General features: G+C 67.6%; 104 protein-coding genes and 1 pseudogene (2 of these 105 running past the window's edge). 68 read left to right on the top strand and 37 right to left on the bottom strand.

Features of this window, described 5'->3' with window-relative positions:
• The 3 genes from KK131_RS09325 to KK131_RS09315 form a co-directional block, all read right to left on the bottom strand.
• Nucleotides 1–113 carry the start of a hypothetical protein gene (locus KK131_RS09325; protein WP_250887436.1) on the bottom strand. 190 nt of this gene lie to the left of the window's left edge, so the window shows 113 of its 303 coding nt (coding positions 1–113); its start codon is at nt 111–113; its stop codon lies beyond the left edge, outside the window.
• Nucleotides 114–262: 149 nt separating this feature from the next.
• Nucleotides 263–1,501: an MFS transporter gene (locus KK131_RS09320; RefSeq protein ID WP_214556702.1), complete on the bottom strand. Its 1,239-nt coding sequence runs from the start codon at nt 1,499–1,501 to the stop codon at nt 263–265.
• Between the two features lie 67 nt (nt 1,502–1,568).
• Nucleotides 1,569–2,339, bottom strand: a complete 771-nt coding sequence (locus KK131_RS09315; protein ID WP_214556372.1) for an exodeoxyribonuclease III — start codon at nt 2,337–2,339, stop codon at nt 1,569–1,571.
• Nucleotides 2,340–2,408: 69 nt separating this feature from the next.
• On the opposite strand from KK131_RS09315, the gene KK131_RS09310 reads away from it, so the two are divergent.
• The 3 genes from KK131_RS09310 to KK131_RS09300 all read left to right on the top strand — a co-directional run bounded on the left by KK131_RS09310 (nt 2,409) and on the right by KK131_RS09300 (nt 4,333).
• On the top strand, nt 2,409–2,903 hold the full coding sequence (locus KK131_RS09310; protein WP_214556371.1) for a GNAT family N-acetyltransferase: 495 nt from the start codon (nt 2,409–2,411) through the stop codon (nt 2,901–2,903).
• Between the two features lie 24 nt (nt 2,904–2,927).
• Nucleotides 2,928–3,575: an orotate phosphoribosyltransferase gene (pyrE, locus tag KK131_RS09305; RefSeq protein ID WP_214556701.1), complete on the top strand. Its 648-nt coding sequence runs from the start codon at nt 2,928–2,930 to the stop codon at nt 3,573–3,575.
• Between the two features lie 116 nt (nt 3,576–3,691).
• A complete protein-coding gene (locus KK131_RS09300) occupies nt 3,692–4,333 on the top strand; it encodes a DUF4124 domain-containing protein (protein WP_214556370.1) in 642 nt (213 codons plus the stop codon).
• Between the two features lie 72 nt (nt 4,334–4,405).
• Here the strand turns inward: KK131_RS09300 and KK131_RS17665 are convergent, their stop codons facing one another.
• Genes KK131_RS17665 through coaBC form a run of 3 tightly spaced genes read right to left on the bottom strand, consistent with a single transcriptional unit; the run spans nt 4,406 to nt 8,438 of the window.
• The gene (locus tag KK131_RS17665) at nt 4,406–6,718 is read right to left on the bottom strand and encodes a phosphomannomutase/phosphoglucomutase (protein WP_250887430.1); all 2,313 of its coding nucleotides are present in this window, start codon (nt 6,716–6,718) and stop codon (nt 4,406–4,408) included.
• 59 nt (nt 6,719–6,777) lie between these two features.
• The gene (gene dut / locus KK131_RS09290) at nt 6,778–7,236 is read right to left on the bottom strand and encodes a dUTP diphosphatase (protein WP_214556369.1); all 459 of its coding nucleotides are present in this window, start codon (nt 7,234–7,236) and stop codon (nt 6,778–6,780) included.
• Nucleotides 7,233–8,438: a bifunctional phosphopantothenoylcysteine decarboxylase/phosphopantothenate--cysteine ligase CoaBC gene (coaBC, locus tag KK131_RS09285; protein WP_214556368.1), complete on the bottom strand. Its 1,206-nt coding sequence runs from the start codon at nt 8,436–8,438 to the stop codon at nt 7,233–7,235. The genes dut and coaBC overlap by 4 nt, the downstream gene beginning before the upstream one ends.
• A 96-nt stretch (nt 8,439–8,534) precedes the next feature.
• Here coaBC and radC point away from each other — a divergent pair, with 96 nt between their 5' ends.
• The 4 genes from radC (at nt 8,535) to KK131_RS09265 (ending at nt 12,903) form a co-directional block, all read left to right on the top strand.
• Nucleotides 8,535–9,206, top strand: a complete 672-nt coding sequence (radC, locus tag KK131_RS09280) for a DNA repair protein RadC (RefSeq protein ID WP_214556367.1) — start codon at nt 8,535–8,537, stop codon at nt 9,204–9,206.
• Between the two features lie 508 nt (nt 9,207–9,714).
• A complete protein-coding gene (argS, locus tag KK131_RS09275) occupies nt 9,715–11,403 on the top strand; it encodes an arginine--tRNA ligase (protein WP_214556366.1) in 1,689 nt (562 codons plus the stop codon).
• Complete coding sequence (locus KK131_RS09270; protein ID WP_214556365.1) at nt 11,403–12,113, top strand: SPOR domain-containing protein; 711 nt, start codon at nt 11,403–11,405, stop codon at nt 12,111–12,113. Before argS ends, KK131_RS09270 begins: the two co-directional genes overlap by 1 nt.
• Nucleotides 12,114–12,147: 34 nt before the next feature.
• Entirely contained in the window at nt 12,148–12,903 is a 756-nt protein-coding gene (locus KK131_RS09265) for an SDR family NAD(P)-dependent oxidoreductase (RefSeq protein WP_214556364.1), read from the top strand.
• 6 nt (nt 12,904–12,909) lie between these two features.
• Here KK131_RS09265 and KK131_RS09260 read toward each other — a convergent pair whose 3' ends face one another.
• The 3 genes from KK131_RS09260 to speA form a co-directional block, all read right to left on the bottom strand.
• On the bottom strand, nt 12,910–14,091 hold the full coding sequence (locus tag KK131_RS09260) for a patatin-like phospholipase family protein (protein WP_214556363.1): 1,182 nt from the start codon (nt 14,089–14,091) through the stop codon (nt 12,910–12,912).
• Nucleotides 14,088–14,888, bottom strand: a complete 801-nt coding sequence (locus KK131_RS09255; RefSeq protein WP_214556362.1) for a 3-hydroxybutyrate dehydrogenase — start codon at nt 14,886–14,888, stop codon at nt 14,088–14,090. Before KK131_RS09255 ends, KK131_RS09260 begins: the two co-directional genes overlap by 4 nt.
• Before the next feature lie 160 nt (nt 14,889–15,048).
• Complete coding sequence (gene speA, locus KK131_RS09250; RefSeq protein WP_214556361.1) at nt 15,049–16,938, bottom strand: biosynthetic arginine decarboxylase; 1,890 nt, start codon at nt 16,936–16,938, stop codon at nt 15,049–15,051.
• A gap of 284 nt (nt 16,939–17,222) precedes the next feature.
• Between speA and speE the strand changes: the two genes are divergently transcribed.
• Nucleotides 17,223–18,092 (top strand): polyamine aminopropyltransferase, encoded by an 870-nt coding sequence (gene speE / locus KK131_RS09245; RefSeq protein ID WP_214556360.1) that lies wholly within the window; start codon nt 17,223–17,225, stop codon nt 18,090–18,092.
• Between the two features lie 84 nt (nt 18,093–18,176).
• Here speE and KK131_RS09240 read toward each other — a convergent pair whose 3' ends face one another.
• Nucleotides 18,177–18,371, bottom strand: coding sequence for an antitermination protein NusB (locus KK131_RS09240; RefSeq protein ID WP_214556359.1), 195 nt, complete (start codon nt 18,369–18,371; stop codon nt 18,177–18,179).
• 159 nt (nt 18,372–18,530) lie between these two features.
• Between KK131_RS09240 and KK131_RS09235 the strand changes: the two genes are divergently transcribed.
• The 4 genes from KK131_RS09235 (at nt 18,531) to KK131_RS09220 (ending at nt 22,824) form a co-directional block, all read left to right on the top strand.
• Entirely contained in the window at nt 18,531–19,562 is a 1,032-nt protein-coding gene (locus KK131_RS09235) for a hypothetical protein (RefSeq protein ID WP_214556358.1), read from the top strand.
• A 113-nt stretch (nt 19,563–19,675) separates the two neighbouring features.
• Nucleotides 19,676–20,308: a ParA family protein gene (locus tag KK131_RS09230; RefSeq protein ID WP_214556357.1), complete on the top strand. Its 633-nt coding sequence runs from the start codon at nt 19,676–19,678 to the stop codon at nt 20,306–20,308.
• Nucleotides 20,309–20,366: 58 nt separating this feature from the next.
• Nucleotides 20,367–20,840, top strand: a complete 474-nt coding sequence (locus KK131_RS09225; protein WP_214556356.1) for a histidine phosphatase family protein — start codon at nt 20,367–20,369, stop codon at nt 20,838–20,840.
• 109 nt (nt 20,841–20,949) lie between these two features.
• On the top strand, nt 20,950–22,824 hold the full coding sequence (locus KK131_RS09220; RefSeq protein ID WP_214556355.1) for a phospholipase D family protein: 1,875 nt from the start codon (nt 20,950–20,952) through the stop codon (nt 22,822–22,824).
• 815 nt (nt 22,825–23,639) lie between these two features.
• Here the strand turns inward: KK131_RS09220 and KK131_RS09215 are convergent.
• Both KK131_RS09215 and KK131_RS09210 read right to left on the bottom strand, forming a co-directional pair.
• Nucleotides 23,640–24,194, bottom strand: a complete 555-nt coding sequence (locus tag KK131_RS09215) for an energy transducer TonB (RefSeq protein WP_214556354.1) — start codon at nt 24,192–24,194, stop codon at nt 23,640–23,642.
• A 52-nt stretch (nt 24,195–24,246) separates the two neighbouring features.
• Nucleotides 24,247–25,530, bottom strand: coding sequence for an acetyl-CoA C-acetyltransferase (locus tag KK131_RS09210; RefSeq protein ID WP_214556353.1), 1,284 nt, complete (start codon nt 25,528–25,530; stop codon nt 24,247–24,249).
• 114 nt (nt 25,531–25,644) lie between these two features.
• Between KK131_RS09210 and KK131_RS09205 the strand changes: the two genes are divergently transcribed.
• On the top strand, nt 25,645–26,787 hold the full coding sequence (locus KK131_RS09205; protein WP_214556352.1) for a hypothetical protein: 1,143 nt from the start codon (nt 25,645–25,647) through the stop codon (nt 26,785–26,787).
• A 98-nt stretch (nt 26,788–26,885) separates the two neighbouring features.
• Nucleotides 26,886–29,360 (top strand): GGDEF and EAL domain-containing protein, encoded by a 2,475-nt coding sequence (locus KK131_RS09200; protein WP_214556351.1) that lies wholly within the window; start codon nt 26,886–26,888, stop codon nt 29,358–29,360.
• A 24-nt stretch (nt 29,361–29,384) separates the two neighbouring features.
• Here KK131_RS09200 and KK131_RS09195 read toward each other — a convergent pair whose 3' ends face one another.
• Nucleotides 29,385–29,849, bottom strand: coding sequence for a GNAT family N-acetyltransferase (locus KK131_RS09195; RefSeq protein ID WP_214556350.1), 465 nt, complete (start codon nt 29,847–29,849; stop codon nt 29,385–29,387).
• A 177-nt stretch (nt 29,850–30,026) separates the two neighbouring features.
• On the opposite strand from KK131_RS09195, the gene KK131_RS09190 reads away from it, so the two are divergent.
• A complete protein-coding gene (locus KK131_RS09190) occupies nt 30,027–38,669 on the top strand; it encodes a glucoamylase family protein (protein ID WP_214556349.1) in 8,643 nt (2,880 codons plus the stop codon).
• Nucleotides 38,670–38,696: 27 nt separating this feature from the next.
• On the opposite strand, the pseudogene KK131_RS09185 reads toward KK131_RS09190, so the two are convergent.
• Nucleotides 38,697–39,546 (bottom strand): annotated as a pseudogene (locus KK131_RS09185) (integron integrase).
• A 174-nt stretch (nt 39,547–39,720) separates the two neighbouring features.
• Between KK131_RS09185 and KK131_RS09180 the strand changes: the two are divergent.
• The 24 genes from KK131_RS09180 (at nt 39,721) to KK131_RS09065 (ending at nt 63,371) form a co-directional block, all read left to right on the top strand.
• The gene (locus tag KK131_RS09180) at nt 39,721–40,185 is read left to right on the top strand and encodes a GNAT family N-acetyltransferase (protein ID WP_214556348.1); all 465 of its coding nucleotides are present in this window, start codon (nt 39,721–39,723) and stop codon (nt 40,183–40,185) included.
• A gap of 62 nt (nt 40,186–40,247) precedes the next feature.
• Nucleotides 40,248–40,493, top strand: a complete 246-nt coding sequence (locus KK131_RS09175; protein WP_214556347.1) for a hypothetical protein — start codon at nt 40,248–40,250, stop codon at nt 40,491–40,493.
• A gap of 54 nt (nt 40,494–40,547) precedes the next feature.
• Entirely contained in the window at nt 40,548–40,961 is a 414-nt protein-coding gene (locus tag KK131_RS09170) for a hypothetical protein (protein ID WP_214556346.1), read from the top strand.
• A gap of 1,090 nt (nt 40,962–42,051) precedes the next feature.
• Nucleotides 42,052–42,438, top strand: a complete 387-nt coding sequence (locus tag KK131_RS09160) for a hypothetical protein (protein ID WP_214556344.1) — start codon at nt 42,052–42,054, stop codon at nt 42,436–42,438.
• Nucleotides 42,439–42,511: 73 nt separating this feature from the next.
• Nucleotides 42,512–43,165: a hypothetical protein gene (locus KK131_RS09155; RefSeq protein ID WP_214556343.1), complete on the top strand. Its 654-nt coding sequence runs from the start codon at nt 42,512–42,514 to the stop codon at nt 43,163–43,165.
• Nucleotides 43,166–43,220: 55 nt separating this feature from the next.
• Nucleotides 43,221–43,511, top strand: a complete 291-nt coding sequence (locus KK131_RS09150; protein ID WP_214556342.1) for a hypothetical protein — start codon at nt 43,221–43,223, stop codon at nt 43,509–43,511.
• Nucleotides 43,512–43,835: 324 nt separating this feature from the next.
• The gene (locus KK131_RS09145; RefSeq protein ID WP_214556341.1) at nt 43,836–44,117 is read left to right on the top strand and encodes a hypothetical protein; all 282 of its coding nucleotides are present in this window, start codon (nt 43,836–43,838) and stop codon (nt 44,115–44,117) included.
• A 452-nt stretch (nt 44,118–44,569) separates the two neighbouring features.
• Entirely contained in the window at nt 44,570–44,902 is a 333-nt protein-coding gene (locus KK131_RS09140) for a hypothetical protein (RefSeq protein ID WP_214556340.1), read from the top strand.
• Between the two features lie 75 nt (nt 44,903–44,977).
• Nucleotides 44,978–45,418 (top strand): pyrimidine dimer DNA glycosylase/endonuclease V, encoded by a 441-nt coding sequence (locus KK131_RS17660; RefSeq protein ID WP_250887432.1) that lies wholly within the window; start codon nt 44,978–44,980, stop codon nt 45,416–45,418.
• 73 nt (nt 45,419–45,491) lie between these two features.
• Complete coding sequence (locus KK131_RS09135; protein ID WP_214556339.1) at nt 45,492–45,884, top strand: GFA family protein; 393 nt, start codon at nt 45,492–45,494, stop codon at nt 45,882–45,884.
• An 80-nt stretch (nt 45,885–45,964) separates the two neighbouring features.
• A complete protein-coding gene (locus KK131_RS09130; protein WP_214556338.1) occupies nt 45,965–46,336 on the top strand; it encodes a VOC family protein in 372 nt (123 codons plus the stop codon).
• Between the two features lie 9 nt (nt 46,337–46,345).
• The gene (locus KK131_RS09125; RefSeq protein ID WP_214556337.1) at nt 46,346–46,852 is read left to right on the top strand and encodes a DUF120 domain-containing protein; all 507 of its coding nucleotides are present in this window, start codon (nt 46,346–46,348) and stop codon (nt 46,850–46,852) included.
• A gap of 119 nt (nt 46,853–46,971) precedes the next feature.
• Complete coding sequence (locus tag KK131_RS09120) at nt 46,972–47,274, top strand: antibiotic biosynthesis monooxygenase (protein ID WP_214556336.1); 303 nt, start codon at nt 46,972–46,974, stop codon at nt 47,272–47,274.
• A 65-nt stretch (nt 47,275–47,339) separates the two neighbouring features.
• The gene (locus KK131_RS09115; RefSeq protein ID WP_214556335.1) at nt 47,340–47,789 is read left to right on the top strand and encodes an aldehyde-activating protein; all 450 of its coding nucleotides are present in this window, start codon (nt 47,340–47,342) and stop codon (nt 47,787–47,789) included.
• Between the two features lie 938 nt (nt 47,790–48,727).
• Nucleotides 48,728–50,134, top strand: a complete 1,407-nt coding sequence (gene zwf, locus KK131_RS09105; protein WP_214556333.1) for a glucose-6-phosphate dehydrogenase — start codon at nt 48,728–48,730, stop codon at nt 50,132–50,134.
• A complete protein-coding gene (locus KK131_RS09100; RefSeq protein ID WP_214556332.1) occupies nt 50,128–50,844 on the top strand; it encodes an HAD family hydrolase in 717 nt (238 codons plus the stop codon). Before zwf ends, KK131_RS09100 begins: the two co-directional genes overlap by 7 nt.
• Nucleotides 50,845–50,886: 42 nt before the next feature.
• Nucleotides 50,887–51,990 carry a transaldolase gene (tal, locus tag KK131_RS09095; protein WP_214556331.1) on the top strand — a complete coding sequence of 368 codons (1,104 nt, stop codon included), beginning with the start codon at nt 50,887–50,889 and terminating at the stop codon, nt 51,988–51,990.
• A complete protein-coding gene (gene pgi, locus KK131_RS09090; RefSeq protein WP_214556330.1) occupies nt 51,987–53,636 on the top strand; it encodes a glucose-6-phosphate isomerase in 1,650 nt (549 codons plus the stop codon). The genes tal and pgi overlap by 4 nt, the downstream gene beginning before the upstream one ends.
• A complete protein-coding gene (gene pgm / locus KK131_RS09085) occupies nt 53,633–55,279 on the top strand; it encodes a phosphoglucomutase (alpha-D-glucose-1,6-bisphosphate-dependent) (RefSeq protein ID WP_214556329.1) in 1,647 nt (548 codons plus the stop codon). The genes pgi and pgm overlap by 4 nt, the downstream gene beginning before the upstream one ends.
• A 31-nt stretch (nt 55,280–55,310) precedes the next feature.
• The gene (gene tkt, locus KK131_RS09080; protein WP_214556328.1) at nt 55,311–57,362 is read left to right on the top strand and encodes a transketolase; all 2,052 of its coding nucleotides are present in this window, start codon (nt 55,311–55,313) and stop codon (nt 57,360–57,362) included.
• A 55-nt stretch (nt 57,363–57,417) separates the two neighbouring features.
• The gene (locus tag KK131_RS17735; RefSeq protein WP_284731452.1) at nt 57,418–57,546 is read left to right on the top strand and encodes a hypothetical protein; all 129 of its coding nucleotides are present in this window, start codon (nt 57,418–57,420) and stop codon (nt 57,544–57,546) included.
• A gap of 54 nt (nt 57,547–57,600) precedes the next feature.
• Nucleotides 57,601–59,133: an efflux transporter outer membrane subunit gene (locus tag KK131_RS09075; RefSeq protein WP_250887433.1), complete on the top strand. Its 1,533-nt coding sequence runs from the start codon at nt 57,601–57,603 to the stop codon at nt 59,131–59,133.
• 11 nt (nt 59,134–59,144) lie between these two features.
• Nucleotides 59,145–60,287 carry an efflux RND transporter periplasmic adaptor subunit gene (locus KK131_RS09070; protein WP_214556327.1) on the top strand — a complete coding sequence of 381 codons (1,143 nt, stop codon included), beginning with the start codon at nt 59,145–59,147 and terminating at the stop codon, nt 60,285–60,287.
• Nucleotides 60,288–60,296: 9 nt separating this feature from the next.
• Nucleotides 60,297–63,371, top strand: coding sequence for an efflux RND transporter permease subunit (locus tag KK131_RS09065; protein ID WP_214556326.1), 3,075 nt, complete (start codon nt 60,297–60,299; stop codon nt 63,369–63,371).
• A 55-nt stretch (nt 63,372–63,426) separates the two neighbouring features.
• Here KK131_RS09065 and KK131_RS09060 read toward each other — a convergent pair whose 3' ends face one another.
• The gene (locus KK131_RS09060; RefSeq protein WP_214556325.1) at nt 63,427–64,182 is read right to left on the bottom strand and encodes a Bax inhibitor-1/YccA family protein; all 756 of its coding nucleotides are present in this window, start codon (nt 64,180–64,182) and stop codon (nt 63,427–63,429) included.
• Nucleotides 64,183–64,305: 123 nt separating this feature from the next.
• On the opposite strand from KK131_RS09060, the gene hemC reads away from it, so the two are divergent.
• Nucleotides 64,306–65,223 carry a hydroxymethylbilane synthase gene (gene hemC / locus KK131_RS09055; RefSeq protein WP_214556324.1) on the top strand — a complete coding sequence of 306 codons (918 nt, stop codon included), beginning with the start codon at nt 64,306–64,308 and terminating at the stop codon, nt 65,221–65,223.
• Between the two features lie 73 nt (nt 65,224–65,296).
• Here the strand turns inward: hemC and KK131_RS09050 are convergent, their stop codons facing one another.
• Nucleotides 65,297–66,106, bottom strand: coding sequence for a DUF481 domain-containing protein (locus KK131_RS09050; protein ID WP_214556323.1), 810 nt, complete (start codon nt 66,104–66,106; stop codon nt 65,297–65,299).
• A 100-nt stretch (nt 66,107–66,206) separates the two neighbouring features.
• Nucleotides 66,207–67,109 carry a hypothetical protein gene (locus tag KK131_RS09045; protein WP_250887434.1) on the bottom strand — a complete coding sequence of 301 codons (903 nt, stop codon included), beginning with the start codon at nt 67,107–67,109 and terminating at the stop codon, nt 66,207–66,209.
• Nucleotides 67,110–67,214: 105 nt separating this feature from the next.
• On the opposite strand from KK131_RS09045, the gene KK131_RS09040 reads away from it, so the two are divergent.
• Nucleotides 67,215–68,198 (top strand): YafY family protein, encoded by a 984-nt coding sequence (locus KK131_RS09040; RefSeq protein WP_214556322.1) that lies wholly within the window; start codon nt 67,215–67,217, stop codon nt 68,196–68,198.
• A 3-nt stretch (nt 68,199–68,201) separates the two neighbouring features.
• Nucleotides 68,202–69,143, top strand: coding sequence for a patatin-like phospholipase family protein (locus KK131_RS09035; RefSeq protein WP_214556321.1), 942 nt, complete (start codon nt 68,202–68,204; stop codon nt 69,141–69,143).
• A gap of 19 nt (nt 69,144–69,162) precedes the next feature.
• Here KK131_RS09035 and KK131_RS09030 read toward each other — a convergent pair whose 3' ends face one another.
• The 5 genes from KK131_RS09030 to ugpC form a co-directional block, all read right to left on the bottom strand.
• Complete coding sequence (locus KK131_RS09030) at nt 69,163–69,531, bottom strand: DUF488 domain-containing protein (protein WP_214556320.1); 369 nt, start codon at nt 69,529–69,531, stop codon at nt 69,163–69,165.
• Between the two features lie 64 nt (nt 69,532–69,595).
• Nucleotides 69,596–70,312, bottom strand: coding sequence for a glycosyltransferase family 2 protein (locus tag KK131_RS09025; protein ID WP_214556319.1), 717 nt, complete (start codon nt 70,310–70,312; stop codon nt 69,596–69,598).
• Between the two features lie 133 nt (nt 70,313–70,445).
• On the bottom strand, nt 70,446–71,315 hold the full coding sequence (locus KK131_RS09020; protein WP_214556318.1) for a ParB/RepB/Spo0J family partition protein: 870 nt from the start codon (nt 71,313–71,315) through the stop codon (nt 70,446–70,448).
• A 3-nt stretch (nt 71,316–71,318) separates the two neighbouring features.
• Nucleotides 71,319–72,191: a ParA family protein gene (locus KK131_RS09015; RefSeq protein WP_214556317.1), complete on the bottom strand. Its 873-nt coding sequence runs from the start codon at nt 72,189–72,191 to the stop codon at nt 71,319–71,321.
• 68 nt (nt 72,192–72,259) lie between these two features.
• Entirely contained in the window at nt 72,260–73,351 is a 1,092-nt protein-coding gene (ugpC, locus tag KK131_RS09010) for a sn-glycerol-3-phosphate ABC transporter ATP-binding protein UgpC (RefSeq protein WP_214556316.1), read from the bottom strand.
• 129 nt (nt 73,352–73,480) lie between these two features.
• Between ugpC and KK131_RS09005 the strand changes: the two genes are divergently transcribed.
• From KK131_RS09005 to KK131_RS08985, 5 genes are all read left to right on the top strand, one after another.
• The gene (locus KK131_RS09005; RefSeq protein ID WP_214556315.1) at nt 73,481–74,836 is read left to right on the top strand and encodes a GH1 family beta-glucosidase; all 1,356 of its coding nucleotides are present in this window, start codon (nt 73,481–73,483) and stop codon (nt 74,834–74,836) included.
• A gap of 234 nt (nt 74,837–75,070) precedes the next feature.
• Nucleotides 75,071–75,445, top strand: a complete 375-nt coding sequence (locus KK131_RS09000) for a BlaI/MecI/CopY family transcriptional regulator (protein WP_214556314.1) — start codon at nt 75,071–75,073, stop codon at nt 75,443–75,445.
• Nucleotides 75,445–77,040: a M56 family metallopeptidase gene (locus KK131_RS08995; protein ID WP_214556313.1), complete on the top strand. Its 1,596-nt coding sequence runs from the start codon at nt 75,445–75,447 to the stop codon at nt 77,038–77,040. The genes KK131_RS09000 and KK131_RS08995 overlap by 1 nt, the downstream gene beginning before the upstream one ends.
• A 208-nt stretch (nt 77,041–77,248) precedes the next feature.
• Nucleotides 77,249–78,286: a serine hydrolase domain-containing protein gene (locus KK131_RS08990; RefSeq protein ID WP_214556312.1), complete on the top strand. Its 1,038-nt coding sequence runs from the start codon at nt 77,249–77,251 to the stop codon at nt 78,284–78,286.
• A gap of 55 nt (nt 78,287–78,341) precedes the next feature.
• Complete coding sequence (locus KK131_RS08985; RefSeq protein ID WP_214556311.1) at nt 78,342–79,448, top strand: hypothetical protein; 1,107 nt, start codon at nt 78,342–78,344, stop codon at nt 79,446–79,448.
• A gap of 125 nt (nt 79,449–79,573) precedes the next feature.
• On the opposite strand, the gene rsmG is transcribed toward KK131_RS08985, so the two are convergent.
• Together rsmG and KK131_RS08975 are read right to left on the bottom strand one after the other, a co-directional pair.
• Nucleotides 79,574–80,203, bottom strand: coding sequence for a 16S rRNA (guanine(527)-N(7))-methyltransferase RsmG (rsmG, locus tag KK131_RS08980; protein ID WP_214556310.1), 630 nt, complete (start codon nt 80,201–80,203; stop codon nt 79,574–79,576).
• A 145-nt stretch (nt 80,204–80,348) separates the two neighbouring features.
• The gene (locus tag KK131_RS08975) at nt 80,349–80,801 is read right to left on the bottom strand and encodes an SPFH domain-containing protein (protein ID WP_214556309.1); all 453 of its coding nucleotides are present in this window, start codon (nt 80,799–80,801) and stop codon (nt 80,349–80,351) included.
• Nucleotides 80,802–81,201: 400 nt separating this feature from the next.
• Between KK131_RS08975 and KK131_RS08970 the strand changes: the two genes are divergently transcribed.
• From KK131_RS08970 to KK131_RS08940, 7 genes are all read left to right on the top strand, one after another.
• Nucleotides 81,202–82,275, top strand: a complete 1,074-nt coding sequence (locus KK131_RS08970; protein WP_214556308.1) for a LacI family DNA-binding transcriptional regulator — start codon at nt 81,202–81,204, stop codon at nt 82,273–82,275.
• A complete protein-coding gene (locus KK131_RS08965; RefSeq protein WP_214556307.1) occupies nt 82,272–85,283 on the top strand; it encodes a TonB-dependent receptor in 3,012 nt (1,003 codons plus the stop codon). Before KK131_RS08970 ends, KK131_RS08965 begins: the two co-directional genes overlap by 4 nt.
• Before the next feature lie 101 nt (nt 85,284–85,384).
• Entirely contained in the window at nt 85,385–86,905 is a 1,521-nt protein-coding gene (locus tag KK131_RS08960; RefSeq protein WP_214556306.1) for a tryptophan halogenase family protein, read from the top strand.
• Between the two features lie 73 nt (nt 86,906–86,978).
• Nucleotides 86,979–88,439, top strand: a complete 1,461-nt coding sequence (locus KK131_RS08955; RefSeq protein WP_214556305.1) for a glucoamylase family protein — start codon at nt 86,979–86,981, stop codon at nt 88,437–88,439.
• On the top strand, nt 88,436–89,752 hold the full coding sequence (locus KK131_RS08950) for a sugar ABC transporter substrate-binding protein (protein WP_214556304.1): 1,317 nt from the start codon (nt 88,436–88,438) through the stop codon (nt 89,750–89,752). Before KK131_RS08955 ends, KK131_RS08950 begins: the two co-directional genes overlap by 4 nt.
• A complete protein-coding gene (locus tag KK131_RS08945) occupies nt 89,749–90,642 on the top strand; it encodes a sugar ABC transporter permease (protein ID WP_214556303.1) in 894 nt (297 codons plus the stop codon). The genes KK131_RS08950 and KK131_RS08945 overlap by 4 nt, the downstream gene beginning before the upstream one ends.
• A complete protein-coding gene (locus KK131_RS08940) occupies nt 90,639–91,460 on the top strand; it encodes a carbohydrate ABC transporter permease (protein ID WP_214556302.1) in 822 nt (273 codons plus the stop codon). The genes KK131_RS08945 and KK131_RS08940 overlap by 4 nt, the downstream gene beginning before the upstream one ends.
• Before the next feature lie 13 nt (nt 91,461–91,473).
• On the opposite strand, the gene KK131_RS08935 is transcribed toward KK131_RS08940, so the two are convergent.
• The 3 genes from KK131_RS08935 to xth form a co-directional block, all read right to left on the bottom strand.
• The gene (locus tag KK131_RS08935) at nt 91,474–92,307 is read right to left on the bottom strand and encodes a pirin family protein (RefSeq protein ID WP_214556301.1); all 834 of its coding nucleotides are present in this window, start codon (nt 92,305–92,307) and stop codon (nt 91,474–91,476) included.
• A gap of 111 nt (nt 92,308–92,418) precedes the next feature.
• Complete coding sequence (locus KK131_RS08930) at nt 92,419–93,096, bottom strand: YecA family protein (protein ID WP_214556300.1); 678 nt, start codon at nt 93,094–93,096, stop codon at nt 92,419–92,421.
• Nucleotides 93,097–93,100: 4 nt separating this feature from the next.
• A complete protein-coding gene (gene xth / locus KK131_RS08925) occupies nt 93,101–93,880 on the bottom strand; it encodes an exodeoxyribonuclease III (protein WP_214556299.1) in 780 nt (259 codons plus the stop codon).
• A 323-nt stretch (nt 93,881–94,203) separates the two neighbouring features.
• Between xth and KK131_RS08920 the strand changes: the two genes are divergently transcribed.
• Nucleotides 94,204–94,413: a cold-shock protein gene (locus tag KK131_RS08920; protein WP_007809889.1), complete on the top strand. Its 210-nt coding sequence runs from the start codon at nt 94,204–94,206 to the stop codon at nt 94,411–94,413.
• 103 nt (nt 94,414–94,516) lie between these two features.
• Here KK131_RS08920 and KK131_RS08915 read toward each other — a convergent pair whose 3' ends face one another.
• Entirely contained in the window at nt 94,517–96,559 is a 2,043-nt protein-coding gene (locus KK131_RS08915) for a M3 family metallopeptidase (RefSeq protein WP_214556298.1), read from the bottom strand.
• A gap of 94 nt (nt 96,560–96,653) precedes the next feature.
• On the opposite strand from KK131_RS08915, the gene KK131_RS08910 reads away from it, so the two are divergent.
• Both KK131_RS08910 and KK131_RS08905 read left to right on the top strand, forming a co-directional pair.
• Complete coding sequence (locus KK131_RS08910; protein WP_214556297.1) at nt 96,654–97,187, top strand: gamma carbonic anhydrase family protein; 534 nt, start codon at nt 96,654–96,656, stop codon at nt 97,185–97,187.
• Entirely contained in the window at nt 97,187–97,516 is a 330-nt protein-coding gene (locus KK131_RS08905) for a low molecular weight protein tyrosine phosphatase family protein (protein ID WP_214556296.1), read from the top strand. Before KK131_RS08910 ends, KK131_RS08905 begins: the two co-directional genes overlap by 1 nt.
• 13 nt (nt 97,517–97,529) lie before the next feature.
• Here KK131_RS08905 and KK131_RS08900 read toward each other — a convergent pair whose 3' ends face one another.
• From KK131_RS08900 to aroE, 3 genes are all read right to left on the bottom strand, one after another.
• Nucleotides 97,530–98,081 (bottom strand): energy transducer TonB, encoded by a 552-nt coding sequence (locus KK131_RS08900; protein ID WP_214556295.1) that lies wholly within the window; start codon nt 98,079–98,081, stop codon nt 97,530–97,532.
• A gap of 112 nt (nt 98,082–98,193) precedes the next feature.
• Nucleotides 98,194–98,460, bottom strand: coding sequence for a YkgJ family cysteine cluster protein (locus KK131_RS08895; protein WP_214556294.1), 267 nt, complete (start codon nt 98,458–98,460; stop codon nt 98,194–98,196).
• Entirely contained in the window at nt 98,457–99,287 is an 831-nt protein-coding gene (gene aroE, locus KK131_RS08890) for a shikimate dehydrogenase (RefSeq protein WP_214556293.1), read from the bottom strand. The genes KK131_RS08895 and aroE overlap by 4 nt, the downstream gene beginning before the upstream one ends.
• Before the next feature lie 108 nt (nt 99,288–99,395).
• On the opposite strand from aroE, the gene KK131_RS08885 reads away from it, so the two are divergent.
• Nucleotides 99,396–99,653 (top strand): hypothetical protein, encoded by a 258-nt coding sequence (locus tag KK131_RS08885; RefSeq protein ID WP_214556292.1) that lies wholly within the window; start codon nt 99,396–99,398, stop codon nt 99,651–99,653.
• Nucleotides 99,654–99,683: 30 nt separating this feature from the next.
• Here KK131_RS08885 and KK131_RS08880 read toward each other — a convergent pair whose 3' ends face one another.
• Nucleotides 99,684–101,171: a RimK family protein gene (locus KK131_RS08880; RefSeq protein WP_214556291.1), complete on the bottom strand. Its 1,488-nt coding sequence runs from the start codon at nt 101,169–101,171 to the stop codon at nt 99,684–99,686.
• Between the two features lie 256 nt (nt 101,172–101,427).
• Here KK131_RS08880 and KK131_RS08875 point away from each other — a divergent pair, with 256 nt between their 5' ends.
• Entirely contained in the window at nt 101,428–101,895 is a 468-nt protein-coding gene (locus tag KK131_RS08875; protein WP_250887441.1) for a GNAT family N-acetyltransferase, read from the top strand.
• A 12-nt stretch (nt 101,896–101,907) separates the two neighbouring features.
• On the opposite strand, the gene KK131_RS08870 is transcribed toward KK131_RS08875, so the two are convergent.
• Entirely contained in the window at nt 101,908–102,597 is a 690-nt protein-coding gene (locus tag KK131_RS08870; RefSeq protein WP_214556697.1) for a hypothetical protein, read from the bottom strand.
• Between the two features lie 111 nt (nt 102,598–102,708).
• Between KK131_RS08870 and KK131_RS08865 the strand changes: the two genes are divergently transcribed.
• The 8 genes from KK131_RS08865 to rbsK all read left to right on the top strand — a co-directional run bounded on the left by KK131_RS08865 (nt 102,709) and on the right by rbsK (nt 109,223).
• Nucleotides 102,709–102,885 (top strand): lipoprotein, encoded by a 177-nt coding sequence (locus KK131_RS08865; protein WP_214556289.1) that lies wholly within the window; start codon nt 102,709–102,711, stop codon nt 102,883–102,885.
• An 8-nt stretch (nt 102,886–102,893) separates the two neighbouring features.
• Nucleotides 102,894–103,742 (top strand): diaminopimelate epimerase, encoded by an 849-nt coding sequence (gene dapF / locus KK131_RS08860; protein ID WP_214556288.1) that lies wholly within the window; start codon nt 102,894–102,896, stop codon nt 103,740–103,742.
• A 94-nt stretch (nt 103,743–103,836) separates the two neighbouring features.
• Nucleotides 103,837–104,529, top strand: a complete 693-nt coding sequence (locus tag KK131_RS08855; protein WP_214556287.1) for a DUF484 family protein — start codon at nt 103,837–103,839, stop codon at nt 104,527–104,529.
• A gap of 7 nt (nt 104,530–104,536) precedes the next feature.
• Nucleotides 104,537–105,424 carry a tyrosine recombinase XerC gene (gene xerC / locus KK131_RS08850; protein ID WP_214556286.1) on the top strand — a complete coding sequence of 296 codons (888 nt, stop codon included), beginning with the start codon at nt 104,537–104,539 and terminating at the stop codon, nt 105,422–105,424.
• A gap of 114 nt (nt 105,425–105,538) precedes the next feature.
• Nucleotides 105,539–106,075 carry an ATP-dependent protease subunit HslV gene (hslV, locus tag KK131_RS08845; RefSeq protein ID WP_015449209.1) on the top strand — a complete coding sequence of 179 codons (537 nt, stop codon included), beginning with the start codon at nt 105,539–105,541 and terminating at the stop codon, nt 106,073–106,075.
• 118 nt (nt 106,076–106,193) lie between these two features.
• Nucleotides 106,194–107,528: an ATP-dependent protease ATPase subunit HslU gene (hslU, locus tag KK131_RS08840; RefSeq protein WP_214556285.1), complete on the top strand. Its 1,335-nt coding sequence runs from the start codon at nt 106,194–106,196 to the stop codon at nt 107,526–107,528.
• Nucleotides 107,529–107,564: 36 nt separating this feature from the next.
• The gene (locus KK131_RS08835) at nt 107,565–108,185 is read left to right on the top strand and encodes a hypothetical protein (RefSeq protein WP_214556284.1); all 621 of its coding nucleotides are present in this window, start codon (nt 107,565–107,567) and stop codon (nt 108,183–108,185) included.
• Nucleotides 108,186–108,326: 141 nt separating this feature from the next.
• A complete protein-coding gene (gene rbsK, locus KK131_RS08830; RefSeq protein ID WP_214556283.1) occupies nt 108,327–109,223 on the top strand; it encodes a ribokinase in 897 nt (298 codons plus the stop codon).
• On the opposite strand, the gene mnmE is transcribed toward rbsK, so the two are convergent.
• The 4 genes from mnmE to rpmH form a co-directional block, all read right to left on the bottom strand.
• Nucleotides 109,224–110,567 carry a tRNA uridine-5-carboxymethylaminomethyl(34) synthesis GTPase MnmE gene (mnmE, locus tag KK131_RS08825; protein ID WP_214556282.1) on the bottom strand — a complete coding sequence of 448 codons (1,344 nt, stop codon included), beginning with the start codon at nt 110,565–110,567 and terminating at the stop codon, nt 109,224–109,226. It lies immediately after the preceding gene.
• Between the two features lie 189 nt (nt 110,568–110,756).
• Complete coding sequence (gene yidC, locus KK131_RS08820) at nt 110,757–112,496, bottom strand: membrane protein insertase YidC (protein ID WP_214556281.1); 1,740 nt, start codon at nt 112,494–112,496, stop codon at nt 110,757–110,759.
• A gap of 64 nt (nt 112,497–112,560) precedes the next feature.
• Entirely contained in the window at nt 112,561–112,965 is a 405-nt protein-coding gene (rnpA, locus tag KK131_RS08815) for a ribonuclease P protein component (RefSeq protein ID WP_214556280.1), read from the bottom strand.
• A 29-nt stretch (nt 112,966–112,994) separates the two neighbouring features.
• Entirely contained in the window at nt 112,995–113,129 is a 135-nt protein-coding gene (gene rpmH / locus KK131_RS08810; RefSeq protein ID WP_008211413.1) for a 50S ribosomal protein L34, read from the bottom strand.
• A 192-nt stretch (nt 113,130–113,321) separates the two neighbouring features.
• On the opposite strand from rpmH, the gene dnaA reads away from it, so the two are divergent.
• On the top strand, nt 113,322–114,313 hold the 5' portion of the coding sequence (gene dnaA / locus KK131_RS08805) for a chromosomal replication initiator protein DnaA (protein WP_214556279.1). 343 nt of this gene lie beyond the right edge of the window; only the first 992 of its 1,335 coding nucleotides appear in the window; its start codon is at nt 113,322–113,324; its stop codon lies off the right edge, out of view.

The following is a 114,313-nucleotide window of genomic DNA, read 5'->3' as shown; positions in this document are numbered from 1 at the left end:
CCCAGGCCATTGCGCAAGGCGTGCAGCATCACGTCGTTGATCGAGCACTGGCGTTCCCTGGCCAGCGCCCGGATGCGCTCGGTGAGCAGACTGTCGACGTGCTGCAAGATCATGTCCGGCACAAGCGTCACTCCCTGTTGCACGTGCCCCCTGTCGTGCCGGATGCTTGCACAGCCATGACGAAGCCAGGCGTCGCGACGACGATTCCGTGGATGACTTGGCAGTTTTACTGTGAGCGCCGCCACGCTGCCCGGCTGGGCGCCTACGCAGCCGCTTCCGCCGCCACGCGTGCGCGTTCGACGCCGCGGAAGTAGCGCCACAGACAGGCGAACAGCAGCATCGACGGCAGCACCGCCAGCACCGTGATGACGAAGTAGCCGCCGTAGCCGGTGGCCGTGGCGATGCCGCCGGCGAAAAAGCCGAGCAGCTTGCCGGGCAGGTTGACCAGCGAGCTCAGCAGCGCGTACTGCGTCGCGGTGTGCTGGCGGTTGACCAGCGAGGACAGGAACGCCACCGTCGGCGGCCCCAGCATGCCCAGGGTCAGGTTTTCGCCGGAGATCACCAGGGTCAGCACCAGCAGGTTGCCGGGGTGGGCGATCAGCAACAGGTACAGCAGGTTGCTGCAGCCGCACAGCACGATGGTGACGCCGAGCGGACGCCACGCGCCCCAGCGCGCCACCGCGGCGCCGCCGATGAACACGCCGACGATGCCGATCCAGATGCCGTAGATCTTGGTGATGGTGCCGATCTCGGTCTTGGAGAAACCCATGTCGCGATAGAACGGGCTCATGATGCCGCCGATCGTGGCCTGCTCGGGCATCTTGAACAGCAGCAGGAACAGCAGCGTCACGCCGGCCAGCGCCCAGCCGTAGCGACGGAAGAAATCGGCGAACGGATCGATCACGCTCTCGCGCATCGCGTCGCGCCAGCGCGCAGCCCGTACCCGCAGCACGTCCGGCTCGCGCGCCATCAGCGTGGTCGCCAGCGGCACCGCCATCGCGATCGCCATCAACGCGTAGACCAGCCGCCACGGCAGGTGGTCGGCCAGGATCAGCGCCACCGCGCCGGCCAGCAGCAGCCCGATCCGGTAGCCCAGCGAGTAGGTGGCGACCAGCGCGCCCTGCGCCTCGATCGGCGCGATCTCGATGCGGTAGGCATCCACCGCGATGTCCTGGGTCGCGCCAAAGAACGCCACCGCCAGCGTGGCCGCCACGAACGGAGCCAGCTGCGCCGGCGTCAGCACCGCCATCGCCAGCAACCCGACCGTCACGCCCAGCTGCGCAAACAGCAGCCAGCCGCGGCGCTGGCCGAGCCGGGCGAAGCCGGGGATTCGCCAATGGTCGAGCAGCGGCGCCCACACGAACTTGAACGCGTAGGTCATGCCGGCGCTGGCGATCATCGTGATGTCTTTCAGCTCGATGCCGTTTTCCTTCAGCCAGTACGCCAGCGTGCCGGCCACCAGCAGGAACGGCAGGCCGGAGGAAAAGCCGAACAGGAACATCGTCCACGCCGCCGGCTGGGCGAACGCCCGCCATACCGACGGCTTCGCCGGCTTACGTGGCAGCGGCTCAGTCGGCATAGTCGACTGTGTACGGCGCGTGGTCGGAGAAGCGTTCGTCGCGGTAGATCGAGCAGGACTTGAGACGCTGGCGCAAGGACGGCGTGATGACCTGGTAGTCGATGCGCCAACCCACGTTGTTCGCGCGCGCCTGGCCGCGGTTCGACCACCAGGTGTATTCGACGGCGTCCGGCTTGATCGCGCGGAAGCTGTCGACCCAGCCGCGCTCGTGGAACAGCAGGTCCAGCCACGCGCGCTCTTCCGGCAGGCAGCCGGAGTTCTTCTGGTTGGACGACCAGTTCTTGATGTCGTTCCTCGTGTGCACGATGTTCCAGTCGCCGCAGATCACGTAGTCCCGGCCGCTTTTCAGCCACGCATCGAAGATCGGCGTGATCCACTCCATCGCCTTGAACTTGAACTGCTGGCGCTCGTCGCCGGAGGAGCCGGACGGGAAATACAGCGAGACCACGCTGAGATTGCCGAAGCGCGCCTCGATGTAGCGGCCTTCGTTGTCGAACTCGTCCCAGCCCAGTTCGGTCAGCACCTGGTCCGGCTCGCGCCTGGCGTAGATCGCCACGCCGCTGTAGCCCTTCTTGCTGCTGGCGTCGCGGTAGAAGCAGTGGTGGCCGTCGGGTCGGAACATCGCGTCGGTCAGCTGGCCTTCCTGCGCCTTGGTTTCCTGCAGGCAGATCACGTCGGCGTCCTGCTTGCGCAGCCAGTCGAACACGCCCTTGGTGGCGGCCGAGCGGATGCCGTTGGCGTTGAGGCTGATGATGCGCATGGACTCTCCCGATCTCGTGATGGGTGATCATAACAACCACGGCACCCCGCCACCGCCATGGAAGCGAACATGCCAGCCACTGCCGCCATCCGCGTCGTCCCGGTCGACGACGCACTGCGCCCGAAGCTGCTGGGCCTGCACGTACTGCCGGTCCAGCGCGGCTGGGTCGGCGCGATCGCCGACCTGCTGGCCGACGTGGCGCTGTGCCCCGACAGCGAAGCGATGGCGATCCTGCGTGGCGACACGCCGGTCGGCTACTACTGCGTCGAAGCCACGCCGCGCGGTGTGACGGGGCGCGACCTCGAACCGCCGTCGCTGGGCCTGCGCGGGTTCTTCATCGATGCCGCCTGGCAAGGCCGCGGCCTGGGTCAACTGGCGTTGCAGGCCATGTTCGCCGACCTCGCCCGGCGTCGCCCGTGGGCGCGCCAACTGGTGCTGATGGTCGACCGCAGCAACCACGCGGCCCTGCGGCTGTACCAGCGCGCCGGCTTCGACGACAGCGGCGAGCTGTACCATGGCGGGCGTTCCGGCCCGCAGCGCCTGCTGCGGCGGCCACTGCCCTGACTCCACCGCTTGCGAGACGTACCCGTGCACGATTACCAGCGCGACTTCATCGAACTCACACTGCAACGCGAAGTACTGCGCTTCGGCGATTTCACCCTGAAATCCGGCCGCCACAGCCCGTACTTCTTCAACATGGGGCGGATCGACTCCGGCGCCGCGCTGGCCCAACTCGGCCGCGCCTATGCCGCCGCCGTGATGAACGCCGGCATCGCCGTCGACATGCTGTTCGGCCCCGCCTACAAGGGCATCGCGCTGGCCGCCGCCACCGCGATCGCGCTGGCCGACGGCCACGGCCGCGACCTGCCGTGGGCCTACAACCGCAAGGAGGCGAAGGATCACGGCGAGGGCGGCGTGCTGGTCGGCGCCCCGCTCAAGGGCCGCGTGCTGATCGTCGACGACGTGATGACCGCCGGCACCGCGGTGCGCGAATCGCTGGCGCTGATCCGCGCGCACGGCGCCACGCCTGCCGGCGTGCTGATCGCGCTGGACCGGCAGGAGCGCGGCCAGGGCGAACGCTCCGCCGCACAGGAAGTGGCCGCCGACTATGGCATCCCGGTGATCGCGATCACCGGCCTCGACGACGTGCTGGCATATGCCGGCGAGCGCCCGCAGCTGGCCGCCGAGCATGCCCGCCTGCTGGCTTACCGCGAGCGCTACGGGGTTCAGCGTTGAGAGCCTGTTCGGCCGATAGACTCAGGCGAACCCGGTCACACTGGCGGCCGCTGCCGTCGGCGCGGAACTAGGCAGCGCGATAACGCTGGCTATACTGGGCAACGAGAGAGGAATCCATGCGCAAACCATTGCTCGTCATTGCTGCTGTCGTACTGGTCGCGAGCCTGTCGGCGCGCGCCCAGAACACCGGCAACATCCGTTACAAGTGGTACGACGGGCAAGGCCTGATGCACTTCAGTGACAGCCTCACCGCCGAAGCGATGAAGTACGGCTACGACCTGGTCAACGACCGTGGCCTGGTGGTGCAACACGTACCGCGCCAGCTGACCGCCGCAGAACGCGCCGCGGCCAACAAGCTGGCCGCCGAACAGGCGGCCAAACAGCGCGCCGCGCAGGAGCGCGCAAACGCCGACACGCAGATGCTGGCGGCCTATCCGGACGAGGAGTCCTACCAGATCTCGCTGCAGCAGGCGCTGGACACCATCGACCAGCAGATCCACACCACCCAGATCAACCTGCGCAGCCAGGAAAAGGCCCTGACCGACCTGCTCGGCCGCGCGGCCGACCTCGAGAACGCCAAGAGCCCGGTGCCGAAATTCCTGGCCGACAGCATCGCGCAGCAGCGCAACGTGGTCGCCACCCTGCGCAACACGCTGCGCCGCCAGCAGACCTTGCACGCACAGACCGTGCAACAGCAGGTCGGGCAGTTGGCGCACTATCGCGAACTCAAGGCGGCGCAGGAGCAGCCGGCGGAGTAGGGCAGTTCTGCGGCGATGTGAACCCCGCCATCCGCCGGAATGAGCCTCGACATCCTGTCCAGGCCCGCGATGTCAGAAGGGCAGCTTCAGCCCGGGATCCACTGCCAGCAGCTGCTGGCGGAAGACCTGCTGGATCCGCTTCAGCGCGACCGGGCTGTCCGCCTCGAAACGCAGCACCAGCACCGGCGTGGTGTTCGACGCGCGCACCAGTCCCCAGCCGTCCGGCCAGTCCGCGCGCATGCCGTCGATGGTGACCAGGGTGGCGTCCTCGAAATTGGCCTGCTGGCGCAGCTTGTCCATGAAGCGGTAGTGCTCGCCCTCGGCCAGCTCGACCTTCAGTTCCGGCGTGGAGACGCTCTTCGGCAACGTCGCGAAGATCTCCTCCGGGCGGCGCCCCTGCAGGTCGCCGGCGAGGATCTCCAGCAGCCGCGCGGCGGCGTAGACGCCGTCGTCGAAGCCGTACCAGCGCTCCTTGAAGAAGAAGTGCCCGCTCATCTCGCCGGCCAGTTCGGCGCCGGTCTCGCGCATCTTCGCCTTGATCAGCGAATGCCCGGTGCGCCACATCAGCGGACTGCCGCCGGCATCCAGGATCTGCCCCTTCAGGTGGCTGGTGCACTTCACGTCGTAGATGATCGTGGCGCCGGGCTGGCGCGACAGCACGTCGCGCGCGAACAGCATCAGCAGGCGGTCGGGATAGATGATCTCGCCGCCCTTGGTGACCACGCCGAGGCGGTCGCCATCGCCGTCGAACGCCATGCCCAGGTCGGCCCCGGTCTGTCTCACCGCGAGGATCAGGTCTTCTAGGTTGGCCGGATCGGACGGGTCCGGATGGTGGTTCGGGAACGTGCCGTCGACGTCGCAGTACAGCGGGATCACCTCGCAACCGACGCCCTCCAGCACCTGCGGCGCGATCGCGCCGGGAATGCCGTTGCCGCAATCGACCACGACCTTCAGGCGGCGCTCGGCCAGCACGTCGGAGATGATCTTCTCGATATAGTCCGGCGCCACGTCGACCTGGCGCAGGCCACCGCCGCCGCCGCTGGCCAGCGCGCCGCTGGCGATGCGCTGGTACAGGTCCTGGATCGCCCCTTCGGACAGCGTCTCGCCGCCGACCACGATCTTGAAGCCGTTGTAGTCCGGCGGGTTGTGGCTGCCGGTGACGGCCACGCCGCAGCCGGTGTTGAAGCGGTAGGTGGCGTAGTACACCACCGGCGTCGGCACTGCGCCGATGTCGATCACGTCCACGCCGGCCTCGCGCAGGCCTTCGGCCAGTGCCCCGGCCAGTTCCGGCCCGGACAGCCGGCCATCGCGGCCGACCACGATCTCGCGCAGGCCCTTCTCGCCCATCAGCGTGCCGATCGACTGGCCCAGCACGCGCGCCACGTCCTTGTTCAAGGTCTTGCCGACCACGCCGCGCACGTCGTACGCGCGGAAGATGCCCGGGTCCACGCCGACCGCCGCCGCAACCGGCGGCGCGGCCGGCGCCGGCGGTCGGACGCGGACCGCCGCGACCTTGGGGACTTCGACCGCGGCTTCGGGCTGTTCCGCTTCGGACGGTGCCCGCAGATGGCGCAGGCGCAGCCACAGCAGGTAGCCGCCGCCACCGAGGCCGAACAAGGTCAGCAGCCCGCTCAGCAGCCACGAACGCGGCAACACGATGAAGGCACCCGGCAGGCCGGCGCCGACACTGAACACGCTGCCCGCGATCGGCTTGCCGGCCGCCTCGGCTTCGGCCGAGGTGGTGCCGTGCGAGAACAGCTGCACGTAGCCGCTATCGTCGCCCTGGCGCAGGTCGAGGCGGCCGCCGGCTGGCGAAACCGCGGCGAAACGCTGCCTCAGCGGAGCGAACGGCAACTCGACCCAGGCCCAGGCCTGGGCTTGCTGCGGCGGCCCCAGCGGAATCACCAGGCTCAGCCGGCGATCGCCGTTGCCATAGGAGACGCTCTGCGCCAGCGGCACGCCTTCGGCACTCTGCGCGGCCATCAGCTGGGCCGCCTTGGCGTAGCCGAATTCGCGGTAATTGGCCTTGAGCACCTCGCTGAGGTCGCCGCTGTACAGTTCCAGCTTCTTCGCCTGCGGCAGTTGCTGGCGCAGCGCCGCGGCGGACCGCGCCGGGTCGCTCATCAAGGTTGCCGGGTCCACGCCTGCCAGCACCTTTTCGACCGCACCGCGCTGACTGGCGATTTCCCGGGACAGCGCCTGGACGGCCTCGTCCTGGGCCATATGCACGCGCTGGATCGCATTGCCTTCGTCGGCAATCAGCCAGGTCTGCCACGCACAGAACAGACCCAGCAGCAGCAGCACGGTGCCGCCGGCCAGCGGCAGCAGCGCCTGCCAGTCGACCCGCAGGCCTCGCAGCCGTTCGTTCGCGATGTTCAACGCCATACCCGCCCCCGCGGCTGTAGCCTAGGGCCGGCCCGACCCGCTCGGGCCAGCCCGGCTGATTATTGGATGCCGGTGGAACCGAACCCGCCGCCGCCGCGTTCGCTTGGCGCGAAATCGGCCACGACGTTCAACCGTGCCTGCGCCACCGGCACCAGCAGCAGCTGGGCGATGCGGTCGCCCACCGCGATGGTGTACGACTGGCTGCCGCGATTCCAGCACGAAATCATCAACGGCCCCTGGTAGTCGGCATCGATCACCCCGACCAGGTTGCCCATCACCAGCCCGTGCTTGTGGCCCAGCCCCGAGCGCGGCACGACCAGCGCGCACCAGCCCGGGTCGCCGATGTGGATCGCGATGCCGCTGGGCACCAGTGCGCTTTCGCCCGGCGCCAGGGTCAGCGGCGCGTCCAATGCGGCGCGCAGGTCCATGCCGGCACTGCCGGGCGTGGCGGCCTGCGGCAGCGGGATGCTGTCGCCGAGACGCGGATCGAGGATCTTCAGTTCGACGTCGATCGTCATCCGCGCGTCGCCCGGTAGCGTGCGGCCACGTGGGCGATCAGCTGACGCGCCAGCTCGGCTTTCGCCGCCCGCGGCAGTTCGACGGCGCCGTCGGCCCAGTACAACGTCAACGCATTGTCGGCCGCCTCGAAACCGAGACCGCCGCCCACCTGGTTTGCCGCAATCATGTCCAGCCCCTTGTGGCGCAGCTTGCCCTGCGCATAGCTCGCCACATCATGCGTCTCCGCGGCGAATCCGACCAGGAACGGGTGCGCGGTTTGCGCGGAAAGGCTGGCCAGGATGTCCGGGTTCTCGCCGAGGCGCAGGGTCAGCTCGCTGCCGTCGCGCTTTTTCAGCTTCTGCGCGGATACCTCCAGCGGCCGGTAGTCGCCGACCGCGGCCGCACCGATATAGACGTCCGCCTGTGCGGCGGCGGCCAGTACCGCCGCGTGCATCTGCGCCGCACTGCGCACGTCGACGCGGCGCGCCACGCCGGCCGGCGTGGCCAGGCTTACCGGCCCGGCCACCAGGGTCACTTCGGCACCGGCCTGGGCGGCGGCTTCGGCCACCGCGAAACCCATGCGGCCGGAGCTGCGGTTGCCGATGAAACGCACCGGGTCGATGTCCTCGTAGGTAGGGCCGGCGCTGACCAGCACCTTCAGCCCGGCCAGCGAACGATCGCCGAACGAGGCCACCAGCGCATCGCGCAATTCGTGCGGCTCCAGCATGCGGCCGCTGCCGACGTCGCCGCAGGCCTGGTCGCCCACCGCCGGCCCCAGCAGCTGCGCGCCGTGCTGGCGCAAGGTGGCGATATTCGCCTGCACCGCCGGGTGCGCCCACATCTGCTGGTTCATCGCCGGCGCCAGGTACAGCGGCGCGGCGCTGGCCAGGCACAGCGTGGTCAACAGGTCGTCGGCCATGCCGTGCGCCAGCCGCGCCAGCAGGTCGGCGCTGGCCGGCGCCACCAGAATGCGTTCCGCCCAGCGCGCCAGTTCGATATGACCCATCGCCGCCTCGGCCTGCGCGTCCCACAGGCTGACCCGCACGGCCTGGCCGGACAGCGCCTGGAACGTGGTGGGGCTGACGAAGTGGGTGGCGCCCTCGGTCATCACCACGCGCACCTCGGCATCGAGATCGCGCAGGCGGCGGACCAGTTCGCAGGACTTGTAGGCGGCGATGCCGCCCGACACTCCGAGCAGGATGCGGCGTTGGGCAAGACTCATGTAAGGCGGGCCTGACAATCGGGCAGAGGCCTAGCTTACCGGATTCACTCGTCTTGCCCGCTGCCCGGCGGCGGCGCCAGCGGGCAAGCTGGGAGCATGAGCATCCGCGACTGGCCCGAAGGCGAACGTCCCCGCGAAAAACTGCTGGCGCGCGGCAGCAGCGCGCTATCCGACGCCGAGCTGCTGGCGGTGCTGCTGGGCAGCGGCAGCCGCGGCAAGGACGCGCTGGCGCTGGGCCGCGAACTGCTGAATACCGCCGGCAGCCTGGGCACCCTGCTCAGCCGCAGCGAACGGCACATTCGCGTCGGCGGACTGGGACCGGTCAAGCGTGCACGCATCGCCGCCGCGCTGGAGCTGGCACGGCGCAGCCTGGCCGAACAGCTGCTGGAGAGACCCAGCCTGGGCAATCCGCGCGACAGCGGCGACTACCTGCGTGCACGCCTGCGCCATCTGCCGTACGAGGTGTTCGGCTGCCTGTACCTGGACAACCGCCACCGCGTGCTGGCATTCGAGGAGCTGTTCCGCGGCACCGTCGATGGCGCCAGCGTGCACCCGCGCGAGGTGGTGCGGGCCTGCCTGCAGCACAATGCCTGCGCGGTGATCTTCGCCCACAACCACCCCTCCGGCGTGGCCGAACCCAGCGCCGCCGACCGCGCGATCACCCACGAGTTGCGCGACGCGCTGCAACTGGTCGGCGTGCGCGTGCTCGACCACCTGGTGATCGGCAGCGGCGAGCCGGTGTCGATGGCGGCCCGCGGCCTGATCTGAGGACCTGTTCACGGACAAAAAAAACGGCGTGGCACAAGCCACGCCGCGGGGCCGATTGGGGAGGTGGAGAGAGCGGCGTCTCCGTCGCCACACCATGGAGGGGAGTTCATGGCGCGACCCAGCCAGTATCGCAGCGCCGCATGACAAACGGATGACGCACGCGAGCCTCGAAAACGCCGCCAAGATGCCGAAACTTATGCACAAAGCGGTGATACCGGCACTTGCCGCGCCTATCGGGTCTTTGGCTCTAGGTTGTCTGCATAATCAATTGATATACATAAACAATTTCTTTCGATTGCTGAATTCCCGGTACGCCCGGGCGAACCTGAAGCCGCCAGCTGTCGCTTTCCCCACAGACTTATCCACAAGACGGCTCGCCGCGGCGCATCAAAATCCGTTCGCATGGTGCTACCCCATCAGCCCGCGCCGTGTCGCCCCATCCCGGCGCGTTTCGCCGGCATGACGGTCTGTTAGGATTGGCGGTTCCATCACGAAACCGACCCCACCCGTGAAAGAACAGCTGCGCGAACTGGTGCTGCAGGCGATCCAGTCCCTGCAAGACGATGCCACCCTGCCTGCCGATCTCAGCCTGCCCGGCTTCGTGATCGAGCGCGCGCGCAGCCGCGAACATGGTGATTTCGCCAGCAATGTGGCGATGCTGCTGGCAAAACCGGCACGCGCCAAGCCGCGCGAGCTGGCCGAGAAACTGGTCGCCGCGCTGCCGGCGAATACCCTGGTGGAGAAGGTCGAGATCGCCGGCCCCGGCTTCATCAACTTCTTCCTCGGCGCCGGCGCCTATCACGCCGAGGTACGCCGGATCATGGCCGAAGGCGACGCCTACGGGCGCAGCGCCGGCGGCCACGGCAAGACTGTCGGCGTGGAATTCGTCTCGGCCAACCCGACCGGCCCGCTGCACGTGGGCCACGGCCGCGCCGCGGCGATCGGCGACTGCCTGAGCCGCCTGCTCGCCGCCACCGGCTGGAACGTGAAGCGCGAGTTCTACTACAACGACGCCGGCGTGCAGATCGCCAACCTGGCGATATCGGTGCAGGCGCGCGCCCGCGGCATCACCCCGGACGACAGCGGCTGGCCGGAGAACGGCTACCGCGGCGACTACATCGCCGACGTGGCGCGCGCCTATCTCGACCGCGAGTCGGTGGTCGCCGATGGCGAGACGGTGACCGCGGCCGGCGACGTCGACGACCTCGACGCGATCCGCCGCTTCGCCGTGGCCAGCCTGCGCCGCGAGCAGGACCTGGACCTGCAGGCGTTCGGCGTGGGCTTCGATACCTATTTCCTCGAATCGTCGCTGTACACCGACGGCAAGGTGGAGGAGACCGTGCGCGAGCTGGTCGCGCACGGCCACACCTACGAGGACGGCGGCGCGCTGTGGCTGCGCACCACCGATTTCGGTGACGACAAGGACCGCGTGATGCGCAAGTCCGACGGCACCTATACCTACTTCCTGCCCGACGTGGCCTACCACCTGAGCAAGTGGCAGCGCGGCTACGAACGCGCGATCACCGAGCTGGGTTCGGACCACCACGGTTCGCTGGCGCGGGTGAAGGCCGGCCTGCAGGCGCTCGACTGCGGCATCCCGAAGGGCTGGCCGGAATACGTGCTGCACCAGATGGTGACGGTGATGAAGGGCGGCGAGGAGGTGAAGATCTCCAAGCGCGCCGGCAGCTACGTCACCCTGCGCGACCTGATCGACGAGGTCGGCAGGGACGCCACGCGCTACTTCCTGATCTCGCGCAAGTCCGACTCGCAGCTGGTGTTCGACATCGACCTGGCGCGCTCGCAGTCGAACGACAACCCGGTCTACTACATCCAGTACGCGCATGCCCGCGTCTGCAGCGTGCTGCGCCAGGCGCCGGAGAAGGGCTTCACGGTCGACCTCGCCGACGGCCTCGCCCAGCTGGCGCGGCTGGACAACGAGCACGAGCAGATCCTGCTCACCGAGCTGTCGAAGTACCCTGAACTGGTCGAGGCCGCGGCGGCGAACCTGGAGCCGCACCTAGTCGCGGCGTGGCTGCGCGAACTGGCCAACGCGTTCCACACCTACTACAACTCGCACCAGTTCCTGGTCGAGGACGCCAGCTTGCGCAACGCGCGCCTGGCGCTGGTGGTGGCGACCCGCCAGGTGTTGAAGAATGGTCTGGATTTGTTGGGCCTCGGCGCCCCGGAGAAGATGTAATGGCAGCACGCAAGGGCAGGGGCCGGCAGGCCGTGCGCAACGGCAGCAACGGTTTCCCGGGCTGGGGTTACGCGGTCATCGGCCTGGTGGCCGGCGCGATCCTGATGGCCGTGATGATGCGCGGCAGCCTGCTGACCAGCCTGCGCAAGGCCGACGGCCCGCAGGCGAATCCGCAGGCCACGGCCGAGCGCGGCAGCGCGCCGGGCGTGCTCGAATCGACCGGCGACAACGCACCGAAGAAGCCGCAATTCGACTTCTATTCGGTGCTGTCGGAGAAAGAAGTGCGCATCCCCGACGCCGAGATCAGCGCGCAGGCGCGCGTCGAGCAGCAGCAGAAGCAGCAACAGGCGGCACAGCTGCAGGCGCAGCAGGCCGCCCAGGCGGCGCCGACGACGGCGCCGGCCAACGCACCGGCCGCGGTCAGCCAGGACGTCACCGCCGCGCCGGCCACCGCCGTGCCGCAACCCGCTGCCGGCAGCGGCTACCTGCTGCAGGTCGGCGCCTTCCCGAACGCCGCCGACGCGGAAACGCTGAAGGCGAAACTCGCGCTGCAGGGCTTCGTCGCCAACGTGCAGTCGGTCAATATCGGCGGGCAGACCTACAACCGCGTGCGCCTCGGCCCGTTCCGCTCGGCCACCGAGCTGGAGTCGACCAAGCAGCGCCTGGCCGGCGCCGGCATCAACGCGATCGCGCTGAAGGAAGGCCGCTAAGCCTGCCGCCGCCATCTCCCGCTGGACTTCCCGCATGACCACCAAGACCGTCTGGATCACGGGCGCCACCTCCGGGTTCGGCGCCGCCACCGTGGAGCGCTTCGTGGCCGGAGGCTGGCGGGTGATCGCCAGCGGCCGCCGCGCCGAACGGCTGCAGCACCTGGTGGCGCAGCACGGCGCCGAGCGCGTGCACGCGGCGGCGTTCGACGTGCGCGACGAGGCCGCGATGCGTTCCGCATACGCGGACCTGCCGCCCACGTTCGCCGGCATCGACCTGCTGGTCAACAACGCCGGCCTGGCGCTGGGCACCGCGCCGGCACAGCAGGCGGATCTGGCGCAGTGGAAGCAGATGATCGACACCAACGTCACCGCCCTGGTGTCGCTGACCCACCTGCTGCTGCCGCAACTGGTCGAGCGCCGCGGCGCGATCGTCAACATCAGCTCGATCGCCGGCAGCTACGCCTACCGCGGCGGCAACGTGTACGGCGGCACCAAGGCCTTCGTCACCCAGTTCTCGCAGAACCTGCGCTGCGACCTGCACGGCAGCGGCGTGCGCGTGACCTCGGTGGAGCCGGGCATGGCCGAGACCGAGTTCACCCTGGTGCGCACCGGCGGCGACCAGGCCGCCTCCGACCAGCTCTACGCCGGCGCCCATCCGATCACCGCCGGCGACATCGCCGACACGATCTGGTGGATCGCCAACCTGCCGCCGCACCTCAACATCAATCGCATCGAGGTGATGCCGGTCAGCCAGTCGGCGGCCGGACTGCAGGTGGCGCGGGACAACTGAACCCGCTCAGCCGGCCTCGCCGCGATGCACGTCGTGCGTCACGAAGGGGCGTTCGGGATCCGGTGCGGCAAGCCAGTGCGGATGCGCCAGCGTGTGGCGCATGTCGTCCAGGCCGCTCTGCCAGTGGTTGCGCATGCTGGCGGCGCTGAATTCGTAGTCCTTGAAGTGGCCTTCGTGCGGCCTGTCCTGGTAGATCAGGTGGATCACGTTGGTCAGCGCCTCGGCCGCGCGTGCCTCGGCATGCCGGTACGCCGGGTTGCTGCGCCGCTCCTCCGGCACCAGCGCCATCACGTCGTGCAGCAGCCGGCGCTGTTCCTGCGTGCGGCGCATGAACTCGGTGACCAGCCGGGTGCGGCTGGAGTACTGGATCTCCTTGCTGCGCTCGGCCACGTCGGCGAGGTCGCGCGGCAGCGTGCCGCGGGCGCTCCACAGATCGACCTGGAACACCAGCGTGTCGCAGCCGGGGCGCTCGCTCAGCACCTCGTACAGCGGCGTATTGGAGACCATGCCGCCGTCCCAGTAGAACTCGCCGTCGATCTCCACCGCGGGAAAGCCCGGCGGCAGCGCGCCGGAGGCCATGAAATGCTCGGGACGCAGGCGTTGCTTGCGGTTGTCGAAGTAGGCGAAGTTGCCGCTGCGCACGTTCACCGCACCGACCGCCACGCGCATCGCGCGCGGGTCGTTGAGGCGGTCGAAATCGACCAGCCGCTCCAGCGTGGCGCGCAGCGGCGCGGTGTCGTACCAGCTCACGCTGTCCGGCGTGGCATGCGCGCCCAGGAATGGCGGCGGCTGGCGCGGACGGAAAAAGCCGGCCTGGCCTTCGGCCATCGCGCGCCAGGCGGCCAGACCGCTCAGCCCGTTGAGCCACGCGGTGGGCCACGCCACCTCGTCGAGCCACGGCAGCGCCAGCGTGTCCGGCCACAGCGGCGAGCGGCAGATCGCCTCCCAGAATTCGCGCAGCCGCTCCACCCGCCGCTCGGGTGCGTTGCCGGCGATGATTGCCGCGTTCAGTGCGCCAATCGAGATGCCGGCCAGGCGTGTCGGCTGCAGGCCGGCCTCGTCCAGCGCCTCGAACACGCCGGCCTGGTACGCGCCGAGCGCACCACCACCCTGCAGCACCAGGGCGATGGTGCGGTAATCGCGAGCCACCGCCGCGGCCAGCGAACCGGCAGGATCGGGCTTGGTCACTGCATGAACCAGCCGTGGCTGACCACGATCGACTGGCCGGTCAGCGCCGCGGACGGGAAGGTGGCCAGGTACAGCGCGGTCTGCGCGATGTCCTCGACGGTGGTGAAGGTGGCATCGACGGTGTCCTTCAGCATCACGTTCCTGATCACGTCCGCTTCGCTGATGCCCAGCTCCTTCGCCTGCTCGGGAATCTGCCGCTCGACCAGCGGCGTGCGCACGAAGCCGGGGCAGATCACGTGCGAGCGCACGTTGTGCGGCGCGCCTTCCTTGGCCAGCGTGCGGGCCAGGCCGAGCAGGCCGTGCTTGGCGGTGACGTAGGCGGACTTCAGCTTCGACGCCTCGTGCGAGTGCACCGAGCCCATGTAGATCACGATGCCGCCGCGGCTCTTGCCGGTACCGTCGTCCTGGTACATGTGCTTCAACGCGGCCTTGGTGGTGAGGAAGCCGCCGTCGAGATGGATCGCCAGCATCTTCTTCCAGTCGGCGAAGGCGAACTGCTCGATCGGGTTGATGATCTGCACGCCGGCGTTGGAGATCAGGATGTCCAGACGGCCAAACGCGGCGACCACCTTGTCGGTGCCGGCGTTGACCGCGTCCTCGCTGGTGACGTCCATCGCCACGCCGAGCGCCTTGCCGCCGGCCGCATTGATTTCGGCCGCCACCTTGTCCGCGGCGTCCTGGTTGATGTCGGCGATCGCCACGCTGGCGCCGTGCTGCGCGTACAGCTCGGCGATCGCCTTGCCGAGGCCGCTGGCCGCGCCGGTGATCAGGGCGACCTTGCCGTTGAGACTTGTCATGCGCTGCTCCTGTAACGATCAGAAATAAGCTCGATATTGCTCCCTTCTCCCCTTGGGAGAAGGTGGCGCGAAGCGACGGATGAGGGTTTGGTCGGAGCGGGATGTCGCGCTCTGCACCGAACCTTCACGCCACCCTCTCCCGAGGGGGAGGGGCTTTCCATCAATGCGACTCTTCGGCGAGATAGGTGTACGCGGTGAGCCCGCCGTCGAGCGTGTCGTACAACTGCCCGGCTTCCGCGCCGGTCACGCCCGCGCCGGCGATGCGCTCGCGGTAGCTCTGCCGCAATGCCTCCAGGTCGTAGCCGACGTAGTCGAGCATCAGGTCGGTGGTGTCGCCGCGGCGCACGTGGGCGAAGGTGTAGCCGTCGCCGTCCACGCGCACGTTGACCGCGTCGGTGTCGCCGAACAGGTTGTGGATGTCGCCCAGCGTCTCCTGGTAGGCGCCGACCATGAAGATGCCGAGCCGGTAGCTTTCGCCGTTCCGCAGCGCGTGCAGCGGCAGGCTGACGTCGACGCCCTCGGCGTCGACGTAGTGGTCGATGCGGCCGTCCGAATCGCAGGTGAGGTCGACGATCACGCCGCGCCGGGTCGGCTGCTCGTCGAGCCGGGCGATCGGCGCGATCGGGAAGATCTGCCCGATCGCCCACACGTCCGGGATCGACTCGAACACCGAGAAGTTGACGAAGTACTTGTCGACGAGCTTCTCGTCCAGCTCGTCCAGCGCCTGCCGGTGCGAGCGCTCGGCCGGCAGCAGCCGCAGCCGCACCGCGCCGGCGATCGCGTAGTACATCTCGTCCAGCCGCGCGCGGTCGGCCAGCGCCAACTGGCCCAGCGCGTACAGCGTCTGGCCCTCGCTCAAGTGATGCTGGGCCTCGTGGAACAGTTCCAGCGCGGGACGCCGGTCCAGTTCCTCCCAGGTCTCGCGCAGGCGGCGCAGCACCGCCGGTTCGTCCGCGCACGGCGGCGGGATCGCGCCGGCCGGCACTTCCTCGACCTCGGTCACGTTGACCACCATCACCGCGTGGTGCGCGGTCATCGCGCGGCCGGCCTCGGTGAGGATGTGCGGCGCATCCAGGCCTTCGGCAGCCACCGCCTCGGCCAGCGACTGCACGATGGTCGAGGCGTACTGCTCGATCGAGTAGTTGATCGAGTTGTGGCTGCGCGAGCGCGAACCCTCGTAGTCCACGCCGAGGCCGCCGCCGACGTCGACGATCTCCAGCGGCACGCCCATCCGGCGCAGCTCGACGAAGTAGCGCGTGGCCTCGCGCATGCCGTTGGCGATGTCGCGCACGTTGGAGATCTGCGAACCCATGTGGAAGTGCTGCAGCTTCAGCGTGTGCTTGAGGCCGGCGCGATCCAGCCGTTCGATCAGGCTCAGCACCTGCTGCGGCGACAGCCCGAACTTGCCCTTGTCGCCGCCGGTGTTCTGCCACTTGCCGGCGCCGATCGAGGCGAGCCGCACGCGTACGCCAAGCAGCGGTTCCACGCCCAGCGCCTGCGCCTCGCTGAACACGTGGTCGAGCTCGGACAGCTTCTCGATCACGATGTGCACGCGCAGGCCGAGCTTGCGCCCGATCAGCGCCAGGCGGATGTACTCGCGGTCCTTGTAGCCGTTGCAGATCACGATGGAGCCGGGCCGCGCCATCGCCAGCACCGCCATCAGCTCCGGCTTGGAACCCGCTTCCAGGCCGAAGCCGTGCGTACCGGCGGCGACCAGTTCGCCGGCCACGCCGCGCTGCTGGTTCACCTTGATCGGGTAGATCGCGGTATAGCCGCCGGCATAGCCGTGCTCGGCGATCGCCTGGGCGAACGCGCCCTGCAACCGCGCCAGGCGGTCGGCCAGGATGTCGGGGAAGCGCACCAGCAGCGGCAGCCGCAGGCCCTCGGCGCGAGCGCGTTCGACAATTTTCGGCAGCGACAGCGCCGGGCCGTACGCGCCGCGCGGGCGCATCACGATCTCGCCGGCCGCGCTCACGTCGACGTAGCCGTCGCCCCAGTGCGGCACGGCGTAGGTGTGACGCGCGGTGTCGGTATTCCAATGGTTCGCCATCAGCGTTGCTCCTCGTGCAAACGAATGATGTCGTCGCAGCGGCGAGCCTTGACGCTTTGCTCCACAAGAGCACGAGCCCGAGCGACCGGAAGCCTCGCACGCCGCGGGGCCGATCGGACTGGTCGGCCGCCGGCGCGCTGCGCCGGCCAGGCCAGCCGCCATTGTAATGGGCACCTGTGACGATATGCGCACGGGCCGCCGACCCGCTCTCGGGACGTTCACCCCGGTTATCGCTACAATTGGCAGTCTTTGTCCTTCCACCCGGTTCGTCAGGAACATCCGCCATGTCGCAGCAGTCCACGCCGAATGAAGCCAGCTGGTTCACCGAGGCCCACCAGGCTTCCGGCTCCTCCATCGGTTTCCGCACCGAGCAACTGCTGCATGCGGAGAAGACCCCGTTCCAGACCATCGAGATCCACAAGACCACCGACTGGGGCAACCTGATGGTGATCGACGGCTGCGTGATGCTGACCACGCGCGACAACTTCTTCTACCACGAGATGATGACCCACCCGGCGCTGTTCACCCATGCGCGCGCCAAGCGCGTGGTGATCATCGGCGGCGGCGACTGCGGCACGCTGCGCGAGGTGCTCAGGCACGAGGAAGTCGAGCACGCGGTGCAGGTGGAGATCGACGAGCGCGTGACCCGCCTGGCCGAGGAGTATTTCCCCGAGCTGTGCGAGTCCAACGGCGATCCGCGCGCCGAACTGCTGTTCATCGATGGCATCAAGTACATGGCCGACGCCGAGCCCGACTCGCTGGACCTGATCATCGTCGACTCGACCGACCCGGTCGGCCCGGCCGAAGGCCTGTTCAACGCCGCGTTCTACGCCAGCTGCTACAAGGCGCTGCGCCACGGCGGCCTGCTGGTGCAGCAGAGCGAATCGCCGCTGGCGCACATCGAACTGATCAAGTCGATGCGCTCGGCCATGCGCACCACCGGCTTCAGCGCGGTGAAGACGCTGCCGTTCCCGCAGCCGTGCTACCCGACCGGTTGGTGGAGCTGCACGATGGCGCGCAAGGGCGGCGACCTGTCCGGCTTCCGCGAGCGCGGCGCGCTGAGCAAGAACTTCCCGACCCGCTACTACAACGCCGACATCCACAAGGGCGCGCTGGCGCAGCCGGAGTTCATGCGCGAGGCGCTGGGCGAGTAAGCCGGGATTCGAGATTGGGGATTCGGGATTCGTCAAAGCCGCGGCTCGTCGCTCTTTCGAATCCCCAATCCCGAATCCCGGCACTCAAAACATCTTCGAGCGCACCTTCGGCAGCAGCACCAGCAACAGCGTGGCGAGCGGGCCGAACAGCAGCGACAGCAGGAACCACAGCAGGCCGCTGCGGTTCTTGCCCTGCGCCAGGGCGGCATTGATCAAGGCCAGCGTGCCCCAGCCGACAAACCAGGGTGCGCCATCGGCGAATGTCGACAGATGATCCACTACGCGTCTCCCGAACGATGACATGGGGGCGCGGCCCTGCGCCGGGGAACACCCATCCTAGCAAGCCTTGTCGCCTCGATCCGTCTGCACCGGCCGATGGATCAGCCGCGCTTAATCCGCGGGAGGTATGCTGCGCGCTTTGACTGCGGACCCGAGCCCATGATGCGTGGATTGCGTTGCCTCGTCCTGACGTGCGCCTTGTCGCTGGCCGTCGCGCCGGCATTCGCCAGCAAGGCCATCGCCGACAAGAGCCAAGGCACGCCGGACAAGGCCGCCCAGGCCCGCGACAAGGCCCAGCTCGCGTTCCAGCGGGATCTGGTCAGCGTGCTGGCACCGGGCGGCGATCCGTTGCGATTGCTCGGCGCGGCCCTGCTGGCGCGGCCGCTGTTCAACCAGACTCCGAGCAACAGCTTCCACCGCCTGATCGAACGCGCCACCCAGGCCGAAGGCGCCGGTGCGGCGGTGTACTGGGTGCAACTGGCCGATTGCGACAGCAACGCCGACGTCTGTCCGAACACCGTGGCGCTGGAGCATCTGCTCGGCCAGGCGCCGGACAACGCCGCGGTATGGCTGCTCAAGCTCGGCGCCGATGCGCGCGGCATGAAGCAGGACGCCGCCCGCGACGACCTGGCCAAGGCTGCCGCGGCAAAACTCTACGACGACTATGCCGGCACCACCCTGCAGGCGCTGGCCAACGCGGTCGGCATGTTGCCGCCGCCGCCCGACACGCTGGACCCGACCCATGCGGGCGGCGCGGTGGGCATGCAGGCCGTGCTGGTCTTCGGCCTGGCCACGACCCAGCCGCAGCCAAGCCTGCAGCTGGTCGCCAAGTTGTGCGAGAACGCCGGCGAGGATGCCTCGATCAAGGCCGATTGCCTGGCCCTGGGCAAGACTCTCGAGTGGGGTTCCAGCCCGCTGGCGCGTTCGCTCGGCCTGCACCTGCGCGAAGTGCTGGCCGATGATCCGGCGCAGCAGCAGGAAGCCAAGGACGCCCGCCGCAACCTGATCTGGCAGGTACAGGGCTTCGCCCAGCTGCTGGCCCGGGCGCAGGACGACCCGGCGCTGGCCCAGCGCCTGCTGGCGCTGGCCCGCAACGGCGGCACCGAGATGAGCCTGCAACTGGCCGCCCTGCGCGACAACAGCATCCCGACCGAAGCCCCCACCGGCTGGCAGCCGCGCAAGGCGCAGTGAATCGAGCACGAGGGGGAACAAGCATTCGCCGCGCTGCACGTTTCCCGTTCCCTGTTTCCCTTTCCTGCTCCCCCCGGTAGGCTTGGTCCACCTTCCGTGGCAGGGGCGATCCGATGCTTACGACGCTGGTGGCAAGCAGCAAGGGTGGTTGCGGCAAGAGCACGCTGGTGACGCAACTGGCGTCGCACTGGGCACAGGCGGGGCAGCACACCGCGATCATCGACGCCGACCGGCAACACTCCAGCTTCCGCTGGGCCGAACTCAGACCGGACAACGTCCCCGGCGTGCTGGCGCTCGACAGCGGCCGCCGCAGCCTGCAGCGCGTGCCGCCGGACACCCAGCAACTGCTGATCGACACCCCCGCCGGTTCCGGCGAGCGCGAGCTGGAGCCGTTCATCGACGTGGCCGACGTGCTGCTGGTGCCGGTGCTGCCGTCCTCGTTCGATCTCGACGCCACGTTGCGCTTCCTCGGCGAGCTGCAATCGATCAACCGCATCCGCCGCGGCAAGCTGCCGGTGGCGCTGGTCGCCAACCGGCTCAAGCCGTGGACCCACGCCAGCCAGGACGCGCTCGCCCAGCTCGCCGAGCAAGCGCCGTTCCCGATCGCCGCGCAGCTGCGCGACAGCCAGGCCTACGTGCTGCTGAGCGGCCTCGGCAAGGGCATCTTCGATTACCAATCCGAACAGGTCCGCAGCCACCAGCAGGACTGGAAGGCCCTGTTGCGCTGGATCAAGCGCCAGCACTGAAGCGCGCCCCTCCCGATATTCATCGCGCGCCTCGCGCAACCACACCCCGGAGTCTTCCATGCACGAACTGATCCTGTTGCGACACGCCGAAGCCGTGCCGATAGAAACCGCCGGCAGCGACCAGCAGCGCCCGCTCAGCGCGCGCGGCGAGCAGGAAGCCCAGGCCGCCGGGCTGTGGCTGACCGCACACGGCCTGCGCCCCGATCGGGTGCTGTGCTCGCCGACCCGGCGCGCCGACGAGACCACCCGGCTCGCGCTGGCCGCGATCGACAACGCGCCCGTACCGCAGCAGGCCAACGAGATCTACGACGCCTCGCCCGGCGAACTGCTGGCCTTGCTCGACCAGCATGCCGACGCCGATACGGTCATGCTGGTCGGCCACAACCCCGGCATGGAGCGGCTGGTCGCCCTGCTGGTCGAAGGCCGCTCCGACGAATTCCGCGGCATGCCGCCCGGCGCGCTGGCGGTGTTGCACCTGGACGGCGCACTGGAGCCGGGCAACGCCCGCCTGGACGCGTTCTGGTCGCCCTGACGCAGGTGCCGGCCTGACTGCGCAAGTCACGCCGGCCATCCGCGGCGGCCATGCGATGCCCGCCGCCGGTGCTCACGGCTACGGCACGCACAAACCGTATCATTCGCCCATGCCTGTCCTGCGCCGTCTCCTTTTCCCGCTCCTGCTCGCGCTCCTGTTGCTGCAAGGCTGCACGGTGTCACGTGCACAGATCCGCCGCGCCGATGCGGTGGTCGCCGCCACCACCGATCGCAGTGTCAGCTGCACGCAGGCCGACCATTGCGCGCAGCCGTCGCCGCTGCTGGCCGCAGCCACGGCGGCACTGGCCGCCTCCACGCCGGAGCGGCCGGTACACGTGGTCACCCTGCTCGACGACTCCGAGCCGGCCATGGCCGCGCGGATCAACCTGGTGCGCGCGGCGCGGCGGTCGATCGACGTGCAGACCTTCATCTGGGACCAGGACGACGCCGGCCAGCTGATGCTGGACGAACTGGTGCAGGCAGCGCGGCGCGGCGTGCACGTGCGCATCCTGGCCGACCAGCTGTTTTCCTTCGACGACCTGGACCTGCTCGACCGGCTGGCGCGGGTCAGCCCGAACCTGCAGGTGCGGCTGTACAACCCGACCTTCCAGAAAGCCCACACGCAACCGCTGGAATTCGCCGCCGGCGTGCTGTGCTGCTTCATGCAGTTCAACCAGCGCATGCACAACAAGCTGCTGCTGGTGGACGACCGCATCGGCATCACCGGCGGGCGCAACTACCAGGACCGCTACTTCAACTGGGACGACACGTTCGACTACGTCGACCGCGACGTGATGGTCGGCGGTCCCGCCGGGCAGCAGATGGCGGCCAGCTTCGAGCTGTTCTGGAACCACCCGCGCTCGGTGCCGCTGACCCACCTGCGCGACGTCAACCGGCGCATCCTGTCCGACCGCGCGCCGCCGGTCTGGCCGGCCCCCCATTACCTGCGGCCGTCGCGGGTGGCCCGGGTGCAGCAGGCCGCCGAGGACCCGGCCTGGCTGCAGGCCTGGCTGGTCGACGCCTCGCTGCAGGTGGGCAAGGTCGACTACTTCAGCGACCTGCCGGCGAAGACCGATGCGACGCACAAGCGGAGCGCGACGGACTTCACCCGCCACATCATGCGCATGATCAGCGCGACGAAACGCGAGGTGCTGCTGCAGACACCGTACCTGGTGATGAGCAAACACGCCCAGCACATCTTCCGCGTGCTGCACCGGCGCACCGATCCGCCGCGGGTGATCGTCTCCACCAACTCACTGGCCTCGACCGATGCGTTTGCCGTGTACGCGATGTCGTACAAGCACCGCAAGCGTTACCTGAAGAAATTCGGCTTCGAGATCCACGAGATGAAGCCGCATGCGCCCAGCGCGGCGGTGGACAACGAACTGGCCAACCTCGGCATGGATGCGCCGGGCCTGTCGGGCGAAAACGCCAGCCCGGCCGGCGCCGCCAGGGCGCGCTTCCACCTGCTCGGCAGCCGCGGCAGCAACAACCTGCCGGCGCCCCTGCGCAGCGAGGGGCGCCGCTTCGGCCTGCATTCGAAGTCGATCGTGGTCGACGACACCTTCGCGATGATCGGCTCGCACAACTTCGACCCGCGCTCGGATCACTACAACACCGAAGCCGGCGTGATCGTCTACGACCACGCCTTCGCCGACCAGCTGCGCCACAGCATCCTGCGCAGCACCCAGCCGGAGAACGCGTGGGTGATCGCGCCGCGACAATCGAAGGTGCCGGTGCTGACCGACATCAACAAGGCGATCGGCACGGTCTCCGAGCAACTGCCGCTGTTCGACCTGTGGCCGTTCCGCTACGCCACCAGCTTCGACCTCAAGCCCGGCTGCCAGCCGCTGCGCGCCACCGACCCGAACTTCTACGCGTGCTACCAGCCGGTCGGCGATTTCCCCGACGTGGCGCTGTCGCCGAAGCTGATCATCACGCGGCTGGTCACTGCGTTCGGGGTGGGCGCCAAGGGCGTGCTGTGAGTGCCGCTGGCCGTGCCTTACGCTCCGAGGAAATCGCTTTCGCAGCTGTGTTTTTTGAAGCAAGAGCAAAGAGCTTTCGTCCTCCTTGCGGAGGGCGAGTTACTTTCTCTCGCTTGCCCCGGCGTGCCTCGAAGCAAAAGCTCAAGCGCAGAGCGGTCGATCGCCTGCGGCGACCGAGTCACTTTTCTCTTGCGTGGCCAAGAGAAAAGTAACCAAAAGAGAAGGCCACCCCGCTTGCGCGCCTTGCGGACATCCTGTCCGCAAGGTCCGCGGTCGGGTTACGGGGTTTGTCGACAGGGCATCCTGCCCTGACGCCAAACTGGCTTGCATCCATGCAAGCCACCCTGCGGGCTTTTCCTCCACCCGCCCGCCGCTCCAGAGGGGCCCCGGTAAAGCAGCGGGCCATCGTGGCCCGCACTCTTCAAAAGAGCCGATCAAAAACAGAGCAACGGCAGAGCGACGCCTTGCTCCGGCTGTTGCCCTGCTTCGCTTCTGCGCTTCACCACCGAGTGCGGGCCACGATGGCCCGCTGCTCTACCCGGGGTCCCTTGCGCGGCGGTGAGTCGGGGTCGACAGGCCGCGTAGCGGGAGTCGACAGGGATGTCGACTCCTTTTCGCCCGGACAGGAGTCCGGTCGAAAAGCCCGACTCCGGCTCACGGACTTGCCGGGCAGGAGCCCGGCAAGCGCCAAGCGGGGTGCCCCTCTCTTTGGTTACTTTCTCTCGGGCAAGCGAGAGAAAGTAACTCGCCCTCCGCAAGGAGGACGAAAGCTCTTGCTCTCAAACCACCAGCGTCGTTGCGGCTGGACAAAAACTCTACGGCAACTGCGCGATGCGGTCGCCCTGCGAGGAGAAGCGCATCGGCAGTTCGCCGCTGAGGCCGTCGGGGCGATCCGGCGGTACCGCGAAGCGCCAGCCGTGCACGCTGCGCAACGCATGCTCGTCGAGCACCGGGTCGCCGCTGGACTGACTGACGCTGGCGCTGCGCACCTGGCCGGCGCCGTCGATGTCGACGCGCAGCAGCACGCGGCCGTCCAGATGGCCGCGCAGCTTGTACCACGGCTGCGATGTATCGGCGGGCATTGCCAGCGGCACCAGTTCCGGTGCCGGCGGCACGCTGGCCTGCGCGGCACCAGCGTCGACGGCGGAGAGATCCGCCGGCACGCGCGTCGTCCGCACCACGCGGGCTGGGGCATGCGAGCGCCGCGGCGAGGGCAGGGCAGCACGCGGCGCGGATGCCGTCCGCGCGGCGGCATAGCGCGGCGGCGGGCCCGGCCAGTCGGTGGTCAGCGTGCTGAGCCAGCCGGTGCCGGCAACGCCGACGGCCAGCGCGAGCAAGCTGAGGGTGGTGGTGGTGCGCAGGCGAAACATGGCGGCCTTTATGCACCCTCCAGGGCGAATCGCGGCTGAAGCCGCCGACCCGTCACCGTTCGAGGATCGCGGTGACGCCCATCCCGCCGGCGGTGCAGATCGAGATCAGGCCGCGGCCGGAGCCCTTCTGCTCCAGCATCTTCGCCAGCGTGGCGATGATCCGCGCGCCGGTGGCGGCGAACGGATGGCCGACGGCGAGGCTGGAGCCGTGCACGTTGAGCCTGGCCGGGTCGATCGAACCGAACGGCGCGTCCAGGCCGAGCCGGTTCCTGCAGTAGTCGGCCGACTCCCACGCGCGCAGCGTGCACAGCACCTGCGCCGCGAACGCTTCGTGGATCTCGTAGTAGTCGAAGTCCTGCAGGGTCAGCCCGTTGCGCGCCAGCATGCGCGGCACCGCGATGGTCGGCGCCATCAGCAGGCCTTCGCCGTGCACGAAATCCACCGCGGCGACTTCGGCGTCGCGCAGGTACGCCTGCACCTTCAGGCCGCGCTGCGTGGCCCACGCGTCGCTGCCCAGCAGCACCGCGGCGGCGCCGTCGGACAGGCCGGTGGAGTTGCCGGCGGTGAGCGTGCCGTGGCCGGACGTCTTGTCGAACGCCGGCTTCAGCGAAGCCAGCTTGTCCATGCTCGAGTCCGGGCGCAGGAAACCGTCGCGCTTCAGCCCGCGGAACGGCACCAGCAGGCCCTCGAAGAAACCGGCGTCGTAGGCGGCGGCCAGCTTGTGGTGGCTCTCCAGCGCCAGCCGGTCCTGCGCCTCGCGGGTGACGTGCCACTCCTTCGCCATCTGCTCGCAGTGGTCGCCCATCGACTTGCCGGTGCGCGGCTCCGCCACACCGGGAAACGACGGCTTCAGCTCGCCGAGCGAGAACCCGCGCAACGCCACCTTCAACTTGTCCAGCGGCGTCTTCGCGCGGTTCACCGCCAGCAGGCGTTTGCGCAGGCGGGTGCCGTAGACGATCGGCACGTCGGAGGTGGTGTCCGAACCGCCGGCGATGCCGGCTTCGATCTGTCCGGCGGCGATCTTGTTGGCGATGATGATCGCGTTGTCCAGCGACGTGCCGCAGGCGCGCGCGGTGGTGATGCCCGGCGTGGTCGGCGCCAGTCCGGAACTGAGCAACGCCTCGCGCGCCAGGTTCCAGTCGGACGAATGCCTGATCACCGCACCCATCGCCACCTCACCCAGCTCCACTCCGTGCAACCCGAAGCGCTCGACCAGCGCGCCGAGCACTTTCACCGACATGCCGAAGTTGCCGACGTCGGCATACGCCGTGTTGTTGCGGCAGAACGGAATGCGTACGCCGCCGATGACGCCGACGCGCCTTTGCGTGTTTTCCATGCTCAGAACAGTCCACCACTCAAGTTTGTCAAGGCTAACCCGCCATGCCGCGCGGCGGAAGCCCAAAACGCTGAATGGTAGAATCAGTTCTCTTTGCCCATGGATCACCGCCTCGTGGAAGCGCAAACGCTGCTCGCCCTGCCTGTCGTGCTGGCGCTGGAACCGGTCGCGGGCGAGCCGCCGGCGCAGCTGACGCTCTCCCGCGACGAGGCTGCGGAACTGGCCGCCCTGGTCGCCGCCGACCTGCACGCGCTGGTGCCGCAGGTCGACGCTGCCCGGCTGGCGCTGGCCGGCGCGCTGTTCGACCAGGTCGAGTTGCTGCGGCCGGGCTTCCCGGTGTGGGCCACGCTGGACGAGCTGGCGCGGCGCGTGCCGCGCGGCCATCTGCAGAACGTGGTGGCTTTCGGCAGCCATGAGGGACACATGCCGGCGCAACCGCTGGAACCGTCGCCGCTGTACGCCGAAGGCCCGATGCGGCTGTTGCCGATGAGTCTGCTGGCGCCGGCGGAACTGGCCGGGGAGCTGTCCGAGCAACTGGAGATCCAGCTGGTCGGCCGCGGCGAGGCGGGCACGCTGACCGCCGACTGGCTGATGCGCACGCTCGGCATCCGGCTGGAGCACGTGCGCTACCTCAGCCGCAACGACCTTCTGGCGCTGACCTGCGTGCAGTACGAGCACGTCAACCTGGCGCCGCTGTGGGCGCTGCTGGAGGCGGCGTTGCTGACCCCGTATCGCGAAGAAGCGACGATGAGCGCGCGCGGACTGGCCCTGCGCTACGCCGGCGGCAAGGTGCTGGCGCAGTCGCCTGCGCAATGGCTGGCCGCGCAGACCGGCGACGCCGCGGAGCGTGCGCACGGGTTCGCCGGCATCGTGTTCGAACTGCGCCAGTACGCCGCGCTGCTCGACGCCCACCAGCTGCCGCTGCAGCTGCAGCCGGACGCCGCGCAGCAAACCGAAGCCACCCACGGCTACCTGCTGGAAACCCTGGCCGCGGCCGATCCCGGCTACGACACGCCGACGCTGTTCGCCCACGAGGCGCCCGGCCTCGGCGTGATCGCGGTCACCGTGGCGCAGCGCGGCGACGGCGGCCATGCGCGCGCGCTGGCGCACGCTTATCCGCTGCAGCCGCAGGCACTGGGGCCGCTGCTGGCGCTGCTGGCGGACCGTTACGGCAGCGCCGGCGAACTGCACGTGCTGGGCCGCGTCGTGCTGGATGGCGACGGCCGGCTCGGCGCGCCACCCACCGCCCTGCACTGAATCCCGCGGGGCCGCGATTCGGGGTAGCTGGGCAACGGCGCCGACTCGGCGCATGATGGCGAGGCGCCGACAGGGGGCGCCATGCTGACGGAATGACCATGCGGCCGCTCAAGCCTGCCGAGGTATTGCCATCGCTTCCGGAAGAAACCGACTGGCCGGCTCGGGTGGCGCGCGGCACGCCCGCGCTGCTCGCCTACCTCGACCTCGAGCAGCGCTTCCGCTACGCCAACGACACCCATCGCCGCTGGCTCGGCATCGACCCGCAGCAACTGCTCGGCCGGCGCCTGGTCGACGTGGTCGGCCGGCGCAACCACCAGCTGGCCGGCGCGGCGCTGGAGCGCGCCTACGCCGGCCGCATGGCCAGCTACGAGGGCGAGCTGTACAACGGCGGCGAGCGGCGCTACGCGCACGGCAACTTCCAGCCCGACTTCGACGCCGACGGCCGGGTCTGCGGCATCTTCACCGCGCTGATCGACATCACCGAGCGGCGCACCCTGGAACTGCAGCTGCACGAGAGCGAGCAGCGCTTCTTCGCCGCGTTCCAGCATGCCGCGATCGGCATGGCGCTGACCCGTCCGGACGGGCGTTTCCTGCGCGTCAACGCCGCGGTCTGCCAGATGCTCGGCTACCGCGAGGACGAACTGCTGCAGCTGGACATCGCCAGCCTGACCCACCCGGACGACATGGCGGCCGACGCGGAACTGATGGCGCAGCTGCTGGCCGGCGAACGCGAGTCGTACCAGCTGGAGAAGCGCAACTTCCACAAGGACGGCCGCGTCGTGCACATCCTGCTCAGCGTGTCGCTGGTGCGCGACGAGCAGGGCGCGCCGCTGTATTTCGTCTCGCAGGTGCAGAACATCAGCCAGCGCAAGGCGTTCGAGGACGCGCTGCACCGCGAGCGCGAGCTGGCCGAGGTGACCCTGCGCTCGATCGGCGACGCGGTGATCACCACCGATCCGCAGCTGTGCATCACCTCGCTCAACCCGATCGCCGAGGCGATGACCGGCTGGAACGGGATCGAGGCTCAGGGCCGGCCGATCGAGGAGATCTTCCAGCTGTTCGATGCCCAGCACGGCCACGCCGTGGCGAATCCGCTGCGCGCGGCGATCGAGCACAACACCATCGTCGACCTGGCCGGCCGCACCCTGCTGCGCCACCGCCACGGCTTCGACACGCCGGTGGAGGATTCCTCCGCGCCGATCCACGACCACGCCGGCAACGTGATCGGCGGCGTACTGGTGTTCCACGACGTCAGCGAGACCCGCGCGCTGGCGCTGAAGATGATCCACCTGACCCAGCACGACACGCTCACCGGCCTGCCCAACCGCAGCCAGCTGCACGACCACATCGGCCAGGCGATCGCCACCGCGAACCGGCGCCAGCAGCGCGCCGCGCTGCTCTACATCGACATCGACAACTTCAAGCAGGTCAACGAACTGCACGGCCACGCCGCCGGCGACCGGGTGCTGCGCGCGTTCACCGCCCAGTTGCACGGCTGCCTGCCCGGCGACGAGCTGCTGAGCCGCTACGGCGGCGACGAATTCGTGGTGATGCTGCCGCACCTGGAAAGCGTGGGCGAGGCGGCCAGCCTGTGCCAGACCCTGATCAACCACGGCGAGCAGACCCGCGTCGACGGCCTGTCCGAACTGTCGCTGCGCCTCAGCATCGGCATCAGCGTGTACCCGGACGATGCGATCGAGCCGGAAGACCTGCTGCAGCACGCGGAGACCGCGCTGGTCGCGGTGAAGGCGCAGGGCCTGCACGGCTACCGCTTCTTCACCGCGTCGATGAACGAGCGCGCGCGGGCGCGCCGGCGGATCGAGACCGCGCTGCGCCAGGCGCTGCCGCGGCACGAACTGGACTTGCACTACCAGCCCAAGGTGGATGCGCAAAGCGGCCGCATCGTCGGCGCCGAGGCGCTGTTGCGCTGGCACGCGAACGGACGCGAGCAGTACACGCCGGACCAGTTCATCCCGGTCGCCGAGGACACCGGGCTGATCCTGCCGATCGGCGCCTGGGCGCTGCGCCAGGCCTGTCGCCAGGCGCAGCTGTGGCAGCGCTGCGGCCGCCCCATTCCGGTGTCGGTGAACGTGTCGCCGCTGCAGTTCCAGCATGCCGAGTTCTACAACTGGCTCGACGAGGTGCTGGACGGCAGCGGGCTCGAGGCCGGCCTGCTCGAACTGGAACTGACCGAACGCATGGTGATGTCCGGCGGCGACGCCACCACCGGCCTGCTGCAGCGGATCAAGCGGCGCGGCGTGCGGCTGTCGCTGGACGATTTCGGCACCGGCTACTGCAGCCTGTCCTACCTGAAGCATTTCCCGATCGACGCGCTGAAGATCGACCGCGTGTTCGTGCGCGACATCACCACCGACCGCGACACCGCCACCATCACCAGCGCGATCATCGCGATGGCGCGCAGCCTCGACAAGGACGTGATCGCCGAAGGCGTGGAGACGCGCGAGCAGGGCGCCTTCCTGCGTCACGCCGGCTGCTCGCAGCTGCAGGGTTTCCTGTACGGCGCAGCGGTGCCGGCGGCGGCATTCCAGAAGCTGCTGGTCGAGCCCGCCTGAACCGCATGCCCCCGGGCAGCGCCCCTACGCCGCCGAATCCGACAGCAGCGCCTCGTACATGAAGTAGTGGCAGCGCTGCATGCCGAGCCCTTCGTAGGTCGCCTGCGCGTGCTGGTTCCCGGTTTCCACGTACAGGCGCAGGCCGACCGCGCCGGCGGCGGCGGCGCGCTGCGCGACGTCGGCGTAGAGCGCCCGGAACGCGCCGCCGCGGCGCGCGGCGGGCACCACGTAGACACTCTGGATCCACCAGAAATCGCCGTCGCGCCAGTCGCTCCATTCGTAGGTCACCAGCAGGCTGCCGACCGCCGCGCCGTCGCGCTCGGCCACCAGGTAGAAACCGCGCTGCGGCCGCTCGAACACGCCGCGGATGCCGCGTTCCAGCGTCGCGGGGTCGAGTCGCTTGTGCTCGGTTTCCCAGGCCATCGCCGCATTCCAGGCGGCCAGTTCGGGCAGGTCGGTGAGGGCGGCGGCGCGGATCTGCAGCGGCACGGCATGGCTCCGGTGGGTGGATGGACGCACATCGTAGCGTGCGCGCCCTTCACACGCCGACGCGTAACGTGGAAGCGAAGCCGGCGGTTGCAGCCCGTCGAGGCGGGCTCCTGCCGGCGTGCCGCCCGCACGGAGCGCGTCGTGTTCCGCTCCGGCACGAGCCCAAGGAAACCTGCTTTGAAGATCGGCAACCTCCTCGACCTGCTCAAACTGCGCCGCCTGCGCGCCTTCCACCGCCGCCGCGCCGCCGCGCGCACGCGGCCGGAGCAGGAGCCGGCACTGCGCGCGGAGCTGTTCAGCACCGAACAGATGGAACGGCACGGCCGCGCCCTGGCCGCCCAGCACCGGCTCAGCCCGCAGGTCAGCATGGATTCGCTGCTGGCGCGGCTGGACGACAACGAGGCGGTGCTGACCCACACCTGCGAACGGCTGACCAACGCCACCCGCAAGCGCCGGCGCATCACCCCGGCCGGCGAATGGCTGCTGGACAATTTCTACCTGGTCGAGGAACAGATCCGGATCGCCCGCCGGCACCTGCCGAAGGGCTACAGCCGCGAACTGCCGCGCCTGGCCAGCGGCCCCTCGGCCGGCCTGCCGCGGGTCTACGACATCGCGCTGGAAATCATTTCGCACGGCGACGGCCGGGTCGACACGCACAACCTGCTGCGCTTCATCGGCGCCTACCAGGAAGTGACCGCGCTGCGGCTGGGCGAGCTGTGGGCGATCCCGATCATGCTGCGGCTGGCCCTGATCGAGAACCTGCGCCGGGTCGCCGCACGGGTGATGGCGGACTGGCGCTACCGCGGCAAGGCCGTGCGCTGGGCCGACGCGATGACCGCCACCGCCGAGCGCGACCCGAACTCGGTGGTGCTGGTGGTCGCCGACATGGCGCGCTCGGACCCGCCGATGAGCGGCCCGTTCGTGGCCGAGATGGCGCGCCGGCTGCAAGGCCAGAACCCGGCGCTGGCGCTGCCGCTGAGCTGGATCGAGCAGCGCCTAGCCGCGTCGGGGCAGAGCATCGAGCACCTGGTGCAGCTCGAAGCGCAGCAGCAGGCCGCCAACCAGGTCACGATCAGCAACAGCATCGGCAGCCTGCGCACGCTGTCGGCGATCGACTGGCGCGACTTCGTCGAGCACTGCAGCCTGGTCGAGCGCTGCCTGCGCGGGGACCCGGCCGACGTCTACGCGGCGATGGATTTCGCCACCCGCGACCGCTATCGCCACGCGGTGGAATCGATGGCGCGCCGGCACCGGCTGAGCGAACTGCGGGTGGCCGAGGCGGCGATCGCGCTGAGCCAGGCCGAGGCGCCCACCGACTGCACCGCGCCGCAGCCGCAGCACGTCGGCTACTACCTGATCGACCGCGGCCGGCGCCGGCTGGAACAGCAGCTGGGCATCCGCCCGCCGCTGCGCGAGACACTGCGCCGCGGCTTCGACCGCGCGCCGCTGCCGATCTACCTGGGCCTGCTGGCGCTGCTCACGTTCGCGTTCGCGCAACCGCTGGTCGCCGCCGCCGCACACGAGGAGCTGTCGCCGTGGACGCTGCTCGCGCTGGCGATTCCCGCCGCCATCCTGGCCAGCCAGCTGGGGTTGAGCCTGCTCAACTGGCTGGCCACCCTGTCGATCGCGCCGCGGCAGCTGCCGCGCATGGATTACTCGCACGGCATCCCGGCCAGTGCGCGCACCCTGGTGGCGATTCCGAGCCTGTTCGCTAGCGCGCAGGACGTCGACGAGCTGGTCGAGTCGCTGGAGGTGCGCTTCCTCGGCAACCGCGACGACCACCTGCACTTCGCCCTGCTCACCGATTTCGCCGACGCGGACCGCCAGACCCTGCCCGACGACGAGGCGCTGCTGCGGCTGGCGCAGCGGCGCATCGAGGCGCTCAACGAGCGCTACGCCGACGGCAAGGCCGACCGTTTCTTCCTGTTCCACCGCCCGCGCCGCTGGAACGTGGGCGAGCACTGCTGGATGGGCCACGAACGCAAGCGCGGCAAGCTGGCCGACCTCAATGCGCTGCTGCGCGGCAACGCGCACGGCCGCTTCATGCTGATCGTGGGCGACATCGCGGCGCTGGGCCCGGTGCAGTACGTGATCACCCTGGACACCGACACCGAACTGCCGCGCGACGCGGCGCAGGCCTTCGTCGGCACCATCGACCACCCGCTCAACCGCGCCGTGTACGACCCCGAGCGGCGCCGCGTGGTCAGCGGCTACGCGATCCTGCAGCCGCGCGTCGGCATCAGCCTGCCCAGCACCGCGCGTTCGCGCTACGCGCAGCTGTACGGCAGCGACGCCGGCATCGACCCGTACACGCAGATGGTTTCGGACGTCTACCAGGACGTGTTCGGCGAAGGCTCGTTCATCGGCAAGGGCATCTACGCGATCGACCCGTTCGAGCGCACGCTGGACGGGCGCTTCCCGGAAAACCGCATCCTCAGCCACGACCTGGTCGAAGGCTGCCACGCGCGCTCGGGCCTGCTCAGCGACGTGCAGCTGTTCGAAACCTACCCGGCCCGCTACGGCGCCGACGTGAGGCGCCGGCATCGCTGGATCCGCGGCGACTGGCAGCTGCTGCCGTGGCTGCTGCCGTGGGCGCCGACCGCGCACGCCGGCTGGCGCCGCAACGCGCTGACCGCGTTGTCGCGCTGGAAGATCCTCGACAATCTGCGCCGCAGCCTGGTGCCGGTGGCGGTACTGGCGCTGCTGGTCGCCGGCTGGCTGCTGATTGCGCCGGTGTTCTCGTGGACCGTGGCCGTGCTGTCGATGGTGCTGGTGCCGCCGCTGCTGTCGGCCCTGCTGGACCTGGTGCAGAAGCCGCGCGAAGTACAGCTCGACCAGCACCTGCGCGCCGGCTTCCAGGCCGGCATGCAGCACCTGGCGCGAATGGCGCTGGGGCTGGCGTGGCTGCCGCACGAGGCGCTGTACCACCTCGATGCGATCGTGCGCACGCTATGGCGCATGGCGATCAGCCAGCGCCACCTGCTGCAGTGGCAGACCTCCAGCGAGGTCGAGCGGCGCAGCGACAACGCACCGGCCGCGCTGTGGCGGCTGATGTGGATCGGCCCGCTGCTCGCCGTGCTGCTGGGCGTGGCGCTGGTGTTGCAGCGTCCGCAGGCGCTGTGGCTGGCGATGCCGCTGCTGCTGCTGTGGCTCGCTTCGCCCGCGGTCGCATGGTGGATCAGCCAGCCGCGCGCACCGCACGCGTTCGCGCCGAACGCGGCGCAGGAGCGCTTCCTGCGCACGCTGGCGCGGCAGACCTGGGCCTTCTTCGACGCCCACGTCGGCGCCGCCGACCACTGGCTGCCGCCGGACAACCTGCAGGAACAGCCCGGACCGGCGATCGCCCACCGCACCTCGCCCACCAATATCGGCATGGCGCTGCTGGCGAACCTGGCTGCGTACGACTTCGGTTTCCTGAGTGGCGGCCGCCTGCTCGAACGCACGCGCCTGACCCTGGCCACCATGCAGAGGCTGCCGCGCCACCGCAGCCACTTCTACAACTGGTACGACACGCAGAGCCTGCAGCCGCTGACGCCGCTGTACGTCTCGGCGGTGGACAGCGGGAACCTGGCCGGCCACCTGCTGACCCTGCGCCCGGGCCTGCTGGCACTGCCCGACGAGCCGGTGTTCCAGCCGCGCGTGCTGCGCGGCCTGCTCGACACGCTGGAACTGCTGCACGACGCGCTCGACACCGACGCCGCCCGCGCACTGGAACCGCTGCGGCAATCACTGCTGGACGCGCTGGCCACGCCGCCGGACCGCTGCAGCGCCGTACTGGCGCTGCTGCAGCGGCAGCTCGATCACGTTCACCTGCTGACCCGGAACCTCGCCGTCGCATCGGGCAGCGACGCGGCGTTCTGGCTGGACGCGCTGCTCGGCCAGGTCAGCGAGTTCGTCGACGAAGCGCTCGCGTTCGAGCTCGATCCGCCGGACGACGACAACGCCGGCTTCGACGGCATCCCCAGCTTGCGCCAACTGGCACGGATCGAGCCGCTGTGCTGGCCGGCCGAAGCCGGCGCCGACGCGGTGCGCGAGCGCGCCTCCGCGCGCATCGCCGCGTTGGAACAGCTGGCGCAGCAGGCCGGCGAACTGGCGCTGATGGACTACCGCTTCCTGTACGACAGCGCGCGCGACCTGCTGGCGATCGGCTACAACGTCGACCAGCGCCGGCTCGACGCCGGCTACTACGACCTGCTGGCGTCGGAGGCGCGCCTGGCCAGTTTCGTCGGCATCGCCCAGGGCCAGCTGCCGCAGGACAGCTGGTTCGCGCTGGGGCGCCTGCTCACCACCGTCGGCGGCGAGCCGGTGCTGCTGTCGTGGACCGGCTCGATGTTCGAGTACCTGATGCCGATGCTGGTGATGCCCAGCTACGAAGGCACCCTGCTCGACCAGACCTGCCGCGCCGCGGTGACGCGGCAGATCGAATACGGCAACCAGTTGAACGTGCCGTGGGGCGTTTCCGAATCCGGCTACAACACGCTGGACGCGCACTTCACCTACCAGTACCGCGCGTTCGGCGTGCCCGGGCTGGGCCTCAAGCGCGGGCTGGGCGACGACGTGGTGATCGCGCCGTACGCCTGCACGCTGGCCTTGATGGTGGCGCCGGCGGCGGCCACGCGGAACCTGCAGCGGCTGGCCGAGGCCGGTGCGCGCGGCCGCTTCGGCCTGTATGAAGCGATCGACTACACGCCGGCGCGGCTGCCGCTGGGCCAGGACTCGGCGCTGGTGCGGCAGTTCATGGCGCACCACCAGGGCATGAGCCTGCTGGCGCTGGGCTATGCACTGCTGGGCCGGCCGATGCAGCGGCGCTTCGAATCCGACCCGCAGTTCCAGGCCACCAGCCTGCTGCTGCAGGAACGCGTGCCGAAGACCGCGGCCGAGTACCTGCACGCGTCCGGCTTCCCCGAACTGGACGGCAGCCTGCAACCGGCCGAAGCGCGGCTGCGCGTGTTCGCCGACCCCGACCGCCCGCGCCCGGCCGTGCAGCTGCTGTCGAACGGCCGCTACCACGTGATGCTGAGCAGCGCCGGCGGCGGCTACAGCCGGCGCGGCGAGCTGGCGCTGACGCGCTGGCACGAGGACATCACGCGCGACCACTGGGGCATGTTCTGCTACCTGCGCGACGTGGCCAGCGGCGACTACTGGTCCACCGCGTACCAGCCCACGCGGACGAAGACCGAGCAGTTCGAGGCGATCTTCTCCGACGCGCGCGCCGAGTTCCGCGTGCGCGAACGCGAGTTCGACGCGCACACCGAGATCGTGGTGTCGCCGGAAGACGACATCGAACTGCGCCGCACGCGCATCACCAACCGCAGCCGCACGCGCCGCACGATCGAGCTGACCAGCTACGCCGAGGTGGTGCTGGCGCCGCCGGTCGCCGATGCGCTGCACCCGGCCTTCAGCAAGCTGTTCGTGCAGACCGCACTGGTGCAGGAGCTGCAGGCGATCGTGTGCACGCGCCGTCCGCGCGCGGCCGACGAGCACGTGCCGTGGATGTTCCACCTGCTGGCGGTGCACGACGCCGACATCGACGCGATCTCCTACGAGACCGACCGCGCCCGCTTCATCGGCCGCGGCCGCAGCACGGCCGAACCGCAGGTGCTCGACCGCGAGCAGGCGCAGCTGTCCAACAGCGAAGGCTCGGTGCTCGACCCGATCGTGGCGATCCGCTGCCGCATCACGCTGGAACCGGAGCAGTCGGCCACCATCGACTTCGTCACCGGCATCGCCGAGCAGCGCGACGGCTGCCTGCAGCTGATCGGCAAATACCGCGACCGCCACCTCGCCGACCGCGTGTTCGACCTGGCCTGGACGCACAGCCAGGTGCTGCTGCGCCAGCTCAACGCCAGCCTCGCCGACGCGCAGCTGTACGAGCACATGGCCACCGGCATCCTGTTCCCGAACGCCAGCCTGCGCGCCGAGCCGGCGGTGCTGCGCGGCAACCGGCGCGGCCAGTCCGGGCTGTGGGGGCAGGCGGTCTCCGGCGACCTGCCGATCGTGCTGCTGCAGATCGCCAGTCCGTCGCGGATCGAACTGGTGCGCCAGCTGGTGCAGGCGCACGCGTACTGGCGGCTGAAGGGGCTGGCGGTGGACCTGGTGATCTGGAACGAGGACCGTGCCGGCTACCGGCAGGAACTGCATGACGCGATCATGGGCCTGATCGCCTCCGGCAGCGAGGCCAGCCTGCTCGAGCGCCCCGGCGGCATCTTCGTGCGCCCCGCGCAGCAGCTGTCCGGCGAGGACCGCCTGGTGATGCTGGCCAGCGCACGGATCATCCTCAACGACGGCCGCGGCAGCCTGGCCGAGCAGATCGGCCGGCGCCATGTGGAAACCCATGCGCCACGCTTCGAGCCGAGCCGGCCGAAGCGCGTCGGCAGCGCCATGCTCGCCGCCAGCGCCAGCGCCCCGGCGACGCTGCAGCTGACCAACCCGCACGGCGGCTTCAGTACCGACGGCCGCGAATACGTGATCACCCAGGCCGCCGGCGACAGCACGCCGGCGCCTTGGTCGAACGTGCTGGCCAACCCGTACTTTGGCACGGTGATCTCCGACAGCGGCAGCGCCTACACCTGGGGCGAGAACGCGCACGAATTCCGGCTCACCCCATGGCACAACGACCCGGTCGGCGACGGTGGCGGCGAGGCGCTGTACCTGCGCGACGAGGAGACCGGCCAGATGTGGTCGCCGACCCCGCTGCCGTGCCGCGGCAGCGGCACCTACGTCACCCGCCACGGCTTCGGCTACAGCGTGTTCGAGCACCACGAGGACGGCATCCGCTCCGAACTGTGGGTCTACGTGGCGCTGGATGCGTCGGTGAAATTCTCGGTGCTGAAACTGCGCAACGAGTCCGGCCAGCTACGCCGGCTCAGCGTCACCGGCTACGTCGAATGGCTGCTCGGCGACCTGCGCGCGAAGACCGCGATGCACGTGGTCACCGAGTCGGACCCGGCCAGCGGCGCGCTGTTCGCGCGCAACGCCTACAACAGCGAGTTCCCGAACCGGGTGGCGTTCTTCGACATCGACGACCCCGCCCGCGGCATCGACGGCGACCGCAGCGAATTCCTGGGCCGCAACGGCAGCATGCGCGCACCGGCCGGACTGGGCCGCACGCATCTCTCCGGCCGGCTCGGCGCGGGACTGGACCCTTGCGCGGCGCTGCAATCCAGCGTGAACCTGGACGACGGCGAGCAGCGCCAGCTGATCTTCCGCCTCGGCCTGGGCCGCGACGCCGCCGACGCCAGCGCGCTGGTGCAGCGCTTCCGCGGCAACGGCAGCGCCGCCGACGCGCTGGAAAAAGTCCGCGCGCACTGGGCGCGCGTGCTGGGCGCGGTGCAAGTGCACACGCCGGAGCCGGCACTCGACGTGCTCGCCAACGGCTGGCTGCTGTACCAGACCATCGCCTGCCGCCTGTGGGCGCGCAGCGGCTACTACCAGTCCGGCGGCGCGTTCGGCTTCCGCGACCAGCTGCAGGATTCGATGGCGCTGCTGCACGCCGCGCCCGCGCTGTCGCGCGCGCAGCTGCTGCTGTGCGCCGCGCACCAGTTCACCGAGGGCGACGTGCAGCACTGGTGGCATCCGCCGCTGGACCGGGGCGTGCGCACCACCTGCTCCGACGACTACCTGTGGCTGCCGCTGGCCACCAGCCGCTACGTGCTGGCCAGCGCCGACCGCGGCGTGCTGGACGAATGCGCCGGCTACATCGAGGGCCGCGCGCTGCACCCCGGCGAGGAGTCGTACTACGACCTGCCGCAACCCTCGGGCCTGCGCGAGACGCTGTACCAGCACTGCGTGCGCGCAATCGAACGCAGCATGGCCCAGCGCGGCGCGCACGGCCTGCCGCTGATCGGCGGCGGCGACTGGAACGACGGCATGAACCGGGTCGGCGAACAAGGGCGCGGCGAAAGCGTGTGGCTGGGATTCTTCAGCTGCGAGGTGCTGGCCCGCTTCGCCGAGGTGGCCCGGCTGAAGCAGGACGAGGCCTTCGCGCTGCGCTGCGAGAGCGAAGTCGCCCAACTGCGCGTCGCGCTGGAACAGCACGGCTGGGATGGCGCCTGGTATCGCCGCGCGTACTTCGACGACGGCACGCCGCTGGGCTCCAGCGGCAACGACGAATGCCGGATCGACTCGATCGCGCAAAGCTGGTCGGTGCTGTCCGGCATCGGCGCCCCGGAACGCCAGCAGCAGGCGATGGACTCGCTGGATTCCCACCTGGTGCGCCGCGGAGCCGGCCTGGTGCAATTGCTCGACCCGCCGTTCGACAAGTCGGCGCTCGACCCCGGCTACATCAAGGGCTACGTGCCCGGCGTGCGCGAGAACGGCGGCCAGTACACGCACGCGGCGATCTGGGCCACGATGGCGTTCGCCGAACTCGGCGACAGCGAGCGCGCGTGGGAACTGCTGCGCATGATCAGCCCGGTCAGCCACGGCATCGACGCCGCGCAGATGGACGTCTACAAGGTCGAGCCCTACGTGGTCAGCGCCGACGTCTACGCCGTCCAGCCGCACACCGGCCGGGGCGGCTGGAGCTGGTACACCGGCTCCGCCGGCTGGATGTACCGGCTGATCGTGGAGTCGTTGCTGGGCCTGCGCCTGGAAGCCGGCAAGCTGCGCTTCGCGCCGGTGCTGCCGCCCGAATGGGAAGGCTTCTCCGTCGACTACCGCCACCGCGACACGTCATACCGGATCCACTTGCGCCAGAGCGATGCCGGTACGCCGAGCACGCTGTGGCTGGACGGCGTAGCACAGGCCGACGGCTGCATTCCGCTGGCCGACGACAGCGTGGAGCACGGCGTGGAACTCAACTGGCCGCGCCGTGCATGAAGCCGGGCGCGGCTGCGCCCCTTGCGCTCAGCGGTCCAGCGGACTCAGAACCCCATGTCCACCACGGTTCAGGACGTGCGTATAGATCTGCGTCGTGGCTACATCCTTGTGGCCAAGCAGCTCCTGGATCGTGCGGATGTCCTGCCCGGCCTCCAGCAGGTGGGTGGCGAAGGAGTGCCGCAAGGTGTGACAGCTGGCCGGCTTGACGATGCCGGCCTTGATGGCGCCGTCGCTCGCCGCACACCGCTCCCAGGCCTGCCGACAGGTCCTGCTGATGGATCAAGCGCACCCGCTCCAGCTGCGCCTGCAACGCTTCGCGCAGGCACCGCGGCAACGGCACATGCCGATCCTTGCCGCCCTTGCCGTCGCGCACGCAAATCTGGTTGAGCTCGAAATCCACGTCCTTCACGCGTAACCGCACGCATTCCATTAGCCGCATGCCCGAGCCATACAACAGCGAGGCCATCAGGCCGAAGCGGCCATCCATCATCGCCAGCAGCCGATTCACCTCGTCGCGCGAGAGCACCACCGGCACCCGCTGCGGCCGCTTCGCCCGCACCACCGTCTCCATCCACGGCAGCTCGACCGACAACGCCTCCTTGTACAGAAACAACAGCGCCGACAGCGCCTGGTTCTGCGTGCCGGCCGCCACCTTGCCCTCGACGGCCAGCGCACTCAGAAAACCCTCGACCTCCACCACTCCCATATCGCGCGGATGCCGCTTGCCATGGGCCAGGATGAACCGCCGAATCCAGCCCACATACGCGCGCTCCGTCCGCAAGCTGTAATGCTTCAAGCGCAACCGCGCACGTACCTGATCCAGCAACCGCGGCGCTTTCGCCGCCGTTACGCCCTCACTTTCGCCCCGGTAACTCATACACCCTCAAAAGTCGCTGATAACAACGACAGCCTGCCCGTCCCGCACGCGCAGGGCATTGGCTCAAGGCCATGATCCGACGTAGGAATCTGCCGCTTGTGCGGTCAGGGGCGGCGCTACATACTCGTCGCAACACCTCATTTTTGGGGTCTACTAAGCGTTAGCTTTCAGAGCATGACTGACACTGCCTTGCCCGATCACAAGATCCGTCTAGCAGCGGTTGCCGATGCCACCGAAATTGCCGTGTGTCTTTCTGCTCTCGGGTACGGCACCTCGGCCTCTCTTGTTGCCGAACGGCTTACCTCATTTGCCGCGAGCCCGATGGACGCTGTACTCGTCGCGTCTACTGGCGACCAAACATTTTTGCTGGGCGTCGTCAGCGTCCATTTGTTGCCTCTCTTTCATGCTCCTGGCTTTCTGGGTCGCATCACCTCACTTGCGGTCAGTGCGGAGGCGCGCGGCAAAGGTGTAGGCAAAGCACTTGTTACGGCAGCAGAAGAGTGGGCATGGAGTAAGGGCGCTCGGCGCATGGAGGTCACAAGTGGCGATCACCGCCCAGCTGCGCATGCGTTCTACCAAGCCGCCGGCTACTCGCTAGACGAGCGTCGCTTCATCAAGCATGCTGCCAAGGCAAGCTAACAGTTCGTTCAAGGCGGACGGCTCCGCCGCCGCTTAACTCAAGCGTTAGGCATCGCATACTCATGCAAGAGGAAATCGCCAGAGGTTTCGTTGCCGTCGCCAAATTCGGCGCGTACTACATCATCTGGTCGTTTGTTCTATTCAACCTTGGTCGCGCATCGCTGCTTCTTGTTACGCTTGGGCAGTATCCGCGAGGCCTCGATGTTCAGCGTCACACCAATCAAATTTCGCTCGTTGGTATCTTGGTACTCGTCCTGGCTTGGTCGCTTGTGGCCGTATACAACAACACGCTCGGCGTCCATGCCTAACATTTCGTTCAAGGCGGACGGCTTCGCCGCCGCTTAACTCCAGCGTTAGGCCCCATGACAGAACCCCTTGATCCTCAAATCACTGGCAATGCAGGCCTGTACTATTGCTGCTATCACCTGACGCTTCTCGGGTGGAATGTCATGCCTACTGCGCGCAATGCTCGTGGTGTCGACATCATCGCCTACAGCCGAGATGCGTCACGGTTTGTTGGCCTCCAGGTCAAAGCTCTTAGCAAGCGCAACCCCGTTCCACTCGGCAATACGCTAGATAAATGCATGGGAGACTTCTGGGTAATCGTAAACAAGGTCACAACAAAAACCCCATCTGCCTTCATCATGCTTCCTACCGAGGTCAAGAACTTGGCGCATCGTGGGGAGAAAGATGGCCGTATCTCCTACTGGCTTCAACCTACGAGCTATGATCACCCAGATTTCCATGAAGCTTGGGCACGCATTGGCCGCGGCTAAGGGGCCTAACAATTCGTTCAAGGCGGACGGCTTCGCCGCCGCTTAACTCCAGCGTTAGTCGGCAGCTTGTGTTGGTTTGTCGTATCGTGTGTTTCGCTCAGCTTCGCGCTGGCTTGTCGTCGGTCGCCGCCGCAGCATTTCGCGCAGTGTCGTCGCAAGCCTGAGCTTTCAGAGCTGGCAGTTTTGGGGTGGTTGGTTGCTCAAGCTTCGCGTTCGTCGTGCGCCCACATCATCGCCCGAGCGTGCTGCGTCGCAACCGTCTAACTTCTCGTCCAAGCGGACGGCTTCGCCGCCGCTTAACTCAGGCGTTAGACAAGAGGGGTGGGGGAAGCCATGCAGCTACATCGCAACGTGGTGCTTTGTATTGCGGTAACGGCCTGTCTTGTATGTCAGAGCTGCGCGACAACTCCATCGGCAAGCGCCTTGCGAGTAGCGGATGCCGACCAAAGCATGGTTGCTGGCTGCAAGTTCGTTGGCGAGATTCAGGGTTCGTCCGGCTGGGGAGGAGTCGCTGCTTCAACCGGCATGGAGAACGCCAGGAATGAAGCAAGAGAGAAGGCGGCAAAACTTGGGGCAACAAACATTGTTTGGCAATCAATCGCAGGTGGATATGCGCCGTACGTTAGCGGTCGCGCATACTCCTGCCGTAACGACTAGCTAAAGTGTCTAACTGTTCGGTCAACCGGACGCAAACCCGCTGCGCGGGTTCGCGCCGGTTACCTCAAGCGTTAGGCCTCAGATGAGCAGACTGCTTAACAAACTAGCTTTTGCCAATCCTTGGCTCGTGTTGCTTGTCTGGGGCAGCTTCGTGGCGCTTCACGCCACCTATTACGTCCAGTCCATCCTTGCTTCGTTCCCGGTGGGCGGCGAGTGGTACGCTAGGTCGCATAGCTACCAGCTCCTTGCCTTTTCGTTTGTTCGTTTTCCCCTTTGGCTTGTCCTGCTAGGTGCGTACTTTGGCTTCCGCGGCTATTGGCAAGGCAAAGCAAGCGCCCCAAGCAAGCGCGGGCAGGCCTAACAACTCGTTCAAGGCGGACGGCTTCGCCGCCGCTTAACTCAAGCGTTAGGTGTCTTAGATAGGATTTCGCTCATGACGCAGAAGCACATAGAGATCACTCGATCGAACAACAAGAACTTCGCCACAGAGAATCGTTGGTTCCAGCATTGCTCCGAAAAGCAAATTCCGTACGTAACGGTTAAGGTCCACGGAAAGCTCGCCGATGTTCAATGGGATTACATCAATCTCACCCCAGAGATTGATGGGGCGCTGTTCGAACAGAAGAATCTAATCCATCCAGCGGCAGAATCTATCTATAGCCGCATCTTCACGAAAAGTAGCTGGATAGGCCTCGGGCTAGGCACAGTTTCGTTCAAGAATATCCCGCGACATTACGCAGGCGACGCGGCAGATCAACTCTTTGATGTTGTCAACAATGTAACGGCCCCATTGTTGTTGGCAATCGGCAAAGACACCTAACAATTTATTCAAGCCGACGCCGCTTCGCGGCGCGGCTTAATTCAGGCGTTAGTCTTCATTTGGGAGATATGGTTTGGACGCAGGCATCTATCGGGTACAGATGGACGGTCGCTGGCACCTCAAAGATCTTTACGAGTTCCCTCACACCTTTGAGCAGGTATATGCCTTTACTTACTGCTTCGACTCAGATTTGTCACCCCGCGATGCCGAGCGGATAAATTACGCGCTAGAAAATTATCCGTGGGGCGGCGGCTACTCAATAGTAAACATCTACACGGTGCTACAGAATCAGGTCGAGCACGAGTATCGCCCCCGAATCACAGAAATAAGGTATGCCTCCCCCGGTTGGATTGATCTTCTTTTAAACCTCAATCCAGCGGTGCAAGTGGCGGCGTCTGTCGCTGCAATTGCGGGCTCTATCACGACGGTAACAAAGTGTTACTCCGCACTCCAAAGAACGATTTACAACATTAACTCTGAGGCAGCGAAGGCCAAACTCGAGCAGATTCGTCTTACGAGGGCTCAGATACAAGAGCTTCAAGGACTAACACAGGATCTAGCCAATTATGTTGGCTTTCAACGACTTGATGAGCTCAATCAGAGAACTGGAAGCCCTCTTGTTACAGCGAAATTGCTCGCGGCCCACTTTAGGCGGCTAAAAACTCTCGCCGAATACGCCGTTAAGGGCAAAGCCTTCTTGCCACAAAAGCCTCGCGATGAAGGCTAACATTTCGTCCAAGCGGACGGCGTACCGCCGCCGCTTAACTCAAGCGTTAGAGCCTATGAAGCAGACTACGGCAGCAAATCTGGCTTTGATTCTGGTTGTGGCTGGTTGGCTGCTCGCCTTCTTCGGCGTCACGTCGCAACTCGGTGATCCCTCGCCCTCTGTTCCGCGCGCACAAATCGAAGCCGCTCGGCACCTATCAATTGCAGTACTGGGCGTCGGTGTTGTGTGCATCTTGATTGCACTTTGTCTTTCCGGTTTCAGTTTTACTGCAGCCAAAGTTCGTTCCTGCGTTTGCGCTGCGTTAGGCTTTCTACCCGCAATCGCTGTTATCTGGAGCATGCTGTGAGTGGCGTGCGCTCTAACTACTCGTTCAAGGCGGACGGCTTCGCCGCCGCTTAACTCCAGCGTTAGTCGGCAGCTCGTGTTGGTTTGTCGTATCGTGTGTTTCGCTCAGCTTCGCGCTGGCTTGTCGTCCGTCGCCGCCGCAGCATTTCGCGCAGTGTCGTCGCAAGCCTGAGCTTTCAGAGCTGGCAGTTTTGGGGTGGTTGGTTGCTCAACCTTCGCGTTCGTCGTGCGCCCACATCGTCGCCCGAGCGTGCTGCGTCGCAACCGTCTAACTCCTCGTCCAAGCGGACGGCTTCGCCGCCGCTTAACTCAGGCGTTAGCGCTCATGTCGACGCTGCTCATCTACAGCTGGATCGCCCTAGCCGCTGACATCGTGCTGTTCACGGCCCTGTATTTCTGCGTCGTTCTTTTGCGGGTAAACGACGCTGGCGGCAAAGTTGGGAGCGATGCGTTCTTCAACTTTGGACCGTTGCGCTACGTGCCCATGTATCTACGCCTTCTAACACCCCAGGAGAGCTCACGGTGGTACAACATCTACATCAAGCACTCCATGACAATCACGGTAGTTCTGGCCTTGGTTTTCATGGCCATTCTGGCGCTATCGTAGCTGTAAGGTTGCGCGCTAACATCTCGTTCAAGGTGGACGGCTACGCCGCCGCTTAACTCCAGCGTTAGGCTCACACATGGACGATCAAGACACAACCAGCGCACCCAAGAGTTCGGCTATAGCTAGCCTAGCGATTGCTCTACTCATTTCCGCATCCCTTCTCTTCGCTTGGGAGCACACAAGCAAGACCTCGCTTCTTGTTGCGAGTCTCGGGTTCCTGGTTGTTGCACCGCTTTGGTACTTGGCACCGATTAACTTCCGAAAAATCCTTGGTCCTATGGGCAGCCGGGTCACATATCGCCGCAAGTTCACGCCGGCCCAAGGGGTACTTTCCTTAGTCGGCTATGCCATTATTTTGCGGCCGTCCTGACGTGGCTCTTTCAGCTATTTTCGGCCTAACCACTCGTTCAAGGCGGACGGCTTCGCCGCCGCTTAACTCCAGCGTTAGGGCTATGGATACCCACTCATCCTCGCGCGTCTCGACAGCAATCGGATTCACCTTGCTTGCAGTCGGTGGCTTCTGGCTTGGCGCGTTCGCATGGTTTGGTGGTTACGTGTGGGTCAAGCAGGCCTTTGCTTGGTCCGCCATCGCGATTGGTCTCACTGTTGTTTTGGTGCGCTCGCGATCTTCACCTCGTCGCTGGCTATCGCACGCGGCACTGTTTCTTGGTTCGCAATTGCTTTTTGTCGTGTGCGTGGCTGCGGGCCAAGTGTTTTACGTCGGCCCAAGCAGCACGATGGAGGCTGCACGTCTATTTGGCTTGGCCATGCGGGGCGGTCTGTGAGCCAGCGCCCTAACTACTCGTCCAAGCGGACGCGCGTACCGCGCGCCGCTTAACTCCAGCGTTAGGTGCCACTTCATGCGTCTCTGGTCATTGCACCCAAAGTATCTCGATCCACAGGGTTTAGTGGCCCTATGGCGCGAGGCCTTACTGGCAAAGGCCGTTCTACGCAACGAGACGCGCGGCTACACCAATCATCCTCAGCTGGAGCGGTTCAAAGCGCACCCTCACTCGCGCTTGGCCATCAACTCGTATCTGGCGTCAGTCCATGACGAGGCCACTAAGCGCGGTTATTCCTTCGACCGGTCCAAGGTCGGGCCTGTTCGGGCCGTTCAAGTCATCCCAGTCAGCTCCGGTCAACTCGCGTATGAGTGGACCCATTTGCAGCACAAGCTGGCGGCCCGCAATCCAACCGTGTTCACACACTGGAGCAATGTGATTACACCAGCGTGCCATCCACTGTTTCGCCGACAACCTGGACCAGTGGCATCATGGGAGCGGGCGTCGGGTGGCGCCTAACAATTCATTCAAGCCGAAGCCGCTTCGCGGCTCGGCTTGATTCAGGCGTTAGACCGCGCTCAAGGATTCCGGCATGCAAACGCACAAGGGCTCGTGTCATTGTGGGCGCGTCACTTTCGAGGTTGACGGTAGTATTGGCACGGCCATTGAGTGCAACTGCTCGATTTGCCACATGAAAGGTGCCATCTGGCACGGCACCGACAATGCGCACTTTCGCATTCTGTCTGGGGAGGCCGACCTCGGCGTCTACCAATTTGGCACCATGACGGCCAAGCACTACTTCTGCAAAGAGTGTGGCACCAGCCCCTTCAGCCGCCCGAGAATCGCCCCAACGAGGTGGGTCGTAAATCTGCGCTGTATTGACGGTGTTGACCTATCCAGTCTGAAGATTCGCCCATTTGACGGGCAAAACTGGGAGTCCGCGGCCCAGCAGTTCATGCAAGAAGGTGCTGCGGATGCGGTCTAACAATTCATTCAAGTCGACGCCGCTTCGCGGCGCGGCTTAATTCAGGCGTTTAGGTACCATAAATCGGGTGTGTGCGTGGTATGAACTCTCTACCGGAAATCTGGATCGGGCACGTTGTTCTCGAAAGCGATCGAATCCCGGAGAGCGCCGACTTCATGGTCACACTTGGAATGCGCTCTGTGTTCCGGGGTTCCGAGATGGCCATCTTCGAGCTTAGGGGTGGTACGCACCTGCTAATCTTCCCCAAGGGCACCGTGCCCGGTGGAGTCGCACCGTTCGATCTGATGGTTGATGACCTTCGCGCGTTTCATCGACGGCTCTCTGCGGCAGGGTTTGTGCCAACGGAAATAGAGAATGTTCCAGCAATTCATCACGAGCGCTTCACCGTTCGCGAACCGGGCGGTGGGGTCCTTACCATTCTTTCAAGTCACGTCGAAGGAAGGGCGGTGTAAGGATGCGGCATGGCACCTGACATCTCGGTCAACCGGCCAATGCATACGTCTTCGGAAATGCCTGCAGAGTTCTCGACATCGCGAGTGCTGGTCGGACGCGTGCAGCCCGGCAAAGGCGATGCGTCGCGCTGGCTGCAGCGGTTCAACGCCGCCTACAGCCGGAAGCTGGGTATGCCGGTGTTCCCCGGCTCGCTGAACCTCGCGCTTCCGCAGGTGTTCGAATGGCACGCACCCGAGTTGCAGCCCCACCTGGTCTGGTTTGGGCGCGAGGAGTACGGTGGTGAGCGGGACATCTTGCTGCTGCCGTGCCGACTGCGGAACCTGGGTGGGCAGCGCGCGTTTCTGTGGACGACAACGACGGCGGCCCGAGATCGGCCTGACCCGTGGGTGGTCGAGATCGTGGCGGCGGTCGGGTTGCGGGCAGCCTTTCGGCTCGAGGACGGCGACGAGGTAACCTTGGAGGTGCCTGCCGGCGGAACGACAGAGGCGGCACGACCATCCGCGGTCGCCGGCTAACGAGTCGTTGCAGCTGACGGAGGCCCCGGCAGATGGCTAGCCATTCGTTCAAGGCGGACGGCTGCTCCGCCGCTCAACTCCAGCGTTAGACGACATTGGAGATTGTCATGATTTGCCGCATGTGGCACGGGGTCACACCACGCTCGAAGGCCGATGCCTATGCGAGCTTCCTCGAGCAGCGGGCCGTTCCAGACTACCGCTCGGTTCCCGGCAACCTGAGCGTTGCCGTGCTTCGGCGAGACGAGGCTGAGGTTACGCACTTCCTGACCGTGACGCATTGGGAATCGGAGGAGAGCATTCGTGCTTTCGCGGGAGACGATATGCTCAAGGCCAAGTACTACCCTGAAGATCAAGACTACTTGTTGGGGTTCGAGCCGTTGGTTCAACATTTCGTCGTGACGGCCATCGAAAATGCCGTCTGACCATTCTTCAAGGCGGACGGCCTCGCCGCCCGCCTGACTCCCGGCGTCAGGCTCCAGGTGCAACGATGTCGCCATTGAGCAATGCATTTGCGTTTCGGGGTGGCTGTCACTGCGGTCAGCTTCGCGTGGCCTTTTCAACCGCACTGGAGCCGGCGAGCACGGTTCCTCGGGCCTGCGACTGCTCGTTCTGTCAAAAGCACGGTGCCGCCTACGTTTCGGATCCGGCCGGGCAACTGTCCGTCATCATGCAGAGCCCAGATACGCTGCGGCGGTATCGGCAGGGATCAAATACCGCCGAATTCCTGCTGTGCGGCCGGTGCGGGGTGCTGGTTGCCGTCGTCTTCGAGCACAATGCCCGCATTTACGGAGCTGTCAACGCACGGTCACTGGAGGGGCCCACCGGCTTTGGGAATGCGGTCCCGGCTTCGCCGCAATGGCTGGCCCCTGGCGAAAAGATCGCACGATGGTCGCAACTGTGGGTTCCGGATGTTGAGCTGGTCACGCTCGGCACCTAACATCCCGTTCAAGGCGGACGGCTTCGCCGCCCCTTGAATCCTGCGCCAGGCCACTTATGACAGACGTCGGCCTCACCCACATCGCATTGCCAGTCCATTCGCTTTCAGCGAGCGAAGCGTTCTATGCAAAGTACGGCAACATGCAAGCCGTGCACCGGCGTCCGGGTGTGGTTTGGGTCAGTGATCGCACCAGGCCTTTCGCCGTCGTTCTTATTGAAACCTCGGGACCGATAGAACCCCTCCTTCCGATGGCCCATCTAGGCGTCGGCGTGTCGTCGCGCCAAGGCGTCGATCAGCTATGCCAGCTTGCCCGGCAAGAACAGTGTCTTATCCGTGAGCCAGAAGATTCGGGGCCGCCAGTCGGGTACTGGGCACTTATTCGAGACCCCGATGGCCACACTCTCGAAGTGGCGTATGGCCAGGAACTGGGCAACGCCATCGAGGGCACAGATCGAATTCGAGAACGCTCCCCCGGGTGACGCTCACCGAGTGGCAAAGCATGGTCGCACCGGCGGGCACGGTGCATCGGACGCGCGCCATGGGACGCACGGTCAACCTTGCCTGTGAAAGGCAGGGCGCGCAGACGGTCTTCGTGGAAGCCCCCCGTCCAGCGATAGGCCGGTTCCTTCGTTTGGTCAGCCATGCACGCAGGACGGAGCGATTCCCGGCTGTCGCAGGTGTCGCCCGGCCGTGCCGCGCGCCTGCGAAAATTCCCCGACGGAACCTGCGCTGTCGTTCAAGCGCCAGCGCAGGTTCCTGCCCCGGTCGCGTCAACTCCCGCGCGGCCTGGCTTATGCATCGACTTAACCTGCCGGCGTGCAGGCTGGAAAGCGAACCCGATGTCCGGCATGTTGGCGGAACCGCGCCATGCCGTTGCGCGCGCCCTGCGCGCCACGTCGGGCAACGCAGCCCGCAACCCTACGGAGAGAGTCATCCCCATGCCGACACCCCGCTCGGATGCCCTGGTTTTTTTCGGCGCCACCGGCGACCTGGCCTACAAGAAGATCTTTCCGGCATTGCAGGCGATGATGCTGCGTGACGGGTTGGACCTGCCGATCATCGGCGTGGCGCATTCGGGCTGGAGCGTGGAGCAGCTGCGCCAGCGCGCGCACGACAGCCTGGCGCAGGCGGCACGGGAGCAGGGCGGCGCCGTCGACGAGGCGGCGTTCGCGAAGCTGGCGGCACGGCTGCGCTACGTCGACGGCGACTACAACGACGCGGCCACGTTCCAGCGGCTGAAGCAGGCGCTGGGCGAGGCGCAGCGGCCGCTGCACTACCTGGCGATCCCGCCCAAGCTGTTCGGCGTGGTGGCGAAGAACCTGCAGCAGGCCGGCTGCGCGGACGGCGCGCGGATCGTGGTGGAGAAGCCGTTCGGCCGCGACCTGGCCTCGGCGCAGGCGCTCAACCGCACGCTGCACGCGGTGTTCCCGGAGTCGGCGATCTTCCGCATCGACCATTACCTGGGCAAGGAGCCGGTGCAGAACCTGCTGTACTTCCGCTTCGCCAACACCGTGCTGGAGCCGGTGTGGAACAACCGCTACGTGGACCGCGTGCAGATCACCATGGCCGAGCAGTTCGGCGTGGACGGCCGCGGCGCGTTCTACGAGGGCGTCGGCGCGATCCGCGACGTGCTGCAGAACCACCTGCTGCAGGTGACCTCGCTGCTGGCGATGGATGCGCCGATCGGCAACGACCCGGAGGCGCTGCGCGCCGAGAAACTGCGGCTGTTCCGCGCAATGCGCCCGCTCGACCCGGCCGAGGTGGTGCGCGGCCAGTTCAAGGGCTACCGCGACGTGCAGGGCGTGGCCGCCGATTCGAACGTGGAGACCTTCGTGGCGCTGTGCCTGCACATCGACACCTGGCGCTGGGCCGGCGTGCCGTTCTACATCCGCGCCGGCAAGAAGCTGCCGATCACCACCACCCAGGTGATGGTGGACATGAAGACGCCGCCGCTGTCGGTATTCGACGCGATCGGCGCGGAGCAGTCGAACTACTTCCGCTTCCGGCTCAGCCCGGAGGTGATCATCGCCGAGGGCATGCGGGTGAAGCAGCCCGGCGAGGAGATGCGTGGCGAAGCGGTGGAACTGGTCGTGCGGCATGACCTGGCGCCGGAGAAATCGCCGTACGAGCGCCTGCTCGGCGACGCGATCCGCGGCGACAACGCGCTGTTCACCAGCGACGAATGCGTCGAGGCGGCGTGGGCGGTGGTCGACCGCGTGCTGGCCCGCGAAGGGCCGGTGGGATTCTACGAGCCGGGCAGCTGGGGTCCGCCCGAAGCGGCACGTATCGTCAGCGGCGACGAGGGCTGGCACGATCCGCAGGTGGAGGAGGGCAAGCCATGTTGAGCAACCATGCGTCCGAGGCCGCCGCGGTGGTGTTCCTGCTCGACGTGGACAACACCCTGCTCGACAACGACCGCTTCGGCGCCGACCTCGGCGACACCCTGGAGGCGGCGTTCGGCGCGGCCGGGCGCGCACGCTACTGGGCGATCTACGAGGAGCTGCGCCAGCAGTCCGGCTTTGCCGACTACCTGGGCGCGCTGCAGCGCTTCCGCACCGGCCTGGACAACGACCCCTCGCTGCTGCAGATGTCCAACTACCTGCTGGACTATCCGTTCGCCGACCGGCTCTACCCGCACGCGCTGGAAACCGTGGCGCACCTGCGCACGCTGGGGCCCACGGCGATCCTGTCCGACGGCGACGTGGTGTTCCAGCCGCGCAAGATCCAGCGCGCCGGGCTGTGGGCCGCGCTGCGTGGCGAGGTACTGATCTACGTGCACAAGCAGCAGATGCTGGTCGCGATGCAGCAGCGCTACCCGGCCGCGCACTACGTGATGGTCGACGACAAGCCGCACGTCCTGGCCGCGATGAAGCAGCGCCTGGGCCACAAGCTCACCACCGTGTTCGTGCGCCAGGGCCACTACGCGGCCGACAGCGCCGGCGAAACCATCGATCCGGCAGCGGACCTCACGATCGCGTGCATCGGCGATCTGCGCGAGCGTAAGCTTGGTGATTTCCTGCCGAGCGCGCCGGCGATCCCCCTGCCGGCCAGCTGAAGCACCCCATCCCCGAATCGAACTGGAGTCATGGAGACAAGCATGAAAGCAACCCGCCAACTGCACGAACTCGGCCAAAGCCTGTGGCTGGACAACATCACCCGCAGCCTGCTCGACGACGGCACGCTGGCGCGCTACGTCGCCGAGGACTCGATCACCGGGCTGACCTCGAACCCCAGCATCTTCGACGCGGCGATCGGCGGCGGCGACGCCTACGACGCCGGCATCCACGCCAAGACGCTGGCCGGGCTGAACGGCGAGGCGCTGTTCACCGAACTGGCGCTGGAAGACCTGCGCCGCGCCGCCGACCTGTTCAAGCCGGTGTTCGACGCCACCGGCCAGGTCGACGGCTGGGTCTCGATGGAGGTCTCGCCGCTGCTGGCCGCCGACACCGCCGGCTCGATCGCGGCGGCGCGCCACATCCACCATCAGGGCCAGCGCGACAACCTGTTCGTGAAGATTCCCGGCACCCCCGAAGGCGTGCCGGCGATCGAGGAGGCGATCTTCCTCGGCATCCCGATCAACGTGACCTTGCTGTTCTCGTGCGCGCAGTACCAGGCCGCCGCGGAGGCCTACCTGCGCGGCATCGAGCGCCGCATCGCGGCCGGGCTCGACCCGAAGGTCGGCTCGGTCGCCTCGCTGTTCATCAGCCGCTGGGACGTGGCGGCCAACAAGCAGTTGCCGGATGAACTGCACAACCGGCTGGGCATCGCGGTGGGCCAGCAGACCTATCGCGCCTATCGCGAACTGCTGGCGTCGAAGCGCTGGCAGAAGCTCGCCGCCGCCGGCGCCCGGCCGCAGCGCCTGCTGTGGGCCAGCACCGGCACCAAGGATCCCAACGCCTCCGACACGCTGTACATCAGCGCGTTCGCGGCGCCCGACACCATCAACACGATGCCGGAGAAAACCCTGCACGCGTTCGCCGACCACGGCCAGCTGCACGGCGTGATGTCCGATGACGGCGGCGACGCGGATGCGGTGCTGGCGCGGATCGCCAAGGCCGGCGTGGACATCGACGCGCTGGCGCTGAAGCTGCAGCAGGACGGCGCCGAGGCGTTCGTCAAATCGTGGAACCAGCTGCTGCAGCGGATCGCCGACAAGGCCAGCGCGCTCGCCGAAAAATCCAAGGGGCCTGCCCTGCCATGAGCGAACCGCGACTCACCCGCCTGCCGCAATGGCAGGCGCTGCAACGTCATGCCGACGCGATCGGCCACAAGCACCTGCGCGAGCTGTTCGCCGCCGATCCGCAGCGCGGCGAGCGGCTGGTGGCCGATGAGGTCGGCCTGTACCTCGACTATTCCAAGCAGCGCGTCGACGCCGACACATTGCGCCTGCTGCGCGAACTGGCCGCGGCCTGCCGGCTGCCGCAGCGGATCGCGGCGATGTTCCGCGGCGAGCGCATCAACACCACCGAGAACCGCGCCGTGCTGCACGTGGCGCTGCGCGCGCCGGCGGGTCAAAAGATCCTCGTCGACGGCCACGACGTGGTGGCGGACGTGCACGCCGTGCTCGACCGCATGGCCGCGTTTTCCGAGCGCGTGCGCAGCGGCGCATGGCTGGGCCACGGCGGCAGGCGCATCCGCAACGTGATCAGCATCGGCATCGGCGGTTCGGACCTCGGCCCGGTGATGGCGTACGAGGCGCTGCGCGACTACAGCCGGCGCGACATGACGTTCCGCTTCGTCTCCAACGTGGACGGCACCGACTTCGCCGAGGCGGTGCGCGACCTGGACGCGGCCGAGACGCTGTTCATCGTCTGCTCGAAGACCTTCACCACGCTGGAGACGCTGGCCAACGCGCATGCCGCGCGCGCCTGGTGCCTCGCCGCGCTGGGCGACGAGTCGGCGGTGGCGAAGCACTTCGTGGCGGTTTCCACCAACGCCGCCGAGGTGGCGAAGTTCGGCATCGACACCGCCAACATGTTCGGCTTCTGGGACTGGGTGGGCGGGCGCTACTCGATGGATTCGGCGATCGGCCTGTCCACCATGCTGGCGATCGGCGCGGAACATTTCCGCGCGATGCTGGCCGGCTTCCACGCGATGGACGAACACTTCCGCCACGCGCCGCTGGAACGCAACCTGCCGGCGCTGATGGGCCTGCTCGGCATCTGGAACAGCAACTTCCTCGACGCCGCCACGGTCGCGGTGCTGCCGTACGAGCAGTACCTGAAACGCTTCCCCGCCTACCTGCAGCAGCTGACCATGGAGAGCAACGGCAAGCGCGTCACGCTGGACGGCAGCGCGGTCGACTACGCCACCGGGCCGATCTACTGGGGCGAACCGGGCACCAACGGCCAGCACTCGTTCTACCAGCTGATCCACCAGGGCACGCGCATCGTGCCGTGCGACTTCATCGGCTTCGGCCAGCCGCTCAACCCGCTCGGCGATCAGCACGACCTGCTGATGGCGAACCTGATCGCCCAGGGCGAGGCGCTGGCGTTCGGCAAGACTGCCGACGAGGTACGCGCCGAAGGCACGCCCGAGACGCTGGTGCCGCATCGCACGTTCCCCGGCAACCGCCCCAGCAGCACCATCCTCGCGCAGAAGCTGACCCCGCACGCGCTGGGCACGCTGATCGCGCTGTACGAGCACAGCGTGTTCGTGCAGGGCGCGATCTGGGACATCGACTCGTTCGACCAGTGGGGCGTGGAGCTGGGCAAGCAGCTGGCTAAGGCCACCATCGCCGAGCTGACCGCGCCCGACGAGCCGACGCTCGCGCACGACAGCTCCACCAACGCCTTGATTCGCCGCTATCGCCAGCTGCGCGACAGCCCGACAACGGAAGGTCCATGAGCCAGCAGATCAGTCCCCTCGCCGGCAAGCCGGCACCGTCGTCGATCCTGGTCGACATCCCGCAACTGCTGGCCGCGTATGCGGACCTGAAACCCGACCCCGCGGTGCCGGCGCAGCGCGTGGCGTTCGGCACCTCCGGCCACCGCGGCAATTCGTTCGAGCGCAGCTTCAACGAGGCGCACATCCTGGCGATCAGCCAGGCGATCTGCGAGTACCGCCGTTCGAAAGGCATCGACGGCCCGCTGTTCATCGGCGCCGACACCCATGCGCTGTCGCAGCCGGCGTTCGAGAACGCGCTGGAAGTGCTGGCCGCCAACGGCGTCGAGACGATGATCTCCAGCGGCGGCGAATACACGCCGACGCCGGCGGTGTCGCACGCGATCCTGGTCCACAACAAGGGGCGCACGTCGGGGCTCGCCGACGGCATCGTGATCACGCCGTCGCACAACCCGCCGGACAACGGCGGCTTCAAGTACAACCCGAGCAACGGCGGCCCGGCCGACAGCGACATCACCCGGTGGGTGGAGAACCGCGCCAACGCCCTGCTCGAAGGCGGGCTGAAGGAAGTGCGTCGGATGCCGTACGCGCAGGCGCGCAAGGCGGCCACCACGCACGAACACGACTATCTCAACAGCTACGTCGCCGACCTCGCGAACATCGTCGACTTCGAGATCATCCGCAGCGCCGGCGTGCACATGGGCGTCGATCCGCTGGGCGGCGCCGGCGTGCACTACTGGGCGCCGATCGCCGATCGCTACCGGCTCGACCTCACCGTGGTCAGTTCGGTGGTCGACCCGCAGTTCGCCTTCATGAGCGTGGACTGGGACGGCAAGATCCGCATGGACCCGTCGTCGAAGTACGCGATGCAGCGGCTGATCGGATTGAAGGACCGCTACGACGTGGCATTCGCCTGCGACACCGACCACGACCGCCACGGCATCGTCACCCGCAGCAGCGGGCTGATGGAGCCGAACCACTACCTGTCGGTGCTGGTCGACTACCTGTTCCGCCATCGGCCGCAGTGGGGCGCGCACGCCGCGGTGGGCAAGACCGTGGTCAGCACCGCGCTGATCGACCGCGTGGCCAAGCGGCTCGGGCGACGGCTGTACGAAGCGCCGGTCGGCTTCAAGTGGTTCGCGCCCGGCCTGTTCGACGGCTCGCTCGGCTTCGGCTGCGAGGAAAGCGCCGGCGCCTCGCTGCTGCGCCGCGACGGCACGGCGTGGGTCACCGACAAGGATGGCATGGTGCCGGCGCTGCTGTCAGCCGAGATCACCGCACGCGAGGGCGAGGACCCGGGCGAGCTCTACGCACGGCTGACCGGCGAACTCGGCAAGCCGTTCGCCAGCCGCGTCGACGCCGCCGCCACGCCGGCGCAGAAGGCGAAGCTGGCGAAACTGTCGCCCGATCAGCTGAAGAACGACCGGCTGGCCGGCGAGAAGATCGAGCAGGTGCTGGACAAGGCACCCGGCAACGGCGCCGCGATCGGCGGCATCAAGGCGATCGCCGCCAGCGGCTGGTTCGCCGCGCGGCCGTCCGGCACCGAGGCGATCTACAAGGTTTACGCCGAAAGCTTCAAGAGCGAGGAACACCTGCAGGCGCTGCTGAAGGAAGCCCAGGGCATCGTCGACGCCGCGCTCGCCTGAGCCACCGCACACCACCATCGGAGATAACGCCATGTCCCACGCCCTCGACCAGCAATGCATCGACCTGCTGCGCTTTTTGTCGGTGGACATGGTGCAGAAGGCCAACAGCGGCCACCCCGGCCTGCCGCTGGGCGCCGCGCCGATGGCGTACGCGCTGTGGACGCGGCAGCTGAAGCACAACCCCGCCAACCCGCACTGGCCCGACCGCGACCGCTTCGTGCTGTCCGCCGGCCACGGCTCGGCGCTGCTGTACAGCCTGCTGTTCGCCACCGGCTACGACCTCACCCTGGACGACCTCCAGCAGTTCCGCCAGTGGGGCAGCAAGACGCCCGGGCATCCCGAGTACGGCCACACGCCGGGCGTCGAGATCACCACCGGCCCGCTCGGCCAGGGCCTGGCGAACGCGGTGGGCATGGCGATCGGCGAGGCGCACCTGGCCGCGCGCTACAACCGCGACGGCCACCGCGTGATCGACCACCGCACCTGGGCCATCGTCAGCGACGGCGACCTGATGGAAGGCGTGGCCAGCGAGGCGGCTTCGCTGGCCGGGCATCTGAAGCTGGGCAAGCTGGTCTGCCTGTACGACGACAACTACGTGACGCTGGCCGGCGGCACCGATATCACCTTCTCGGAAGACCGCGCGAAACGCTTCGAGGCGTACGGTTGGCAGACCATCCAGGTGGCCGACGGCAACGACCTGGCGGCGGTCCACGCCGCGCTTGACGCGGCCCGCGCCGACACCACGCGGCCCACGCTGATCCTGGTGCGCACGCATATCGGCTACGGCTCGCCCGAGCAGGACACGTTCAAGGCGCACGGCTCGCCGCTGGGCGTCGAGGACGTCAGGAAGACGAAAGAGAAGCTGGGCTGGCCGGTCGAACCGGACTTCCTGCTGCCGCCGCCGGCGCTGGCGCATTTCCGCGAGGCGCTGGATCGCGGCGTGGAGGCCGAACGCGCCTGGAACAGCCGTATGGACGTCTATACCAAGGCCTTCCCCGAGCTGGCCGCCGAGTTGCAGGGCCGCCTGGACGGCGAACTGCCGGCGGGCTGGGACGCGGACATCCCGGTGTTTCCCGCCGACGCCAAGGGCCTCGCCACCCGCGTCGCCGGCGGCAAGGTGATGAACGCGATCGCGCCGAAACTGCCCGCGCTGGGCGGCGGCTCGGCCGACCTCGATCCGTCCACCCACACCGCGCTGAAGGACCTGGGCGACTTCAATCCGCCGCTGGCGCCGGGCGAGGACAGCCAGGGTTCCGACGGCGGCGGCTGGAGCCATGCCGGGCGCAACCTGCACTTCGGCGTGCGCGAACATGCGATGGGCGCGATCGCGAACGGACTGGCCGTGCACGGCGGCTTCGTGCCGTACGGCTCCACCTTCCTGATCTTCTCCGACTACATGCGCCCGGCGATCCGCCTGGCCGCACTGATGGGCCTCCACGTGGTGCACGTGTTCACCCACGACAGCGTGGCGCTGGGCGAGGACGGCCCCACCCACCAGCCGGTGGAACAGCTGGCCAGCCTGCGCGCGATCCCCAACCTCGACGTGATCCGCCCCGCCGACGCGAACGAGACCGCGGTGGCGTGGAAGGTGGCGCTGGAAACGAAGCGCCGGCCGGTGCTGCTGGCGCTGACCCGGCAGAACGTGCCCACGCTGGACCGCAGCCGCTACGCCAGCGCCGACGGCCTGCGCCGGGGCGCGTATGTGCTCAGCGATGCGCCGAACGGCAAGCCGTCGCTGATCCTCATCGCCAGCGGCTCCGAGGTCGGCCTGATCGTCGAAGCCGCCGACCAGCTGCAGGCCGACGGCATCGCCGTGCGCTGCGTGTCGATGCCGAGCTGGGAACTGTTCGATGCGCAGCCGCAAAGCTACCGCGACGAAGTGCTGCCGCCTGGCGTGACTGCGCGGCTGGCGGTGGAGCTGGGCGTATCGCAAGGCTGGGACCGCTACATCGGCGCGCACGGCGACATGCTCGGCATCGGCCACTTCGGCGCCTCCGCGCCGGCCGAGGTGCTGCTGCGCGCATTCGGTTTCACGGTCGCCAACGTCGTGGCGCGGGCACGCGCCTTGCTGGCGGCGGGGTGACGCTCCGGCGAGGGCATCCGGCCTGCCTTCATCGGGGAGTGGCAAGGTGCTGCCCATGACCGGGCTGCAGGGCGGCAGGGCGTACCCGGGTCGCGATGGCGTGGCTGATCGCGCGGGCCTGCCGAACCGGGCCGACGGATTCGACAAAAATTCGAAAATTTTTACCGTTCTCCTATATATCTGAACTCATCAGTCTGCTATTTTGCCGACCCGGTGCTTCCTTGCCCAGGTCATCCCCTTGTCCCCTTTTCTGTCTGATGCAAAACCCGTCTCGTTCGCCGGCTGCGCTTTCACGCTGCTGGCCGGTCTGGCGCTGGCCGGTTGCGCGGTGGGTCCCGACTACCGGCGCCCCGACGCCCCGCCGGTGGACCGCTTCACGGCGCAGCCCTTGCCGGCCGGCACCGCGGCGGCGAAAGCGGCCGGTGGCGATGCCCAGCGCTTCCTGCAAGGCCGCGACGTGCCGGCGCGCTGGTGGACGACGTTCGGGAACGCCGAGCTGACCCGCCGGGTGAACACGGCGCTGAGCCACAGTCCCACCGTGGCGTCGGCCCAGGCGGCCCTGCGCCAGGCGCAGGAAAATGCCAATGCGGCGCATGGCGGGTTGTTCCCGTCGCTGGACGCCGGCGTCGGCGCCACGCGCCAGAAGCAGTCCGCCGCGCAGTCGGTGGGTTCCGGCGGGCGCGGCCCGTTCACTGTCTACAACGCCTCGGTCAGCATCGGCTATACGCTCGATCTGTTCGGCGGCGTGCGCCGCGGCATCGAGGCGCAGCTCGCGCTGGCCGACTACCAGCGCGCCCAGCTCGACACCACCTACCTGACCCTGGCCGCCAACGTGGTCACCGCGTCGCTGCAGGAAGCCTCGTTGCGCGAGCAGCTGCGCGCGACCGAACAGATCCTCGACATCCAGGGCAAGAGCCTGCAGATCGCCCGCGAGCAACAGCAGATCGGCTCGAAGTCGCTGTCCGACACGCTGGCCGTGCGCGCGCAGCTGGCCGCCACCCAGGCCACCGTGCCGCCGCTGCGCGCCCAGCTCGCCGCGACGCGGAATCAGCTGGCCACCTACCTGGGCACCACGCCGGCGCAACTGGAGCTGTCGCCGCTGACGCTGGACGCGATCAGCCTGCCGCGCGACATCCCGGTCAGCCTGCCCTCGGGCCTGGTCGAGCAGCGCCCGGATATCCGCGCGGCCTCGGCACAACTGCATGCAGCGTCGGCCCAGGTCGGGGTGGCCACCGCGGCGATGCTGCCGCAGATCACGCTGTCCGGCAGTGCCGGTTCGCAGGCGTTGCGCGCGGGCGACTTGTTCTCCGCCGGCACCGGCGCCTGGTCGCTGGGCCTGGGCCTGACCCAGCCGCTGTTCCACGGCGGCGAGCTGCTGCACAGGAAGCGCGCCGCGCAGGCCGGCCTGGACAAGGCCGTGGCGGACTGGCAGCAGACCGTGCTGGTCGCGTTCCAGAACGTCGCCGATGCGCTGCAGGCGCTGCAATACGATGCCGAAGGGCTGGCCGCGCAGGTCGTCGCCGAGAGCGCGGCATCGCAGCAGCTCGCGCTCACCGATAGTCAGTTCCAGCTCGGTTCGACCGGCTATCTCAACCTGCTCGATGCCCAGCGCAGCTTCCAGCAGGCGCGCATCGCCCTGATCCAGGCGCGCGTCGCGCGGCTGGCCGACACCGCTGCGCTGTACGCCGCCCTCGGCGGCGGCTGGCGCAGTGATGCCGGCATGGCCAGCCCCGCGGCAAGCACGCCCACCCCACCCACCGCACCCCACTGAGGAGTTCGCGCATGCCCACGCGCGTCGACAAGAAGCCCAGCACCACCAAGCGCATGATCTGGATGATCGTTGGCGTGCTGCTGCTGATCGCGCTGATCGCCGGCATCAAGGTGCTGCTGGTCATGCGCATGATCCACAATATGCCGAAGCCGGCGCCGTTCACGGTCAGCACCACCACCGCCCGCGCACAGCCATGGCAACCCGCGCTGAGTGCCGTCGGCACCCTGCGTGCGGCCAACGGCGCCGACCTGGCGATGGACGTGGCCGGCCTGGTCACCGGGGTGAACCTGAAATCCGGCCAGGACGTGAAGCAGGGCCAGGTGCTGGTGCAACTGCGCGACGGCGACGACGTGGCCCAGCTGCAACAACTGGAGGCCGCGGCCCAGCTGTCCCAGCTCACCTTCGAGCGGGCGCGCAAGCAGCTTGCGGCGCAGGCGATCAGCAAGGCCGATTACGACACCGCCGCCGCCGATCTCAAGGGCCGGCAGGCCGCGGTGGCACAGCAGAAAGTGGTGGTGGCCAAGAAGCAGCTGCGCGCGCCGTTTGCCGGCCGCGCCGGCATCATCACCACCAGCCCCGGCGACTACCTCAGCGCCGGCACCACGGTGGTGACGGTGCAGCAGCTCGATCCCCTGTTCGTCGATTTCTACGTGCCGCAGAGCGAACTGGGTCGCCTGCAGGTGGGCCAGGCGGTGAACCTGAAGCTGGATGCGTATGCCAGCCGCAGTTTCACCGGCAAGCTCAGCGCGATCAGCCCCAAGGTCGATCTGGGCACGCGCAACGTGCAGGTCGAGGCGACCGTGCCCAACCACGACAAGGCGCTCACCCCGGGCATGTTCGCCAAGGTCAGCGTCGACGTCGGCAGCGAGCAGCCCAGGCTGACGCTGCCGCAGGCGGCGATCGTCTACAACCCGTATGGCGACACCGTGTACGTGGTGCAGCCGTCCAAGGGCAAGGAGCCGCCCACGGTGAAGCAGACCTTCGTCACCGTCGGCGAGACCCGTGGCGACCAGGTGGCGATCCTCAAGGGCATCGAGCCCGGCACCGTGGTCGTGACCAGCGGCCAGATCAAGCTGAAGAACGACGCGCCGATCGCCATCGACAACAGCGTGAAGCCGGCCGACAGCGCCGATCCCGCGCCGCAGGAGCACTGAGCGAACGCCATGAAATTCACCGACCTGTTCATCAACAAGCCGGTGCTGGCGGTGGTCGTCAGCCTGCTGATCCTGGTGCTCGGCGTGCGCGCCGTCAGCAGCCTGAGCGTGCGCCAGTACCCGAAGACCGAGAACGCCACGGTCACCGTCAGCACCGCCTACTACGGCGCCGATGCGCAGACCATGGCCGGCTTCATCACCCAGCCGCTGGAGCAGGCGATCTCGCAGGCGCAGGGCATCGACTACCTGTCCTCCAGCAGCGTGCAGGGCGTGTCCACCATCACCGCGACCCTGCACCTGAACTACGACGCCAACCGCGCACTGACCGAGATCACCACCCAGGTGAATTCGGTGAAGAACCAGCTGCCGCCGCAGGCGCAGCAGCCGGTGCTCAACGTGCAGACCGGCGAGACCGTCGACGCGATGTACATGGGCTTCTACAGCGACGTGCTGCCCACTAACAACATCACCGACTACCTGGCGCGGGTGGTCAAGCCCAAGCTCGATTCGATCGACGGCGTGCAGACCGCCGAGCTGCTCGGCGCGCGCCAGTTCGCCCTGCGCGCCTGGCTCGACCCGGCCAAGATGGCGGCGCACGGCATCACCGCCACCGACGTGAACGCCGCGCTGGCCTCCAACAACTATCTGGCCGCGGTCGGCTCCAGCAAGGGCCAGGCGGTGACGGTCGACCTGACCGCCGACAGCAACCTGCATTCGGTCGACGAGTTCAAGCAGCTGGCGATCAAGCAGGTCAACGGTGCGATCGTGCGCCTGCAGGACGTGGCCACCGTCTCGCTGGGCTCGGAAGATTACGACTTCAACGTGGCCTTCAGCGGCAAGCGGTCGGTGTTCATCGGCATCAAGGTCGCGCCCGACGCGAACGTGCTGGACGTGGCCAAGCGCGTGCGCGAGGCGTTCCCGGAGATCCAGAGCCAGCTTCCCGGCGGCCTGACCGGGCAGATCGTCTACGACGGCACGGAGTTCGTGAACAGCTCGATCAACGAGGTGGTCAAGACCCTGGCCGAGGCGCTGCTGATCGTCACCCTGGTGATCTTCCTGTTCCTCGGCAGCCTGCGTGCGGTGATCATCCCGGTGATCGCGATGCCGCTGTCCCTGATCGGCACCTTCTTCGTGATGCTGGCGCTGGGGTACTCGATCAACCTGCTGACCCTGCTGGCGCTGGTGCTGGCGATCGGCCTGGTGGTGGACGACGCGATCATCGTGGTGGAGAACGTCGACCGGCACATGAAGGAAGAGGGCAAGACGCCTCTGCAGGCCGCCTTGCTCGCCGCGCGCGAGCTGGGCGGCCCGATCCTGGCGATGACCGTGGTGCTGATCGCGGTGTATGTGCCGATCGGTTTCCAGAAGGGGCTGACCGGCGCGCTGTTCAGCGAATTCGCCTTCACCCTGGCCGGCGCGGTGACGGTGTCGGCGGTGATCGCGTTGACGCTGTCGCCGATGATGGCCTCGAAGTTCTTCCGCAGCGAGCAGGAGGGCGGCCGTTTCGTGCAGTTCATCGACCGCCAGTTCGACCGCGTGCACCACGGTTACCAGCGCGTGCTGCACCACACGTTGTCGACCAAGTCGGTAGTCATCGCGATGAGCGCGCTGCTGCTGCTGGCCACCATCGCGCTTGGCATGACGGCGCAGTCCGAGCTGGCCCCGGAGGAAGACCAGGGCATCGTGGTCGGCCAGATCGTGGGGGCGCCGAACACGACGGCGCAGCAGATGAATGTCTACGCGACGCAGATGTTCGACCTGTCCAGGCAGTTGCCGGAATACGAGCAGATGTTCCAGCTGACCGGCGTGCCCACCATCAACCAGGGCATCGGCGGCGTGCTGTTCAAGCCGTGGGACCAGCGTCACCGCAGCGCGCATGAATTGCAGCAGGTCCTGCAGGAGAAGTGGAACGGCATCGCCGGCGGCCGGGTGGCCGCGTTCCAGTTCCCGCCGCTGCCCGGCGCGTCGGGCCTGCCGATCCAGGTGGTGATCACCACCACCGAGCCGTTCGAGAACCTCAACGAGGTGGCCTCCCAGGTGCTGCAGAAGGCGCAGGCCAGCGGCAAGTTCTACTTCGTCGACTCCGACCTCAAGGTCGACAAGCCGCAGAGCACGGTCAGCCTCGACCGCGACATGATCACCACGCTCGGGCTGACCCAGCAGGACGTGGGCGCCGCGCTCGGCTCGGCGCTGGGAGGCGGCTACGTCAATTACTTCTCGATCTCCGGCCGCTCGTACAAGGTGATCCCGCAGGTGTTGCAGGCCGACCGGCTCAACCCTAACCAGGTGCTGGACTACTACATCCGCGTGCCGGACGGCTCGGTGATCCCGGCCTCGACCGTAGCCAAAATCACCCGGCAGGTGGTGCCGCAGTCGCTGAACCGCTTCCAGCAGTTGAACTCGGCCACGATCTCCGGCGTCAGCGGGATGTCGCAGGGCGATGCGCTGGCCTACCTGCGCGATCTGGTGAAACAGGTGGCACCGACCGGCTACAACGTCGACTACGCCGGCCAGTCGCGCCAGTTCACCCAGGAGTCCGGCGGCTTCGGCGCGACCTTGCTGTTCGCCGTGATCATCGTGTTCCTGGCCCTAGCCGCGCAGTTCAACAGCCTGCGCGATCCGATCGTGATCCTGGTCTCGGTGCCGCTGGCGCTGTTCGGCGCGCTGATCTTCGTCAACCTGTTCACCAGCCTCAACATCTACACCGAGGTCGGCCTGGTGACCCTGATGGGCCTGATCAGCAAGCACGGCATCCTGATCGTGCAGTTCGCCAACCACTCGCAGCTCGCCGGCATGTCCAAGCGCGAGGCGATCGAACATGCCGCCGCGGTGCGCCTGCGGCCGATCCTGATGACCACCGCGGCGATGGTGCTGGGCGTGCTGCCGCTGGTGATCGCCTCCGGCGCCGGCGCGGCGGGCCGCTTCAACATGGGCCTGGTGATTTCCACCGGCCTGGCGATCGGCACCGTGTTCACCCTGTTCGTGGTGCCGGCGTTCTACCTGCTGCTGGCCGCCGACCGCCACGGCGGCAAGCCGTCGGATGAGCTGCGGCTGGCGGAGCCCGGGCCGGCGGCGCAGGCCTGAGCAACCGACAGAAGAAAGGCGCGGCCACCCGCGCCTTTCTTCTCGCCCTTTCAGTTCAGTTGCGCGACTGCAGCTTCGACAGCAGGCGCAGCAGCTCCAGGTACAGCCAGACCAGGGTGACCACCAGCGCGAAGGCGCCGTACCACTCCATGTACTTCGGCGCGCCCTGCTGGGCGCCGGTTTCGATCAGGTCGAAGTCGAGGATCAGGTTGAGCGCCGCGATCACCACCACCACCGCGCTGAACGCGATGCCGACGCCGCTGCTGCCGCTGATGAAACCCATCGAGTGGCCGAAGAAGCCCATCGCGAAGTTGGCCAGGTACAGCAGCATGATGCCGCCGGTGGCGGCGACGATGCCGAGCTTGAACTTCTCGGTGGCGCGGATCAGCCCGCTGCGATAGGCCAGCAGCATCGCCGCCATGGTGCCGAAGGTCAGCCCCACCGCCTGCATCACGATGCCGGGATAGCGCATCTCGAAGATCGCCGACAGCGCACCGATGAAGACGCCTTCCACCACCGCGTACAGCGGTGCGGTGATCGGCGCCCAGGTCTTCTTGAACACGGTGGCCAGGGCCAGCACCAGGCCGCCGATGGCGCCGCCGAGCACCAGCGGCAGCATCGCCGGCAGGCTGTCCGGGCCACTGAACCGGCTCCAGCTGACCATCGCGCCGACCAGCACCAGGATCAGCAACAGGCCGGTCTTGTTCACCGTGCCGTTGATCGTCATCGCCTCGTCGCCGCGCGTGAATACCGCACCGCTGGAAGCGTCGAGGAAGGTGTTCTTGTTGAGCGCCGGATTGCCGCTTTGCATGATCTGCTCCCGTGGTTTGCCGCCATCGTAGCGGCTTTGCCGGCGCCCTGCGCCAACATGCCGTTGCGCCGCCGCGCGGAAACTACGCGACAATACGGTCTTGCCGAACCATGCGGAGCCCTGATGAATCCTTCCACCCTGCGTATCGCCACCCGCAAGAGCGCGCTCGCGCTGTGGCAGGCCGAGCATGTCGCCGCGCTGCTGCGCGCGACGCACCCGGGGCTGACGGTGGAGCTGGTGCCGATGAGCACCCGCGGCGACGAGATCCTGGACCAGCCGCTGGCCACGATCGGCGGCAAGGGGCTGTTCCTGAAGGAGCTGGAGGTGGCGATGCTGGAAGGCCGCGCCGACCTCGCCGTGCATTCGCTGAAGGACGTGCCGGCGCAGCTGGAGCCGGGCTTCGCGCTGCCGGCGATCCTGCCGCGCGCGGACGCCGCCGACGCGTTCGTCAGCAATGATTACGCCGACCTCGCCGCGCTGCCCCGCGGCGCGCGCGTCGGCACCTCGTCGTTGCGGCGGCAGGCGCAGTTGCGCGCGTTGCGGCCGGATCTGGTGTTGCTCGACCTGCGCGGCAACGTCGGCACCCGGCTGGGCAAGCTCGACGCCGGCGACTACGACGCGATCGTGCTGGCCTGTGCCGGGCTGGAACGCCTCGACCTCGCCGCGCGCATCCGCTCGCGGCTGGCCGCACCGGACTGGCTGCCGGCGCCGGGCCAGGCAGCGATCGCGATCGAGGCGCGCGAAGGCCAGGCCGGCGTGCTGGCCTTGCTGGCCGCGCTGGACGATGCCGACACCCGGCTCACCGTGAGCGCCGAGCGCGCGATGAACCAGGCCCTGGGCGGCAGCTGCACGGTACCGATCGGCGCCTGGTGCATGCTCGGCGAACACGGCCTGCACCTGCGCGGCATGGTCGGCGACGCGGCCAGCGGCCGGCTGCTGCATGCCGAAGCCGGCGCCCCCAGCGACCAGGCGATCGCGCTGGGCCGGAAGGTGGCGGCGGCGCTGCTGGCGCAGGGCGCCGGCAGCCTGCTCGGACTCTGAGGCATCGCATGACGCAAACGGCCCTCCCGCTCGCGCGGAAGGGCCGGCATGGCTGCGTTTCGGAAATACCGGCTTAGAAGCTGTAGACCAGGTTGGTGGTGGTCAGCGTGTCGGTCTTCTTGGTGCCCGGCAGCACGTCGCTGTTGTGGCGCACCTGGAAGCCGACCTTCAGCGCCAGCTTCCTGGTCATGCTGACCGCCACGCCCGCGTCGTTCTGCAGGTAGGTGTTCTTCGAACCCGCTTCCATCAGCAGCGTGTCCTCGAACGCGGTGTTCTCGGTGAGCTTGTACTTGTAGTTGGCCAGGCCGCGGGCAACCATTTCGCTCTCGGTCGGCTGCTGCTGGTGTACCACCACGCCGTCGACCACCGTGTCGACGTCGGCCGGGCGGTAGCGCTTGTAACCGGGACCGATTTCGAACGACAGCTCGTTGCGCCCGTCCTTGAGCGCGATGTAGCCGTAACCGAGCGAGACGATGCCCTGCCACAGGTTCGCGCCGAAGTCGTCGTGCTCGTAACGGGCGGCACCGACGATGTAGCTGCGCGGATCGAGCTTGAGGCCGACCGAGGCGCCGCCGTCATAGCGGTTCGCGGTGGTGTTGAACTGCTCGATGGTGTTGCCGGCGGCATCGACCACGGTCTGCTGGCTCTTCGAGCGCAGCGCGTCGATGAAGAAGTTGTTCTTCCACTGCTCGTTTTCCTGGCTCAGGCCGAGCTTGGCGTTGACGTTCTCCGAACGCGAGTTGCCGGTGGCCGAAGCAAAACCGAATTCGCCCGAACCGGTCCAGCCGCCGTTGTTGGCCGGGTTGGCGTCGGCATCCTGGGCCTGGACGGCGAAACTCGCGAAGGCGGCCAGCAGCAGGCCGGCGATCAAGGTCTTTTTCATCAGGGGACGGTCCATTTGTTAAACAATAGTAAGACAGCTACCTTAACGGGACGGCTTGAACTTGCAATGAACGGCGCTGCAAAGCCATTCGCGCGAGTCTTCACCCGACTGCCGGCAACTCGCCTGCCAGCGCCGTTTCGTAGACGTGCTGCTCCAGCATCTTGCCCAGCAGGCAGCTGGGCACCGCCACCGCGGCGGCCAGCAGGCCGCCGCCGAAGCGTTCGGTCAGCAGCAAGGCGGCGCACGGCAGCACGTAGATGAAGGTCGCCGCCACGAAGCGCGCCGGCGGCACGTCGTGCACCTCCGTTTCGCTGCCCGCGCCATGCGGCACGCCCAGGGATTGCCAGCGCATGCCTTCGAGCAGCCCCAGCAGCAGGGCCAGCGCCAGCAGCAACAGTATCCACGGATACGCGCGCTGCGGCGGCTCCAGCCCGCCCTGCACCATCATGCACAGCCACAACCACAGTCCGCCGCCGTACCAGGCGGTGACCAGCCGGCTCACCGGCAGCGACGACGACACCCGCTGCAGGCCGGGCGACAGCCGGCTGCGATAGCGGTAGGCGGTATAGACCAGGCTGACCAGGCTGCACAGCATCAGCGCCACGCCGGCCAGGCGCATCGCCGGGGTGTGCCCGTGGCCGTCGCCCAGGATGATCACCAGCAGCACCGGCAGGAAGGTCACCAGCGCCATCAGGGCCGCCCGCGACGCCCAGCGGCTGCGGCCCGGCGGCCAGCCGTACCAGTCCGACGCCGCCGGCAGGCGCAGGCGAACCAGCAGCAGGCCCGCCCCGACCAGCGCGGTGCCGAGTATCAGCGGCATGCGCATGTCGCAGCGGCCGATCCGCTCCATCCCCAGCGCCAAGCCCATGCCGAGCCAGATCCACAGACCGTAGCCGCTGATCGCCAGCACCCGCAGCAGGATCTCCGCATAGCCCGACGGGCGTACATCGACCACGGTGGCGTCAGGCATGGCGTCCAAGTGCAGTTCGCGGAGAAGGGGCATGAGGCGTCCGATGGGAGGCGACGGCGATGCCGCGGCGACTTGCGGCCGCCACAGGCCGCCGCCATGCTACACAACGCCTCTTCCCCACGATATGCCGACGACCCCATGGATCGCTACGAACGCATACTGACCCTGCACCGGCTGCTGAAGTCGGCGCACTATCCGATTCCGCTGTCGCGCCTGCTCGGCGAACTGGAGTGCTCGCGCGCCACGCTGTACCGCGACGTGGCCTTCCTGCGCGATGCGCTGGGCGCGCCGATCGAAAGCGCCGGCACCGACCAGGCCGCGTTCCGCTACGAAGTGGGCGAGGGCGAGAAGTTCGAATTGCCCGGGCTGTGGCTGACCTCCGACGAACTGGCCGCATTGCTGGCGCTGAACGAACTGATCAGCCGCTCCGGCCCCGGCGTGCTGGCCGGCGCGCTGGCGCCGTTCAAGGCGCGCATCGAAGGCCTGCTGTCGCACCAGGACAGCGGCAAGGCACTGCCGATCGAGCGCATCCGCGTGGTCGCGTGGGGCGAACGCAAGCTCGACCAGCAGGTGTTCCGCATCGTCGCCGGCGCGGTGCTGGAGCGCAGGCAGCTGCGCTTCCGCTACCGCGCGCGCACCACCAACGCGGACAGCCGCCGCACGGTGTCGCCGCAGCGGCTGACCCACTACCGCGACAACTGGTACCTCGACGTGTGGGACCACGACCGCCACGCGCTGCGCAGCTTCGCGGTCGACCGCATCGCCGACGCGCAGGCGCTGGACACGCCCGCCACCGACGTGGCCGATGCCGACCTCAACGAGCTGCTCGCCTCCAGCTACGGCATCTTCGCCGGCAAGCCGAAGGCATGGGCGACGATCCGCTTCTCGTCGCATGCCGCGCGCTGGGTCGCCGACGAACACTGGCACTCGCAGCAGAAGGGCGAGTGGCTGCCGGACGGCCGCTACGAGCTGAAGCTGCCCTACTCCAATTCGAAGGAACTGCTGATGGACGTGCTGAAGTACGGCCCGGACGCGGAAGTCGTGGCGCCGCTGTCGCTGCGCGAGGAAATGAAGATCCTGCTGCAGCTGGCGCTCGGCGGTTACCAGCCGGCGCAGGGCTGAGCGATGAACGCCACCGAGGTCGCCACTGCCGTCCCGGCGCCCGTGCCGCACCGGCCGACCGTGGCGCTGGCGCTCGGTGCCGGCGGCGCGAAGGGGCTGGCGCACATCGGCGTGATCGAGGAAATCGAGGCGCAGGGTTTCCGGATCGTGGCGATCGCGGGCGCTTCGATGGGTGCGCTGATCGGCGGCATCCATGCGGCGGGCAAGCTCGACGTGTATCGCGACTGGGTCTGCGCGCTGGCCAAGCTCGACGTGCTCAGGCTGGTCGACTGGACGTTCACCGGCGGCGGCCTGATCAAGGGCGAGAAGATCATCGAGACCATGCGCGGGCTGATCGGCGACGTGCAGATCGAGGAGCTGCCGCTGACCTTCACCGCGGTCGCCACCGACATCGATCGCGGCCGCGAAGTCTGGCTGAGCCGCGGCGGCCTGTTCGATGCGATCCGCGCGTCGATCGCGATCCCCACCGTGTTCCGCCCGCACCTCGTCGACGGCCGCCGGCTGGTCGATGGCGCCCTGCTCAATCCGCTGCCGGTGACGCCGCTGATCCGCGAAGCCGCGGACTACCTGATCGCGGTCAGCGTGGACGGCCCGGCGATGACAGCCACGCCGCCGGAACCGCCGATCCAGCCCACGGCCGCGGAAAACGGCTATCGCCACCGCATCGGCGAGTTCATCGGCCGGATGATCCCGCGCGGTGAAACCCGCCCGCGCGAGCCGGGCACGTTCGAGCTGCTGGCGCAGTCGATGGACCTGATGCAGGCGAATCTGTCGCGCCTGCGCTTGGCCGCGTACGCGCCGGACCTGCTGATCCAGCTGCCGCACAACATGGCTCTCGCCTACGAGTTCTACCGCGCGCGCGAACTGATCGAACTGGGCCGCGTGCAGGCGCGCGCGGCGCTGGCGAACTGGCCGCGCGCCGGTACGCCGCAGCGCGAGGCCTGAGTCGCGCCGCGCCTCGGCCTCAACGCGGACCGTGCGTGCGCAGCCAGTTTTCCAGGTACGCCTTCATCGCCACCGCGTTGTTGTGCTCTTCGTCGCGCGCGCCGTAGAGCAGGGTGACGTGGTGCCGCGCGGCCCGTTCGGCCAGCGGCTGCCAGTGCTCGGCCAGCGCATCCAGCTCGCTGGCGTAGCGGTGGCGGAAACCGTCCCACAGCGCGGGGTCATGCCCGAACCACTTGCGCAGGGCGGTCGACGGCGCCAGTTCCTTCGCCCACAGGTCCAGCGGCACCGCCTCCTTCTTCAGCCCGCGCGGCCACAACCGGTCGATCAGCACGCGATAGCCGTCGGCTTTCGCGGCCGGTTCGTACACACGTTTGACGGCGATGCTCATGGACGGTCTCCCGAAAGAAAGACCTCCAGCATACGACTGCCGGACCAGCGCAGCGTGATCCGGGTCAGAGTTCCTCGACCCGGGTGACCTTGCCGCGACGCATCAGCCACGCCACGCCGCGCAGGTCGGCCAGGCCGACCCACAGCCGATCCAGCATGCCGTACTTGGACACGCCGGCGGTGCGCGGGCGATGGCCCACCGGCACGCTCTGGCTGGCGAAGCCGGCGCGCTTGACCAGCGCCGGCAGGTAGCGGTGCATGTGGTCGAAGTAGGGCAGGCGCAGGAACACCTCGCGCTCGAACAGCTTCAGGCCGCAGCCGGTGTCCGGGGTGGCGTCACGCAGCATGCGCGAGCGCACCGCATTGGCGATCTTCGAGGAAATGCGCTTGTTGAAGCTGTCGCGGCGGGTGGTGCGCCAACCGGCGAACAGCCGCATGTCGGCCGATGCCGCGTCGCGCGCGGCGAGCAGCTTCGGGATGTCGGCCGGATCGTTCTGGCCGTCGCCGTCCAGCGTGGCGATCCATGGCGACGCGGCCGCGCGCACGCCGTTCCACACCGCGGTGCTCTGGCCGCTGCGGGTGACGTGGTGCAGCACGCGCAGCTCCGGGTGCAGCGCCTTCTGCGCAGCGAGCACGGCGCGGCTGTCGTCGCTGGAATCGTCGTCGACGTAGATCACTTCGTAGTCGACCCGGCCGCGCAGGGCGGCGGCGATCTCGGCCAGCAGCGGCGGGATGTTGTCGCGCTCGTTGAAGACGGGGACGACGACGGAGAGTTGCGGCATGGGGCAGGCCTTTCAGCGGGAACGGGCGCTGCGCCTGACGCAGCAACGGGGCAGTTTAATGCCAAAGCGCAGACTGCTCCCTCCTGCGTGCAGGGGCCTCCCCTGCAAAGCAGGGGAGGGAGCAAAGCATGCGTCAGCGGATCTTGCCGAGGATGCCTTCCAGCTCGTCGTTGCTGTGGTAGTGGATCACCAGCTTGCCGTGGCCGCCGCGACCCTGGGCCAGTTCGACCCGGGTGGCCAGGCGTTCGGCCAGTTCGCGCTCCAGCGCGGTGATGTTCGGGTCGCGCGCGGATGCGTGCTTGGCCTTGCCTTTCGGCGCGGTCTGCGCGCGGCGCGCGGCTTCTTCCAACTCGCGCACCGACCAGCCCAGGGTCGAAGCCTGGCGCGCCAGCGGCACGGCGATGGATTCGTCCAGGGTGAGCAGGCAGCGGGCGTGGCCCATTTCCAGCTTGCCGTCGTCGAGCAGGCGCTTGATCGACTCCGGCATCTCGGTGAGCCGCAGCATGTTCGACACCGACGCGCGCGAACGGCCGACCGCATCGGCGGCCTGCTGGTGGGTGAGGTCGAAGTCGTCGATCAGCCGCTTCAGCGCGTCGGCTTCTTCCAGCGGGGTGAGGTCCTGGCGCTGGATGTTCTCGATCAGCGCCATCGCCGGCACCGCCGCCTCCGGCACGCTTTTCACCAGCGCCGGCAGTTCGCTCAGCTGGGCCCGCTGCGCCGCCCGCCAGCGGCGTTCGCCGGCGATCAGCTCGTAGCTGTTCCTGCCGATCTCGCGCACCACCACCGGCTGGATCAGGCCCTGCGCCTTGATCGACGCGGCCAGCTCGTCCAGCGCCTCGTCGTTCCAGTGCCGCCGCGGCTGGTACTTGCCGGGCTGGATCTGCTGGATCGGCAAGATGCGCAGCTCGCCTTCCTGGGTCAGTACCGACGGCGCGGCGTCGCCGTCGCCGCCGAGCAGGGCGTCCAGCCCGCGTCCCAATCCACGTTTTTTCGCAGCAGCCATGCCTTATTCCTGATGGTTGGCGGCCGGCGCCTTGAGCGTCGGGCCGCTGTCGCCGTGCGCGGGCGCGGGCGGTTCGATGTCGTCGACCGGATCGACCGGCCCGCTGCGCGGCAGCCCGCGCTCGCGCCGGATCACCTCGCCGGCCAGGCCGATATAGGCGATCGCGCCGCGTGAGCTGCGATCGTACAGATGGATCGGCTGGCCGTGGCTGGGCGCCTCGGCCAGGCGCACGTTGCGCGGGATGATCGAGCGCAGCACCTTGTCGCCGAAATGCTGGGTGAGCTGGGCCGAGACCTCGTTGCCGAGGTTGTTGCGCACGTCGTACATGGTGCGCAGCAGGCCCTCGATCTCCAGCGCGGGGTTCAGCCGGTGGCGCACTGCCTTGACCGTGTCGAGCAGGCTGGACAGGCCTTCCAGCGCGAAATATTCGCACTGCACCGGGATCAGCACGCCATCGGCGGCGGTCAGCGCGTTCAGCGTGAGCAGGTTCAGCGACGGCGGGCAGTCGATCAGGATGGTGTGGTAGTTCGGCGCGATCTTCGCCAGCACTTCCTTCAGCCGGTGCTCGCGCGCCAACGCGTCCATCAGCTTCAGCTCGGCCGCGGTGAGGTCGCCGTTGCCCGGCAGCAGGTCGTAGTGCGCGTCGGTGGGCACGATCGCCGCGGCGATCTCCACTTCTTCCAGCAGCACTTCGCAGCCGCTCGCCTTGATGTCGCGCTTGTTGACGCCCGAGGCCATCGTGGCGTTGCCCTGCGGATCCAGGTCGACCAGCAATACCTTGCGCTTCGCGGCGGCCAGCGCAGCGGCGAGATTGACGGCAGTGGTGGTCTTGCCGACGCCGCCTTTCTGGTTGGCGACAGCGATGATGCGGGCCATGGATGGATAGCTACCGTACGCGGGAGAGGGTTAGTGTAATGCCTCGCCCCGCCCAGCGCTGCCCGCGCTCAGGCGCCGATCCGCGCCCCGCTGGCGGCATCGAACAGGTGCAGCCGCTCTGCCGCCAGGCCCAGCGCCAGCGTGCTGCCCGGCTCGGGCAGGGCCCGCGGCGCCACGCGCGAAACCAGTGCCTGGTCGCCGTGGCGCAGGTTCAGGAAGATCTCGTTGCCGACGGGCTCGATGACCTCCAGCTGCGCACTGAGCGCGGCGACAGCGGCATCCTGCGGCTGCAGGTCCTCCGGGCGGATGCCCAGCACCACTTCGCGGTCGCGCCACGGCTGCCACGCCCGTGCCTGCGCCGGCTCGCCCAGCGCGATGTCGCCGTGCGCAGTGGCCAGCTTCCAGCCATCGGCCAGCCTGAGCGTGCCGTGCAGCTGGTTCATCGCCGGGCTGCCGACGAAGCCGGCCACGAACAGGTTGGCGGGCTTTTCGTACAGGTTCATCGGCGTGTCGATCTGCTGGATCACCCCGCCGTCCAGCACCACGATGCGCCGGCCCAAAGTCATCGCCTCGATCTGGTCGTGGGTGACGTAGATCATGGTGGCCTTGAGCTGGCGGTGCAGCCGCGCGATCTCCACCCGCATCGACAGGCGCAGCTTGGCGTCCAGGTTGGATAGCGGCTCGTCCAGCAGGAACACCTTGGGGTCGCGCACCAGCGCCCGGCCCAGCGCCACGCGCTGGCGCTGGCCGCCGGACAGCGCGGCCGGACGCGAGGCCAGCCGCGCCTCCAGTTCCAGCGTCTTCGCCGCCGCCGCCACGCGCCGGTCGATGTCGGCCTGCCTGTGGCCGCGCAGCTTCAGGCCGAAGCCGAGGTTCTCGGCCACCGTCATGTGCGGGTACAGCGCGTAGTTCTGGAACACCATCGCGATGTCGCGATCCTTCGGCGCCACCTCGTTGACCACGCGGCCGTCGATGCTCAGCGTGCCGCCGCTGATCGACTCCAGCCCGGCGATCATGCGCAGCAAGGTGGTCTTGCCGCAGCCGGACGGCCCCACCAGCACCAGCAGCTCGCCGTCGGCGATCTCGAAGCTGGCGTCGGCCACCCCGACGTGGCCGTTCGGATAAACCTTGCGCAACTGGTCCAGACGCACGGCAGCCATGAATTCTCCGGGGGTTGGCCACGACGGCCGTCATCGCCGAAGCATGCACTTGTCTGCACATCGACGAAACATTCGGCTATTCTGCCGATGTAATCGTTTACATCAAGCACTTTGGCTGCAGGAACCTCCATGACCCGCCCCAGCTTCCGCTTTCCCGACGGCTTCCATTGGGGTGCGGCCACTTCGGCCTATCAGATCGAGGGCTCGCCGCTGGCCGACGGCGCCGGCCCCAGCATCTGGCAGCGCTTCGCGCATACGCCGGGAATGATGGTCAACGGCGATACCGGCGACGTCGCCTGCGACCACTACCGCCGCTACAAGGGCGACGTGCAGCTGATGAAGGCGCTGGGCCTCAAGGGCTACCGCTTCAGCATCAACTGGGCGCGGGTGCTGCCGGAGGGCACCGGCCGGGTCAATCCGAAGGGGCTGGATTTCTATTCGCGGCTGGTCGACGAACTACTGGAAAACGGCATCGCGCCGAACGCCACGCTGTTCCACTGGGACTTGCCGGCGGCGCTGGACGACCGCGGCGGCTGGCTCAACCGCGACATCGCGCACTGGTTCGCCGAGTACGCCGAAGTGATGTTCAAGGCGCTGGACGACCGCGTGCCGCGCTGGTCCACCCTCAACGAACCCTGGGTAGTCACCGACGGCGGCTACCTGCACGGCGCGCTGGCGCCGGGCCACCGCAACAAGTTCGAGGCGCCGATCGCCGCGCACAACCTGATGCGCACCAGCGGCGCCGGCATCCAGGCGTATCGCGCGCACGGCCGGCACGAGATCGGCGTGGTGTTCAACATCGAGCCGAAGTACCCGCACTCGGACAGCGCCGAAGACCTCGCCGCCACCCGCCGCGCGCATGCCTACATGAACCAGCAGTTCGCCGACCCGGCCCTGCTGGGCAGCTACCCGCCCGAGCTGAAGGAGATCTTCGGCGAGGCATGGCCGGATTTCCCGGCCGACGATTTCAGGCTGACGAACCAGCCGGTCGATTTCGTGGGCATCAACTACTACACCCGCGCGGTGGTGAAGCACGACGCGAACGCGTATCCGTTGCAGGCGGTCCCGGTGCGCCAGCCGAACAAGACCCACACCGAGACCGGCTGGGAAGTGTTCGAGCAGGGCCTGACCGACACGCTGACCTGGTTCAAGCAGCGCTACGGCGACATCCCGCTGTTCATCACCGAAAACGGTTCGGCGTTCTACGACCCGCCGGTGGCCGAAAACGGCGTGCTCGACGACCCGCTGCGCACGAACTACCTGCGCAGGCACCTCAAGGCGCTGCACGAGGCGATCGCGGCGGGCGTGAATCTGAAGGGCTACTACGCGTGGTCGCTGCTGGACAACCTGGAGTGGTCGCTGGGCTTCTCCAAGCGCTTCGGCCTGTACCACGTCGACTTCGCCACCCAGCAGCGCACGCCCAAGGCCAGCGCGAAGCTGTATGCGCAGGTGATCGAGAGCAACGGCGGTGTGCTGGACGAATGACCGTCGCCGATCTTCCCTGACCGTTCGGATGCGTGCGCTTGGGGATTGGGATCAACTCGCCGTCGCACATGGTCACCGCATGGTCGCTCTCAGTGGCGGAGCCCGACCCGAGCTCGTCGACAACGCCATGTCGCTTCGCGTAACAGACTATCGATCAACTATATCTATAGTTTACATGTCGAAAAGTCCCGAGTATCTACTACACCTATAGTAGATGCGGAATGGGCGGACGCCATGAAGATTTCCCTCACCGATCGCGAAGCCGATGTCATGCAGGTGCTATGGGATCACGGACCCTCGCTGGTCGCCGAAGTCCGCGGACGATTGAGCGACAGGCTCGCCTATACGACGGTGCTCACTGTGCTGCGCACGCTCGAAGGCAAGGGCTATGTAGGGCACGAGGAAGAGGGGCGCGGGCATCGGTACTTCGCCAGCGTCAAGCAGCAGGCCGCGCGCAAGAATGCTGTGCAGCACCTAACCGACAAGCTGTTCAAAGGCTCGGCTGAGCTGCTCTTTTCACACATGGTGTCGGACCAGAAGCTCAGCCCCGAGCAGATACGCCGCATGCGGCAACTGCTGGCCGAACGCTCCGACAAAGAGAAGCCGTGATGATTGCCTGGATGATGTATGTCGTTCTGGTCACGCTCACGCTGAGTGTGGCGGCGCTTGTAGCCGAACGTGCGGCAAAGGTCCGCCTGGCTGCAACGCGGTGGGTATGGGTCCTATCGCTGGCTGGCTCGCTGATGCTGCCGACGGTGATTGCGTCCGCGTCGATCCAACTACCCGACGCCCTCAAGTCCAGTACCGCGTCGACGTCGATCGTCCTACGCGAGACGACATCGATACCGATGCCGCCGGTGCTGCTCGACTTTGAGGGCACACAGTCATACGCGACATCCGACCGTATCGATACGCTAATGCGCGGCATCTGGGTGGCGGCCTCGGTATTGATGGCGCTGATCCTGGCCCTCGGCTCCGTACTGTTGGATCGGCGCAAGCGTGGCTGGAGCGAAGGAAGCCTGTGCGGCGAGCGTGTCCTTATCGCGCCCGACGCAGGGCCAGCTGTCGTCGGCCTGATGCACTCGCGCATCGTCGTGCCTGCGTGGTTGCTGCAGGTCAGCGACGAACAGAAGCAATGCACGATTGCCCATGAGCGCGCGCATATAGCTACACGCGATCCGCAGCTCGTCGCGCTCGCTTTGGTGCTGCTGATGCTGATGCCCTGGAATCCGCTGCTTTGGTGGCAGTTCTGCCGCCTGCGTCGGGCCATTGAGGTAGATTGCGATGCCCGCGTTCTGCGCGGCGGGCATGATCTCGGCACGTACTGCGAAACACTGATCCAGGTGGGCCAGCGCCAATCGAGCCGCATCGGGGTGGTACCGGCTATGTCCGATTCCGCATCGTTCCTTGAGCTGCGGATCCGGCACATGCTGCGCAAGCCGAACAAATGGGCAAAAGCTTCGGCGGTGGCACTGATATGCATTTCGCTGGGCATGGCGGTCTTTGCTACGCAAGTCATACCGCCCGATACCAGCCATCAGGGCGCTCATGCCGCGGTCGTGCTGAGCAGTGCCACGCTTGACCGCTACACGGGTTATTACCTGGTCAGCCCCATTTCGGCCATTACCGTGACACGTGCCGACAACGGTCTTACTGTTAGCGTCAGCGGGCAGATGGCAGCGCCGAAGCCATATCACCTCGTCCCTCTCAGCAAGACACGGTTCGCCATTAAGGGCATGGATGCCACCATGCACTTCGTCACGGACGCCCATGGGTATGCCTCGCGTCTGGTCGCCACCCAAAACAAGGACGGACGCGAATTTCTTGATCGTCCGCGCACCGACAAGGCCACCGCCGACCGGATCAATGCTGCACTAGCAACGCGTATCAAAGCGCAGAAGCCATTCCCGGGCAGCGAGAAGGCATTGCAACTGTTCCTCAGCGATCCCGACGGTGGCGCCGGCATGAGCAATGACCTCGCTTGGGTACGAAACCAACAGAAGGCGTCGAGAGAGAAGTATCTCGCTGAGATCGGACCGGTCGAGTCCTACACATTCAAGGGCGTCAGCAAGTTCGGCCAAGACACCTATCTCGTCAAACGCCAACACGGTGCAGAAACGGTGTACCTGGTGGTCGACGAGGACGGAACCCTGGCGACCGCCGTCCGATTTTCCTCGATGATCCCCGCGCCACCACAGACCTGACCGACAGCTTGCCCGCATCCGATCCGCCCGTGGCCATTACGAATGGCCGCAATGAGTCCCTGTGCCGGCTTTTCCCTTCAGGAGGGATGACGTGAGACGTATAGCACCACGCTACGCTGCCTTTCGATCAGCCTCATTCCGCTTGGTTCGCCGTCTTGCCGTCTTTTTCCTTGCGGCTCTCTCGACATCGACTTTCGCCCAGTCCTATATGGGCCCCACTGATTCCAAGGACCCTACATTCGCGAGGCTCGACAGGTTTGCCTCCGGACTGACGACTGAAGGCAAGTTCTCGGGTGTCGTGCTGGTCGCCAGGAATGGGCATGTTTTGTTCGAGAAGGCCTACGGAAAGCGTGACGCCAAGGGCGACGATCCGAACACGGTGGATACGCGCTTCAACCTCGCCTCGGCCGGCAAGATGTTCACCAGCGTGGCGGTGTGGCAGCAAATTGCGGCAGGCAAGCTTTCGCTGGATACCCTCGTAGGCGACGTGCTGAAGGACTATCCGAATCGCCGCTTTGCCGACACGGTCACTGTCCGCCAGTTGCTGACGCATACCAGCGGCGCGGGGGATGTCCCGCTGCTGGACAACGAGAATGCGACCAATCGCGCGCACGTGCACAGCGTTGCCGACATGGTCGCGCTGGAAAGCAAGCAGCCGCCTGCTTTCACGCCCGGCTCGAAGCTTGTCTACAGCAATTTCGGCTTCGTCGTTCTGGGCCGCATGGTGGAAGTCGTTTCCGGCGAGGACTACTCGGCCTACCTGCGTCGCCACATCTTCGAACCGGCCGGCATGACGCACACCGGATCTATCGACTGCGTAACAACGGCTCCCGATCTGGCCGTGGGTTATTCCATCGTCGACGGCAAGCGGGTGTTCCACTGCGAAACCCTGCCGGGGTTTCCGGCTGGCGGCGAGGCATCCACCGCTGGCGACATGTACCGCTTCGTTCAAGCCTTGCAGTCCGGCCAGCTGATTCCACCCGCGCTATTCGCGCAGGCAACCCAGACCTATCGCTTGTTCATGGGTCTGGGCTTCTTTGCAACCGGCTATGGCCCGGGAGTGCCGGCGTGGGAGTTTCGCTGGGGCCACGGTGGCTCGGGGTCTGGTGTGTGCGCCGATGTGCGCACCTATCCGCGTACCGGTGAAACCATCATCACGCTCGCCAACAGCGAACCGCCGGACTGCTATCCCGTGGCAGGGTTCCTTCACGACGATTACGCAAAGCGACGTGGCGGGCACAAATAGTCTGAAGAAGCCCAGTTGATCACCGCGACACTGGCTTTCCCCCAGGAGTGATGACATGAAACGTACAGCACCGCGCTGCGATGCCTTTCGACTGATCAACGTTTCGCTTGTGTTGGCGGCCTGGATCGGCATCTGCTCATTGCCTGCATACGCTACTGATCTGAAGCCCGTCGCCCACACCGGCACGCTGCGGGGCGCTCTCTACCGCATCGATATCCCGACAGACTGGAACGGCGACCTGGTCATGCTGATGCACGGCTACCAGCCTGCGGGCGCGCCACAGCCGACGCCGATGAAGCCAGCCGACGCCACATCCATTTTTCTCAAGCAGGGCTATGCCGTGGCGCAGAGCCAATTCGCGTCGCAAGGCTGGGCTGTGGGCGATGCCGTCGTCGACAACGAACGTCTTCGCCAACATTTCACTCGCACCTTCACCCGTCCTGCCCACACCTGGATTTACGGCTTCTCGCTGGGTGGCCTGGAGACCGTGGCAAGCATCGAGCGCTACCGGCACGCCTACACCGGTGCGCTGGTCATGTGCGGCGCGACCGTCTCGACGCCCGAACTCCTGTCGCGCGCCGTCGTCGCACCACTGGTGGCCTTCGACACGCTGATTCCCGGTGTCCTGCCGAACCTGGCCGCTGCCGACTCGCCACCGTCCATTCCTCCCGCCGTGTTCGCCAAGGCGCTGCAAGCGCACCCGCAGCAGGCCGCCTTGCTGGAAAAACGTCTGCAGGAAACCCCGGAAACGCTGCCGTCACTGGCGCTCTACTACATGCTGTTGCGTGAATTCGAGCAGCGTGCCGGCGGCATGCCGGTGGACAACCGCAAGACCGTCTATCACGGCTTCGGCGACGATGCTGCCTTCAACCGCCAGGTGCATCGCTATGCCGGCTCGCCCGCCGCCATGGCCTATGCCCAGCGCAACGTCACCTTGACCGGCCGTATCGACGTGCCGCTGGTGATGCAGTGGAACGCCTTCGATCAAACCATCCCGTCGCGATTCCATCCCGTCTATCCCGACCAGGTGCATGCGGCGGGTAACGGCAAGCTGCTGACTGTCCTCGCGCCGATCGGTGACGGCCACTGCAACTTCACCGACGCGCAGATCGCTGCGGCGTTCGAGACGCTCGTGCGCCAGGCGGGCACCGGAGGGCGTTGACCCCGGCGCAGGCAGAGCTCCTTCGACTGCGCCGCTGCGCGACTACGCTCAGAGCCTGCCTCGGACTTGATCCGGGGGCGAACGGTGAAAAAGGATTCACCGTTCCAGCTCAGTCGACGCCTGACTCAAGCGCGCCCCAGCACCAGCAAATGCCGCTCCGCCGGCAGCCCCGGCACCGCCAGTTCGTGCGTGCCGCGCAGCTCGAAACCGGCCGGAATGCCCGGCAACTCGTCGTCCGGCCGCTTGCCCTTCATCGCCAGCCATATCCCGTCCGGCGCCAGCAGGTGGCCGCCCCAGCCGAGCATGTCGGCGAGGCTGGCGAACGCGCGCGCGGTGACGCAGTCGTACTGGCCCTCGACGTCTTCCACTCGCGACTGCAGCGCGCGCACGCCGTCGAGTTTCAGCGCGCGGATCGCCTCGCGCAGGAAGCGCACCTTCTTGCCATTGGAATCGACCAGCAGGATCTCCCGCCCCGGCGCGGCGATCGCCAGCACGATGCCGGGCAGGCCGGGACCGGTGCCCAGGTCGGCCAGGGTCCGGCCCTGCACGTACGGCAGGATCGCCAGCGAATCGAGCAGGTGGCGGGTGACCATTTCCGCCGGATCGCGCACCGCCGTGAGGTTGTAGGTCGCGTTCCAGCGCTGCAGCAGGGCCTGGTAGTCGAGCAGCCGCGGCACCGCGTCGGCCGGCAGTTGCAGCCCCAGCGTGGCGATGCCTTGTTCGAGTCGTGCCTGCAGGGCGTCGCGCGTGGTCATCGGGTCACTCTAGAGGCGTGGAGCGCAAAGTATCCGCGGCGCGACCGGCCTTGCCAACAAAAGAAAACCCGCCGAGGCGGGTCGAAGGCTTGCAAATCCCCTGCGGCGCGGGCGCTCTCGGGCGCCCTGGCGCAAACATCCATGCTCAGGCGACGTCGAGGTCGACTCGGGTCACCATCATGCCGCGCTCGCGCAGCGCGCTGTTCAAAGCCTGCTTCACCCGCACGCCGAGATCGCGGCGATCGGCGCGATCGGCCGCCGGCTCGTTGCGCAAGGCTTCCTGGGCGCCGCGGCGGATCAGCTGATCGACCTGCTCGAATACCGCATCGGCCCGCTCCGGCTCCAGCACCTGCCAGTACACCGTGCCGCGCACGTCGTGCGCTTCGGCCAGCGGCTCCTCGAAACGCAGGGTCTGGCCGGCCAGGTTGATCTTGTGTGCAACCCGGTCAAGCAGCGGCAGCACCAGATGCGTACCCGACTGCAGCACGCGCACCAGCTTGCCGCGGCGGTACAGGCTGTAAACCTGCCCGGCCGGCACGCGCCTGACCGCGCTGATGATCAGCACGGACAGGAGCAGCAGGGTCGACAGCAGGATCATGGTATGCAAATCAGCTACTTGATGAATGTTTCTTCGCTACCGCAGCAACTTGAGGATACAGCCGACTGAGTGGACATAGATTAACCCTGATTTAACGGCAGGAAGAAATTTTTAACAATAGGCAAAAACGACCAGAACTGCGACGCCGTCCACAAATGCCGTTCATTCGTTCCGACCCGACATCCGCCTCATCCCACGCATGCTGCATTGCCATAACGCGATTGGTCCGATCCGATCACGCGTTTCCCGCTCGGCCAGCCACTTGTCCAGTCCACTCATGAAAACGTTTGCATAAACCTTCCGCAGCGCAGCAGAAGCCTTGTTAGCAGATGCTTTACAACGCTTCATGAAAACGATTACGTTGTCGCCGCAATGGAGTTCGGTACTCGGGGCAACTCGCATGGCAACAGTGACGATCAAAGACGTGGCGCGTGAGGCCGGGGTTTCCGTGGCCTCGGTGTCGCGTGCGCTGAATGGAGGCAGCGGCGTCACCGCGGCCACCAGCCAACGCATCCGTGACGTCGCCACGCGCCTGAGCTACGTGCCGCACGCCGGCGCGCGCAGCCTGATCACCCGGCGCACGCACACGATCGGCGCGCTGCTGCCGGACCTGCACGGCGAGTTCTTTTCCGAACTGATCCGCGGCATCGACCTGGCCGCGCGTGCGCGCGGCCTGCACCTGCTGGTCTCCAGCTCGCACGACGGCGCCGAGGATGCCGCCGCTGCGCTGCGCGCGATGCAGGGCCGCGTCGACGGCATGCTGATCCTGTCCGGGCACGTCGATGCCGCGTTCCTGCGCGCCAACCTTCCCGCCAGCGTGCCGGCCGTGCTGCTCAACAGCGCGGTGAAGAGCAAGTCGTACGCGGTGCTCAACATCGACAACTACGGCGGCGCCTACGCGATGGTGCGGCATCTGCTGGAGGCGGGCCACTCCAACGTGACCTTCATCGCCGGCCCCGCCGGCAACTTCGACGCGCAGCAGCGCGAGCTCGGTTACCGCGCGGCGATGGCGAAGTACGCCCCGCACGCACCGCTGGACGTGGTGGCGGGCGATTTCAACGAGGAGTCCGGCTATCGCGCCGGGCAGCAGCTGCTCGCACGCAAGCCGCGGCCCAACGCCGTGTTCGCCGCCAACGACATGATGGCCGTGGGCTGCCTGTACGCCTTCAAGGAAGCCGGCGTGGACGTGCCGCGCGAGATCGCGCTGGCCGGCTTCGACGACATTCCGATCGCGCGCTACGTCATGCCGCCGCTCAGCACGGTGCGCGTGCGCATCGTCGATCTGGGCCGCAGCGCGCTCGAACAGCTGGCGGCGATGCTGGAGGAACCCCGCCCGGACGCGGCATCCGCACATACGCTCGACTGCGAGATCGTCACCCGCGAGACCTGCGGCGCGGCGCAGCAGCCTACGGCAGCAAAAGGCAAGGTTTTCGATTCGGGGAATCGGTCATCCGGTATGGGAGGGAAAGCATGAAAACACCAATGCAACTCAGAAAGAAGCTGCTCGCCAGTCTCATCAGTACCGCGGTGATCGCGGTGGCCGGCGCCCCGATGGTCTCGTGGGCGCAGTCCGCCAACGCGAATCTGCGCGGCAAGGCTCCGGCCAGCGCCACGGTCACCGCGCGCAACGTTGCCACCGGCACCATCCGGCGGGCCACGGCGGGCGCGGATGGCGGCTATACCCTGGTCGGCCTGCCGCCGGGCACTTACCGGGTCGACGCCGGACCAGGCACCGAACGCACGGTCACGCTGACGGTCGCCTCGACCGCGACGCTCGATCTGCAGCCTGCAACAGCGGCGCCGTCGGAACAGGCCGCGACCACGCTTTCCGGCGTTACCGTCAGCGCAGCCACGTTGACGGAAGTAAAGACGTCCGAAGTCGGTTCGACGATCTCGCTGCACCAGATCAACACGATCCCGCAGGTCTCGCGCAACTTCCTGGAGTTCGCCGACACCGTGCCGGGCATGGTGTTCAGCCTCGACGAGAAGGGCCATACCTCGCTGCGCGGCGGTGCGCAGAACAACAGCTCGGTCAACGTCTACATCGACGGCGTCGGCCAGAAGAGCTACGTCAAGGAAGGCGGCGTCAGCGGCCAGTTCTCCAGCCAGGGCAACCCGTTCCCGCAGCTGGCGATCGGCGAGTACAAGGTGATCACGTCGAACTACAAGGCCGAGTACGACCAGATCTCCAGCGCTGCGATCACCGCCGACACCAAGTCCGGCACCAACGAGTTCCACGGCGAAGTGTTCGGCACCTACACCAACGACTCGCTGCGCGCGCGCACGCCTTCGGAGAATGATGCGGGCAAGAAGACCAAGTCGCACGAGAAGGAGTACGGCTTCGCGATCGGTGGACCGATCATCCAGGACAAGATGCATTTCTTCTTCACCTACGAGGCGAAGAAGTTCGACACGCCGATCACGGTGACACCGGGTGTCACCGATACCGCCGGATTCCTGCCGGCCAGCGCCTCCGCGCAACTGGGTCCTGCCGACCTGCCGTTCAAGGAAGATCTCTACTTCGGCAAGATCGACTGGGAGCCGACCGACCGCGACCGCTTCGAGTTGAGTGGTCAACTGCGCAAGGAGGACCAGTACGACAACATCGGCGGCGCCACCGCCACCTCCGCCGGCATCGACACGATCAACCGTGACACACGCATCGCGGCACGCTGGCAGCACAGCGGCGACTCGTACTTCAACGAATTGCTGTTCACCCATGAGAACGCGTACAACAACCCGACGCCGCTGCAATTCGCCGACGGCGCGGTCTACACCTGGGCGCCGCAGCAGGACGCGACCATCCTGATCACCGGCTCGGCGAATGCACTGGCGACGCAGAAGAAGGGCCAGAAGGGTCCCGCGATCCAGGATGACCTGACCTTCAACGACTTCGAATGGCACGGCGACCACGTCATCAAGATGGGCGTGAAGTACAAGAAGGTGGACCTGAACGCGCAGGACGCCGGCAACAGCAACCCGCAGTTCACCTACAACGTCGACCCGACCGGCACCGCAGCGACGCCGTACAAGGTGTTCTTCCCGAACCCGGTGGCAGGCCTGAGCCCGGTGGCCAGGTCGAGCGACAAGCAGTTCGGCACCTACATCCAGGACGACTGGGCGGTCAACGACAAGCTCACGCTGAACCTCGGCGTGCGCTGGGACTACGAGAAAAACCCGTCCTATCTCGACTACGTCACGCCAGCCAACGTGATCGCCGCGCTCAACAGCCCGAACCCCGACCCGAGCGCACCGCCCGGGCAGACATACGCCCAGGCTCTCGCGCTGGGTGGCGTGGACGTCAACGACTACATCAGCAACGGTCACAACCGCAAGGCATACAAGGGTGAGATCCAGCCGCGACTGGGCTTCTCCTACGACCTCAACGCCGACGAGCAGCACGTGATCTTCGGCGGCGCCGGCCGCGCCTACGATCGCGACCTGTACGACTACCTGCAGGTGGAGCAGACCAAGGCCTCGCTGCCGCAGCTCACCGTGTATTTCCAGGATCCCGCCACCGGGCTTTGCCACAACAACAGCTCACCCTGCTTCGCCTGGGATCCGAAGTACCAGAACAACCTCGCCGCACTGCAGGCGCTGGTCGCCTCCAGCAACACCGGCCAGGAGGTGGACGCGATCAACAACCACCTGAAGGCGCCGTATTCCGACCAGTTCAGTCTGGGCATGCGCAACAAGATCGGCGACTGGAACACGAGCGTCGCGGTCGCGCGCGTCCTCAGCCACGACGGCTTCGTGTTCACCCTGGGCAACCGCTACCCGGACGGTTCGTTCTTCAAGAACGGCAGCCAGCCCTGGGGCAACGGCGTGCCCGGCTTCGGCGGCTTGATCATCGGCAACAACGGCATCGAGACACGCACCACCCAACTGCTGCTGTCGGCCGACAAGCCTTATACGAGGGAATCCGGCTGGGGCACCACGTTCGCCTATACCTATACCCGGGCGACGCAGAACCGCGACATCAACGAGCACTACTCGTTCGACGAGGCGACGATCCACCAGTATCCGTTCATCGACTCCAACGCCGCCGCCAGGCACCGCTTCGTCGCCACCGGCGTGATCGATATCCCGTGGGGTATCACGCTGTCGGCCAAGCTGACCCTCGCCACGCCGATCCCGTTCAACGGGATTGCCTGCTACGGCGCGACCTTTCCAAACGGCAGCGGTTGCACCCCGGCGGCGGCCACACCGGGTGGCAACGGCAAGTTCCTCGTCGGCGGCAAGGTGTTCGGTTATCGCGACGTCGACTTCCAGGCAACCAAGGACTTCGACTTCGGCCACGGCATCAAGCTCTATGGCCGCTTCGATCTGCTCAACGCCTTCAACTTCAGGAACTACAAGGACATCCTGGTCAACTGGGGTTCCAACGGCGTGCCGAACGACAACCCCGCGATGTACAACCCGACTGGCAACATCACCTTCGTGCCACGCACGATCAAGTTCACCGTGGGCATGAGGTTCTGATGCCACACTCGATCGCACCGAGGCGGCGATAGAGGCAGCACCGCAAAGCCCGCTCCCCTCGCGGGCTTTGCTTTTTCATCCGACCCTGTCACAGGTTCCGCATGACTGATTCGCGCATCAGGAACATCGTCATCGTCGGCGGCGGCACCGCCGGTTGGATGGCGGCAGCCGCCTTCGCCAAGGTGCTTGGCGCCGACTATTCGATCCGGCTGGTCGAGTCCGAGGAGATCGGCACCGTCGGCGTCGGCGAGGGCACGGTGCCGCACCTAAAGCTGTTCAACAACCTGCTCGGCATCGACGACGTCGAGTTCGTGAAGAACACGCAGGGCACGTTCAAGCTTGGCGTGCAATTCAACGATTGGGGCCGGCTCGGCGACAGTTACGTGCACGGCTTCGGCACGATCGGCCATGATGTCGGCCTGCTGCCGTTCCACCAGTACTGGATCAAGGCGCACCGGGCAGGCAAGGCGCAGGATATCGGCACGTACTCGCTGAACACGGTGGCCGCGCCGCGTGGTCGCTTCATGCCGTCGGCAAGCGATGCGCCGCCGGGCTCGCCGCTGGCGAACGTTGCCTATGCGTATCACTTCGACGCCGGAAGGTACGCGCGCTTTTTGCGTGGTTACGCCGAACAACGCGGCGTGCGCCGCACCGAAGGCAAGGTCGCACGGACCGTGCTGCATCCCGACAGCGGCTTCGTCGAGGCGATCGTGCTGGAAAGCGGCGAGCGCATCGAGGGCGAGCTGTTCATCGACTGCTCCGGTTTCCGCGGCCTGCTGATCGAGCAGGCGTTGCACACCGGCTACCTCGACTTCAGTCACTGGTTGCCGTGCGACCGCGCGCTGGCGGTGGCCTGCGAGAAGGTGGGGCCGCCGACGCCGTACACCCGCGCCTCGGCACGGCCGGCCGGCTGGCAGTGGCGCATCCCGCTGCAGCATCGCACCGGCAACGGCTATGTCTATTCCAGCGCCAACGTCAGCGACGACGAAGCGGCCGCCACCCTGCTCGGCCATCTCGACGGCAAGCCGATGGGCGAGCCGCGGCTGCTGCGCTTCACCACCGGTGTTCGCCGGCAGGCATGGAACCGCAACGTGGTCGCGCTGGGCCTGGCCGGCGGCTTCATGGAGCCGCTGGAATCGACCAGCATCTACATGATCCAGTCCGGTATCGCGCGCCTGCTCAACCTGTTCCCGCAGCGCGATTTCAGTCCGGTGCTGATCGAGCGCTACAACGCGCAGTCGCGCTTCGAATACGAGCACATCCGCGATTTCCTGATCCTGCATTACCACGCCACCGAGCGCGACGACACGCCGTTCTGGAACCAGTGCCGCACGATGTCGATCCCGCCGCAGCTGGCGGACAACATCCGCCTGTTCCGCGACAGCGGCCGCTTCTTCCGCGACGGTGAGGAAATGTTCGCAGTAGTCAGTTGGGTGCAGGTGATGCTGGGGCAGCACATCATGCCGCAGAGCTACCATCCGCTGGTCGACCAGATGCCGGACGCGGAACTGGCCGAGTTCATGGCCAGCGTCGGTCGTGTAGTAGCCAGCTGCGTCGACGTGATGCCGCCGCACCAGGCATTCATCGACCGTTGCTGCATGGCACCCGCGCTGGTGGCCTGACCGTTCTTCCCTCGGGCCGGTGCCCGCTGCCCGGCCACGCAAGACGCTTCCCGCAAACAAAGAGTGCCCCAGCATGTCCAAGTTTTCCCGGATCCTGCACGCCGTTGCCTTCTCTGCCCTGCTGGCGTTCGGCGCCGGCTGGCAAACCCCGGTCGCCGCGCGGTCGCCGGCCCTCGGCTACGCCGCCCTGCCCGCACAGCAGCAGGCGCTGGTCGACGACCTCGAACGGCGTACCTTCGACTGGTTCTGGCAAAGTGCGGATCCGCAGACCGGGCTGGTGCCCGACTCGTATCCGGGCCAGTCGTTTTCCTCGATCGCCGCGGTCGGCTTCGGGCTGACCGCCTATGGCGTGGGTGTCGAGCGCGGCTACATCACGCGCGCGCAGGCGGCGGCGCGCACCCTGGCGACCTTGCGCTTCTTCGCCGCTGCGCCGCAGAACGACAGCGAGGACGATGCCGCCGGCTATCACGGCTTCTTCTACCACTTCCTCGACATGAAGACCGGCCGGCGCGCGATGCGCTACGTCGAACTGTCCAGCGTGGACACCACCCTGCTGCTCGGCGGCGTGCTGTTCGCGCAGTCGTACTACGACCGCGATACGCCGCAGGAGACCGAGATCCGCCAGCTCGCCGACACGATCTACCGCCGCGTCGACTGGCCCTGGATGCAGCCGCGCAAACCGCTGATCAGCATGGGCTGGACGCCGGGCGGCAAGTTCATCCCGGCCGACTGGAAGGGCTACAACGAAGGCATGCTGGTGTACATCCTCGCGCTCGGCTCGCCGACCCATCCGGTCGGGCCGGAGGCCTGGACGGCGTGGCTATCCACCAACCACCTGACCTGGGGCAGCTTCCAGGGCCAGACCTTCCTCAATTTCGCGCCGCTGTTCGGCCACCAGTACAGCCAGGGCTGGGTCGACTTCCGCGGCATCCGCGACGCCTGGAGCCGCGAGCACGATCTCGATTACTTCGAGAACAGCCGCCGCGCCACCTATGCGCAGCGCAGCTACGCGATCGCCAACCCCGGCCACTGGACCGGCTACGGCGCCAACGTGTGGGGCCTCACCGCCAGCAACGGGCCCGGCGGCCTGGTCGTGAAGAGTGCCGAGGGCGATCGCACGTTCCACGGCTATACCGCGCGCGGCGTGGGACTCGATTACATCTCCGACGACGGCACCATCGCGCCGACCGCCGCCGCCGGCTCGATCGCGTTCGCGCCGGAGATCGTGGTGCCCGCGCTGGAAACCATGAAGCAGCGCTACGGCAAATACATCTACGGCGACTACGGCTTCGTCGACGCGTTCAACCTCAGCTTCCACACTCCTACCACGCTGCGCACCGGCAGACTGGTACCCGGCCTGGGTTGGGTCGACACTCTGCAACTGGGCATCGACCAGGGCCCGATCGTGCTGATGATCGAGAACTGGCGCAGCGGCTTCGTGTGGAACGTGATGAAGAAGAATCCGTACATCCGCAAGGGACTCGAGCGCGCCGGCTTCGAAGGTGGCTGGCTCACGAGGACACCGGAAAAATGACGCACGGTGCGCGCCCACGGCGATCGCGGCGCGGCCTGTGGCTGGCCGCGATCGCCGTGAGCGGCGCGCTGCTCGGCAGTTGCGCGCCCACGCCGGCGGGGCACGAGCTCACGTTCTGGGCGATCGGCCGCGAAGGCGAGGCGATCATGCAGCTGCTGCCGGCGTTCGAGCATGCGCACCCGGACATCCGCGTGAACGTGCAGCAGCTGCCGCTGACCGCGGCGCACCAGAAGCTGCTCACCGCGTTCGCCGGCGGTTCCACCCCCGACCTCAGCCAGCTCGGCAACACCTGGCTGCCCGAGCTGGTGGCGCTGCATGCACTGGAACCGCTGCAGGCGCGCGTGGACCACTCCGGCGTGGTGCGAGCGGACGACTACTTCGCCAGCATCTGGGCCACCAACGTGATCGACGGCACGCTGTACGGCGTGCCGTGGTACGTCGACACGCGGCTGCTGTTCTACCGCAAGGACCTGCTGAAGAAGGCCGGCTTCGACGCCCCGCCGCGCACCTGGGCCCAGTGGCGGAGCCAGCTCGCCGCGCTGAGCGATCCGGCGCAGCACCGCTACGGCATCCTGCTGCCGACCAACGAGTACGAGCAGCTGATGTCGCTGGCGCTGCAACAGCCCGAGCCGCTGCTGCGCGACGGCGGCCGCTACGGCAACTTCGAGAGCGCCGGCTTCAAGCGCGCGCTGGGCTTCTACGTCGATACGTTCAAACTGAAGCAGGCGCCGGCAATCACCAACGTCGAGGCCGGCAACCCGTGGACGGAATTCGGCCGCGGCGTGTACGCGTTCTACCTGTCCGGGCCGTGGAACATCGGCGAGTTCCGCACACGCCTGCCTGCTACCCAGCAGGACGACTGGGCCACCGCGCCGCTGCCCGGCCCGACCGGCGCCGGCATCGGCGCGGCCGGCGGCTCCAGCCTGGTGATCTTCCGCGCCTCGAAGCACAAGGACGCCGCCTGGCAGCTGATCGAATACCTGTCGCAGCCGGCGGTGCAGCAGCAGTTCTACGAGCTGCTCGGCGACATGCCGCCGCGGCGCAGTTCGTGGGAGGGCGGCGCGCTGCGCGACGATCCGAAGGCGCGCGCCTTCCGCGAGCAGCTGGAACAGGTGAAGCCGACCCCGCCGGTGCCGGAGTGGGAGCGCATCGCCAACGAGATGCAGCTGGTCGCCGCCGAGGCGATCGCCGGCCGGCTGACCATCGACCAGGCCGCCGCCGAGATCGATCGGCGTGCCGACACCATCCTGGCCAAGCGCCGCTGGGTGCTCGACCATGCGCAGCCCGACCCTGCCCGGGAACACACGCCATGAATTCGCCGCGCAGCGCCTGGCTGTTCCTCGCCCCGGCACTCGTGGTGCTGGGCGTGTTCTTCCTGCTGCCGGTGCTGGCCGCACTCATCCTCAGCCTCACCGACTACGACCTCTACGCGCTGGCCGACATCCGCAACCTGCGCTTCGTCGGCTTCGGCAATTACTGGGAGCTGCTGCACCGGCCGCTGTTCTGGTCCGCACTGGGCCACACCGTGTATTTCGTGGCGGTGGGCGTGCCGTTGTCGATGGGCGCTTCGCTCGGCGCGGCGCTGCTGCTCAACTCGCCGCTGGCGCGCTGCAAGCCGCTGTTCCGCACCGCGCTGTTCGCGCCGGTGGTGACCACGGTGGTGGCGGTGGCGGTGATCTGGCGTTACCTGTTCAACACCAAGTACGGCATGGCGAACTACGTGCTGGACCTGCTCGGCATCCACCCGATCGACTGGCTGGGCGATCCGCGCTGGGCGATGCCGACGATCATCCTGTTCGCGGTGTGGAAGAACTTCGGCTACAACATGATCATCTTCCTGGCCGGGCTGCAGGCGATTCCGCCGAACCTGTACGAGGCCGCGCGCATCGATGGCGCATCAAGCTGGCGGCAGTTCCGCCACATCACCCTGCCGATGCTGAAACCGACCCTGCTGATGGTGGCGATTCTTACCGTCTCCGGTTACTTCCAGCTGTTCGCCGAACCCTACGTGATGACCGAGGGCGGCCCGCTGCAGAGCACGGTGAGCGTGCTGTACCTGATGTACGACGAGGGCTTCAAGTGGTGGAACCTGGGCTCCGCCTCGGCGGTGGCGTTCCTGCTGTTCCTGCTCATGTTCGCGGTGACCGTGCTGATGGTGAAGCTGTCGCGGCGCGGCGAGCATCCTGATGGAGGGCCGGCATGAGCCCGCGGCTGATGAAGGCGATCATCAACGGCCTGCTGATCGGCGGCACGCTGGTCGCGCTGTTCCCGCTGCTGTGGATGTTGTCGGTGTCGTTCATGGCGCCGGGCGAGGCCAGCGCGCTGCCGCCGCCGCTGCTGCCGAAGCACCCGAGCTGGGCGAATTACCGCGAGCTGTTCGTGCGCGCCGGCATGGGCCGCTACCTGCTCAACAGCGTGCTGGTGGCCGGCGCGATCACCGCGCTGTCGCTGGTGTTCAACCTGATGGCCGGCTACGCCTTCGCCAAGCTGCGCTTCGCCGGCCGCGAGCGGCTGTTCCAGGCGCTGCTCGGCGCGCTGGTGATCCCCGCCCAGGTGGCGATGCTGCCGCTGTTCCTGCTGCTGAAGTACATGGGTCTGGTCAACAGCTACGCCGGCGTGGTCGCGCCGGCGCTGGCCACCGTGTTCGGCATCTTCCTGGTGCGCCAGTACGCGCGCGGCATCCCCGACGAACTGCTGGAGGCCGCACGCATCGACGGCGCCGGCGAGTGGCGCATCTTCGCGCAGATCGTGCTGCCGCTGCTGAAGCCGATCATCGTGACGCTGGCGATCTTCAGCTTCCTCGCCGCCTGGAACGACTTCATGTGGCCGCTGATCGTGCTGACCGGGCAGGAGCACTACACCTTGCCGATCGGGCTGGCCTCGCTGGCGCGCGAGCACGCGCAGGACAGCGAACTGATGATGGCCGGCTCGGTGGTCACCGTGCTGCCGGTGCTGCTGCTGTTCCTGTCGCTGCAGCGCTACTACCTGCAGGGACTGCTGCTGGGCAGCGTGAAGGGCTGAGCGGCTTCCATGATTAGAACTTGCCGGCGCGGAAGTCGGCGATCGCTTCGTGGATCTGCTCGGGCGTGTTCATCACGAACGGCCCGTAGCGCGCCACGCTTTCGTTCAGCGGCTTACCGGCGACCACCAGCAGGCGCGAGGGCTTGTCGCCGCCGGCCAGCTGCAACTGTTCGCCTTCGGACAGCACGCCCAGCTCGCTGCGCTGCAGCTGCTCGCCGCCGACCAGGGCCGACTCGCCGTCGAACACGTAGGCGAAGCCGTGATGCCCGGCGGGAAGATCCAGCGTGAACTGCGCACCCGGCTGCAGGGCGATGTCCAGATACACCGGTGCGGTGACGATGCCCTCGACCGGGCCGGTGGCGCCGGCCAGTTCGCCGGCGATCACCTTCACCTCGACGCCTGCGGCCGGCTGCACCACCGGAATCCGCTCGGGGCCGATGTCCTGGTAGCGCGGCGCGGTCATCTTGTCGGCCGCCGGCAGGTTCACCCACAGCTGGAAGCCCCACATCAGGCCGTTTTCCTGCTGCGGCATTTCCGAATGCAGGATGCCGCGGCCGGCGGTCATCCACTGCACGCTGCCCGGCGTGAGGTCGCCGCGGTTGCCGTGGTTGTCCTGGTGCTGCATGTGCCCGGCCAGCATGTAGGTGACCGTCTCGAAGCCGCGATGCGGATGCTCCGGGAAGCCGGCGATGTAGTCGCCGGCGCTGTCGGAGCGGAACTCGTCCAGCAGCAGGAACGGGTCGAGCATGTCCAGCCCGGGCTGGCCGATCACGCGCTTCAGCTTCACGCCGGCGCCGTCGGACGTGTCCATGCCGCGGATGCGGCGGGTGATGTGGCGATCGCTCATGGCGTACTCCGGATAAGAGGTGACTGGCAGCCAAGATGGCCCTGTTCGCCCGCTTATCCAAGCACCCGGGCAGGAACGGATTGTTTCAACGGCGCAACGCTGGCCTTTGCCTCAATGCACCCAGTGTCCGCTGCGCTGGCGCGGCGGGTTGCCGTCGTCGCCGGTGTCGGGCTGCTGCTGACGCACCATCGCTTCGACTTCGGCCTCGGTGGCGGGCTTGGCCTGCCAATACTGGTTCACCGCGCCGAGCACCGCCGGCACCTGCGCCAGGCACTCGTCGTATTCGTCGTCGCTGAGCTTCTCGAATTCGGTGTCCGCGCTGAGGATGCCTTCGTCCACCGCCAGCGCCATCACCGGGCCGAGCAGCTCCATCAGCTGCGGGTCCTCGGCCAGGCGGCCTTCCCACAGCCCGGCGCGCAGGTCGATGCCGCGGCTGAAGCCTTCGCACCAGCCGGCGGCGGACAGCATCGGGCCGCCTTCCATCTCGACTTCGCCGAGGATCGGCTCGTAGGCGTCGACCTCGAGCTCGGCGACGATCGAATCGTTGAGCTTGGCCAGCAGCGCCAGCACGCGGTTGCCTTCGTCCTCGTCGGCGAACGGTTCGTGCAGCACTTCGGGCAGCCATTCGTCCGGCAGCACCAGCAGCGGGCCGACCGCCAGCGCGCTGAGCAGGCCGTGCACGCCGTCCAGCAGCAGGTCGCCTTCGCCGGTGTGCGCACGCAGGTAGCGGTCCAGCTCGTCCAGTTCGTTGTCGTCCAGCGAGCTGGGCCATTCGGTTTTTGCGGTCATTACTTCAGATATCCAGTTCCAGCGTCACCGGCGCATGGTCGGAAGGGCGTTCCCAGCGACGCGGTTCGCGGTCGATTGCCGCCGCCGTGGCGGCGGATTTCAATGCTTCGCCGATCAGGATCAGGTCGATGCGCAGGCCCATGTTGCGACGGAACGCGGCCTGCCGGTAGTCCCACCAGCTGTAGTGTCCGGCCTCCGGCTGGAACAGCCGGAAGCTGTCGTGCAGGCCGAGGTCGGTGATCGCCTTGAGTCCGGCGCGTTCCGGCGGCGAGCACAGGATGTCCTCGCCCCAGGCGACCGGATCGTAGACGTCGCGATCGTCCGGGCAGATGTTGAAGTCGCCCAGCACGACCAGGTTGGGGTGGCGCTCCTGTTCGCGTGCCAGGAATTCGCGCACCCTGGCCAGCCAGTCCAGCTTGTACGCGTACTTCTCGTCGCCGACCGCCTTGCCGTTGACCACGTACAGGTCAACCACGCGCAGGTTGCCGATGGTGGCAGCGAGGATCCGCCGCTGCGGATCGGCGAGGCCGGGGATGTCGGTGACGATGTCGCCGAAACCGTCATGGACGTCGGCACGGGCCAGGATGGCCACGCCGTTGTAGGTCTTCTGGCCCGAATACACCGCGCGGTAGCCCGCCGCGGCCAGCTCATCGACCGGGAACTTTGCGTCTTCGAGCTTGGTTTCCTGCAGCGCCACCACGTCCGGCTGCGCGTCGGCCAGCCACTGGGTCAGGTGCGGCAGGCGCACCTTCAGCGAATTGACGTTCCACGAGGCGATCTTCATCGCGGCATTGTAAGGGAAGCGCCGGCAGGGGTTGCCGTGGACCGGAAAGCCACTGGACCCGGCAGGCCTCACTACCGTGGACCTGCCGCCGCGCTGCCAGCCGGAATGGTGCCGGGCCGCGGTTCAGGCCGGGAAACAGGGACTTTTGGCCGATCCGGCAGGCCGGCTCACGGAAGTTTGCGCAAAAAACCCACCGAAACCCGGTATTCCAGTGTATGCTGGTCGAGCAAGAGTCCGAGGTAACTCCGATTTCCTGCTTCTATTGCGGTCAAGTGCGCTTCGCTCCGAGCCGCAAACCATCCATGCTTCAAAGGTAATGTTACATGTCGGATCGTCAGAGCGGTACAGTCAAGTGGTTCAACGACGCCAAAGGTTTTGGCTTCATCACCCCGGAAAGCGGTGACGACCTGTTCGTGCATTTCCGCGCGATCCAGGGCACGGGCTTCAAGTCCCTGCAGGAAGGCCAGCGCGTCACGTTCGTCGTCACCAAGGGCCAGAAGGGCCTGCAGGCTGAGGAAGTCCAGGTTGCCTGAGTCCTTCGGGATTTGAGCGAATCTGAAAAGCCCGCTTCGGCGGGCTTTTTTTCGTCTGCAGCCTGATGGTGCCCAGGCTCGGGCACCGCCTGACCCGCTGCGATCAGGCCAGCCCGTGGCTGCGCAGCAGCGCCTCCGGATCCGGCTTGCGGCCACGGAAGGCGACGAAGCTTTCCAGTGCCGGGCGGCTGGCGCCGACCGCGAGGAACTCGCGGCGGAAGCGCTCGCCGGTGGCGCGATCGATCACACCATGTTCCTCGAACTCGCCGAACGCGTCGGCGCTGAGCAGCTCGGCCCACAGGTAGCTGTAGTAACCGGCCGCGTAACCGCCGGCGAAGATGTGGCTGAAGCCGTGCGGGAAGCGCTGCCACGCCGGCGGATGCATCACGGCGACCTGCTTGCGTACCTGTTCCAGCACCGCCAGCGGGCGGGCGCCCTGCGCCGGGTCGTACTCCAGGTGCAGCAGGAAATCGAACAGGGCGAATTCCAGCTGGCGCACCAGGAACAGGCCGGCGTGGAAATGCCGCGCGGCCAGCATGCGTTCGAACAACCCGTCCGGCAGCCGCTCGCCGGTCTGCCAGTGCCGGGCAAACAGATCCAGCGCTTCGCGATTCCAGCCGAAGTTCTCCATGAACTGACTGGGCAGTTCCACCGCGTCCCACTCGACGCCGTCGATGCCGCCGATCGAGGGCAGCGCGATCTCGGTAAGCAGGTGATGCAGGCCGTGGCCGAATTCGTGGAACAAGGTCAGCACGTCGTCGTGGGTAAGCAGGGCCGGCTTGCCTTCGGTGGGCGGCGCGAAGTTGCAGGTAAGGAAGGCCACCGGCAACTGCCGTTGCCCGCCGTCGTCGAAGCGGGCGCGGCAGACGTCCATCCACGCGCCGCCGCGCTTGCCGTTGCGCGCGTACAGGTCGACATAGGCGCCGGCGAACACGCGGCCGTCGGCGTCGCGCACGTCGTAGTAGCGCACCTGCGGATGCCACACGTCGACGCCGTCGCGCGGGGCGAGGGTGATGCCGTACAGCTGCGTGGTGAGACCGAACAGGCCGTCGATCACCGCCGGCAGCGGGAAGTACGGCTTCAGCTGTTCCTCGTCCAGCGCGTATTCGCGCTGGCGCAGTTTCTCCGACGCATAGGCGACGTCCCACGGCTCGAGGTTGTCGAGCTTCAGCTCGGCATGGGCGAACTCGCGCAGCCCGGCCAGCTCGCGCTGCGCCACCGGCTTCGCGCGCGCGGCCAGGTCGTGCAGGAATTCCATCACTTCGGTCGGCGAGGCGGCCATCTTGGTCGCCAGCGATTCCTCCGCCGCGTTGGCGAAGCCGAGCAGCTGCGCCGCCTCGTGGCGCAGCGCCATGATCCGCTCGATGCGCGCGCTGTTGTCGAACTTGCCCGCGTTCGGACCCTGGTCGGAGGCGCGCGTCTGGTAGGCCCAGTACACCCGCTCGCGCAGGCCGCGATTGTCGGCGTAGGTCAGCACCGCCTGCACGCTGGGTTGCTTCAGGGTGACCAGATAGCCGTCCAGACCCTGGTCCGCAGCGTACTGGCGCAGCACCGCGCGGCCGGAGTCCGGGATGCCGGCGAGGTCGCGTTCGTCGGTGACGTGCTCGTGCCACGCCTCGCTGGCGTCGAGCACCGCATTGGAGAATTCGGTGGAGAGTTTCGACAATTCCACCCCGATCTCGCGGAAGCGCGAACGCGCCGGCTCGTCCAGCGCCACGCCGGACAGCCGGAAGTCGCGCAGCGCATGCTCGACCAGCGCGCGTTCGGGGCGCGGCAGCGTGGGGAAGTCGGGCGCGTCCGCCAGCGCCTGCACCGCGGCGTACAGGTCGCGGTTCTGGCCCAGCTCGATCGCGTGCTCGGTGAGCTTCTCCTCGGCCGGTCCATACGCCGCGCGCAAGGCTTCGCCGTCGGCCACCGAATGCAGGTGCGACACCGGCGCCCAGGCCCGCGCCAAGCGCTGCTCCAGCCGCTCCTGGGTCAGCATCACCGTGGCGAAATCGCGTGGTGCGCCGGGTGCGACCAGCGCGTCGATGCCGGCGCGGTAGTCGGCCAGGATCGTGTCGATCGCCGGTGCAACGTGCTCAGGAAGGATCTGCGAGAACGCCGGCAGGGTGTCGTCGGCCAGCAGCGGGTTGTCGTGACTCATGAACGCTCCTTTTCAGGCCATCAGCGTGGCGATCGCGCAAGGCGAAATCAAGCATGACGATGTGACGGCCCGGCCGCGCCGCTAGAATGCCCGTATGAACCCCCTGCGCAGCTTCAAGGGCATCGCGCCCACCCTCGGCCAGCGCGTCTACGTCGACCCCGCCGCCAGCGTGATCGGCGACGTGGTGCTGGGCGACGACGTCTCGATATGGCCGGGCGCGGTGCTGCGCGGCGACGTCAACCACATCCGCGTCGGCGCGAGAACCAGCATCCAGGACGGCAGCATCGTGCACGTCGCCCACGCCGGCCCGTACGGTCCGGGCTTCCCATGCCTGATCGGCGAGGGCGTCACCATCGGCCACGCCGCCGTGGTGCACGCCTGCACGATCGGCGACTACTGCCTGATCGGCATGCACGCCAGCGTGCTGGACGGCGCGGTGGTGCACAAGTACGGCTTCGTCGGCGCCGGCGCGCTGATCCCGCCGGGCAAGGTGGTCGGCGAGCGCGAACTGTGGCTGGGCAACCCGGCGAAGTTCGTGCGCCTGCTCAGCGACCGCCAGATCGAGCACCTGCACTACTCCGCCGACCACTACGTGCGCCTGAAAGACGAGTATCTGGCATCCGCCTGATGGCACCGCGACGCGTGCTGTTCCTGTGCAGCCGCAACCGCCTGCGCAGTCCCACGGCGGAGCAGGTATTCGGCACCTGGCCGAACCTTGAAGTCGACTCGGCTGGCTTGGCCGACGATGCAGAGACGGCACTGACGGCCGAGCAGCTGGACTGGGCCGAACTGATCGTGGTGATGGAATCCAGCCACCGCCGCCGGTTGCAGGCACGCCACCGCACGCGGCTCAAGGGCAAGCGGGTGGTTTGCCTGGACATCCCCGACGACTACACGTTCATGCAGCCGGAACTGGTTGCGCTGTTGCTGAAGAAAGTCGAGCCGCTGCTGCGCTGACCCTGGCGTGGGATCACATCGCCGCGCCGCGCGCGGCGTTCGCCTGGCGGATGCGTTCGGCTTCGGCCTCGTGCTGCCGCATCACGATGTTGCGCGCGGCGGAAAGCTTGCCGCCGAGCAGGGCCAGCGTGAAGTTGTCGCGGTCGAATTCGCGCAGCAGGTCGATCTCGCGCCGCGCCTCCTCCAGCTCCCTGCGGTTGATGGTGCGCTCGATCTCGTCCGCGGCGCGCGGGAAGGATTCGCGCAGGGCCTCGCTGGCCGTCCTGTTGTCCGGATCCAGCTGCAGCACGCTCAAGTAGAACTCGAACGCGTTGCTGCCGGCCGGCGCAACCAGGCGACCCTCGCGCATCGCATCGCGAGCCAGCCCGAGCAGGATGCCGCTGCCGCTTTGCGCATCATCGGCCGGCGCATCCGCCCATCCTGCGGACGACGCTGCGACGTCGTTCGGCGCGGTGTTCGCGGCCGCCCGGCTGTACCGGAAAATGCCGCCGGCCGCGGCCAGCAGCGACAGGCAGAGCAGGGCGAGCGCGTATCGGTGCGATACGGCGGAAAGGAAACGGGGCATGACACCTGCTGCGCAAACGACGGCCGCGCGCTGGAGTCTCCGTCATCGACGTACTCCCGGCGGATTCCGCCACGTTAGCGGGGCGGTGTTTCAGTCGTGTGGCGGCACGGCTTCAACGCGTCGCCGTGGCCGCTTCCAGCCGCCCCAGCCAGGCCAGCGCATGCGCGCGGTCCGCGCCGCACATCGCCGGTTCGGCGCGCAGGCTGGCGCACACGGCGGGCCGCTCGGGGCGGCCGAAGATCGCGCAACGGTTGTCGTCGGTGAGCTGCACGCAGCGGGTGCCGGCCGGCTTGCCATCGGGCATGCCGGGGATCGGCGAGCTGATCGACGGGGCGATGCAGCAGGCCCCGCAGCCGGCGCGGCAAGCGAGTGCGTTCATGCGGATTGCCGGCGCAACGCCTGATATACCGGCTCGGTGTCCGGCCGCTGGCCATGCCACAGCTCGAACGCATCGGCAGCGGTTTCCACCAGCATGCCGAGGCCGTCGAACGCGTAGCGCGCGCCCGCGGTTTTCGCCCAACTCAGGAAGCTGCTGGCGGCGGCGCCGTAGGACAGGTCGTAGCACAGCGCGCGCGCACCGACCAGCGAGAGAGGCAGCTGCAGCGACGCACCGAGCACGCCGGCCGAGGTGGCGTTGATGATCATGTCGTAGCTGCCGATGTCGGCCAGGTCGGACCAGTAGCGGGTATGCGCGCGCGCCGGTTCGCCGATCGCGTCGGCCAGCGCATCGGCGGTCTCGGCGGTGCGGCTGACGATGGTCAGCGTCTCCACCCCGGCATCCAGCAGGTTCCAGGCCACGCCATGCGCGGCGCCGCCGGCGCCCAGCAGCAGGGCGGTGTGGCCGCGCAGGTCCACGTTGTGGCGCTCGGTGAGGTCGCGCACCAGGCCGTCGCCATCGGTGTTGTGCGCGGCCAGCCGGCCGTCGGCCAGCGCGGTCAGTACGTTGGCGCTGCCGGCGCGGGTAGCCGCCGTGCTGCGCTGCTCGGCCAGCGCAAACGCCGCGGCCTTGTGCGGCAGGGTGACGTTCGCGCCGCGGCCGCCGTCGGCGAAGAAGCGCTGCACGGCCGCGGCAAACCCCGCCGGTTCCGCGTCGATCGCGCGGTACTCCAGCTCGATGCCGAACTGCCGCGCAAACGCCTGGTGGATCCGCGGCGACAGCGAATGGCTGATCGGATGGCCGAACACGGCGAACTGGGCGGCTGGCATGGGGATTCCCTGATGGTTGGCTGGCTTCATTCTACAAGCCGCCATCACGTCGCAATCGGTGAGATGAGAGCACGGCAATCTGCGGTCACTTCCCCGAGGAGACCGCCCATGCGCACGCCAGCCTTGTCTTCCCCACACCATCGACGCCTGCTCGGCGCCGCCGCGCTGTGGCTGCTTGGCGGCGGCGCGTTGCTGCTGAGCACGCTGGTGCCGGCGCATACCGACCTGCTCGGCTGGACGCCGGCGTTCTGGCTGGCCGGGGCGCCGCTGGTCGTGCTGCTGGCGCTGGAACCTTCGCTGCCGCGGCGGTTGCTGGCGCTGTGTCGGCCGCGCCGGCGCATGGTTCGCGGCGTGGCCTGGCATTGACCCTGGCGCGCAGGGGGCGGCGCCAGCCAGTCAGTGGGTGGTGCCGCCCTGGCGCTTGCGCTCCATCCGGCGCAGGAACTCCTGCATGATGCGCAGGTACAACTCGTCGCCCAGGTGGGCGTCCTCGACGCCGGCGTCGATCGACGGGTTGTCGTTGACCTCGATCACCACCGGCTTGCTGCCGACCCGTTTCAGGTCGACCCCGTACAGGCCGTCGCCGATCGGTTGGGTCGCCTTCAGCGCCAGCTTGACCACTTCGGCCGGCGCATCCTTCACCGCGATGGTCTCGAAGCCGCCGGATTTCGCGGTACCCTTGGCGCCGTGGTTGTAGATCTGCCAGTGGCCGCGCGACATGTAGTACTTGCATGCATACAGCGGCTCGCGGTTGAGCACGCCGATGCGCCAGTCGAATTCGGTATAGACGTATTCCTGCGCCAGCAGCAGCGCGCTGTGCTGGAACAGCCCGCTGGCCGCCTGCGCCAGCGCCTCTTCGTCTTCCACCTTGACCACGCCGCGCGAGAACGAGCCGTCCGGGATCTTCAGCACCAGCGGGAAGCCGAGCTTGGCGACGACTTCCTTCATGCCCTTGCTGTCGTCGCGGTAGAGGATCTCGGTGCGCGGCACCGCCAGCTTGCGCGAGACCATCAGGTCGTTGAGGTAGATCTTGTTGGTGCAGCGCAGGATCGAGCTGGGGTCGTCGATCACCACCATGCCCTCCTTCTCCGCGCGGTGGGCGAAGCGGTAGGTGTGGTTGTCGCTGGCGGTGGTCTCGCGGATGAACAGGCCGTCGTACTCGGCCAGGCGCTGGTAGTCGTTCTTGCCGATCGGGTCGACCTCGATGCCGAGCTCCTTGCCCGCGGCGACGAAGGATTTCAGCGCCTTCTTGTTCGACGGCGGCATCTGCTCCTTCGGATCGACCAGCATCGCCACGTCGTAGCGGAACTGGCGCCGCGCGCGCGGCTTGCGCCACAGCTTGCGCGAGAAGCGGTCGAGCTCCTCGGCGAACGCGTCTTCCTGCGCGTCGTCCAGCGTGTGCAGGCCGACCGGCTTGATCGAGCTGACCTGCCACACGCGGTCGCGCTCGAACTCGATCCGCAGCAGCGGGCAGGGAAAGGTCTCGAATACCTGCCGCGCCAGATCCTGCAACGCCGGATAGGCGGTCTCGCCGAAGTAGACCAGGATGCCGAAGTCGGTGGTGTCGCGGCCGCCGGCCGGCAGGAAGTGGGTCAGCTTCTGGTTGAGGTCGTCGATGTCCACGCCGTACAACGAGCGCCGGCGCAGGTCGTTCACCGTGCGCACCGACGGCATCACCTTGTGCCCGCGCGCCTCGGCCAGCAGCGACACGTAGTAGCCGGCGCCGAGGTACTTGTAGCTGCGGCACAGGTTGATCACATGGGTGCGTTCGTCGTCGCCACCGACCGGCTTGCGCAGGTAGTCCATCGCGCTCATCACGTCCACGGATGGATAGTACGAACTCCAGTCGGAGGCTTTTTCGACAACGATGACCAGACGGGTCATGGCACCACTCGGGCGATACGGCGATGGCGGGACTGCTCCTGCGCAGGGCGCGGCAGGATGTGCAAAACGCGCAGTTTGGCACAGCGCCAGCGTGGCACAAGGGAAAGCGCTGAAGCGCGAATGAACGGGACACGCCACGCCCCGCCGCGGATGGAAAACACATCATCCGCCCGCAGGCTGCTAGAGTCCGCGCGTGCCGACTACCCTGCCCCTGCCGCACGACCACGCCCGCCGTGTCGTACCGGAATCCGCCGACATGCCGCCCGCTCCCGCCCACCTGCGCGTGCGCCGCGCCGCCTCGTCCGACCTGGACGACCTGGTGGCGCTGGAACAGCGCAGCTTCAGCAGCGACCGGCTGAGCCGCGCGCAATACCGCCGCCACCTGGACAGCGACTCCGCCCTGGTGCTGGTGGCCAGCGCCAACCATCACCTTTTCCTCGGCAGCGCCGTGCTGTTCTTCCGCAAGCGCAGCGTCGTCGCACGCCTGTACTCGCTGGCGACCCGACCCGAGGCACGCGGCCAGGGCGTCGGCGCAGCCCTGCTGGAAACGGCCGCGGTGACCGCCCGTCGCCGCGGCAGTCGCGCGCTGCGGCTGGAAGTGCGCACCGACAACGCCGCCGCGATCGGTTTATACGAGCGGCACGGCTTCCGCCGCATCGGCCGCTACGCGCGGTATTACGGGGACGGAACCGACGCGTGGCGCTACGAGAAGACGCTGGGGTGAATATCGCCCGCCTCAACCGCCGAGCGGTTGCCCGATCCTTCGCTCGGTCGCCTCGTCTGGCCGCGCCACCAGCGCGCCGGTGCGCATCAGGCTGACGCTGTAGTGGCCCTGGTCGACCAGCGGCAGGAAGGCGCCGCTGCCGTAGACGGTGTCGATTTCCGGCACCCAGCGCGGGTACTGCTTTTTCAGGTTGAGCAGGTCGAACGCGCCCGCTTCGCCGAAGCCGATCACCGTGCGCGGCGCCTCGGCCTCCTGCGCCGGATCGTCGTAGCGGCCGGACAGACGGTCTAGCCGGTACAGCGGCGGCACGCCGGCCAGCAGGGCGGGCAGCTTCCACTTCAGCACGATCGCCTCGACGCGCCAGGCGTCGCCGGCCAGCTGCACCTGGCGCGTGCTGCCGTCGGGCCAGGTGAGGGTGAGTGCCCAGCGCTGCGGCGACAGGATGCGTGCGTCGATCTCGACCACTGGCGCCTCCTCGCCAAGCAGCCGATAGCCGCGCAGCGCGTAGCCGGTGCCGGCCAGCAGCAGGGTCAGCGCGAAACAGGCCAGGCACAGCAGCGCACGCCAGCAGGCGGCGAGCCGGCGGCCGCCGTGCAGGCGCTGGCGCAGGGCCACCAGCTGCACCAGGGTAGCCAGGCCGAACACCACCGCCAGCACCAGCAGCACAGTCATCGGCATGCGCAGCAGCGCGCTCCAGTCCATCGTCGTCACCTCATCGCCTCGTCGTGCGATCCGTCCGCGCATCATAACGGCGATGCCGCAGCCGGTTCAGCGCGGCTCGCTATACTGCAGCCGTCTCCAGGAACTCCGATCATGCGCCGATCCCTCTTGCTGCTGCCGCTCTGCCTCGCCCTCGCCACGCTTGCCGGCTGCGGCAACAAGGGCCCGCTGGTGCTGCCGAGCCAACCCGCCGCGGCATCGACCACGGTGAAACCGGCGGCACCCGCACTGCCGGCGACCGTCGACAATCCGGCTGCCGACCAGTACTGATTACGCCCATGCAGCTGCACTTCTCGAAAATGCACGGCATCGGCAACGACTTCGTCGTGCTGGATTGCCGGCAGCGCGCGTTCCCGCTGGACGCCGCGCAGATCCGCGCGCTGGCCGACCGCCACACCGGCGTGGGCTTCGACCAGCTGCTCAGCATCGAGCCGGCGCGCAACCCCGCCTGCGCGTTCTACTACGGCATCTGGAACGCCGACGGTTCCTCGTCCGGCCAGTGCGGCAACGGCGTGCGCTGCGTGGCGGCGTGGCTGCACCGCGCCGGCGCGCTGGCGCTGGGCGACAGCGTGATGATCGAGAGCCCGTCCGGCCCGGTAACGGTGCGCCTGCTCGGCGCCGACGAAGTCACCGTGGACATGGGCGAGCCGGTATTCGAGCCCGCGCGGATCCCGTTCGCGGCCGACGCCGCGGCCGATCGCCACGAAATCGTCGTGGCCGACGAACGGCTGGACATCGGCGCGGTGTCGATGGGCAACCCGCATGCGGTGGTTGCCGTGAATGACCTCGCCGACCCCGCGCTGCAGCGGCTCGGCCCGCTGCTGACGAACCATCCACGCTTCGCGCAGGGCGCCAACGCCGGCTTCGTGCAGCGGCTCGATCGCGGCCAGCTGCGCCTGCGCGTGCACGAACGCGGCGCCGGCTGGACGCTGGCCTGCGGCACCGGCGCCTGCGCCGCGATGGCGGTGCTGCACCAGCGCGGCGACGTCGACGACTCGGTAGCCGTCGAGCTGCCCGGCGGCACGCTGCGCATCGACTGGACCGGCCCCGGCCACACGCTGTGGATGACCGGCCCGGCCGCGTTCGCGTTCGAAGGCGAATGGCCGGTTCCGGCCGCCGGCGCCTGACGCGACGGTTGAAGCGCGCCCGCGTCCATCGCACACTCCAGCCGGACGGTGCGCATCCTTCGCGCCCCGCGCAACGGCCCGAGGACATTCACGCATGACCGCCACCCTGCTCGACGACGCCACCCAGGCCCGCGTGGTCGCCGCCTACCTGAAGCGCCATCCGGAATTCCTCAGCGAATATCCCGAGCTGGCCGCCCGGCTGACCATGCCGCCGCGCGAGCAGGGCGGCGCGGTGTCGTCACTGGCGGTGTACCAGCTGCAGAGCCTGCGCGACAAGAACGCGGAACTCGAACGCCAGCTGGCCGAACTGATCGCGATCGCCGCCGAGAACGAGAAGCTGATGGAGCGCGTGCACGCGCTCACCGTGGCGCTGCTGCGCGCGAACACGATGGAGGTGACCGCGCGCACGGTGATCGCCAAGCTCAGCGCGGATTTCCACACCGAGCAGGTGCGCCTGCTGCTGTTCGGCGACGAGCCGCAGCTGCCGCGCGCGGACTGGCTGCAGCAGATCCCCGGCGGCGCCGCCGCGCTGCCGGAGTTCACCGAGTTCCTGCGCAAGGGCGAGCCGGTCTCCGGCCGCCTGTCGGCCGAGAAGCTCGAGCGCCTGTTCGGCACCGACGCCGGGCAGATCCGCTCGGTCGCGATGATGCGGCTGGGCGACTGCGGCATCCTGGCGATCGGCAGCACCAACCCGGACCGCTTCCAGCCCGGCATGGGCACGCTGTTCCTGAAGATGATCGCCGCCACCATCACCGCCGCGCTGGCCCGCTCGCGGGATATTTCCTGAGCCGGCGATGACCCCCGAACAACAGGTCGAGCAATGGCTCGCCCGCCTCGCCGACGAGCGCCACGCCTCGCCGCACACGGTCGCCGGCTATCGCCGCGACCTGGCCAAGTTGCTGCGTTTCATGCAGGAACAGCGGTTGGCCTCGTTCGAGGCGCTGGACGCGAACCGGATGCGCACGTTCGTGGCCGGCGAGCATCGCAGCGGACTGGCACCGAAGAGCCTGCAGCGCCTGCTGTCGTCCTGCCGCAGCCTGTTCCGCCAGCTCAACCGCGAGGGCCGGCTGGCCAGTGATCCGCTGCTCGGCGTGCGCGGCCCCAAGGTGCGCCGCAAGCTGCCGCAGGTGCTCGACGTCGACGAGGCCGCCGCGCTGGTGGAGACCGACAGCGGCGGCAAGCTGGCGCTGCGCGACCGCGCGATGCTGGAGCTGTTCTACTCCAGCGGCCTGCGCCTGTCCGAGCTGTGCGGCCTGCGCTGGCTCGACCTCGACCTCGACGAGGGCGAAGTGCGCGTGCTCGGCAAGGGCAGCAAGACCCGCATCGTGCCGGTCGGCCGCCACGCCGTCGCCGCGCTGCGCGCGCTTGGCGCGGAAGAAGGCATGTCGGCGGACAGCCCGATCTTCCGCGGCCGCGGCGGTGCGCCGATCAACCCGCGCACGGTGCAGCTGCGCATGAAGGCGCTGGCGCTGCAGCAGGGCATCCCGAAGCACATCCATCCGCACCTGCTGCGGCATACCTTCGCCAGCCACATGCTGGAATCCTCCGGCGACCTGCGCGCCGTGCAGGAACTGCTCGGCCACGCCGACATCGCCACCACCCAGATCTACACCCACCTGGATTTCCAGCACCTGGCCAGGGTCTACGACGCCGCGCATCCGCGGGCGAAGCGCAAGCCATAGACGGCTGTACCCGCTCCCCTGCCTGCAGGGAAGGAACCGGGTTTGCCCCCGACATTGAAGCGATACCCACACGACCCCATCTCATCCGCTCAGACATCTTCTTGCGGAGCCCCCATGGAATCCTTCCACGCCACCACCATCGTCTGCGTGCGCCGCGAAGGCCGCGTCGTGATCGGCAGCGACGGCCAGGTCACGCTGGGCAACACGGTGATGAAGGGCAATGCGCGCAAGGTGCGCCGGCTCGGCAAGGCGGGCGACGTGGTCGCCGGATTCGCCGGCGCCACCGCCGACGCGTTCACCCTGTTCGAACTGTTCGAGCAGAAGCTCGAGAAGCACAACAGCAATCTCACCCGCGCCGCGGTGGAGATGGCCAAGGAATGGCGCACCGACCGCCGCTTCGGCCGGCTCGAGGCGATGCTGGCGGTGGCCGACAAGGAGGCCTCGCTGCTGATCTCCGGCAACGGCGACGTGGTGGAACCCGAGCATGGCCTGATCGCGATCGGCTCCGGTGGCCCGTTCGCCCAGTCCGCGGCCATGGCCCTGCTCGAAAACACCGAACTGGATGCGCGCACCATCGTCGAGAAGGCGCTGAAGATCGCCGGCGACATCTGCATCTACACCAATCACAACGTGTCGATCGAAGAGCTGTAGGCCGCCTCGGCCTATCGTCATCCCGGCGAAAGCCGGGATCCAGCGCCTGTAGCGCCACCACGCTGGATTCCGGCTTCCGCCGGAATGACGGCTAAAGACCTATCTCTCTGGTGAACCCATGTCCGAACTCACTCCCCGCGAAATCGTCAACGAACTCGACCGCTACATCATCGGCCAGCACGACGCCAAGCGTGCAGTGGCGGTGGCGCTGCGCAGCCGCTGGCGGCGCATGCAGCTGCCGGCGGAGATGCGCAATGAGATCACCCCGAAGAACATCCTGATGATCGGCCCCACCGGCGTGGGCAAGACCGAGATCGCGCGCCGCCTGGCCACGCTGGCGAACGCGCCGTTCGTGAAGGTCGAGGCGACCAAGTTCACCGAGGTGGGCTATGTCGGCAAGGACGTGGAGTCGATCATCCGCGACCTCGCCGACGTGGCCTACAAGCTGACCCGCGAGCATGCGATCAAGCGCGTGCGCACGCAGGCCGAGGACCGTGCCGAGGACCGCATCCTCGACGCACTGCTGCCGCGCCGGCAGACGCCGACCGACTGGACCCACGATCCCGCGCCGGCCATCGACAGCGACACCCGCCAGAAGCTGCGCAAGCAGCTGCGCGAGGGCGCGCTGGACGAGCGCGAGATCGAGCTGGATTTCGCCATGAACCTGGGCGTGGAGATCATGTCGCCGCCGGGCATGGAGGAGATGGGCGCGCAGCTGCGCCAGATGTTCCAGAACCTTGGCGGAGCCAAGACGCAGAGCCGCAAGCTGGCGATCAAGCTGGCGCGGCCGCTGCTGATCGACGAAGAAGCCGGCAAGCTGCTCAACGACGAGGAGATCCGCGCCGAGGCGATGGAGTCGGCCGAGCAGAACGGCATCGTCTTCATCGACGAGATCGACAAGGTGGCGCAGCGTTCCGACTACGGCCACTCCGGGGTCAGCCGCGAAGGCGTGCAGCGCGACCTGCTGCCGCTGGTGGAAGGCTCCACCGTGTCGACCAAGTACGGCCCGATCAAGACCGACCACATGCTGTTCATCGCCTCCGGCGCGTTCTCGCTGGCCAAGCCGTCCGACCTGATTCCCGAGCTGCAGGGCCGCCTGCCGATCCGGGTCGAGCTGTCCGCGCTGAGCGTGGACGACTTCAAGCGCATCCTGCGCGAACCGCACAACGCGCTGACCAAGCAGTACGTGGCCCTGCTGGGCACCGAAGGCGTCGGCATCGAGTTCACCGACTCCGGCGTGGACCGGCTGGCCGAGGTGGCGTTCCAGGTGAACGAGCGCACCGAGAACATCGGCGCGCGCCGGCTGCACACCGTGATGGAGCGCCTGCTGGAAAAGATTTCCTTCGAGGCCGCGGACAAGTCCGGCGAAAAGTACCTGATCGACGCCGAACAGGTAGATAAAAACCTCGGAAGCCTGGCCCAGAACGAGGATCTCAGCCGCTACATCCTCTGAACAAGCCGGTCACCCCCATCTGCTAAAATAGGCGCCGTGAGCAACATTATCGAACTGAAAAACACCGGCCAGCGCGCCCAGTTGCGCGAGGCGCAGCAGAAGCAGACGCTGGTGCGGTTGTGGCGCGAGGAGCTTGAACACGGCAGCTTCTGCGGCTACGTGGGTGGCGTGGGACGCGAATTCTTCCTGCTCTGGGTGGTCGGCGACGGCGTCACCTACGACGGCATGTACGTGATGCGCCACCGCGACGTCACCGAGCTGGAGGCGCCGGACAAGCACCATGCCTTCTTCGAGAAGGCGCTGGCGCTGAAGCACATCCTGCCGCGCATGCCGCGCGGCTTCCCGCTGGACAGCATCCGCGAGGTCGTCCAGGCCGCCGGTGCGCAGGCGGCGGTGATCGGCGTGCACGTGGACAGCGAGGACGAGTCCGAGGTCTGCTACATCGGCCGCCTGATCGACGTCGAGGAAGACGGCTTCAACATGCAGGAGCTGAGCCCCGACGCGGAGTGGATGCGCGAGCCCTCGTTCTTCGCCTGGGACGAAGTCTCCACCGTCAGCCTCGAAGACAGCTACGCACAGTCCCTGCTCGCCGTGGCCGGCCCCGCGCCGTCCCTGCTGCCCGGCGATACCGGCTTCGGCCGCGCGCCTTCCCCCTGAGTGAGGCCGGGCGACCGAGGGAATCCTTCCGCAGGCTGCCTTCCGGTGCCTGACGCACGCCGACGGTTTCAGCGCCATCGCGTCAACGGTTAAGCTCTCGCGTTCATCGTGAAGCCAGCGCGCTGTGGCAGGGGACAACAGATGACACGCATCGTCGTCGTCGGCAGCATCAACATGGACCTGGTTACCCAGGCGCCGCGCTTCGTCGGCCCCGGCGAGACCATCCTGGGCGAACGTTTCCTCACCGTGCCAGGCGGCAAGGGTGCCAACCAGGCCGTGGCGGCGGCGCGGCTCGGCGCCGAAGTGGCGCTGGTCGGCGCCATCGGTGACGACGCGTTCGGGCGGCAACTGCGCGAGGGCCTGGCCGCCGAAAAGGTCGACCTCAGCCATGTCGCGCAACTCGACGACAGCGCCAGCGGCACCGCCTCGATCACCGTCGCCGGCGGCGAGAACCAGATCATCGTGGTCCCCGCCGCCAACGCACGCGTCGCTCCGGCGCAGGTCGAAGGTGCGCAGTCGCTGATCGCCCGCGCCGACGCCGTGCTGGTGCAGATGGAGATTCCGCTGGAAACCGTCGAAGCCACCTTGCGCCTGGGCCACCGCCTCGGCGTGCCGGTGATCCTCAACCCCGCCCCCGCGCAGAAGCTGCCGACCGACTGGCTGCAACTCGCCCGCTACGTCACCCCGAACCAGCACGAACTGGCGATCCTGCTCGGCGCTGATCCGGACGAAGACTTCCGCAGCTTGATGCAGCGCGCGCCTTGTCCGGTCGTGCTCACCCGCGGCGGCGAAGGCGCCTGGTACCGCGAGCAGGGCGAACCGCTCCACCAGAGCGGCTTCAACGTCGAGGTGGTCGACAGCACCGGCGCCGGCGACACCTTCAACGCCGCACTGGCCGTGTTCCTGCACGAAGGCCTCGCCGCCGCCGTCCGCAAGGCCTGCGCCGCCGCCGCGCTGTCGGTCACCAGGCTCGGTGCGCAGGGCGGCATGCCTGACCTGCATGACTTGGATGCTTTTCTCGCACAGCAGTCCGGCTGATTACTTGCCAATACAGAACGAGCTGAAGATCGCGCCGAGCAGATCGTCGCTGGAGTAGCTGCCGGTGATTTCGCCCAGCGCGTGCTGGGCCTGGCGCAGTTCCTCGGCGGCGAGTTCGCCGGCACGACTCGTGGCGAGGATGGCGGCGGTGCGATCAAGATGTGCGCCGACCTGCTGCAGCGCCAGCACGTGACGACGACGCGCGCTGAAGGCGCCTTCGCCGCTGCCGGCACCGGCCAGCCGCTTGAGGTGCTCGCGCAGGGCGTCGAGGCCAGCGCCGGTTTTCGCCGAGGCCCATAGCCAGTGCATGCCTTCGCACTGGTTGTGGCGGGCGGGAGCCTGGTCGAGGTCGATCTTGTTGATCAGCACCACGCGTTCGACGCCGGCGGGCAGGGCGTCGAAGAAGGCCAGGTCGGCGGGGTAGTCGGCGGCGGTGGTGACCAGCAGGGCGACGTCGGCGCGCTGCAGTTCGCCGTGGGCGCGGCGCACGCCTTCGCGTTCGACTTCGTCCTCCGTTTCGCGCAGGCCGGCGGTGTCGGCCAGTTCCAGCGCGATGCCGTCGAGGCTGAGCGCTTCGCGCAGCACGTCGCGGGTGGTGCCGGGAATCGGCGTGACGATGGCGCGCTCGCTGCCGGCCAGCGCGTTGAGCAGGCTGGACTTGCCGGCGTTGGGACGACCGATGATGGCCACGCGCAGGCCATCGTTGAGGCGCAGGCCGCGTTGCGCTTCGCGCAGGAGTTCGGCCAGTTCGGCGCGCAGGCTTTCGAGTTGGGCAGCGATCGCCGGGTCGGCGAGGAAGTCGATTTCCTCTTCCGGAAAATCGATCGCCGCCTCGATGTGCACGCGCAGCGCGATCAGCGCCTGCAGCAGCGCCTCGACCCTGCGCGAGAACACGCCTTCCATCGACTGCAGCGCGGCGCGCGCGCCGGCCTGCGAGCGTGCGGCGATCAGGTCGGCGACGGCTTCGGCCTGGGCCAGGTCGAGTTTGCCGTTCAAGAACGCGCGTTCGGTGAATTCGCCGGGCCGCGCCAGTCGCGCGCCGAGTTCGCAGCAGCGGCGCAGCAGCAGGTCGAGCAATACCGCGCTGCCGTGGCCCTGCAGTTCAAGTACGTGTTCGCCGGTGTACGAAGCGGGTGCGGGGAAATGCAGCAGCAGGCCGCGATCGATCAGCGCACCAGCGTCGTCGCGGAAGGCGGCGAAGTGCGCGTAGCGGGGTTGCGGCATGCGGCCGAGCAAGGCTTGCGCGATCGCCGGCACCATCGGCCCGGATACGCGCAGCACGCCCACACCCGCTGCGCCAGGGGCGCTGGCGATGGCGGCGATGGTATCGGTGTCCCGGTTCATGGCATCAGCGTAAACGAAGACGGCCGCGGCGGTTGCCCGGCGCGGCCGCTTCAATTGAAAGTGCAGCCAGGGATGGCTGCCCATTTGACTTTCGCGATCAGGATGATCGCAAAGGTTTCCCTTGAAGTGCGGCCAGGGATGGCCGCCCGTTTGATTCTCGCGATCAGGGCCGATCGCAGGAATCACGCATCAGGCAGCCTTGGGCTTGACCACGTCCTCGCGATCCACATGATGGGTGATCCACCACTGCTGGCCGAGGCCGACGATGCCGTTGACGGCGTAGTACAGGCACAGGCCAGCGGGAAAGAACGCGAACATCACCGTGAACAGCAGCGGCATGACCTTCATCATCTTCGCCTGGGTCGGGTCCATGCCCGCGGCGACCGGATTCAGCCACTGCGTGCCCAGCATCACCAGCGCGTAGATGATCGGCAGGATGTAGAACGGATCGGGCGCGCTGAGGTCGGGGATCCACAGGAACGGCGCGTGGCGCAGCTCCAGGCTGTACTCGAGCACGAAGAACAGGCCGTAGAAGACGGGCAGGGTGATCAGCACCGGCAGGCAGCCGCCCATCGGGTTGACCTTCTCCTTCTTGTACAGCTCCATCATCGCCATCTGCATCTTCTGCTTGTCGTCGCCATAGCGCTCCTTGAGCGCCTGGACACGCGGCTGCAGCTTGCGCATGCGGGCGCTGGAGCGGTACTGGATGGCGGTGAGCTTCCAGCTCAGGCCCTTGATCAGCAACACCAGCAGGATGATCGCCACGCCCCAGTTCTTGGTGATCGCGTGGAATTGCGACAGCACCCAGTGCATCGGCACGGCGATGACCTTGAACATGCCGTAGTCGATGGTGAGATCCAGCCCCGGCGCGATCGCGTCCATCGAGCCCTGCTTGTTCGGGCCCACATACAGGCGCGACTGGCTGGTGAGGCTCTGCCCCGGCGCCACGCTCAGGGCGGGGCCGACCGTGCGGATCAGGTAGCGCGGGTGCGCGCTGTCCGGGTTGATCGTCTGGGTGACGTACTGCTCGGTCTGGTCGGCCGGCGGAATCCACGCGGTGACGAAATATAGCTTCAGCATCGCCGCCCAGCCGCCCTTGATCGGGGCGTTGAGCTGGTCCTTCGGTTCGGCGAATTCCTTGAACGGCAGCTTCTCGAATTTCTCGCCGGTGTACCAGGCGGCGCCCTGGAAGCTGCGCGTCTCGGGATTGGTGTAGTTCGCCAGCCAGTTGCCGGCTTTCGGCGGCTCGACCCGCAGCAGTTGCTGGTAGGCGTTGCCCTGCCACGGCGCGGCGCTGCCGTTGTCGATGCGCTGGCTCACGCCGATGACGTAGCTGCCGCGCTTGAAGGTGTAGGTCTTGGTGACCTTGAGGCCGGCGGCATCCTGCCAGGTGAGGTCGACCTTCAGCTCGTCCTGGCCGGCGGCGAGCGCGTAGGCGGTCTTTTCGCTGTGGAACAGCGCCAGATGGTTCGGCTGGTCGGCCGGCGCGGTGTCGCTGCTGCTAACCAGGCCGTTCTGGGCCACCGAGTAGCGCTCGGGGTCGCTGGTCAACAGCACGGTCGGCGGCGGGTTCGGCGCCTTGTGCGTGCGCGGCGCCTGCGGGTAGGCCAGCAGGTCGGCGTGCACCAGGCTGCCGCCGCGGGTGTCCACGCTCAGCTTGAGTACGTCGGTCTCGATGGTGATCAGTTGCGCCGCGGCCGGTGCGGCTGGAGCCGCGTCGCCGGCGATCGTCGGCGCAGCCGCGGAGCCTGGCGCGGAGGCGGCCGGGATTGCGCCCGGTACGCCGGCATCCGCCGCCGGCGTGGCAGCGCTCGCTGCGCTGGCTGCCGTGGTCGGCGGCGGTGGCGCGTAATCCTTCTCCCAGGCCAGGAACAGGAAATAGGCCACGGCCAGCAGGGCGAACATGAGGAAGGTGCGCGTTTGATTCATCGCGTAGCAGATCCGGGTAACGCCACGACACTTGTCAACGCCGCGGAGACAGGAAGGAAAAAGGTCAACGCTCGATTGTGGTGGTGTCGCCGGCGGGCTTCAATGGCCCGGACGTCGCGGCATGGCTGGCCAGCAGCTTTTTCCACAAGCCGTCGAGTTCGGCCAGCAGCTGCGGCCCGGGTACGCCGGCGGCCTGTTCGCGCGCCATCACCATCATGTCGACCGCCGGCAGCTGGTGGCGCACGCGCCGGAACGACTCGCGCAGCAACCGCTTGATCCGGTTGCGCTCGACCGCACGCTTGGAGACGCGCTTGGAAATCGCCAGGCCGAGCCGGGCATGACCGAGGTCGTTGTCGCGATAGCGCATATGAAAACAGCGGCCGCCTGCGCGTCCGCTGCTTGTCCGCAAGGCGGCGAAGTCACCCGGCCGCCGTAACCGCGCATCGCGCGGCAACCCGGCGCTGGACATGACGCTTGTCCCCCATACGTGATCGGTACTTACGGGATCAGGCGCTTGCGGCCCTTGGCGCGACGGGCGTTGAGAATCTTGCGGCCGTCGGCGGTGGCCATACGGGCACGGAAACCGTGCGTGCGAGCGCGCTTGAGCTTGCTGGGCTGGAAGGTCCGCTTCATGGCTTACTCCGAAGGGAATGTGGATAAAAAGGTTGGAAAGTATGTGGGGTATCCGCCGCCGCTGTCAAATGACGGTGGACGGCGCCTTGTGGATACCCGTGTGGATATGTGGCGGCCGAGGGGGCGGAGGAGGCTGCTAGACTAGCCCATCACCCCGCGCGCAAGCGCTTTGAGCTGTGGTCGATTTTATTCATGAGTGATCTGTGGCGGCGCTGCCTTGAGCGCCTCGAAGGCGATTTGAGCGCCGAAGACCTGCATACCTGGCTGATGCCGCTGCAGGCGCGCGACGATGCCAACGGCCTGCAGCTGTTCGCGCCGAATTCCTACACCCTGGACACCGTACGCGGGCGTTACCTGGAACAGATCGAGGCGGTACTGCTGCAGCTCGGCGGCAGGCCCTGCCCGGTGCGGCTGGAGGTCGGCTCCAGCGCGGTCCGGCCGGTGCCGTCCGCCAAAGCGACGGCGGCGCCCCGGGTGGCCGCCACCACGGCCCCGGCGCCCGCGTTCACCCACAACCTGGACCCGCACTACACCTTCGAGACCTTCGTCGAGGGCAAGTCGAACCAGCTCGGCAAGGCCGCCGCGATGCAGGTGGCGACGAACCCGGGTCGCGCCTACAACCCGCTGCTGCTGTACGGCGGCACCGGCCTGGGCAAGACCCACCTGATGCACGCCGCCGGCAACCTGATGCGCGAGCGCAACCCGGCGTGCAAGGTGCTGTACCTGCGTTCGGAGCAGTTCGTCGGTTCGATGATCGAGGCCTTGCGCGCCAAGAGCATGGACCAGTTCAAGCAGCGCTTCCGCTCGGTCGACGCGCTGCTCATCGACGACATCCAGTTCTTCGCCGGCAAGGACACCACGCAGGAAGAATTCTTCCATACGTTCAATGCGTTGTTCGAATCCAAGCAGCAGATCATCCTGACCTGCGACCGTTACCCGAAGGAAGTGGACAAGCTCGAGCCGCGGCTGAAATCGCGCCTGGGCTGGGGTCTTTCAGTGGCGATCGAGCCGCCGGACTTCGAAACGCGCGCGGCGATCCTGCTGGCGAAGGCGCACGAGAAGGGCGTGGCGGTCGACGAGAACGTGGCGATGCTGCTGGCCAAGCGGATCCGCTCCAACGTGCGCGACCTCGAGGGCGCGCTGAACACGCTGGCGGCACGGGCGAATTTCTACGGCAAGCCGAT

Origin of the sequence: Rhodanobacter sp. LX-99 (assembly GCF_018599185.1) — a bacterium.
GTDB lineage: Bacteria > Pseudomonadota > Gammaproteobacteria > Xanthomonadales > Rhodanobacteraceae > Rhodanobacter.
Note: the sequence above shows the minus strand (reverse complement) of the source record. Positions and strands in the feature narration are given on the sequence as shown.

Bases quoted from the DNA above. Each gene is read 5' to 3' on its own strand.
- KK131_RS09320 (WP_214556702.1), bottom strand. From the start codon at position 1,501: ATGTTCCTGTTCGGCTTTTCCTCCGGCCTGCCGTTCCTGCTGGTGGCC.
- KK131_RS09315 (WP_214556372.1), bottom strand. From the start codon at position 2,339: ATGCGCATCATCAGCCTCAACGCCAACGGCATCCGCTCGGCCGCCACC.
- KK131_RS09310 (WP_214556371.1), top strand. From the start codon at position 2,409: ATGCCAGCCACTGCCGCCATCCGCGTCGTCCCGGTCGACGACGCACTG.
- KK131_RS09300 (WP_214556370.1), top strand. From the start codon at position 3,692: ATGCGCAAACCATTGCTCGTCATTGCTGCTGTCGTACTGGTCGCGAGC.
- KK131_RS17665 (WP_250887430.1), bottom strand. From the start codon at position 6,718: ATGGCGTTGAACATCGCGAACGAACGGCTGCGAGGCCTGCGGGTCGAC.
- dut (WP_214556369.1), bottom strand. From the start codon at position 7,236: ATGACGATCGACGTCGAACTGAAGATCCTCGATCCGCGTCTCGGCGAC.
- coaBC (WP_214556368.1), bottom strand. From the start codon at position 8,438: ATGAGTCTTGCCCAACGCCGCATCCTGCTCGGAGTGTCGGGCGGCATC.
- radC (WP_214556367.1), top strand. From the start codon at position 8,535: ATGAGCATCCGCGACTGGCCCGAAGGCGAACGTCCCCGCGAAAAACTG.
- KK131_RS09270 (WP_214556365.1), top strand. From the start codon at position 11,403: ATGGCAGCACGCAAGGGCAGGGGCCGGCAGGCCGTGCGCAACGGCAGC.
- KK131_RS09265 (WP_214556364.1), top strand. From the start codon at position 12,148: ATGACCACCAAGACCGTCTGGATCACGGGCGCCACCTCCGGGTTCGGC.
- KK131_RS09255 (WP_214556362.1), bottom strand. From the start codon at position 14,888: ATGACAAGTCTCAACGGCAAGGTCGCCCTGATCACCGGCGCGGCCAGC.
- speA (WP_214556361.1), bottom strand. From the start codon at position 16,938: ATGGCGAACCATTGGAATACCGACACCGCGCGTCACACCTACGCCGTG.
- speE (WP_214556360.1), top strand. From the start codon at position 17,223: ATGTCGCAGCAGTCCACGCCGAATGAAGCCAGCTGGTTCACCGAGGCC.
- KK131_RS09235 (WP_214556358.1), top strand. From the start codon at position 18,531: ATGATGCGTGGATTGCGTTGCCTCGTCCTGACGTGCGCCTTGTCGCTG.
- KK131_RS09230 (WP_214556357.1), top strand. From the start codon at position 19,676: ATGCTTACGACGCTGGTGGCAAGCAGCAAGGGTGGTTGCGGCAAGAGC.
- KK131_RS09225 (WP_214556356.1), top strand. From the start codon at position 20,367: ATGCACGAACTGATCCTGTTGCGACACGCCGAAGCCGTGCCGATAGAA.
- KK131_RS09220 (WP_214556355.1), top strand. From the start codon at position 20,950: ATGCCTGTCCTGCGCCGTCTCCTTTTCCCGCTCCTGCTCGCGCTCCTG.
- KK131_RS09215 (WP_214556354.1), bottom strand. From the start codon at position 24,194: ATGTTTCGCCTGCGCACCACCACCACCCTCAGCTTGCTCGCGCTGGCC.
- KK131_RS09210 (WP_214556353.1), bottom strand. From the start codon at position 25,530: ATGGAAAACACGCAAAGGCGCGTCGGCGTCATCGGCGGCGTACGCATT.
- KK131_RS09200 (WP_214556351.1), top strand. From the start codon at position 26,886: ATGCGGCCGCTCAAGCCTGCCGAGGTATTGCCATCGCTTCCGGAAGAA.
- KK131_RS09180 (WP_214556348.1), top strand. From the start codon at position 39,721: ATGACTGACACTGCCTTGCCCGATCACAAGATCCGTCTAGCAGCGGTT.
- KK131_RS09175 (WP_214556347.1), top strand. From the start codon at position 40,248: ATGCAAGAGGAAATCGCCAGAGGTTTCGTTGCCGTCGCCAAATTCGGC.
- KK131_RS09170 (WP_214556346.1), top strand. From the start codon at position 40,548: ATGACAGAACCCCTTGATCCTCAAATCACTGGCAATGCAGGCCTGTAC.
- KK131_RS09160 (WP_214556344.1), top strand. From the start codon at position 42,052: ATGACGCAGAAGCACATAGAGATCACTCGATCGAACAACAAGAACTTC.
- KK131_RS09150 (WP_214556342.1), top strand. From the start codon at position 43,221: ATGAAGCAGACTACGGCAGCAAATCTGGCTTTGATTCTGGTTGTGGCT.
- KK131_RS09145 (WP_214556341.1), top strand. From the start codon at position 43,836: ATGTCGACGCTGCTCATCTACAGCTGGATCGCCCTAGCCGCTGACATC.
- KK131_RS09140 (WP_214556340.1), top strand. From the start codon at position 44,570: ATGGATACCCACTCATCCTCGCGCGTCTCGACAGCAATCGGATTCACC.
- KK131_RS17660 (WP_250887432.1), top strand. From the start codon at position 44,978: ATGCGTCTCTGGTCATTGCACCCAAAGTATCTCGATCCACAGGGTTTA.
- KK131_RS09135 (WP_214556339.1), top strand. From the start codon at position 45,492: ATGCAAACGCACAAGGGCTCGTGTCATTGTGGGCGCGTCACTTTCGAG.
- KK131_RS09130 (WP_214556338.1), top strand. From the start codon at position 45,965: ATGAACTCTCTACCGGAAATCTGGATCGGGCACGTTGTTCTCGAAAGC.
- KK131_RS09125 (WP_214556337.1), top strand. From the start codon at position 46,346: ATGGCACCTGACATCTCGGTCAACCGGCCAATGCATACGTCTTCGGAA.
- KK131_RS09120 (WP_214556336.1), top strand. From the start codon at position 46,972: ATGTGGCACGGGGTCACACCACGCTCGAAGGCCGATGCCTATGCGAGC.
- KK131_RS09115 (WP_214556335.1), top strand. From the start codon at position 47,340: ATGTCGCCATTGAGCAATGCATTTGCGTTTCGGGGTGGCTGTCACTGC.
- zwf (WP_214556333.1), top strand. From the start codon at position 48,728: ATGCCGACACCCCGCTCGGATGCCCTGGTTTTTTTCGGCGCCACCGGC.
- KK131_RS09100 (WP_214556332.1), top strand. From the start codon at position 50,128: ATGTTGAGCAACCATGCGTCCGAGGCCGCCGCGGTGGTGTTCCTGCTC.
- tal (WP_214556331.1), top strand. From the start codon at position 50,887: ATGAAAGCAACCCGCCAACTGCACGAACTCGGCCAAAGCCTGTGGCTG.
- pgi (WP_214556330.1), top strand. From the start codon at position 51,987: ATGAGCGAACCGCGACTCACCCGCCTGCCGCAATGGCAGGCGCTGCAA.
- pgm (WP_214556329.1), top strand. From the start codon at position 53,633: ATGAGCCAGCAGATCAGTCCCCTCGCCGGCAAGCCGGCACCGTCGTCG.
- tkt (WP_214556328.1), top strand. From the start codon at position 55,311: ATGTCCCACGCCCTCGACCAGCAATGCATCGACCTGCTGCGCTTTTTG.
- KK131_RS17735 (WP_284731452.1), top strand. From the start codon at position 57,418: ATGACCGGGCTGCAGGGCGGCAGGGCGTACCCGGGTCGCGATGGCGTG.
- KK131_RS09070 (WP_214556327.1), top strand. From the start codon at position 59,145: ATGCCCACGCGCGTCGACAAGAAGCCCAGCACCACCAAGCGCATGATC.
- KK131_RS09065 (WP_214556326.1), top strand. From the start codon at position 60,297: ATGAAATTCACCGACCTGTTCATCAACAAGCCGGTGCTGGCGGTGGTC.
- KK131_RS09060 (WP_214556325.1), bottom strand. From the start codon at position 64,182: ATGCAAAGCGGCAATCCGGCGCTCAACAAGAACACCTTCCTCGACGCT.
- hemC (WP_214556324.1), top strand. From the start codon at position 64,306: ATGAATCCTTCCACCCTGCGTATCGCCACCCGCAAGAGCGCGCTCGCG.
- KK131_RS09050 (WP_214556323.1), bottom strand. From the start codon at position 66,106: ATGAAAAAGACCTTGATCGCCGGCCTGCTGCTGGCCGCCTTCGCGAGT.
- KK131_RS09045 (WP_250887434.1), bottom strand. From the start codon at position 67,109: ATGCCCCTTCTCCGCGAACTGCACTTGGACGCCATGCCTGACGCCACC.
- KK131_RS09040 (WP_214556322.1), top strand. From the start codon at position 67,215: ATGGATCGCTACGAACGCATACTGACCCTGCACCGGCTGCTGAAGTCG.
- KK131_RS09035 (WP_214556321.1), top strand. From the start codon at position 68,202: ATGAACGCCACCGAGGTCGCCACTGCCGTCCCGGCGCCCGTGCCGCAC.
- KK131_RS09030 (WP_214556320.1), bottom strand. From the start codon at position 69,531: ATGAGCATCGCCGTCAAACGTGTGTACGAACCGGCCGCGAAAGCCGAC.
- KK131_RS09025 (WP_214556319.1), bottom strand. From the start codon at position 70,312: ATGCCGCAACTCTCCGTCGTCGTCCCCGTCTTCAACGAGCGCGACAAC.
- KK131_RS09020 (WP_214556318.1), bottom strand. From the start codon at position 71,315: ATGGCTGCTGCGAAAAAACGTGGATTGGGACGCGGGCTGGACGCCCTG.
- KK131_RS09015 (WP_214556317.1), bottom strand. From the start codon at position 72,191: ATGGCCCGCATCATCGCTGTCGCCAACCAGAAAGGCGGCGTCGGCAAG.
- ugpC (WP_214556316.1), bottom strand. From the start codon at position 73,351: ATGGCTGCCGTGCGTCTGGACCAGTTGCGCAAGGTTTATCCGAACGGC.
- KK131_RS09005 (WP_214556315.1), top strand. From the start codon at position 73,481: ATGACCCGCCCCAGCTTCCGCTTTCCCGACGGCTTCCATTGGGGTGCG.
- KK131_RS09000 (WP_214556314.1), top strand. From the start codon at position 75,071: ATGAAGATTTCCCTCACCGATCGCGAAGCCGATGTCATGCAGGTGCTA.
- KK131_RS08995 (WP_214556313.1), top strand. From the start codon at position 75,445: ATGATTGCCTGGATGATGTATGTCGTTCTGGTCACGCTCACGCTGAGT.
- KK131_RS08990 (WP_214556312.1), top strand. From the start codon at position 77,249: ATGGGCCCCACTGATTCCAAGGACCCTACATTCGCGAGGCTCGACAGG.
- KK131_RS08985 (WP_214556311.1), top strand. From the start codon at position 78,342: ATGAAACGTACAGCACCGCGCTGCGATGCCTTTCGACTGATCAACGTT.
- rsmG (WP_214556310.1), bottom strand. From the start codon at position 80,203: ATGACCACGCGCGACGCCCTGCAGGCACGACTCGAACAAGGCATCGCC.
- KK131_RS08975 (WP_214556309.1), bottom strand. From the start codon at position 80,801: ATGATCCTGCTGTCGACCCTGCTGCTCCTGTCCGTGCTGATCATCAGC.
- KK131_RS08970 (WP_214556308.1), top strand. From the start codon at position 81,202: ATGGCAACAGTGACGATCAAAGACGTGGCGCGTGAGGCCGGGGTTTCC.
- KK131_RS08965 (WP_214556307.1), top strand. From the start codon at position 82,272: ATGAAAACACCAATGCAACTCAGAAAGAAGCTGCTCGCCAGTCTCATC.
- KK131_RS08960 (WP_214556306.1), top strand. From the start codon at position 85,385: ATGACTGATTCGCGCATCAGGAACATCGTCATCGTCGGCGGCGGCACC.
- KK131_RS08955 (WP_214556305.1), top strand. From the start codon at position 86,979: ATGTCCAAGTTTTCCCGGATCCTGCACGCCGTTGCCTTCTCTGCCCTG.
- KK131_RS08950 (WP_214556304.1), top strand. From the start codon at position 88,436: ATGACGCACGGTGCGCGCCCACGGCGATCGCGGCGCGGCCTGTGGCTG.
- KK131_RS08945 (WP_214556303.1), top strand. From the start codon at position 89,749: ATGAATTCGCCGCGCAGCGCCTGGCTGTTCCTCGCCCCGGCACTCGTG.
- KK131_RS08940 (WP_214556302.1), top strand. From the start codon at position 90,639: ATGAGCCCGCGGCTGATGAAGGCGATCATCAACGGCCTGCTGATCGGC.
- KK131_RS08935 (WP_214556301.1), bottom strand. From the start codon at position 92,307: ATGAGCGATCGCCACATCACCCGCCGCATCCGCGGCATGGACACGTCC.
- KK131_RS08930 (WP_214556300.1), bottom strand. From the start codon at position 93,096: ATGACCGCAAAAACCGAATGGCCCAGCTCGCTGGACGACAACGAACTG.
- xth (WP_214556299.1), bottom strand. From the start codon at position 93,880: ATGAAGATCGCCTCGTGGAACGTCAATTCGCTGAAGGTGCGCCTGCCG.
- KK131_RS08920 (WP_007809889.1), top strand. From the start codon at position 94,204: ATGTCGGATCGTCAGAGCGGTACAGTCAAGTGGTTCAACGACGCCAAA.
- KK131_RS08915 (WP_214556298.1), bottom strand. From the start codon at position 96,559: ATGAGTCACGACAACCCGCTGCTGGCCGACGACACCCTGCCGGCGTTC.
- KK131_RS08910 (WP_214556297.1), top strand. From the start codon at position 96,654: ATGAACCCCCTGCGCAGCTTCAAGGGCATCGCGCCCACCCTCGGCCAG.
- KK131_RS08905 (WP_214556296.1), top strand. From the start codon at position 97,187: ATGGCACCGCGACGCGTGCTGTTCCTGTGCAGCCGCAACCGCCTGCGC.
- KK131_RS08900 (WP_214556295.1), bottom strand. From the start codon at position 98,081: ATGCCCCGTTTCCTTTCCGCCGTATCGCACCGATACGCGCTCGCCCTG.
- KK131_RS08895 (WP_214556294.1), bottom strand. From the start codon at position 98,460: ATGAACGCACTCGCTTGCCGCGCCGGCTGCGGGGCCTGCTGCATCGCC.
- aroE (WP_214556293.1), bottom strand. From the start codon at position 99,287: ATGCCAGCCGCCCAGTTCGCCGTGTTCGGCCATCCGATCAGCCATTCG.
- KK131_RS08885 (WP_214556292.1), top strand. From the start codon at position 99,396: ATGCGCACGCCAGCCTTGTCTTCCCCACACCATCGACGCCTGCTCGGC.
- KK131_RS08880 (WP_214556291.1), bottom strand. From the start codon at position 101,171: ATGACCCGTCTGGTCATCGTTGTCGAAAAAGCCTCCGACTGGAGTTCG.
- KK131_RS08875 (WP_250887441.1), top strand. From the start codon at position 101,428: ATGCCGCCCGCTCCCGCCCACCTGCGCGTGCGCCGCGCCGCCTCGTCC.
- KK131_RS08870 (WP_214556697.1), bottom strand. From the start codon at position 102,597: ATGGACTGGAGCGCGCTGCTGCGCATGCCGATGACTGTGCTGCTGGTG.
- KK131_RS08865 (WP_214556289.1), top strand. From the start codon at position 102,709: ATGCGCCGATCCCTCTTGCTGCTGCCGCTCTGCCTCGCCCTCGCCACG.
- dapF (WP_214556288.1), top strand. From the start codon at position 102,894: ATGCAGCTGCACTTCTCGAAAATGCACGGCATCGGCAACGACTTCGTC.
- KK131_RS08855 (WP_214556287.1), top strand. From the start codon at position 103,837: ATGACCGCCACCCTGCTCGACGACGCCACCCAGGCCCGCGTGGTCGCC.
- xerC (WP_214556286.1), top strand. From the start codon at position 104,537: ATGACCCCCGAACAACAGGTCGAGCAATGGCTCGCCCGCCTCGCCGAC.
- hslV (WP_015449209.1), top strand. From the start codon at position 105,539: ATGGAATCCTTCCACGCCACCACCATCGTCTGCGTGCGCCGCGAAGGC.
- hslU (WP_214556285.1), top strand. From the start codon at position 106,194: ATGTCCGAACTCACTCCCCGCGAAATCGTCAACGAACTCGACCGCTAC.
- rbsK (WP_214556283.1), top strand. From the start codon at position 108,327: ATGACACGCATCGTCGTCGTCGGCAGCATCAACATGGACCTGGTTACC.
- mnmE (WP_214556282.1), bottom strand. From the start codon at position 110,567: ATGAACCGGGACACCGATACCATCGCCGCCATCGCCAGCGCCCCTGGC.
- yidC (WP_214556281.1), bottom strand. From the start codon at position 112,496: ATGAATCAAACGCGCACCTTCCTCATGTTCGCCCTGCTGGCCGTGGCC.
- rnpA (WP_214556280.1), bottom strand. From the start codon at position 112,965: ATGTCCAGCGCCGGGTTGCCGCGCGATGCGCGGTTACGGCGGCCGGGT.
- rpmH (WP_008211413.1), bottom strand. From the start codon at position 113,129: ATGAAGCGGACCTTCCAGCCCAGCAAGCTCAAGCGCGCTCGCACGCAC.